The sequence below is a fragment of the Pedobacter nototheniae genome, assembly GCF_032678625.1.
Lineage (GTDB): Bacteria > Bacteroidota > Bacteroidia > Sphingobacteriales > Sphingobacteriaceae > Pedobacter > Pedobacter nototheniae_A.
This window is the reverse complement of record NZ_JAVTSO010000005.1, coordinates 1-115343: the sequence shown is the minus strand read 5'-3', so window position 1 is coordinate 115343 and position 115343 is coordinate 1. Positions and strand designations below refer to the sequence as shown.

The window sequence follows — 115343 nt, the reverse complement described above, 5'->3', positions numbered from 1 at the left end:
ACTTAAACCCGGTTTGCTGGGCCAGTTAATATTGGCAACTGAAGCAACCCATGCTGCACGAAATTCTCTTTCGGCCTTTGGTAAAGCATTTATTCCGGTTTGTTGCGCATAAATATGGCCCGTGATAATCGCAATTAAGCTGAAAAAAGAAAGTAAAGATTTTAAGCGCATAATATCTGATTGACCCTAAACTTAGGCCATTTTGTTTGAGGGTAAAGGATTATGTTAAATATTTTACGTTGCCTCAATTATTTTTATCGAGTTTATTCCAGTATTCCAAAATTTCGGTTTTAATACTTTCGGGCAAACTTGCAAAGTTTTTGCTTTGACTTTGTTTTCCTTCCGTCGTTTCTGAAAGGGTATAACTTTCGCCTTTATGAAAAAGAAGGAGGTGCACAGAAAGTTGTTTCTTAAAACCGGCATCATGAAAACTATAAATAAAAAAGGCATCTACTTGTTTATCTTTATCGGCATCTGTAAATCCTTTTCTTGCGCCCCAAACACTTATTACGCCATTGTGTGTAATGGTTTGTTCTTGCACCAGTTTCCAAACATCACCCATTTTAGTAAATTTCTCTGCATACAAGGTATCCGGGTTACGCCCCGCCGGGACTTTAGAAAAAACAAAAATATTTTTAGAAGATGCATCGTCAATTCGATCCACCATCATTGCCCGGGTTCCTTTAAATTTAAATGGTGCACTTTTTAAATCATCAATATGCATAGCGGTAGAGGTAATTTGTGCATTAGCCAGATTAAACAGCAGGCAAAAGATTACGGAAGCGATAATTTTTCTCATGATTAATTTTTTATTGAAGCTACTCGTTTTTTTTTAGAATTTCAGCCACCAACCTTACATTGGTGGCGAATGGAGAAATCTTTAAAAGGGCGTAGATTTCTCCACTACAGTCAAAATGATACACCGCCAAATCAGTTTACTTAGATTTTTGAGTTTTCAAAACTTCAATTTCCCGTTTCAATTGTTCTATTTGTTGTTGTTGTTCTTTAATACTGCCAACTAAAAGCGGAATTAAACTTTGATAATCTACAGTTGGAATGGTTGCTGTTTTAAAAGCATTTTTGCCCGATGGATAATCCTTCGCACGTTTTGAAACCAAAGCCGGCAATACCTTTTGAACATCAGCAGGTATAAAACCATATTGCGGATTAGAATTTAACTTCAGCTTTTCTGCCCATTGTTTTTCATAATTAAAACTTACGGGTTCCAATTGTGAAACCAATGAAACTGAATTATGAATAGGCTGAATGTTATTTTGCACAATTTCCTGTGCACTAATTTTTAAGGATGCGGAAATTAAAAATACCGCAAAACAGAAAGAAATTGCTCGTTTCATTTTATTGTTTTTTAGAGTAAATAATGTTAATGATCTCTTTATTAAAAAAGGAAAAATTTAATACGTTGCTTTACCTGACGGAGGAGGCGTTAAAACCTCAGGAATATAAGTTGGATTAAAAACTTTATAATAAGCTACCTGATTTTTTAAAGGTAGAGCTGGAATAGCTAAATACGGAAGGGAGATTACGCAGTCATCAAAATAAGCTGTTTCAGCCTTCTCTTCTTTCTCTGTTGGGTCTTCATTTAAGGAAATAAATTTATTGGCAGAAAGATTTAAATATGCACCCGCACCACTTGCCTTAAACATTAAGGTAATGGTGAAACATAAAATCAGAAGATATTTAAACTTTCCTAAATTCATTATTACAAAGATAAAGTCTATTCTTTAAAACAGTTACGATAATCTCATGGTTCTGTAAAAAGGTTTCAAATTCAAAATATGTTTCTTCCTTAGCCTGATTTTAAAAGCAAAGAATAAAGCATATAAATAATTAAAATTGCTGCTTCGTATTTCCTAAAAAAAGAAAACCATGCAAATAGTAATTTTAATTTTCCTTCCTAAACTCTGACGGGGTTTTGCTGACAATTTTCCTAAAAATCTTGTTGAAATAGGTAACATTATTAAAACCACATTCAAAACAAACCTGCGCTATCGTTTTATCCTGCAGTAAGAGTAAACAGGCTTTCTGGATTCGATAGCGATTAACAAATTCAGTAAAAGTTATATGAGTCATCTTTTTAAAATAATTACAAAAAGAAGGCACCGAAATGTTGACGAGATTGGCGACTTCCTGTATATCGATATCTTTTAAATAATAACTTTCCACGTAGGTAAATATTTTCTGCAATCTCGACCGGTGTTTACTGATTAAATTTGCTACAATAGGCTGCTCATTTAAAAGATCGTAAGTATCGTTACTTGCCAGTAAATTAAAAACCTCCAGTAAAGCAATTATTTTATTAAAGGGTTTCATATCCTTCATTGCGATAAGTTTAGTTTTAACTTTTGCCTTTACCGCACCATTAAATTTTATACCATGTTTAGATCGTTCAATTAAATCGGCAATACCTTTCATTTCAGGAAAACCTTTTAATAAATTATCGAGCACTTCTGGTTTTATTTGCACTACAATTTCTTCATGCGGATCGCTCGCATTTAAACCAAAGCCTGAGTGTGGCACATTTGAACCAATAAGCACCAAATCGCCTTCTTCATACACACTTAAATGCGAACCCACATGCCGGGTTCCGGCACCTTCAAAAACACAAATCAGTTCATATTCGGGATGGTAATGATATTCCCAGATAAACTCTTTGGTTGGCTTATTCTGATGTAAAAACCTGAACGACGAATTTTGATCGGTTTTAATGATTTCGTAATGTATTTTCATTTGTATAATTTTAATTCGAAAGCAATGGAACTACGTTTACATTTTCATCGCTATTAAGACTTAAATCTATAATATTATTAATTAAATATTAATATAGTTAAATAAATAATGAATACAGGATAATTTGAATTTACAAAGAATGTACATTTTTGTTTAGTACGAACTAAACAACTTTTAACCAAATATTTCTTAAGGCCACATGGAATTTTTAAAGATAAAAATTTCTGTACTAATCAATTACCTCCTGTTTGGAGTATTATTGAATAGTGTAGGTACTGTAATTTTACAGTCGCAACGATATTACAAAGTTTCGGCATCTTCTGCATCTATTTTAGAGGCTTTTAAAGACATAACCATTGCATTGGTTTCTTTTCTTGTCGCTTCTTTTATAACCAGAATAGGCTATAAAAAGTCTATGCAAATTGGCTTGGCAGCCGTAGCAGTTACTTGTTTTATTATTCCTTCTTTAAAAACATTTATAGCCATTAAAATTTTATTCGCCATTACAGGAGCCAGTTTTGCATTAATTAAAATCTCCGTATTTGGCACAATAGGTTTGATTACCAGAAGTGAAAAAGAGCACATTAGCTTGATGAATTTTATTGAAAGCTTTTTTATGGTTGGCATTTTATCAGGTTATTTTTTATTCAGTTATTTTATTGATGACGCCAACGCAAGTTCGGCCAGGTGGTTTCAGGTTTATTATTTAATTGGCTCTTTATACATTTTAGCCTTAGCCTTATTAACGCTATCTCCGCTAAACGAATCTGAAATTAAACCTGGTGCCGAAGTAAGCTCGGGAGAATCTTTTGTAAACATGTTCAAATTGCTCATGTTGCCATTGGTTATTTCGTTTATTTCCTGTGCATTTTTATATGTTTTGATTGAACAAAGCATTATGAGCTGGTTACCCAGTTTTAACAATAAGGTGCTGCACCTGCCCTCGTCCTTTAGTATTCTTATAGCCAGTATATTGGCAGGTACAACTGCCTTAGGCCGCTTTTTTGCAGGATTGGTTTTGAAAAAAATATCCTGGTATATATGCCTTGGTGCTTGTTTGGCTGCCGCAGGCATATTGGTTCTTATTACCATGCCGTTGGCGGCAAATACAGTACAACACAGCATTATAAGCTGGAAAGATATTCCTTTAGTTGCCTACATTTTCCCTTTAATTGGTTTTTTTCTGGCACCGATTTACCCGGCCATCAACTCGCTTGTACTCGCGTCGCTGCCTAAAAATCAACATGCGGCAATGTCGGGCCTTATTGTAATTTTTTCTGCCCTTGGCGGAACTTTAGGCTCATTAATTACGGGTAATATTTTCCAGTATTATGGTGGAAAAGAGGCATTTTATTTTTCTCTGTTTCCTTTATCCGTACTTGCAGTAGCCCTTTTGTTTTTTAATAAATTAAAGAAAACAGTCGTAACCGATTTAATTAAAGACTAACTGCAACTATTTATATGCAAGAGAACTTACTTTATATAGAAGATTTAGAAGAGTTATTCTTCGATGTACAAACCCAGAAAATTTTTTCTGACCAAAAAGTTTTTACGGATTGCGTACCAAAGTTTAGTCCGGATAAAATCTTAAAAAAATACCGCTTACAAAAGAACAGTCCTGATTTTGATCTTTTGACATTTCTTCAGGGAACATTCTTTTTACCTGAACAATTAAAGCTTGGTGCAAATCAGAAAACCACTACTTTACTTGAACATATCAATAATTTATGGGATAAGCTTATTCGCGAAACTGTTGAAGAATATAGTACCCAGATTAACCTGCCTTTTAAATTTGTAGTACCAGGAGGCCGGTTCAGGGAGTTGTTTTATTGGGATAGTTATTTTACGATGTTAGGCCTGCAAGTATCGGGCCGGGTAGAGTTGATTGAAGACATGGTTAATAACTTTGCTTTTCTTATTAACGAATATGGTTTTATTCCTAATGGCAACCGAAGTTATTTTTTAAGTCGCTCTCAACCTCCATTTTTTTCCTTAATGATCGAGTTACTGGCAGAAGAAAGAGGAGAAATGAACCTCATCAGGTATCTGCCTGAATTAAAAAAAGAATATAATTTTTGGATGCGTGGTAGTGAAGATTTAAATCATAATACAAAAGCCGTAGCGCATACGGTAATGTTGCCTGGTGGAGAAATTCTGAATCGGTATTGGGATACACTAAATACCCCAAGGCCTGAAGGATATCACGAAGATTTAGAAGTTTATGGAAACACCAATCCCGAAAGACCTGATTTATACCGAAATATCAGAGCCGCCTGTGCATCTGGCTGGGATTTCTCGGGAAGGTGGTTTGAAAACCCACAGGATATGACCAGTATAAAAACCATAGACCTGATTCCTGTTGATTTAAATTGTCTGCTTTGGCACTTGGAATATACCATTGCAAAAGCTTCAAAGTTTGCAGGCTTTTATGATGAATACTTATTCTTTATTCAAAAATCCAATGAGCGTTTGGCTGCTATAAAAAAATATTTATGGAACAGCCAAAGGGAAGCTTACCTGGATTATGATTTCAAAAAGAACCAATCTTCGGAAACCCTGAGCTTAGCAACAATGTTCCCTTTATTTTTTGGAATAGCCACCAAACTTGAGGCTAATGCTGTAATTAAACATATAGAACAGGATTTTCTTAAACCTGGTGGTTTAATTACTACTTCTTTATTAACCGGCCAACAGTGGGATGCACCCAATGGCTGGGCACCCTTACAATGGATAGCACTTTTAGGCGTAAAAAATTATGGTGCAGATGCGTTGGCAAAAAGCATTTGTAAAAACTGGCTGAGTACCGTTGAACGTGTATTCAATAAAACCGGAAAGATTATGGAAAAATATAATGTTGCGGATGTTTCACTGGAAGCAGGTGGCGGCGAATATCCAAATCAGGATGGTTTTGGCTGGACAAATGGTGTTTACTTAAAAATGAATGCAGAAAAACTAAACCTAACCAATATAAACCTAACCGCTGTAAACATGACAGAAAACAATCCTATTTAATAACCTAACTGTACAGATAAAAACTATTAACTAAAAACCAAATATTAAACCATGAGAATCACTTTACTAATGAATAACTGGTTTGTTCAGCTGAACAAACCCAAATTGTATGCATTGAGAATGCTTGCAGCGTTAAGCTTTTTTATGCTGCTTAATTCGGCTGTATTTGCGCAAACAATTGTTAAAGGAATTGTTTACGATACAGATAAAACCCCAATGGTTGGGGCAACCATTCAGGTAGCCGGTACAAATACCAGAACCCAAACAGATGTTGAAGGAAAATACGCAATATCCGTACCCTCAGGATCAGCAAAATTAATCATCACTTTTGTGGGCTATCAAGCGCAAACGGTGAGTGTTAACAATCAAAGTATTGTTAATGTAAATCTGCAAACCACCAACAATTTAGAAGGCATTACTGTTGTTGGCTATGCTTCTGTTAAAAAGAGTGATTTAACAGGTGCCGCCACAACCATATCTGCAAAAGATTTTAATAAAGGCCCGCTCACTTCTCCCGATCAGTTATTACAGGGTAAAGTTGCAGGGGTACAAATGACCAACAACAGTGGCCAGCCGGGTGGTGCCTCTACGGTGCACATCAGGGGTAATTCAGCCATAACAGGTACTGGCCAACCCTTATACGTAGTAGATGGAGTGGCCTTAGATGACAGATCTGCCAGGCCATCAACCAATCAGGGAGTAGGTGGTTTAGCGGCCAGTGCTGGAACAGGTACAACGCCTGATGGCAACCCGTTAAACTTTATTAATCCGGCAGATATTGAAACGATGGAGATTTTAAAAGACGCATCGGCAACAGCTATTTATGGGTCTCGTGCTGCATACGGAGTTGTATTAATCACGACCAAAAGAGGCAAAACAGGCGAGACTAAAATTGATGTAAGCGCTTCGGCAGGTATTAGCAACATAGCCCGTAAAGTAGATGTGTTAAATGCTGACGAATACCGTTCGGCACTTAAAAAATATAGTTTAACCAGTGGCGATTTTGGCAGCAATGTAAATGCTCTGGATGCCATAACTCAAACGGGTTACAACCAAAATTATTCCGTAGGAATCAGCGGCGGAACAAACGGAAATACCTATCGTGCATCTGTTGGTTATCAGGATCAGAAAGGCATTATCAAAACCAGTGGATTTAAAAAATATAGTGCCGGTTTTAATGGGAATTTTAAATTTCTGGAAAGTAAAAAACTGGGATTAGACATAAATATGATTAGCAGTCAGTACTTGGAAAATTTAGCACCTATTACCACAGATGCAGGTTTTCAAGGTAGTGCAATTAGCCAGGCTTTGTCATGGAATCCAACTCAATCGTTATATAATGCTGATGGTAGTCTTTTTATCGATCAAGGTTCAACGATTATTAACCCATTAGCTGCACTGGCTGCAAATAGCGATAAATCAAAAGTATCAACTATTTTAGGTAGTATTTCTCCTTATTATAAAATAACTCCTTGGTTAGAATATCGTATGTTGGTGAGTGTAAATTACAGCGCAGGCATCAGGCGATCATCAACCCGAAGTTTCCTTAACTTACAGGGCATAGCTGCAGATCCGGCTAATGGATCACTTGGCGGATTTGCCAGTTTAGCCACAACAGAATTAATTACTCAACAATTTACCAATACACTTAATTTTAATAAAGAGATTGTTAGCAAATTAAACTTAAATGCTGTTATTGGTTATGAGTATTCTAATTTTATAAATAAGGGTGCAATTAATACGGCAACTGGTTTTGGAGAGCTCCCAGGCGACTATACTGACTTCTTTGCAGCCACTAATCCTGCCAACCGAACCTTCGTAACCTATAACGATCCAACAACTGAATTACAATCTTACTTTGCAAGAGCTATCCTGAACTATGATAGTAAATATATTTTAACGGCTACAGTCAGAGCAGATGGTTCGACCAAATTTGGAAGTAACAATAAGTATGGTTATTTTCCTTCTTTCGCAGCAGCCTGGAATGTTAAAAATGAAAATTTTCTTAAAGATGCCACTTGGTTGAGCCAGTTAAAATTAAGAGTTGGTTATGGCGAAACAGGTAATCAGAGTTTCCCGTCGGGATCTGCACAACAGCGCTATAGTGTAATTTATTATGGAAAAGATGGAATTGAAACACAGAACAAGGGCTTAAATAATCAAAACAATAACTTAAAATGGCAGTCGGACAAGCAAACTAATATCGGTGTAGACTTTGCTTTTTTAGGAAGTAAAATTACAGGCTCCATTGACTACTTTAATAAAAAGACTACTGATTTATTGTTTCCACAAATTGCCTTCGTACCAGCAGAAACTGGAAATGTACCTACATGGACAAATTTAGATGGTCAGATTATTAATAAAGGTGTTGAATTAAGTTTAAATGCAAACATCATCAGTAACGACAATTTCGCATGGTCTATGGGTGGCAATGCAACTTTTATTAAAAACAAAGTACAAAATCTAACCGGCATCATTAAAACTGGCTCGTTAAATGGGCAAGGCTTAAGTGGAGTAAATACAGAGGTGATTCAAAATGGCTTGCCTCTATTTGCAATGGTCACAAGACAATATAATGGCCTGGACGCAAGTGGTTTTTCGCTTTACACCGATGATGGTTTTACTAAATATTATGTAGGCAATCCTAATCCTAAAGTTATTATAGGTTTAAGTACTAACCTTAATTATAAAAAACTTTCTTTCACGGCAAATTTCAATGGTGCTTTTGGTCAGGATATTTATAACAACACAGCCAATTCCGTATTACCAATATCCAATTTAGGTACCCGCAACGTGGCCTCTGCTTTGCTTAGTTCTCCAGTCCAAGAGTCGTTAGCTAACCCCGTAGCTGCATCATCAAGATACATTGAAAATGGCAGCTACCTTAAACTGGCCAACGCTACACTAAATTACAACTTTGGCAATATTGGTAAATCTATTAAAGCTTTAAATGTTTATGTAAACGGGCAAAATCTTTTTGTAATTACCAAATACACTGGTTTCGATCCTGAAGTTAATATTAACAAAAGTATAAATGGTGTTCCTTCAGCAGGTATAGATTACAATGCTTACCCAACTGCCAGAACATTTAATTTAGGCGTTAACTTTTCTCTTTAACCATTTTTAACTGTAACAACATGAAAAATACATATATTATTGGATTTGTAATGGCGGCCCTTTCTTTTTCGGGTTGTACAAATCTTAAAGAAGATTTAAACGGTCAAACCAATAGCGGTTCGTTAACCCAAGGGAGCGTGCCTGGATTAATAGCCGCAAGTTATTCGGCTATGGTTGGTCCATATCAAGCCCCCTGGAACTGGTCAGCTTTGCAAGAAGTAACCTCTGACGAAATTATCGTTCCAACCCGTGCAGGTGACTGGGATGATAATGGTGCATGGCGTGCCCTGCACTTACATAAATGGGGAGCAGACGACTCAAGAATTACAAGTGTATTTACTGATTTAAACAGTATTTCTTACGTAAGTACAAATGTACTTGGTTATAACCCAACCCCAGCTCAATCGGCCGAGGCTCGGTTTTTACGTGCTTTTGCACAGTTCTCCATCTTGGATGGCTGGGGGCAGGTACCATACAGAGATTTTGGCGAGGATGTAACCAAGCCATCAAGGGTTAGAAAAGCAGCCGAAGAGATAAATTACCTGATTACGGAATTAACTGCAATAATCCCTGACCTGCCATCAGGAGGGGTCAGTAACGCTACAAGAGCAAATAAAGATGCGGCGAAAGTATTGCTTATGAAAGTTTACTTAAATAAAGGTGCATTTTTAAACCGCAGTAATCCAACTTTCGATCAGACCGATATGGCTAAAGTAATTACACTTGCTGATGAAATTTCTGCCAGTGGTTATACTTTAACAGCAAACTATTTCGATAATTTTGCAGCAACTAATCACTTATTATCAAAAGAAAACATTTTTACTGCTCAAAACACAGGAGGTGTTGCCGGAAGTGATTTAGATGGAGCCTGGAGGTGTACACTACATTATAATCAAAACCCAAGTGGTTATAACGGCTTCTCTACTTTATCAGATTTTTATAACAAATTTGAAACAGCAGATTTAAGAAGAGGTGGGTCTTACACAGGACAAACAAATATCTCGGGAGTAAGAGTTGGTTTCCTTGTTGGTCAGCAGTACGATCAAAACGGTGTTGCATTAAAAGACAGAAAAGGTAATCCACTTGCTTTCGATCCTAAAGTAAGTATTATTGAACGTGATCCTAACCACCTGGAAGTTGCTGGTATTCGAATCGTAAAATATCCTATTGATTATCCAAATGAAAATACAACTAAAAAACCAGAAAATGACTGGGTTTATTATCGTTACGCCGACGTATTGCTAATGAAAGCCGAGGCTCTATTACGCACAAGTCAAAGTGGACCTGCTCTAACTATTGTAAATACATTAAGGACTACAAGAGGTGCAACATCATTTAGTACACTAACATTAGATAATCTGATAGATGAACGTGGTCGTGAATTATATTGGGAAAGTTTCAGAAGACAGGATTTAATCCGTTTTGGTAAATTTCTAACCCCATGGCAGGAAAAGCCAACAGATGATCCAAAGTACTTACTCTTTCCTATTCCTGATACTCAACTGGGTAATCCAAATTTGATTCAAAACCCTGGTTATTAGTAATCGTTTAACTTTACCTTAAATGAGTCTGGCACCATTGCCAGACTCATTTTTATTAAATCCATTTTCTTTATAAAACACATGAAAAAAATAATTACACTCTTTTTGCTTGCTTTTTTTTGCTTCGGGTTAAAAGCACAGGATCCGTGGAAAATTAAGCCTGCTCAAATTGATCTGAATAATTATTATGGTATAACTGTTGGTAACGGGGTAATTGGTGTGGTATCATCCGCTGAACCTTTTAAAGTTAAAGATGTTGTGTTGGCGGGTGCCTACGATACTTATGGGCGGGGAAGAGTGAGTAACTTTTTAAAGGGGTTTAACCTGTTAAATATGTTTATCGAAATTGATGGCAAAAGACTGGATGCTAAAAACATTCAGAATTTGCGGCAGGAACTGGATATGCAACATGCTTCTTTTACCACTACCCTGGATTATGGCAACAAGGCAACAATCAAATACACTTATTATGCGCTGCAACAACTACCCTACTCGGTATTAATGGATGTAAGCATTACCGCAAAACAAGACCTTAATTTAACTGCTGCAAGTGTAATGGAAACCCCGGATGCCTTGCGTGATGTACAAAATTATTATAATGAGATTGACAGGCCACATGTTACCTTAAGTTTATTAACCTCTACAGCAAAAAGCCCTACAGGTAAATTGCAGCTTTGTGCTTCAAACAGTTTCCTTTTTAATGAAATGCATGGCAATGAGCCTAAGATTATCCATGAGATGTGGGATAATAACATGCACCTAATGAAATTTAGCAAAACACTTAAGGGTGGCTCTATTTATTCTTATTCGGTTGTGGGCAGCACCATTACATCTGCACAACATGCCGATCCTTTAAACGAAGCCGAAAGATTAACTATTTTTGCAAAACTGGAAGGAAGAGAGAGGTTAATTAAATTTCATAACCAGGCCTGGGATAAATTATGGGAATCTGACATTAAAATAGAAGGCGATTTGCAGGCTCAACAGGATGTACACAGCATGTTGTATCATTTAACTTCTTTCTCAAGAGCAGGAACCTCAAATTCTCTTTCGCCAATGGGTTTATCGGGTTTAGGATATAACGGGCATGTGTTCTGGGATACTGATATATGGATGTTTCCGGCTTTGCTGGTTTTACACCCTGATATTGCAAAATCGCTTATCGAATATCGCTTTGAACGCCTGGAGGCAGCGAAGCGTAATGCTTTTTCACATGGTTATAAAGGAGCGATGTACCCATGGGAAAGTGCAGATACCGGTGTTGAAGAAACGCCTGTATGGGCATTAAGCGGTCCTTTTGAGCATCACATCTCAGCTTGTGTAGCGTTAGCGGCCTATAACTATTTCAGTGTAACTCAGGATACCGTTTGGCTAAAAGAAAAAGGCTGGCCAATATTATCCGCTACTGCCGATTTTTGGGCAAGCCGGGTAGAACGAAACGGGCCTGGTAAATTCGACATTAAAAATGTAGTTGCTGCTGATGAATGGGCAGAAAATGTAGATAATGATGCTTTTACCAATGCTGCAGCCAAGGCTAATTTACTTAATGCCACAACGTTGGCCAAAATATTAGGTTTAAAACCGAATGCAGACTGGAATTATGTTGCACAGAACATTCCAATCCTTAAATTGGAGAATGGGGTAACCAAAGAACATGAAACCTACAAAGGCGAAGGCATTAAGCAGGGTGACGTTAATCTTTTGGCTTATCCGCTTAAAGAAATTACAGATAAAAAGCAGATTGAAAAAGATTTGGCGTATTATGAAACCAGAGTTCCAACAGAAGGAACCCCTGCCATGACCCATGCTATATTCTCCCTTTTATATTCGAGGTTGGGCGATGGAAAAAAAGCTTATCATTTCTTTAAGGATGCCTATGAGCCTAATTTAAATCCGCCTTTCAGGGTAATTGCCGAAACAAAAGGCGGTACAAACCCTTACTTTGCCACCGGCGCAGGTGGTGTGTTGCAGGCTGTATTAATGGGCTTCGGGGGATTAGAAATTACACCCGCAGGCATAATACAAATTAAAACACAGCTTCCACCAAACTGGAAATCTATAAAAATTACAGGTGTTGGGGTTGATAAAAAAACATACAGTAATGGGCAGTAAACTGCAATTATAATCTTATCCAACTGAGGCACGAAACAGAGCTTCAGTTGGATAATTTATGAACAAACTATTTTATTCATTTCTGCAATAACAATTTCTATATCTTCTTGAGTTGTACGCCAGTTTACAAATGCTGCTCTTAAACCTTTTTTACCATTATAAACTGTGGGCGTCATAAAAACTTTACCAGTTGTATTCAACTGATTGAGAAAGTTGCCGACTAAATTTTCTTCCGTTAAAGTAAAGCAAACGGTATTTAACCTTACCGGCGCAAGCAATTCGAAAGAAGTATTTTCTTCAATAAAACCGGCGAAAAGCAAGGCCATTTCCACATTATTTTCTACAATATCCCGGTAGCCCTTTTTCCCATAGCTGATTAATGTAAACCAGGCTGGCAATGCTTTTAAACGCCTTGAGTTTTCGGGCAAAAAATTAAGGTAACTAAAATTCTCCAGGGGATCTCCGAGATAAGCTGCATTAGAATTTTGGAAGGTTTGCACTTGCAAAAGCTGGTGTTTTTCCTTTATAAAAAACACTGCACTTTCATAAGGTACGTTTAACCACTTGTGGCAATCCACGGTAATACTATCGGCAATTTCCCAGCCATTAACCAAATGGCTGTATTTAGGAGAACAAGCTGCAAAACCACCAAAAGCAGCATCAATGTGCCACCAGAAATTATATTTTTCTTTCAGTTTGGAGATGGTTTTAAAATCATCAAAATCTACTGTATTTACGGTTCCAGCACTTGAAATAAGGATAAAAGGTTTGCCATCGAGTGCAATAATTTTATGTTCTAAATCTTCTATATCAATAGCTTCTCTGTTTCCTTCTGCGGTTTGTAATTGGGTAAAATTATGACTTCCAAGCCCCAGCATGGCTAAAGATTTCACCGATGAAGAATGTGGCGTGGCCGACAAAACAGGAATTGCACCTGATATTCCATTTAAGGCAAAATCTTTTCCGCTTTGCTTGCCTATCCATTGCCTGGCCACCGCCAAACAAGTAAAATTAGACATGGTTGCCCCGGTTACAAAGCCGCCAAAAAAATCATTTGGTAAATTGAAAAGCGACAGCAAAAGTTTAATCGTTTCTAATTCGATACGGGCCGAAACATCACCATTTCCTTTTACCGACTGTGTATTTTGATCATAAACAGCAGTAAGCCAGTCGCCAGCTATTGCAGCAGGTGTAGTTCCACCGGTTACAAAGCCCCAATATCTTGGCCCTGCAGCGGCAACGATAATTTCTTCGAAACGTTTATTAAACTGTGTCAGCGCATTAAGTGTGCCTATACCTTCCTCCTCCAGATCAGTTATTACCTGAACCTCCTGTTGTGCAAAGGTAGACCGTTCATGAATGTTGTTTAAAAAATCTATCCCCTGGTTTTTAACCTGTTCCAATATGGATTCTATCGATTCCAGATCATTTTTTAAATGTTTATTCATACGAAAGTTGTCAACTTAAAATATTGCCTTTGCTATTCTTTTGGTTGGTTCAGGATTACTCATTGTATAAAAATGGAGTACAGGAGCGCCAACTTTAATCAGCTCTTTACACTGCTCAATCATCCACTCTATGCCTACTTCTTTAACATCCTTTTCATTTTTACAGGCGTGTACCGCTTCACTTAATTCATCCGGCAAATCAAGGTGAAAAATTTTAGGTAAACTGATTAATTGCTTTGATGAGGTAATTGGCTTTAAACCGGGTATAATAGGTACGTGAATATCATTTTCACGACAAAGCTTTACAAAATCAACGTATTTCTGCACATCAAAAAACATCTGGGTTACAATAAACTCTGCGCCCATTTCTATTTTTTTCTTCAGGTATTTAAAATCTGTTTTTAAATTTGGAGCCTCAAAATGCTTTTCCGGATAACCGGCAACGCCGATGCAAAAATCCGTTTTAAAAGCATCATGATCTTCGTGAAGATAATGGCCATTATTCATATCCGTAACCTGCTGAAGTAAATCTGAAGCAAATGAATGCCCGCCGGGAGTAGGTACAAAAGAAGAATCTGCATGGCGTGCATCGCCACGTAAAACTAAAACATTATCAATTCCTAAAAACTGTAAATCAATTAAAGCATTTTCAGTTTCTTCTTTGGTAAAACCTCCACAAATTAAATGCGGTACTGCATCCACTTTATAGCGGTTCATAATGGCTGCACAAATGGCTACTGTACCTGGCCTTTTACGGTAAGAAACTTTTTCAAGCAAACCACTGTCGTGTTGTTTATAAATGAAATCCTCTCTATGGTAAGTTACATCAATAAAAGGCGGATTAAACTCCATTAACGGGTCTATCGCTTTATAAATTTCATCAATACTTTTCCCTTTTACTGGTGGTAAAAGTTCAAAAGAGAAAAGGGTTTTACCCTCAGAATTTTGAATATGGTCTGTAATTTTCATAACCCAAAAGGGGCTTTAGTTTGGTTTCTTATTTATTCTTCTTAGTAAGCTAAATTGGGGCTTAACCAGCGTTCTACTTCTTCAACTGACATTTCTTTACGAATGGCATAATCATCAATCTGGTCTTTGGTAATTTTTCCAAGTCCAAAATAACGCGATTGAGGATGTGCAAAGTAAAAACCGCTCACTGCTGCGGTTGGATACATGGCGTAACTTTCCGTCAGGCGTAAACCTATTTTATTTTCGGCATCCAGTAATTCAAATAAAGTTCCTTTTTCGGTATGCTCCGGACAGGCGGGATAACCCGGTGCCGGGCGAATGCCTGCATATTCCTCTTTAATCAGCTCCTGGTTACTTAATTGTTCTTCTTTGGCATAACCCCAAAACTCTTTACGTACTCGTTCGTGCATACGCTCGGCAAAGGCTTCTGCTAAACGATCAGCAAGTGCTTTTGCCATAATACTATTATAGTCGTCGTGATTTGCTTCAAATTCAGCAACCAATTCATCAACACCAATACCGGTTGTTACGGCAAAACCACCAAAATAATCCTGTATTCCACTTTCTTTTGGTGCAATAAAATCTGATAAAGCATAGTATGGTTGTCCATCTACTTTTTCAGCCTGCTGGCGAAGGGTATGTATGGTTACAACTTCCGAATCCGGAGACTGATGTTTAGCATCATTAACTGTAAGTTCAATATCGTCACCTACCGAATTTGCCGGCCAGAAACCAATAACTCCCCTTGCAGTAAATAATTTCTCGTCAAGCACTCTTTTTAACAATTCCTGGGCATCATCAAAAAGCTTTTTAGCTTCATCACCTACATTCTTATCATCAAATATTTTAGGGTAGCTTCCACGAAGTTCCCAGGTATGAAAAAATGGTGTCCAATCAATATAAGGAACCAGTTCTTCTAATGGATAATGATCAAAAACCCTGGTCCCGGTAAATTCAGGCACCGGAAGATTTGGTTCAAAATCTATTTTAAATTGATGTTTACGAGCTTCTTCAATGGTCTTAAAACGTTTATCAGATCGTTTATTTAAATGGGCTTCGCGGGCTTTTTCATATTCTTCTTTAATCTGGCTAATGTAAGTGTTTCTGGTTTCTCCATTCATTAACGTGCTGCAAACCGTAACACTTCTGGATGCATCGAGCACATGAATAGCCGGTCCCGAATAATTTGGGGCAACCTTAACCGCAGCGTGGATTCTTGAAGTAGTAGCCCCACCCAGAATTAAAGGAATGGTAAAGCCCTCACGTTCCATTTCTTTGGCAAAATGAACCATTTCATCTAAGGATGGTGTAATCAATCCACTCAGGCCAATAATATCCGCATTAATTTCTTTGGCTTTTTTAATAATGTCTTGCGCCGGAACCATAACGCCCATGTCTACAACTTCGAAATTATTGCAGGCTAATACAACGCCTACAATGTTCTTTCCGATGTCGTGTACGTCACCTTTTACGGTGGCCATTAATACTTTTCCGGCAGATGAACTCTGATCCTGATCCGGATTATCAAGTTTTTCCTGTTCAATAAATGGTAATAAATAAGCAACTGCTTTTTTCATTACACGGGCAGATTTAACCACCTGCGGAAGAAACATTTTCCCTGCCCCAAATAAATCACCAACGATATTCATACCGTCCATTAGTGGCCCTTCAATAACCTGAATTGGTCTTTGGTAAAACTGACGGGCTTCTTCAACATCATCATCAAGATATTCTATCAAACCCTTTACCAATGCATGCGATAATCGTTCCTGAACCGTTCCTTTACGCCATTCTTCATTTTTAACGATTTCCTTACCTTTGGATTTTACAGTTTCGGCAAATTCTACCAAACGTTCCGTGGCGTCATCTCGGCGGTTTAAAAGCACATCTTCTACCCTTTCCAACAATTCTGGCGGAATTTCCTGATACACTTCAAGCATCCCTGCATTTACAATGCCCATATCCAAACCAGCTTGTATAGCATGGTAAAGGAAGGCCGAGTGCATGGCTTCACGTACGGTATTATTCCCTCTAAATGAGAACGAAATATTGGAAACTCCTCCACTAACTTTGGCATGCGGCAGGTTTTCCTTAATCCAACGGGTTGCATTTATAAAATCGACAGCATAGTTATTATGTTCTTCTAACCCTGTAGCTACGGTTAAAATATTTGGATCGAAAATGATGTCTTCAGCAGGAAAACCAACTTCATTCACCAAAATATCATAACTTCTTTTACATATCTCTGTCCGGCGCTCGTAGTTATCTGCCTGGCCCTTTTCGTCAAAGGCCATAACTACAACAGCAGCACCGTAAATCATAATTTTCCGGGCACTTTCTTTAAACTTCTCTTCTCCTTCTTTTAAAGAAATTGAGTTTACAATTCCTTTGCCCTGCAAACATTTTAAACCACATTCAATTACACTCCATTTAGAGGAATCGACCATGATGGGTAATTTCGAAATATCAGGTTCAGAAGCAATCAGGTTTAAAAACTTAGTCATTGCGGCTTCCGAATCCAGCATTCCCTCATCCATATTTACATCGATGATTTGAGCACCACCTTCTACCTGCTGGCGTGCAACTGCCAGTGCGGCTTCATAATCGCCACTTAAAATGAGTTTGGAAAACTTAGGAGATCCTGTAATGTTGGTTCGTTCACCAATATTTACAAAAATACTTTCGGGTGTAATGGTTACGGGTTCTAAACCGCTTAAACGCATATAAGGCGCTAAAGTTGGGATTTTACGTGGCGCAGATTTACGGGCATTGGCAGCAATACAACCAATATGCTCGGGCGTAGTACCACAACAACCACCTACAATATTAACGAAACCAGAATGAATAAAATCATCAACCAAGTGCGCTGTTTCATGTGGTTGTTCATCATAAGCGCCAAATTCGTTTGGTAAACCTGCATTTGGATAGGCCGATACATAACATCCTGCTTTAGCAGAAAGCTCTTCAATGTGCGGGCGCATATCTTTTGCCCCAAGCGCACAGTTAAAACCAATACTTAATGGTTTGGCGTGGATAACCGAATTTAAAAAAGCTTCGGCCGTTTGGCCTGAAAGCGTTCTGCCGGAAGCGTCAGTTATCGTTCCAGAAATCATAATTTCAAGCTTACGCTCAACAATTTCTTCGTATTTTTTTATGGCTGCAATGGCTACTTTAGCATTCAGGGTATCAAAAATGGTTTCGATTAAAAGTACATCAGAACCGCCATCAACTAAACCACGAACCTGTTCATAATACGCATCGAAAAGTTCATCGTAACTAATGGCCCTGAATCCTGGATCATTAACATCAGGCGATAAAGATAAAGTACGGTTGGTTGGACCTACCGCACCGGCTACAAAGCATTTCCGATCGGGATGCTGCGCCATAAATTGGGCGGTTGCCTCCTTGGCTATTTTTGCACCTTCGTAACTCAGTTCATAACTCAGCTCTTCCATCTGGTAATCGGCCATGGAAATCCGCTGGGTACTAAAGGTGTTGGTTTCTATAATATCTGCACCCGAACTTAAATATTCAAGGTGTATGGTTTTTATAATATCCGGACGGGTTAAATTGAGTAAATCATTATTACCCTTAACATCACAGGTGTGATCCTTAAAGCGTTCCCCTCTAAAATCCTCTTCGGTTAATGTATAGCGCTGAATCATGGTGCCCATCGCTCCATCAATCACTAAAATACGCTTTTCTAATTCTTCTCTTATGCTCATTTGTCTTGTAAAATGTGGGATAAAACAGAAAACAGTAAGATCATACATCTTCCGCTTAACGGTTTATATCTCCAAAAATGGCTTATTTAAAAAGCAGGTACACGATTGTACTTCCTAAACTTATCTTTCTCCTGATATGATCAGGAATAGAATTTAGCACCTTGTTGGCACAGGTTGCTAAGACTTCGTTGGGTCTAATCCCTCCGTCTTTCTTAATAAGCATACAAAAATGCAACAAAGCAACATCAATTCCAAAAATTATCGCCTTGTTACCAAATAAAATTACAAAGGCCATGCAAAACTGCACGGCCTTAAGAATATTGTTCTGTTTTAAAGATTATTTCCTGCTTCCGAAAATACGAAGTAAGAAAAGGAAAATATTGATAAAATCTAAATAAAGATTTAATGCGGCCATGATGGCTAACTTTTTAGTATCTGCTGAAGGGATAGCTTCTCCACTTTCTTCGATACCCATTCCAATTCTTTTAATTTTCTGAACATCATAAGCGGTTAATGCAGTAAATACGGCAATACCAATAAATGCCATTACTAAACTAAATTGCTCACTTTTAATGAACATGTTAATAATGCTTGCAATGAATATACCTGCAACGCCTACCATTAATATTGGCCCGAATTTGCTTAAATCGATATTGGTTGTATACCCCATAAAGGCCATGATGCCAAAAATACCAGCTGCAGCTGCAAAACAGGTAATTACTGATGTGCCGGTGTAAACTAATAGGATAAAGCTTAAACTAACGCCTAAAAGCAGAGAGAAAAGCACAAAAACACCCAACAAAGCGCCATATGATAATTTGTTAAAACCAGCGCCCATAAGTAATACTAAACCTAAAGGTGCAAACATGGCAACGTAACCTAAACCGGTTCTTTGTCCTGTTTCAAAATTGATTAATTGTCTTAAAGCTGCATCATTGCCTGAGATATAAATTGCCGCTAATGTAGATAGCGAAAGGGCTACAAACATCCATAAAAATACATTTGCAAAGAATTTTTTAGAAACCGTCTTTTCCTGAACGAAAACACTGTTGTCTTGATATTGATAATTTTGTTGTTCCATTTTTAATTTGTGTTATGGTAAATATTATAAAAATAAATATTTAGTTCAATCTTTTTGTCAGCAATTCTTCAACTTTTTTAAAGAACTGTAAAGGTTTTAACGTACGCCAGGGCATATCATCAAAAGCACCACCAAAGTTAATGTAATAATCGATACTGTTATCTCTAAACTCGCTAATTACATGTTCGCTAAAATTAACGCCAACAATCCAGCCTTCATCAACTTCCTGAAACCACTCTTCGTAATAACTATCATCTGATGCGTGAAAATTTAATACATTTTCGCCAATCAGGATAAATTTATTAATTCCCTCGTCCATCATCAGCTCTATAATATCACGTTTTAACAACATAATATCATTATTTATGGCATCATTCCATTCGCCTATAAACTCTATAATGGCGTAGCTACAGTCGTAATCCGCAAAAAGCACTTTCATATAAAGCGTGCTTGAACCAAATTCGTCCCATTGCGGATGCAGTAAAAAATTATATATCTGCTTATCAAAATAAAGTTCAGAATATTCGGTATTGAAAAACGGCGACCGTTCATCTTCTGCCGAAATGTATTCATCTCTCCATTGGTAATAAGGTTCTATCTCGTGCATAATTGATTTTTGAATGTGTAACCGGTAAAACCTGTTGAATAAGCGAACATTTAATTGCTATCGCAACAACCGGTTATTTTATCACTTTTTAATTGTTGCAGCTTCTACCGCTTTACGCACGCTACCATATTGGTTTAATAAATTTGCAGCTTCATCGTAATTAATATTCAGCTCATCCATTACCATTTGGGTACCGCGATCTACCAGTTTATTATTGGTTAACTGCATGTCGACCATTTTATTGCCAACAACTCTACCCAATTGAACCATTACTGTAGTACTCAGCATGTTTAAAACCAGTTTTTGTGCAGTTCCTGATTTCATACGTGTTGATCCGGTAACAAACTCTGGACCCACCACTACTTCAACAGGAAAATCGGATTCAGCAGCAATTGGGCCGCCGGTGTTACAAACAATACAACCGGTTAAAATTCCATTTTTACGTGCCGTATTTAAGCCACCAACAACGTAAGGCGTTGTGCCCGAAGCAGCTAAACCAACTAAGCAATCTTTATCGCTGATCTTAAATTCCTGCAAATCCTTCCAGGCTTGCTCTTCATCATCCTCGGCAAACTCTACAGCTTTTCTAATTGCGGTATCTCCACCTGCAATAATACCCACAACCCAATCAAACGGAACGCCATAAGTTGGCGGGCATTCAGATGCATCTACAACCCCTAAACGACCACTTGTACCAGCACCTATATAAAAAAGACGACCGCCTTTTTTCATTCTATCAGCAACTGCCGATGTTAGTTTTTCTATTTGAGGCAAAGATTTTTCAACTGCATAGGCAACAGTTTTATCTTCGTTATTAATGCCCTGCAGAACTTCCATTACCGACATTTGTTCGATGTGATTGTAATTGGATTCTTGCTCGGTTACTCTGTTCATAAATATAATTTTGATAAAATTCGGTAAATTCTTTCTAAAAACTACCTTAAAAAATTAAAAATCTGCAAGCAATAATTTAACGAAGCGCCGCATCCGGTTAAATTATGTTAAAAAGTATAAACAAAATGCATGAAAATGGGGTTAAAAAATTAATCAACCCACTAATTTTCATAAATTTGCAAGGTCGCCGATGAAAAAGAATACCCGTAATAATCTTCTGATTGCCATTAGTTATACAATCATTCTGATTACTGGAATGGTGCTGGGCATTAAATTCATAAAGGATCAGGGATTCAGCGTGCAAAAAAATCCTCAACTCACAGCAAACAACACCGAAAAACTGGATGAAATTCTACACATCATCAATAAAAATTACGTTGATGACATCAATACAGACTCGCTCCACAACCTCCCTATTGACAGCGTTTTACATCAGTTAGATCCGCACAGCATTTATCTTCCACCAACTGACGCACAAGACATGGAAGATAACCTGGAAGGAAACTTTGAAGGTGTTGGTATTGAATACTATATGCTTAACGACACGATGATGGTAACGAGCGTAGTTAAGGATGGGCCTGCTTACCAGGCAGGGATAAAACTTGGCGATAAAATTTTAAGTATTGATAGTACAGTAATTAGTGGACGAAACTTACCTAAGGACCAGATTACAGGCCGTTTTAAGGGAAAATCAGGTACAGGTGTTAAAGTGGTTTTATTGCACACCGGAAGTTTGCAACCAAATAAACTAATGGTAACCCGCGGCAAAGTAAATATAAGCAGTATTGATGCTGCTTACATGATTAATAACGAAACCGGCTATGTCCGCATCAGTAAATTTGGCGCCAATACCGATAGCGATTTTGCAACAACTGCTGCAAATCTAAAATCAAAGGGAATGAAAAAACTCATTCTGGATCTTCGTGATAATGGTGGCGGATATTTTAGTGCGGCAACGGGTTTAGCAGATCAGTTTCTTCCTGAAAATAAATTAATTGTTTACACTGAAGGTAAACACGAGCCACGTACCGATTACTTTTCTACGGGAACAGGGGCTTTTCAACAGGGCAAATTAGCCATTTTAATTAATGAAAATACTGCTTCTGCGAGTGAAATAGTTGCCGGTGCTATTCAAGATCTCGGACGCGGAATTATTGTTGGCCGCCGTTCATTTGGCAAGGGCTTAGTACAGGAGCAATTTGCTTTTGGCGATGGCTCGGCCCTAAACTTAACCATTGCCAGATACTATACGCCTTCTGGTAAAAGTATTCAGAAATCTTACAAAAAAGGATACGACGCTTATAAACATGAGCTGGATGATCGAATGACAGACGGAGAGTTAACCGGAGATCGTACTTCGTTCCAAGATTCGGTAGAAAAACCTGACGCAGCTAATCCTTCGGTAATTAAACAAAAAATTATTGGTGGCATCAGGCCTGATGTTTTTGTAAGATTAGATACTGCTGGTTACAATAAGTTTTACAGCAACCTGGTAAGTAAAAAAATATTAGCGGATTATGTTTTTAATGTTTTAACCAATAAATATAGCGCAGCTTTTGTGGAGCAAAACATTAACATATTTAACATTAACGATAACGATTTTAAAGACTTTATTGGCTTTATACAGCGCAAAAATGTGCCGATTGATCGTTTACAACTTTATAATGCTAAGGGTGTCATCCAAAACGACCTCAAGGCTTTGCTTTGTCGCTATTACCTTGGTGATGTTGGCTATTATAAAGCCATAAATCAAAATGATAATGCCGTTAAACAGGCGCTTGCTAATATTCAATAGGCAAACCACATTATTCTGGCAATACATTATGTTTAAGAACGGAGAAAAGAGCAGCTAAAACAAAATATTAACCTAATAATAGAATTAAATTCAATATAATATTCTAATTTAACTCAATAAAAAGATATTATATTTCGATTTCATAACTTTGTAATTCAACATTACAAATATGGAAACGAACAATTTATCTGTAGAAAATCAGGAAATATTAAATGCTCTACTCGAAAAAGTCAAGGAACAAACCAGCTTGTTTTTGGGCTACCCGGTTTCTAAAGATTTTAATTACCAGGATTTAGCAGCGTTTTTAAAATACCCGATGAATAATCTTGGAGATCCATTTGTAACTTCTACTTATGGTGTTGGATCGCGCGAGCTTGAAAAAGAAGTTGTTCAGTTTTTTGCCGAATTATTCAGGGCACCAGCAGATAATTGGTGGGGCTATGTAACCAACGGTGGTTCGGAAGGTAATTTGTACGGTTTATACCTTGCCCGCGAACTTCATCCAAAAGGCATGGTTTATTATTCTGAAGCTACACATTACAGCGTACAGAAAAACCTCCACCTGCTAAACATGCCAAATATTGTAATCAGAACGCAGGAAAACGGTGAGATTGATTATGAAGATTTAGAGCATACCATTAGGATGAACAGGCACATGCCCGTAATTATTATGGCCAACATTGGCACCACCATGACAGAGGCACGTGATGATGTAGCTAAAATTAAAACCATCCTTAAAAGATTAGCCATACAACATTATTATATCCATGCAGATGCAGCCCTTTCGGGAACTTATAGCGCTTTAATTGAGCCACGGCCTGCCTTCGACTTTGAAGATGGCGCGGATAGTATTGCCATTAGCGGACATAAGTTTTTCGGCTCCCCTATGCCTTGTGGGGTTGTTATAGCAAAAAAATCTAACCGCGACAGGATTGCGCGTTCAGTTGCCTATATTGGGAGCGTAGATACAACGATAACAGGTTCAAGGAACGGACACAGTCCGTTGTTTTTATGGCATACCATTAAACGGCTGGGAACAGAAGGGCTAAGAGAAAGAGCCATGCACAGCCTTAATATTGCCGCATACACTGAAGCAAAACTTAAAAACCTGGGCATTGCAGCCTGGAGAAATCCGAATGCCATTACCGTTAATTTTCCAACGCCTTCTTTAGATATTTGCAAAAAATGGCAGCTTGCTGCAGAAAATGGGAGTTCGCACATTATTTGTATGCCGAATGTTACCAGCCAACATATTGATCTTTTTATTGCTGATCTGGAAGCAGAGATGGCCGTACTTTTTTAATTGGGGATAGATTAAAACTTTTAAATGACCTTAATGTTTTACAGCAATCTTAACTTTAAGTAAATCATTTAAAATCTTCTGATATGAAAATAATTATAGTGGGTGCTACAGGTACACTTGGCAAAAAAGTTTCAGATGCCTTTGCACAAAAGCATGAAGTTGTTCGGGTAGGCAATACACATGGTGATGTACAGGTAGACATTACAAATGAAACTTCAATTAAAGCAATGTTTGACAAAATAGGTGCATTTGATGCACTCATCAGTACATCAGGAAGTGCCCCCTTTGCGGGTATACAAGAAATGACAGGCGAAAAATTTAGGGAAGGCCTGTTAGATAAACTGCTGGGGCAAATTAACCTGGTATTAATTGGCCAGCATTACATTAATAAAGGTGGTTCGTTCAGTTTAACATCCGGAATTCTTTCCGATCATCCTGTTGCAGCAGGCATAGCCCTGAGCACCATAAATGGCGGGTTAAATTCTTTTGTTTATGCTGCCTCAGCTGAACTGGAAAATGGCGTTCGAATTAATGCCATTAGTCCAAACGTTGTGGAAGATTCTCCTGCTTACTTCGATTCTTTTCCTGGCGAAATTCCGGTAACGATGGAAAAAGTGGTTAAAGCTTTTGAAAAAAGTGTGTTAGGCATTATTAGCGGCCAGGTAATTAAAGTTTATTAATCGCCAAAATAAAGAACTATAAATGCCGGTAATTTGTATTTTAGGGTACAGATTACCGGTTAATGAATATGATAGAAAGCGAACGCCTCATTTTACAGCCTCTTAAGCACCATCAGCTTTTAAAATACATCCGGGATGATCATTCGCTGGAAAAGGAACTTAAGCTTAAACCCACCATAAAAAACATTTCTCGCCAGCTTCAAAAAGATTTAAAGGAAAGTGTTTTACCCAATATCCACGATGAGGATAAAAATTACTTATACGATACGCTTTGGATCATTATATCCAAACAGGAACACGCTATAGTGGGCGATATTTCTTTTGTAGGCAAACCAGATCAGGACGGCGAAATACAAATAGGTTATGGAACTTACGAAGCATACAGGGGAAAGGGTTTTATGACTGAGGCCGTTAAAATAATTATAGAATGGGCCAAAGTACAACCATCGGTAAAATCCATTTTCGCTACAACTACAAAAGTTAATGTGGCTTCGTATTCTATCCTTGAAAAGAATAACTTTGTACCTATTGGCGAGGTTGACGGTATGTTAAGCTGGCAAATTCTACTTAAATAAAAACGACATGAAATCCCTGCTTACCTTTCTATTGGCCATAATTTTCACCAGTGCTTTTGCTCAGAATCCAAAATTAAAAATCAAACACATCACTGGCAACTTATACAGCTATAAGACCTACAACAACTATAAAGGAACATTAATAGATGCAAATGCAGTATATTTAGTTACACCAAAAGGCGTGGTGGTAATTGATGCTCCATGGGATCCTACAGAATTTCAGCCCTTTTTAGATAGCATCTGGATCAAACACCATCAAAAAGTGGTACTGGATATCGCAACGCATTCACATGGCGATCGTGCAGGCGGCCTAGCATTTTTTAAATCTAAAGGAATTAAAACATACACCAGCACAGCGACAGACCAAATATTAAAAAAGAATAAAGAACCGAGAGCGCAGTTTACCTTTTCAAAAGACACCACATTTACGGTAGGCAATTATAAAATAAACACCTATTACGCCGGCGCAGGACATACAAAAGACAACCTGGTTATTTGGTTTGGAAAAGACAAAGTACTTTTTGGGGGATGCCTGGTAAAAAGTGTTGAATCTAAAGATTTAGGATATATAGGCGAGGCAGATTTACCTGCATGGCCAAAATCGATTAGTAAACTCAAGCAAAAATACCCGGACTTAAAATATTTAGTGACCGGCCACGAAGCGTGGAATGGTAAGGAAAGTTTGGATTATACGCTTGATTTGTTAAAGAAAAAAAGCTAAAGTTTAATTTCGAAAAGGTTTAGGCTAATGCCTTCATAATGTTTTGGCAATCCTTCCGATTCCGACATATTTACGGTACCTGCAAAATCAAAACCGCAGCCGGTGTAATATTCGAGCAGTTTTTCATTGTCTGCCCAGGTATCCATGCGAATAAATTTAAGTTCATTTTCTGCTGAATACTTTTTAGCCCATTTTATGATTTGTTTTACAAAAGAATAACCTCTAAATGATGGATGGGTTACAATTCTGTGAATATAAATGGCATCATGATCCCGATCTCCCCAAATTAGCTGATCGTTAAAAGTTACTGCAAATACACAAGCCACAGTGCCATCTATCAGCATTTTATATTGACGATTTTCGTCTATCTCAGTTTGTATCAGTGCGCGGCTAAAACCTTGCCAGTGCTTATTAAACACCTTCTTCTGATGAGCAATAGCCATATCGTAAAAATCGAAAATGAGATCAATATCGCTTGTCTGGCTATTTTTAACCTCTAATTGCATTTGACAAAGGTAAGCGTATTTTTACTATAACTTTAACCTGTTACAACTAATCACTACCTCAAATTTGTGTGCCCTATAACTCTTTATCACCTTAAACATATAAGATCATCTTACCTATGCTTGCTAATCCTTTTTTGAACTAAAAAACCTAGGTGCGCTTAGGTGTCTTAGGTAGTCAAAAATTTAGTTTATTCCCAAAATTTATAAGCACATAATCCTTTACCACCTTAGACATATAAGATCATCTTAGATATGCTTGCTAATCCTTTTTTGAACTAAAAAACTTAGGTGCGCTTAGGTGTCTTAGGTGGTCCAAAAATTTAGTCTATTCCCAAAATTTATAAGCACATAATCCTTTACCACCTTAGACATATAAGATCATCTTAGATATGCTTGCTAATCCTTTTTTGAACTAAAAAACTTAGGTGCGCTTAGGTGTCTTAGGTAGTCCAAAAATTTAGTTTATTCTCAAAATTTATACACTACATAATCCTTACCACGTTAAACGTATAAGATCATCTTAGATATGCTTGCTAATCCTTTTTTGAACTAAAAAACTTAGGTGCGCTTAGGTGTCTTAGGTGGTCCAAAAATTTAGTGTATTACCCAAATTTATAAGCACATAATCCTTTACCACCTTTAGACATATAAGATCATCTTAGATACGCTTGCTCTCTTCTTTTTTGAACTAAAAAACTTAGCTGCACTTAGGTGCCTTAGGGGTCCAAAAATTTAGTTTATTCTCAAAATTTATACACTACAAACAAAAACAGGATTACATTTTTCTAAAATGCAACCCTGTTTCTAAATAATTTGTTTTAACCTTAAATTTATTTTTGTCTGAAGAAAATCTGAATAGGTGACCCAGAAAAATCAAAATTTTCTCTCAATTTATTTTCTATAAAACGCTTGTACGGATCTTTAATATATTGCGGGAGATTACAGAAAAATGCAAACATTGGCGAGGTAGCATTAATTTGAGTGATGTACTTAATTTTAATATGCTTACCTTTTAATGCCGGCGGTGGAAATTTCTCAATCAATGGTAACATTACATCGTTTAACTTCGATGTTGGAATTTTCTTACCACGATTTTTATAAACTTCTAAAGCAGCTTCTATTGCTTTAAAAATACGTTGTTTGTTTAATACCGAAGTAAAGATAATTGGCACATCAGTGAAAGGGCGAATACGTTCCTGAATTTGCTCTTCAAAAGCTTTCATGGTTTGCGTATTTTTTTCGATCAAATCCCATTTGTTAACCAAAATAACGATACCTTTTTTATTTTTTTCTGCGAGGTGAAAAATATTAATATCCTGACTTTCGATACCTTCCTGTGCATCAATCATTAATACCACTACATCCGCTTCTTCCAAGGCCTTAATGGTACGCATAACCGAGTAAAATTCAAGATTTTCTTTAACCTTGGTTTTTTTACGTAAACCTGCTGTATCAATCAGCATAAACTCATGGCCAAACTGATTGTAATGAATTTTTATCGAATCGCGTGTTGTACCTGCATTAGCCGTTACGATATTTCGTTCTTTACCAACTAAAGCATTTACTAAAGACGATTTACCTACATTAGGACGACCGGCAATAGTAATTTTAGGCAAAGCATTTTCTTCTTCAGGAATATCTTCGAAGTGCTTGATTACTTCATCCAAAAGCTCACCGGTTCCAGAACCTGTCATCGATGAAAGCGGGAAAACCTCACCTAAACCAAAGCCATAAAAAGTACTGATTTCACTGTGTAAGGCTGTATTATCAACTTTATTTGCCGTTACAAAAACAGGCTTATTACTACGGCGAAGTACCTGGGCAATGTCATCATCTAAATCGGTGATGCCTGTTGTTACATCTACCATAAAAATCAATACGCTCGCTTCTTCAATAGCAATCATTACCTGCTCGCGGATTGCAGCTTCGTAAACATCTTCTGAATTGGCTACATAACCACCAGTATCAATTACTGTAAATTGTCTGTCTGTCCATTCACCAACACCATAATGCCTATCGCGGGTTACTCCGCTCATATCATCTACAATAGCTTTACGGCTTTCGGTTAATCTGTTAAAAAGGGTCGATTTGCCGACATTCGGCCTGCCTACAATGGCGATAATATTACTCATGGATTGGTATTGTTGGAACGTTGCTGTGTTGAAACGTTATACTGTGTGTATTAATTAATTTTTAAATAATGAAGGCACCGTTGTAGCCGTTCATCTCTTTTTTTTGCAAATTTACGCTTAATTATCGTAACCAAAGCTTTTTAAGTAATTCTTCTTACTTCTCCAGTCAGGAATTACCTTAACAAACATCTCCAGAAATACTTTATTACCTAAAAACTTTTCAATTTCCAGCCTGGCTTCTGTACCTACTTTTTTAAGCATTTTACCTGCTGTTCCAATTAAGATATTTTTCTGAGAATCGCGCTCTACTACGATTTCAGCAGTAATTCTAATCATTAAATCGCCTGGTTTTCCTGAACGAAGTTCTTCCTCTTTAAAGCTCTTTACAATTACTTCAGTACTGTAAGGAATTTCTTTCTGATAATTCAGGAATATTTTTTCACGGATAATTTCAGAAACAAAGAAACGCTCTGAGCGATCCGTATACTCTTCTTTATCATAATATGGCGGGTGTTCGGGCAACATACTCAAAACCTGGTCAAGTAAGCCGTCTACATTATGTTTATGCAGTGCAGATATTGCGTAAATGGCAACCGGATTTAATTTCTCCTGCCAATAAGCAATTTTTTCATCTACCTGTTCCTGTAAAGCTTTATCTATTTTATTAATAAGTACAATAGTCGGAATATCACGGTTTAATAATTTCTCTAAAACATCCTCCTCATCATGCTGTTCATTGATGTCAGTCACAAATAAAAGCACGTCTGCATCGGTTAAAGATCCATTAACAAAGCTCATCATACTCTCTTGCAAGCTGTATTTAGGCTTAATTATACCCGGAGTATCAGAAAAAACAATCTGATAATCTTCTTCATTCACAATCCCTAAAATGCGATGTCTTGTGGTTTGAGCCTTAGGCGTTATGATGCTAAGCCGCTCTCCTACAAGCACATTCATAAGGGTAGATTTACCAACATTTGGCTTACCTATTATACTTACAAAACCTGCTTTATGCGCCATTAAAATATTTTTTAAAAAAAATTTGCAGTACAAAGAAACGAATTATATCTTTGCATTCCAATTCGGAAACAGCGTTAAGGATTTAACAAAAGATAAAAACGAATGGTATAGAGTGCGGGGTGGAGCAGTTGGTAGCTCGTCGGGCTCATAACCCGAAGGTCGCACGTTCGAGTCGTGTCCCCGCTACCAAAAGAGTTGAAAGACACTCTGATATTTAATGGCCCGTTCGTCTAGGGGTGAGGACGCCAGATTTTCATTCTGGAAACAGGGGTTCGATTCCCCTACGGGCTACTTAACTTCTAATCGAAGTATTAAAACCCTGCAAACGATATGTATTGCAGGGTTTTCTCATTTATATTAATTCTAAAACATTTAATTTGATCAAAAACGATCTATTCTGGGGGTAATTTAACCCAGATTTTCTCTTAGTATACAGCAAAAAAAACTTTTTAGTTGATTTGAGCACTTCACAAAAAATTATCTTACTGTTTGATTAACAAATTATATAACACCAAATAAAATTGTTCAAAAAATCGGTAAAATTATCAGGTTTAGGATTCAAGAATTGGTAATAATGCAAAAAATCAATTCATTAAAGGGCTGAAACAATTGCACTACGAAGATCGATTACTGCTCTTAAACAATCATTTATAATAAAATTGACACTGTAATTGATTTCTAATAAATTAACATAAAACATTTACAATTTTTATTGCATAATAGAGTATAAGATTTTTTATATTAGGTAAGTCTAATTTCTTTGGCATTTTCTATTTTACATAGGCATGGATATGATCAAAAAAGCTTCTATTCTTTTTCTCTCCTTCGCATTATTTTCGTGTAGCGAAAAAAACAAACAAACTAAAGATAAACCTGATGAAAGTTATCAGGTATTAACCTTAACCCCAAGAAAAGTTATTGTTTACACCGATTTCCCTACCACCATACAAGGAGAAAATATTGTAGATATAAAACCAATGGTTTCGGGCTATCTTCAGGATATCTATGTGCAAGAAGGTGCTAATGTAACCAAAGGGCAATTGTTATTTCGTATTAAAAACCCACAGTACGAACAAGACATAATTACCGCAAAAGGTGCCATAAAAATTGCCGAAGCCAATGTAAATACTGCGCGCATGAATGTGGAAAAGGTTAAACCACTTGTAGAGCAGGAAATTGTAAGCAAATATCAGCTAAATGCTGCATTGTATACCTTAGAATCAGAACAGGCTGCTTTATCACAAGCAAAGGCAACACTTACAAATGCCCAAACCAATGAGGGTTATACAATTATCCGAAGTCCGCAGAATGGCACTATTGGACTTATCCCCTATAAAATAGGCGCATTGGTAAGCAGCACCACTGCAGATCCGCTAACGACCCTGGCCAATACCAAAAATGTATTTGCTTATTTTTCAGTAAACGAAAAGCAACTGCTCAATTTTATGGAGCATGTAAATGGCAATACCATTACCGAAAAACTGAGCCATATGCCTGCGGTTACGCTGGTACTGGCAAATGGAACCGTTTATCCAGGAAAAGGAAAACTCGAAACAGCCAGCGGCGGTGTAGATAGCAATACGGGCACAGCAACCTTTAAAGCCACATTTAGCAACGAAATGAGCATTATCCAAAGCGGATCGAGTGCTACTGTTCGGATACCAAAAGATGTAGACAGCGCCGTGATGGTACCACAAACCGCAATATACCAATTGCAAGATAAATCTTTTGTATATAAAGTAGGGAATGATAATAAGGTACTGAGCACCGTTGTTACCACATCGCCCACCAATGATGGAAATTTTGTGGTGATAACCAGTGGTGTAAAAGCCGGAGATAAGGTTTTGCTAAACGGACTTAACATTAACGACAATACTGTAATAAAACCCTTGCCTACTAATGCAGATAGCATTTACCGCACCATGAATACCACCTCTAAGCCATAAATTATGCTAAAGCTATTTATAAGAAGGCCAGTACTCAGTACGGTAATTTCTGTAATTATTGTAGTGTTAGGCATTTTAGGCCTAAGTAGTTTACCAGTAGCTCAATACCCTGACATAGCCCCGCCTACCATCCAGGTATCTGCATCTTACCCGGGCGCAAATACAACCACATTAATTAACAGTGTGATATTTCCGCTGGAGCAACAAATTAACGGGGTACAGGGAATGGCCTACATGACCTCTTCTGCAAGCAATACTGGCTCGGCCAGTATAAGTGTATATTTTTCGGTTGGTGTAGACCCGGATGAAGCAGCTGTAGATGTTCAGAATAGAATTAGTACTGTTTTATCTAAGTTGCCCCAGGCGGTAACGCAGGCGGGGGTAACGGTAAGAAAACAACAAAATAGCAATGTTTTAATTGTTGGATTGTATAGCGATGGTAAACAATACGATCAAAAGTTTTTACAAAACTATGCGGCCATCAACCTGGTGCCACAGCTGCAAAGAGCTAATGGAGTGGGTGGCGCCAGTATATTTGGAGGGGCAATGACTTATGCCATGCGCATCTGGTTGCAACCAGATAAAATGGCTGCATACGGATTAGTACCTGCTGATATTACAACAGCATTAAACTCACAAAACTTTAATGCTGCCCCCGGTAAAGTGGGCGACAACGGAAGCCAGGCTTTTCAATACGACATTACCTATTCCGGCACGCTGGTTTCGCTGGAACAGTTTCAAAATGTAGTGGTTAAATCAAAAGGTAATGGCGAATACCTCTATTTAAAAGATGTGGCAAATATCGAGCTTGGCACCCAAACCTACACCAGTGCCACCAACATTAATGGCAAACCCGCAGTAGCGATTGCCATTAGTCAAACACCTGGCTCTAACGCTCAACAGGTAATTGTAGGTGCCCAAAAGGTAATGGCCGATGCAGGAAAAACTTTTCCATCGGGTGTTAAAGCAATAGAATTGGTAAACATTAATAATTTCCTTGGCGAAAGCATTAATAAGGTATTGCATACGCTGGTAGAATGTTTTCTATTGGTATTTTTGGTTATTCTTATTTTTCTGCAGGATGTACGGTCAACCATTATTCACGGCGTATCGGTACCGGTTGCCATTATAGGAACCTTTTTCTTTTTATACATATTTGGGTACAGCTTAAACCTGCTTACCTTGTTTGCTGTGGTACTGGCCATTGGCATTGTGGTAGATGATGCTGTGGTTGTGGTAGAAGCCGTGCACAGCAAACTCGAAAATGGCTACACATCATCGCGCAAAGCAGCTATTGATGCCATGGGCGAAATTGCACCAGCCATTATTTCCATTACTCTGGTAATGGCTTCCGTATTTTTACCGGTAACATTTCTGGGTGGTTCTGCAGGCGTTTTCTATAAACAATTTGGCATTACACTGGCCATTGCCATTATGATTTCTGCAGTAAATGCACTTACCCTTAGTCCGGCTTTAGCTGCAATGTTTTTGCGCCCGCCCAAGCATGCCGAAGAAAAGACAAAAGTAGGTTTATTGCAAAAGTTCAAAAATGGCTTTAACTCAGGCTATGATAAACTGGTGAATAAGTATACCAATTGGGTAAGCTTTCTCATCAAAAGAAAATGGCTTACGCCTTTATTGGTATTGCTTTTTGGCGGACTGTTTTATTTCATGATCAAAAGTGTGGCTTCCAGTTTTGTCCCCGCTGAAGATATGGGAACGATATATGTAAATGTTACCTTGCCCGCAGCGGCCACCAAAGAAAGAGTGCAAGCCATCAATAAACAAATAGATAGCATTGCACACACCATCCCACAGATACAGGCATCAATGACCACTTTGGGTCAAAATCAATTGGGTGGCAGCGGAAGTTCTTACGGCATGTTAATTTTGCGCCTTATACCTTGGAGCAACCGGCCTGGCGTAACCGATAAAAATGTGATACAGCAGTTAATACAAAAAACCAAATATATAAAAGGTGCTTCTATCAATTTTATGCAACAGCCTACTATTAGTGGGTTTGGCACCAGCGGCGGTTTTACATTTCAGATTGAAGACCGGGGCGGTCACAGCATCAGTCAATTTTACAACGTTTCACAAAAGTTTCTTGCTACATTAAATAAAAGAAGCGAAATCCAGTACGCAGCCACCGCATTCAATCCTAATTTTCCACAGTATGAAGTGGATGTAAATGTTGCCAAGTGCAAAGATAATGGGGTACTGCCTTCAGATATCCTTAACCTGATGAGTGTGTATTATGGCAGTTCGTACGTCAGTAATTTTACCGAGTTTGGCCAACAATACCAGATTATACTGCAAGCAGATACAGCTTACAGGGGTACCATTGAACAAATGAACAATATAAAAATACGCAACAGCAGTAATACCATGTCGCCGATTTCGGAATACATTACAATGAAAAAAGTCTTCGGCCCTTCTTCGGTGGCCCGCTTTAATATGTACAACGCAATTTCGATCAGTGGCTCGCCCAATGATGGTTACAGCACCGGGCAATCCATACAGGCAATTAATGAGGTTGCCGCAAGTTCTTTACCGCCAGGGTACAGTTTTGAATATAGCGGCATAAGTAAAGAAGAACAAAGTACGGGATCGCAGGCAACCATTGTTTTTGTACTCAGTCTTTGTTTTGTTTACCTGCTTTTAAGCGCTTTGTACGAAAGTTATATCCTGCCTTTGGCTGTACTCCTAACATTACCGGTTGGCTTAAGTGGCATATTTGTTTTTGCTAAATTATTTGGTGTGGATAATAATATTTACGTGCAGATATGTATGATTATGTTAATAGGCTTATTGGCTAAAAATGCCATTTTAATGGTCGAGTTTGCTTTAGAAAAAAGGCGGGCGGGCATGGACTTAATAGAAAGTGCATTGGCTGGTGCCAGAATTAGAATAAGACCAATCCTGATGACCTCATTAGCCTTTATTTTTGGTTTAACGCCCTTAATGTTTTCTTCTGGTGTAGGTGCCAACGGCAACCAGTCTATAGGTATTGGCTCAATCGGGGGCATGCTGTTTGGCACCCTGTTTGGTGTTTTTGTAATACCAGGATTATATGTGTTTTTTCAGGGTTTGCAAGAAAAAATGGGCACCAATAAATATGATGAAAACGACGAATTGATTGTGGAGCATAAAAATAAATGATATTGTAAATGTATGGTGTCTTTAAATAAAAAATATCTTCTTTTTGTACTGGTTATAAGCCTTTCGGCTATGTTATTTGGCTGCAGTATTTCTAAACCATTTGCGACCAAACAAGCCATTCCTGATGGTTTATATGGAGATAAGCGTACCGATTCCAGCAACATGGCAACACTGTCATGGCGGGAGATTTTTAAAGATTCTTTACTACAGCAACTCATTGCCGAAGGCATAAACAACAACCTTGACCTTAAAACCGCTACAGCTAATTTAAAAGTTGCAGAGGCTAATTTTGCACAAAGTAAACAAGCATTTCTTCCCTCACTGTCTGGAAATGCATCAGCCGGAGGCTACCATCCTGCCGATGGACAAAGCACCAATACACAATTGTATCAGCTTTATGCACTTTCTTCATGGCAGGTAGATATATGGGGCAAATTAAGCAGTACAAAAAGAGCTGCTTATGCATCTTATCTTGCCAGCGAAGCTTATAAACAAGCCGTGCAAACGCAGTTAGTAGCAGATATTGCAAGCGCTTATTATCAATTACTGGCTTACGATGAGCAATTGAATATTATCCAGCAGTCTCTAATAAGTTATTCTACTGATACCGCCACCATGCGTAAATTGAAAAATAGCGATGTAGTGACAGGTGCCGCAGTGGTGCAAAGTGCTGCAAACTATTTTGCCGTTCGTTCTACCATGCCCGACATTAAAAACAGCATCCGCCAATCAGAAAATGCATTATGTTTATTACTGGGCAGAACGTCAGGCTCAATTAAACGAAGTTCGCTTTTAAAAGAACAGGTTTACAGCGGCTTGGCCATTGGCTTACCAGCGCAACTGCTTGCCAACCGGCCCGATGTAAAGGAAGCTGAACTACAGCTCCGCAGTTATTTCGAACAGATTAATGTGGCCCAAACGTATTTCTACCCCGCCTTAACCATAACCGGCGAAGCAGGTTTATACGGTTCACAGTTAAAGTCGTTTTTTGATGCAGGTGCTTTTTTCGCCAATGTAATAGGTGGCTTAACACAGCCAATTTTTAATAACGGCTTAAATAAACAAAGATTAAAAGTGGCAAAAGCAAATTACGAAGCCGCTGAATATAATTACAGCAAGGCTTTGCTCACCGCTGGCAACGAAGTTTCTAACGCCCTTTATCAATATCAAATGGTAGAGGAAAAAGCACTATCAAGAAAAGAACAGATTGCAAATCTCGAAAAAGCAGTTCGGTTTACTAAAGAATTGCTAAAATATACAAGCACCACCAATTATACCGATGTACTCACATCTGAGCAAAATCTTTTATCGGCCAAGCAAAATGCCATTACTGATAGGCTACAGCAACTACAATCTGTTGTAAGTTTGTATGCTGCTTTAGGTGGTGGATGGAAATGATTTCAGGCATCGATATTTCAAGTTTGTTTAACACCAACTTCTATTTTATCATTTGTTTAAATCCTTAAAAACCCTGCGCAACTTCGTTTATAAATTCAAATTCCTGGCTTCTGTTTTTTAATCTTGAAATCAAAAATCATGAACAAATTGAATAAACAAAATCCGAACAATATTATTTTAATTTGCCAACCAAAGCAATTGTCAATTTTCATCATTGGTAACCAAACAATTTTCAGGCAACAACAAAATAACATTTGGACATGACTGAACCAGAAACCACTCGCAACAAATCCATTTCTTTGGATGTTGATTTTATTCTTAAAAGAAATCATGTTAATATTATTGGTAAAGGCACTAAGTTTATCCTTTTTGCACACGGTTTTGGTTGCGATCAAAGCAGCTGGAAATTTATCAGTGATGCTTTTATAGATGACTATAAACTTATTCTGTTTGATTACGTTGGATCGGGCAAATCGGACATTAGCCAGTACGATTACCACAAGTATTCTACCCTCGAAGGTTACGCCTGTGATGTGGTTGATATTATCAATGCACTAAACCTAACAGATATTATTTTTATCGGCCATTCGGTAAGCAGTATGATTGGAATGATTGCCGCTTTACAAATGCCTGAAGTTTTCGATAAACTTATTTTTATTGGCCCTTCACCCAAATACCTAAACGAGAAAGAATATTTTGGAGGCTTTGAAACAAAGGAAGTAGAATCTTTATTCAATTTTATGGCCGAAGATTATATTGGATGGACTAAAGCCATGCCTCCATCTGTTATGGGTAATTTATCAAGACCCGAACTTGCAGATTTTTTACAGGAAAGTTTTGAGGCCATGGATCCTAAAATTGCTTTGGCTTTTGCAATGACTACTTTTAACTGCGACTACAGGAACCAGCTTAAAGACTTGAAAGTACCCAGCCTTACCGTTCAAAGCAAGGAGGATGTTATTTCTCCTATTTCAACCGGAGAATATATAAAAGAGAACATGCCACTCAATTCTTTACATCTACTTAATGCAACCGGGCATTATCCGCACATTAGTGAACCAAAAGAAACTGTGCTGGCTATCAAGGCTTTCATTAATAACCAGTAAAAAACTTTATCTTTTTCACTTAATATCTTTGCATGTTTAAAAAATAATTCTACCTTTGCATTCCCATTCGGAAACAGCGTTAAGGATTTAACAAAAGATAAAAACGAATGGTATAGAGTGCGGGGTGGAGCAGTTGGTAGCTCGTCGGGCTCATAACCCGAAGGTCGCACGTTCGAGTCGTGTCCCCGCTACCAAAAGAGTTGAAAGACACTCTAATATTTAATGGCCCGTTCGTCTAGGGGTGAGGACGCCAGATTTTCATTCTGGAAACAGGGGTTCGATTCCCCTACGGGCTACAATAGCAATTAAACCACTTGAAAAATCAAGTGGTTTTTTTATTGACCATCAATTTTATTAAAGTGTGTTACTTTTCTTAAATCACGCCCTCAACGATTCCTTTTATATTAAAAGAATAAATCCAAATCATTGATTAACTGCAACCAAAGACTCGAACATACGCCGGCAGGATAGATTGATGCCTGCCCATTCTTATTAAATAGGATAACGGCTAAAGCGGTGAACGTTCAGGCTTAACTATGATTAGTTTTTCTAATCATCTTTTGGTTCCCAAAGCTCAATAATATTTCCTTCCGGATCGAGTATATGAATAAATTTGCCGTATTCATACTCCGTAATCTCATCCACTATCGTTACGTTTTCTTTCTTTAGTTCTTCCACCAGTTCAACCATATTTTCTACGCGGTAATTAATCATAAATGGCTTAACTGATGGCTTAAAATTTTCAGAAGTTTGGGGAAATGTGCACCAGGATGTAGATCCCTTTTTCGACGGATCATCATCTTCACGCCATTCAAAGGTTGCGCCATAATCACCTGTGTCTAATCCAAGGTTTTTAGTATACCATTCGTTCATATTTTTAGGGTTATCACATTTAAAAAATACGCCGCCAATACCTGTTACTTTTTTCATATTTAAATTTATAAGGTTAAAAAGTGATATAAAAATCATTCATTACATGCATAATAAATATATTAAAAAATAAATTAACACCACTTATACTTATTTACGCTTTGCGTAATTTTTGAGTGTATTGAAAGTCGTTTTTGCTTTGCAATAGAAGAATGTATCTAAATAGAAATGAGATTCCTTTGTTCCGATCCATTATTTTAGTTTTGCTCTACTAACAAAACAAATTTATGTCAAAAACAAAACTTACGATTAACAATAACGGATCGGTGAAAATCGAAGGTGATTTTGAAATCGTTGATCGCAACGGAGATGCATATGGATTACAAGGAAGAACAGTTCTTTCCATTTGCAGATGTGGCCTTTCGAAAAACAAGCCTTTTTGTGATGGTGCACACAATGGTCATTTTGAGCATGAAGCCATTGCTTTTGATTTGCCTCCTAAAAAAGTTTAATAAAATGCTTAACTAATCCTGTAAACATCAAAAAAGTAGATCTGATGTTTACAGGATGAATTATTTATTGGGCATCGTAAATAATTACCTTTTCAAACAATTCGCGAAATTCATCTAAAAAGGCCTTATGTACCGGGTGTACCTGATAAACATCATGTGCGGCAAGATCTTCAAAAAACAACACTAGGCTAAAGGTATAGGTAGTATCTACCACAGCACGCTCAATTGGCGCTGGCGTTCCGATATGGAAAGTTTTAACTACTTCGATATTTTCTAAGGTTTGCAAGCCATTACGAAAAGCATTTTTTTGTTCAGCATTGGTATCGGCTTTTAGCCAGAATAAAACATGGTGTGAAATCATTTCTGTATATTTTTTTTCCAAATATAATCAAAGTCAATAAGCCTGGTTAGGATATACGCACCATTTTCCGATAAGCTTTAGGGCTGTTGCCTTTTTGTTTTTTAAAGAATTTATTAAAATGGCTCTCATCTGTAAAACCAAATTCGCCAGCAATTTCATTTAAACGTTTATCACTAAACTGCAAACGATGCTCAATTAACCTGGTTTTATAATTGGTTATGTATTGCTGCAGCGTTTCGCTGGCATGCTTTTTAAAATACCGACCGAAGTAAGCTCCTGATATATTAAAATGGTTACTAATTTTCTCGGCTTTAAGTTTTTCAGGGTAATAAATATTGCTTTGGATATATTGCAGAATATCCATTGCTTTTTCTTCAGCACCCATGTTTACCTGCTCTGGAAGGTATTTGGCAATATTCCTGGCTACAACAATGATCAGGGTGTTGACCAGTTGCTGCACCAGTTCTTTATTGTACAAATCTTTTGTGGTGTATTCCTGAAGGATAGCATCCACTATAGACTGCACCAAAGCTTTATCTCCAAGATTTTTAAGAATGCAACCCGGTTGGTGGTTGGCGTTATGAAGAATAAATTCGAGCCTTTTAATATTTTCCGTTAACAATGCACTGTTCTTTAGGTAAATATCGTTAAAGCGAAGAAAGAAAAATGTAGTTGTGGTTTCAATATCAAACGAATGGCAATCATCAGGTGTTATTAAAAACAGGTGCCCGGTACGGTAACAAAAACTATTTTTATTGATACATTGTTTTCCTGTACCGGCAATGATATAAACAAGCTCAAAGAAATTGTGCTGATGACCTTCTTTACCGCAGTCATCAATGGTTTTACTTACTATGGTAAAGGGTTCGTAAAGGTTTTCTTTTAACATGACGTAAAAATACCAAATTATAGAAATATTATACCGTTTATTTTGTTTTTATTGGTATAATTTTGACTTATAATTTAATGATAAAAAAATGAAAGCAATTATTTTAAAAGGTTTTGGAGGTGTAGAAAACTTCGTAACCACTGATATAGAAGTTCCTGTACCTAAAGAAAATGAAGTACTGGTGCAAACAAAATCAATAAGTGTTAATCCGGTTGATGCTAAAACGAGGGCTGGTAAAGGCAGGGCAAGCTTTTATAAAGATGTTGATCCAATTATTCTGGGCTGGGACATTTCGGGTGTTGTAGCCGAGGTGGGTTCGAAAGTAACAAAATTTAAAAAGGGAGATGAAGTTTTTGGGATGATTGACTTTCCCGGACTTGGAAAGGCTTATGCGGAGTATGCCGTTGCGCCTGCCGAACATTTAGCTTTTAAGCCTTCAAACATTAATCACGAAGAAGCTGCAGCTGCAACTTTAGCGGCACTAACCGCATATAAAGCTTTACAATTGCTGGAGCTTAAAAAAGGTGAAAAAATACTCATCCATTCAGCAGCCGGAGGTGTTGGACATTATGCTGTACAAATTGCAAAGCATATTGGTGCACATGTAACCGGAACGGCCTCTGAAAAAAACCGCAGCCTTGTAAAAGAATTGGGTGCTGACGATTTTATCGATTATACATCGCAGAAACTTGTTGATGCCACATCAGGCATTGATAAAGTATTAGACGCCATTGGTGGCGAAAACATAGACCTCTCTTTGGAAGTGATGAAACCTGGTGGAATTATATTAAGTATGCCATCAGGAAAAAACGATGAAGTTGTAGAAAAAGCTGCTGCAAAGGGCATGAAGGGATTGACGATGATGGTAAATTCTAACGATCACCACATCGATCAAATAGCCTCTTTTCTCGAACAAGGAATTTTAAAATCAATAATTTTTAAAACCTATTCATTGGATCAAATACCGGAGGCTCATTTACAAATTGAAAGTGGTTGCACAGCTGGTAAAATTATTATAAACCTATAGCCGTTTATCAGTCTTATTAAATTTATTCCGGCATCACTAAAACATGCCTGATCCAGGCATAAAAAGTTTTATCTGGTGTTTAAATGGCTTCTCAATATTTAATATTAAACCCGTTTTATAACCTAAAACGGGTTTAATTATTTTTGATCTAAATTTTCTAAACCAATCTGGAAGGTGCAATGCCATAAGCCTTTTTAAAAGCGAAAGAAAAGTGAGAAAAATCTTTAAAACCGACCTCGAGGTAAACCTCCGAAGATTTCCAGCCTTTTTCCTTAATCAGGTAATAGGCATCGCCGAGTCTTTTATGCTGCAGCCAGCGGTTTGGTGAAGTATTATAAATTTTTTCAAAATCTCTTTTAAAAGTAGCCAGGCTTCTTCCGGTGAGGTATGCAAAGCGGTTAATATCGACATTAAATTTATAATTGGCATTCATGTAAGCTTCCAGGTCTATTTTACCAGGCTCACTAAAATCAAAAAGAACGTCTTTTAAAATCGGCTTTATTTGAAGCAGAATAATCACGGCTTCTTTTACTTTTAAATCAATCAATGCCTGATTAAAAGCATTTTCCCCATCTAAATAAGGCTTTATAGAATCAATATAGTTTTTCAGTAAGGCACTGGGTTCAAGCGCCAAGCCAGTAATATTGGCATTTGGTTTTTCCATCTGCCAATTGTACTCATTACTTATCGCGCGTAAAATATCCTGATCCATTGTTATGCTAACCGACTTATATTCACCTCCTGCCGGAGGATATTTCGTATATCGAGCCAGTTGGTTCCTTCTAAAAAACCGAAAATCGCCATCACTATACACAAATTTTTCATCTCCAATGGAAATTTCTGAGGTACCCGAAATAACCAGGCCCAAAGAATGGTTGTGTATAAATTGTTCGCCCTCACTACTTTTTTGCGAATAACAGGAATACAAAATATTAGGTCTTTTATTCTCTTTCTGCATGTTAATCTAATTTAAGAATTAAAACCCAGGTCATTAACGGAAAATCCGGGCAAATCGTTAAATACTTTTAAGGGGCTAAAAAACACTAATTTAAAAGGAGCATTTTAATTTTTTATCTTTTAGTAAAAGATTTACCTAATGCCGTATTCAAAAAATCCTGAGCATCATCATGATCGGTTGATAAACTTACGTCCATCCACTTCTCCATCTCGGCTGTCCTGGTCTCATCGGCATGTTTCAACATTCCAACAGCTTCGCTACCCAGCACCAGGTGTATGGGTGGCTCAGGGATTTCAACCAAATTGAGCATCACCTTTGCAGCTTTATCCGGATCGCCCATAGGAACAAAACCTCCGCTTTTAAAAAATTCAGCTCGTTGTTCTACTGTTTCATAACCCTCAACAGATGGAGCATAAGTCATAGAATCACCAGCCCAATCGGTACGAAAGCCACCAGGTTCAACACTGGTTACATAAATGCCCAAATCAACCACTTCTTTTGCCAAGGCCTCGCTAAAACCACTCAATCCAAATTTTGCTGCCTGGTAAATGCTTATACCAGCATTACCTACCCTACCCCCTACGGAGCTAATCTGGAGAATACGGCCAGATTTCTGTTTCCGCATAAAAGGCAATACGGCCCTGGTAATGTCAATTGGTGCGTATAAATTAGTTTCCAGCTGACTGCGGACCTGCTCATGAGTAAATGCTTCTGTTGCACCAACAATTCCAAAACCAGCATTGTTAACCAAAACATCAATCTTGCCAAAATGTTCAATTGCCAATGCTACTGCCGAATGTATTTCGCTATAATTTGTTACATCCAGTTTAACCGGAAAAATCTGATCCTCAAATTCTTCTTTTAAGTCGTTTAATGCCTCAATGTTCCTTGCTGTAGCCACTACCTGATCTCCTTTTGCCAATACCGCTTTTGTTAAACTACGTCCCAATCCTCGGGAACTGCCTGTTATAAACCAAACTTTTTTCATGATTTCTATTTTTTTATACCCTCAAAATTAGTTTGTTTCAGCACGCAAAGCTTTGTTAAAAAGCTCAATTTATTTTGTTATGAAGCTCATCTTACCTGCAATTTAACAGGTGAATGTAAATTATTTAATTCCTGTTTAAAATATAAATTGAAGCCGTATATTTGTAAGGTAAACTTATAAGATTTACTTACTAAAATGGATTTGAAACACAGCCATAAAATTGCGGCACAGTTGCGACCGGTTTTAACAAGACTGGTTAGAAAAATGCGAAAACTATCTCCTGTTAATACGGTGCTTTCGCAAACCGAACGCTCTGTTCTGGTTTTACTTGAAAACCAGCAATTTCTTTCTGCTGAACTTGCGGTAATTGAAAAAATAACACCACAATCTATGGGCGCCGTATTAAAGCACCTGGATGGATTGAATTTAATTGAAAGAACGCCTTCAGAAACTGACAAGCGTAAAGTATACATTTCGATCTCTGAAACTGGAAAAGAAATTATCCGGCAGGTTAGAAATGAGCGCGATGAATGGCTTAGCAAAGCCATTGCAGAAGTTTGTACAGAAAAAGAACAAGAAGCAATCCTGGCCGCAATTGGCCCATTATCTAAACTCGTCGATTTTTAAACACACTATGAAAATCAGCACTTTTAATGCTTTTAAAAGCAGAAATTACAGGCTTTACTTTGGCGGCCAATCCATTTCCCTGATCGGAACATGGATGCAAAAAACTGCCGTAAGCTGGGTGGTTTACTCAGAAACACACTCTAAATTTATGCTGGGTTTAACCTTGTTTGCAAGCCTATTCCCTTCATTTATATTTTCTTTTATTGGTGGCGTGGCATCAGATCGGTATAGCCGTTACAAGTTATTGTTAACCACGCAGATTGCCTCCATGATTCAGGCTGTTTTATTAACTTTACTTATTTTTTTCAGGCATTATTCTGTTTGGGAAATTATTGCACTAAGTGCTTTACTGGGCTTAATTAATGCTTTTGATGTTCCGGCCAGGCAATCTTTAGTGTATGAAATGGTTGATGACAAAGCGGATTTACCAAATGCACTGGCGCTTAACTCCTCCATGGTTAATTTATCGAGGCTTATTGGTCCGGGCCTTGCGGGCCTGGCTTTAGAGAAATTCGGTTACGACATTTGTTTTGGTTTAAACGCCGTTAGTTTTATTGCAGTTATCGGCTCTTTATTAATGATGAAACTACCGAAATATGTTGCAAAACCACATACAAAAAATGTAATAGGCGAATTGAAAGAGGGTTTTGCCTACATTAAAAGAACACCATCTATAGGGTTAATTTTAATTATGCTGGCTTTAATCAGTTTGATGGTTTTACCTTTCAGCACCCTGATTCCGGTATACGCCAAAGACATTTTTAAAGGAACGGCATCAACATTTGGTGTAATTGATAGCGTGATAGGCCTGGGTGCCTTTTCTGGTGCGATATTTTTAGCTTCGTTAAAACCTGGCAGAAACCTCAGAAAAATCCTCGCCATCAATACCTTGATTTTTGGCATAGGTTTAATTCTATTCTCGCACAGTACTTATTATCCAATCGCCCTGGTTGTTGCCACTATATCTGGTTTCGGCATGATGTCGCAAATCACCATTAGTAATACCTTAATACAAACTACTGTTGATCCTGCTATGCGCGGGCGTGTAATTAGTTTTTATGCAATGGCATTCTTTGGCATGCAGCCTTTAGGTGGTTTATTAGTTGGCGGGGTTTCACAATGGATTGGCACACCCGATACGGTATTAATAGAAGGTATTATAGCCTTAATTATTGGTGGATTTCTTTTCAGAAAACTAAGGAAAGATGAAATTAAAAACACCAAAATAACAACGCTCCCGCAGCAAATTGAATTGGAAAAAATATAATTAAATCAAAAAATATGGTTACTTCATTAGATAAAAACACAGCATTGGTTTTAATCGATCTTCAAAAAGGAATTGTAAACTTTCCTTTGGCAAAACCTGTTCATGAGGTTTTAGAAAAAGCAAGCCAATTGGTTTCCGCTTTCAGAGAAGCAGGCTTACCCATTGTAGTTGTAAATGTTGACCCTACCCATTCGCCGTTAAATGAGCTGCGTAAAGATGCTCCATCAAGGGCTATGACTTTTCCAGATGAATGGTATGAAATTACACCGGAAATTAAAACCATAAGCGAAGATATTTTCATTACCAAATCCATCTGGAATGCTTTTACCAATCCGAATTTAGATGCCGAACTAAAAAAGAGAAAAGTTACCGGAATAGTCATTGCAGGTGTATCAACCAGTATAGGCGTTGAAGGAACGGCAAGAAATGCGAGTGAACTTGGTTATAATTTAACCTTCGCCAGAGATGCGATGGCAGATACCATTGCCAGTGCGCACGAACATAGTATCCAAATTATTTTCCCAAGGCTGGGCGAGGTTGATGATACAGAGAAAATTATTCAAAAATTAGCTGAACTTTAGCTCGAAAAAATTCCCAGTCGGTTTGATGTTTAATGACCGGGATTAAAAAACTGATCTCCTAATTTTGATTGTTTTGCCTTCATGCTTTTTTTTGCAAAAACATAAGTACATTTACTATCCAAAAGATATTAGTATCCCAAAGGATAGTAGCATCCTTTAAGAAAGCTGTGTAATTTTGTACTATGAGAAAAGGAAAAGAATACCACAACAAAGAAACCTGTACTGCAAGTCTTAACGCCGTAAAAGATGCACTTTATGTATTGAACGGTAAGTGGAAACTCCCTTTGATTATTTCCTTGCAGGATGGGCCTAAACGTTTCAACGAAATTCAGAAATCGCTTGGCGAAATTACACCCAAAATTTTATCCAAGGAATTGAAAGACCTTGAATTGAATGAATTTGTAGTGCGACAGGTATTTTCTACAACGCCGGTTACCATAACTTACGAGCTTACGCTTTATAGCGAAACGTTGGAAAAGGTTATTGAAGAATTAAGAAACTGGGGATTACAACATCGCGAAAGGCTGGTGACCAACAGAAGAAAGATACAAAAAACTGAAGGGGCTATTTTAGCAACCGCTTAATTTATAGAACCTCATCAACCAAAGCTTTAATTTCTTTATAGTTTTCGTTGCGTCCTTTATTATTCAGGTAAAAAGCCATCAAAATACCTGCTGTTTTGTTTTTATTGTCTACCCAAGGAAAAGTACCAAATAAACCCGGACTGGTTACTGTACCGTTAATGTTTTTATCGGTTCCTTTTTCCATAATCCATTCGCCGTAACCATAACCAAAATTACCGGCCTCGCCTGGTGCATAAGCAATTTTCACATCTGCGGTTATCCTGTTAACCTGCATTTGGGCCACACTGTTTTCTGATAAAATTCTTTTCCCGTTAAATAGCCCTTTATTTAATATCATTCGCATAAAATTCATATAATCGTTTGGTGTACTGCTTGCGCCACCGGCAGGCAGGGCAACCTTTCCATAACCAAAATCGGTATTTTTCATTTCCAAAGGTTTGGCAATCCGCTCTGAAAAAAGTGTTTCGAAACGCTCGCCACTAATTTTTTCGATTACTGCACCCGCAATTTGCAAACCTGTATTGCTGTACCTAAATACTTTACCAGGCTTACCTTCTACAGGTAGTAATGCTATCTTTTCGATGGCCTCGTCCATATTGTTTAAATTTTTAATCTCATTCAGACTTTCCTTTAAACCAGGCGATTTTATACCGGTTAAATGAGACAGACAATCGCTAATGGTAATATTGCCCTTACCATTTTTAGAAAGCACGGGAAGAAATTTTCCTACAGTATCCGTTAGCTTTAATTTGCCTTCGTCAACAAAAGTCATAACCAATGCGGCGCTTAACCATTTACTACAGCTTGCAATCTGTTGTTGGGTGGTTATGGTATACTCGTTCAGGTTAGCTGCTTTACCCTGCAGCTTTGCAAAATAATTTACAACTGTACGGTTCTTTATATCCATTTTACTTACGCCATGATTGTACACCATTTTACCGTTTTTATAAACAAGCAAATAAACCCTTCCTCCCATTTCATCTGCATGGTTACTAAGCCATGAATCTATTTTAGCCGTGTTTTGCTGTGCCTTTGCTTGCAGTACGAAGGAGAAAATTAAGGCAAATAGAAAAATGATTTTAGTGTTGGATGATTTCATATCCTTGTGACAGACAAAGTGGTTAAAAGTTTAAATCTCTGATGTACATGATTATCTGTAATATCGGCTATCTTTGAGGAAATTTAAAATCGATGGCGGTATTACATAAAAAAGAAGAAAAAATTCAGGCAGTGCTGGGTAGGTTGCCTAAAAAATACACACACGAGCAATTTGTAGAGCTTTTTATCAAACTTTACTCTAAAGACTGGGGTAAAATTAAATCTGCATATATCAAACAATCGCAGGATAAAGAACCGGGAACGATTATTAATATGCCTAAACCGGATGTTTATTTAAAACAAATTTTAACTTCTTATTTGCAACAGGCTGATGAGCCAAAAGCTGTGGCAAAAGAAATTGTAGCAGAAGTTGAACCTGTTGTTGAGGTTAAAAAAGCTAAAGCACCGGCAAAAAAGAAAGTCGAAGTAGTAGCAGAAGAAGCGAGTGAAGTTAAAAAACCAAAAGCTCCAGCCAAGAAAAAAGCTGAAAAAGAGCAAGTTGATACAACCGAGGTTAAAAAACCAAAAGCTGCGGTAAAAAAGGCTGCAGAAAAAAAATAAAAATAATTACATCTGTATATACTAAATCGAATTTACAAGCGTCTATATATACGAGAGCGTTAATTTAGATGACGGGGATAGGTCGGTATGATTTATCCCCGTTCTTTTTAAAAGAAATTTTAATTAGAATAAAAATAATTGCATCCGTGTATACTAAATCGAATTTATAAGCGTCTATATATACGAGAGCGTTAATTTAGATGACGGGGATAGGTCGGTATGATTTATCCCCGTTCTTTTTAAAAGTTTTTTTTTCACAAAAAAAGCCGCAAATTTCTTCGCGACTTTCACAATTAACCTATTTTGTATGTCGTTATTTTTCAATCATTTTGTAATAACGAACATAATCGACTTCCATTTTCTGCGGCCAGATGCTATCATCAATCCCTTGTGCCCCGCCCCAATCGCCACCAACTGCAACATTTAGCAAAAGATGGAAACGCTTATCAAAAGGCCAAACCTTATACCCTGTACCTTCGTTGGTAAATTCAAAAACTTTAACATCATCGTAATAACCACGAACCGCAAAAGGTGTCCAGTCTACCCTGTACAAATGGAATGCTGTACTTGCCCCATCAATCTTTTTGGTTATCGTTTTTTGAGTATTAATTTTAAAATAATAGGCTTCGGTATGGGTAGTAAAATGTACGTTATCCTGATCGTAGCCTACATGCTCCATAATATCAATTTCTCCTGATTTTGGCCAATCGCCATAAGTTCTGTCGGTTGGCAACATCCAGATTGCAGGCCAGGTTCCTCTGCCGGAAGGTAATTTGGCTTTAATTTCAAAACGGCCATAAAGCACGTCCAGTTTACCTCTGGTTACCATACGCGATGAGGTATAGGCCATGCCACCCATATCCTCTTTCTTAGCGGTAATGGTTAATTTTCCATCGGCTACACTTGCATTATTTGTGGTACTGGTATAAAACTCCTTCTCGTTATTGCCCCAACCACTACCACCGGTATCATAATCCCAGTTAGACGTGAGTGGTGCCCCGGTATTGCTAAATTCGTCGCTCCAGGAAGGCGTACTTTCAAAAGTCCAGTTTTTTTCAACTGGCGTTGTTGTTTCTGGCGGAACGTACACGGGGCCGTCATCTGTTTTTTTAGAACAGCTGCTTATTCCAATTACCGCAATTGCCAGCGCGGCCATAATTTCTTTCCTGAAGTACTTTACTGAATCTGTCATTATAATTAAATTTTAAAAAGAAAGTTTGGGCCATTGCCCAAACCTCTTTTGAATGAAGGAGCGTATACGATTATTTAAATTCGAAATCGTCTATATAAAACAACCCGGCATTTGGATGGCCTTCGCCGCCCAGCTGCACAACAATTTTATCGTATAAAGTTTCTGTTGAAAAGGCTGAAAAATCAAACTCAAGCTGAATCCAGCGATCAAAGGTTGTGATGGTTTTAACCACCTCCTTTTGTGTTTGCCACGAATTTCCGCCCAATAATGAATTTTGAAGTTTAACCGATACCGTTGGAGGCACTAAGGTAAAATCATTACCACTCGAGAAGAAAACTTTTAAACGGATTTTATTTTTCGTGGTTAAATCAAAGCGGTATGGTAAAGTGCTTTGTAAATTTCCGTATTGATTATCTGCACCCGCCAACCGGCCATAATAGCCAACCTTAGCTGAAGTATTAATTGGAAAAGGTGATGGATTATCATAAGAACGTTTAAAGCTAATGTTCTCTGCAGTCCAGGTAATATTCTGTACCAAATCCAAATCATCACCCAAATCAGCAGCCTGCAATGGTTTTTGTACAACCGGCCTGGTAAATCCCTTTTTAATTAATTTTAAATACCATGCATTACCGGGATTTGCCTTATCCAAACAACGCAAAGACATTTCGTTTTCGGTTAAAGATAGAATCTGATATTGCGAAACACCAGTATAATAGCTAATAAACCCACCACCAGAAATGGTTAAATATTTAGTGCCGTTAACTTCGGTAATTAACCAGGTTAAGTTTGTAGGCGGTGTATAGTTAACCGTAGGATCAGACGCCCCGGTTGGCCCTCCAATACCTGGCGCATTGGCCGCATTTGCAAACGTGGTACCTTTGTTATCGTAAGTATATTTCAACCCGTTCATGTTAAAGGTCATTTCGTCATCGTAAAAACCAAGCCCATTTTTCTCATTAGGCCCGGCTTTATACCAACCTGGCTCTGTAGAACCATCGCCCGTTGCAGGCCCAACACCAAGATGGCCCAGTTGTGTTTGGTCAATAACCCAGGTAAAACCAGCTGTATTGGTTAAACCACCAGATAATGTTGTAAAAGCCGGATCGGTTAACATAGCCGGATTAGTTTGGGCAATAACAACGGTTTTGGTGCTTGATACATAACCTCCATCCGTTACAATGGTTAGTTTAACCGTATAGGTTCCGGCAAGTGGATAAGAAGCTGTTACCTGTGTACCATCGCCTGTATTCCCGTTTCCAAAATCCCAAATGGCTTTAAAACCGGGAGATTGATTTTCGAACGCTATGATATTGGCATTTGTTGCTGTTGGCGTAATGGTAAATTTCACCTGATCTGCTGTAGGCGGCGTACCAAGATCTCTGTTGTCATTTTTCTCACAAGCACTAATGGCCAGTAAGATGAGCAAGGCTAAAAACCCGGCTGTTTGTTTAATGATATAATTTAATTTCATGATATTTCTAATTAATTATAGCCTGGATTTTGTTTGATAACACCTTTGGTAAGGTCAATTTCTTGTTGCGGAATAGGTAACAACTCACTTTTACCGGCTTTATAACCCGAAGGTCCTAAAACGGTAACCGCTCTGCCGCTACGAACCAAATCAAAAAAGCGATGCCCTTCGGTAGCCAGTTCCAGTCTGCGTTCGTTAAAAATATTATCTAAAGTTGCAGGCACAGAAGTTAAACCAACACGGGCCCTAACCGCATCCAGCAGTTCTTTTGCACGGGCAGCGCTGCCACCACTTCTAACCAAAGCTTCGGCTTGCATTAAATAGGTATCAGCCAAGCGGATTTCGATTTCGTTAATTGGCCAGTTTAATTCTGCTGTACCACTTCCGGAGCGGAATGCTTTTAAGGGTGCGTATTTTTTAATAAAATAATCAGTATTCTGGTAACGGGTGTTGTAAGTTGCACCAGCAGCCTTTAAAGCCTTTCCGTCTATAATAGTTGCATCAAACCGTGGATCGTTCTTTAATGCGTTTACTAAATCTAAAGTAACCGGACAAAATCCCCAGCCACTGCTGTAGGTATCGCCGTTATAACCATCCATCCCAATAAACTGTGTAGCCACATTCCCTTCGCCTCCGTTTACCCAACCCCAATCGCCCCAGGCAGCCAAATTAGTATGTGGAATTTCTAAAATAGATTCAGCATTGAATTTATTATCTGGTTTAAAAATATCCGCATAGTTGGGCAATAAACTGTAACCATAAGCATTACCGGTTTTGTTCACATCTTCCAGTAAGGTTGCAGCTTCGGCAATTTTAGCATTATCATTTTCTGTTAAAAGTACTTTTGCCAGTAAAGCTTTGCCGGCACCCTGCGATATTCTACCTTTTTCAGCAGTAGAAACGGTTATCGGTAAACCCGGATACGCATCTCTTAAATCTTTTTCAATTTGTGCGTAGGTTTGGGCAGCCGGCACTTGTACCTGCGTATATAAATCAGCTGTAGCAATTACATCTGTCATTAAAGGAACATTGCCAAATAAACGCACCAGATCAAAATAGAAATAAGCCCTTAAAAATTTCGCTTCAGCCGTAACACGGGTTTTAAAAGCTGCACTTAATGTGGTTGATTTGGCTATTTTATTTAAAATCAGGTTTGCACGGTTAATGCCGGTAAAGTTTTTAGACCAAAGCCCAACCTGAGGACCAACGCGCGAATCCATGTTAAAATTATCGTAAGCCACCCAGTTTGGCTGATCGGAGGCGTTACTACCACCGGCAAAACAATCGTCGGAGGCCGCACTTAACAATGGCATTTTCATTGTATAACCACCGGTTGTACCCCACTGCATAACATCGTACACAGAGATAAGGCCCTGGAAAACTTCTGTTTCATTTTTATAAAAATTATCCTCCAAAGCCGTACCTCTTGGGGTAAGCTCTAAAAAATCTCGTTTGCAGGATACTGTTATTAGCGTAATGGCCAAAAACAGTGTTGAATATTTTATGTTTATAAATTTCATGATCGTGATGTTTAAAGATTAAAAACCTACATTTAAACCGAAATAGAAGGTTCTGGCCTGCGGATAAAATCCCCTGTCTACGCCAAAACTACCCCCACCAACTTCCGGATCGTAACCTGTGTATTTGGTTACGGTAAACAGGTTATTGCTCATTGCATAAACCCTAACCTTATTTAAACCAGCTTTCCTAACTAAGTCTTTTGGTAAAGTATAACCTACCTGAAGTGTTTTTAATCTGAAATAAGAACCATCTTCCAAGAACAAACTCGATACCCTGCTGTAATTTTTATTTTCATCCTGCAAGGTTACACGTGGCATGGTATTCGTTGAACCTTCGCCTGTCCAGCGATTTAAAATAGAAGTGCTGTAATTTGAGGTTGGCAAATCAAAACGTCTTAAACCATTAAAAATCTGATTACCTGATACACCCTGACCAAATACTGTGATGTCGAAATTTTTCCATGAACCTGAAAAAGTAAAGCCATACGTAAAATCAGGATTAGAATTTCCTATAAAGGTCCGGTCAGCATCGCTGATTAAACCATCACCATTTAAATCGAGGAATTTAATATCACCAGGCTTAGCATTTGGCTGAATTAAACCACCGCCAGTATTTTTATAATTATTAATTTGTTGCTGGTTTTGGAATAAACCATCAGATTGGTAACCATAAAATGATCCAAAGGCATAACCCACGGCAGTTCTAATTACCTCAAGCGCCTGTGGCGTAATGGTTTGTGCATTCGGGATGTAATCTTTGTCATCACCTAAATACAAGATTTTATTTTTGATGAAAGAAGCATTGGCCAAAACTTTAAAGGCAAAGTCGCCGATTTTTTTATTGTAGCCTAATTCAAATTCGAAACCTTTATTGCGTAAAGTTGCCAGGTTTGCCATCGGGCCGGTATTGCCAATGTAAGACGGAACCGCCTGCCTTAACAACATACCATAGGTTTTCTTATTAAACCAGTCAACCGTTAAGGTTAAGCCTTTAAGTAAATTGGCATCAAAACCAATATCAGTAGCAGAAGTTTCTTCCCAGATTAAATCGGGATTAGATAAGGCGTTAGGGCTTACGCCGTTAACCAGACTTTCGCCGGCGCCAGTACCTAAAGAATAGTTTCTGCCACCACTAACTGTTGCTAAATAAGAGAAAGCGGGCATCCTGTCGTTTCCGTTGATACCATAAGATCCCCTGAATTTCAAAAAGGTAACCACGTCATTTTTAGGGAAAAAATTCTCTCTTGAAGCCACCCATCCTACCGATGCAGAAGGGAAATTTCCATATTTATTATTTGGACCGAACTGGGAAGAACCGTCTCTTCTGATGATACCGGTAAATAAATATTTTTCGTCGTAATTATAAATTAAACGTCCAAATACAGAGTTCAGGGTAGATAACCCTTCGCCACCATAAAAATCATTATTTATCCTGGCCACGGGAAATTGTAAAGAAGCATCTCTCAGATTATCTACCGGAATACCCTCTTTTACGCCACCCTGGGTTTCACTTTTATCTTTTTGTGCAGAGTAGCCCAATAAAGCCGTTACAACATGTTTATTTATGGTTTTATCGTAACTTAATGTGTTTTCTAACGACCAGAATAAACCGCGGTTAGAATTACGTGTATAGGCCGTTAAGATGGATTGATTAACAGAATTTAAATAATAAATTGGCCTGAAACTTTCATCCCCCCAGAAAGATAAATCTGCACCACCTGTACTTCTGGCCTTCAATCCTTTTATAAATTCTACCTCTACATATACATTGCCAACCACTTTATCAGACCAGCTTTTACCTTGCGAAACCTGTAGTGCTGCAATTGGATTTAAAACTTCTGATTGTGCATACTGTGAAATTCCATAAGGGAAACCTGCAGCATTTCTAACCACCGGATTTTGAAGATAAACTGATGCGCCGTATTTAGCCGGGTCGGTTTCTACAACCGGTGTAAGTGGGTCCATGTTAATGGCCCTGCTTAATGGCGAGCCATATTCTGAGTTGGTACTTACACCTATTGAGTTAATTCTGGTATACCCAATGGTGTTACCAAATTTTATACTTTTTGTAATTTTATGTTCTGAATTAAAACGGGCAGTAAAACGCTTAAACTTAGAGTTTGAAGTGGCTACAATTCCATCCTGATCAAAATAACTGAATGAACTAAAATAAATGGATTTATCATTCCCGCCACTTAAACTTAAATCGTGGTTTTGAATCATGGCATGATCGTTAAATACAGCGGCCTGCCAATCGGTACCTGCACCATACTGGGTTGGATTTGGGAAACGCACGGCAGTAACTCCATCAGCCAGCTGTGCTTCGTTATACAGCGTGGCATATTGGGTTGCATTTAGAAGTTCTAATTTTTTAGAAGCAGCTTGTGTACCTAAATATCCATTGTAATTAACCTGTATCTGGCCGGAGTTTGAGCCTTTTTTAGTACTCACAATAATTACACCGTTTGCTGCACGGGTACCATAAATGGCCGCTGAAGCCGCATCTTTTAAAACCTCGATAGATTCTATATCTGCCTGGTTCAGGTATTCAATCCCGCCATTAATTTGTACTCCATCAACAATAAATAAAGGATCTGAGTTTCCTATGGTTGTTGTTCCCCTAATCCTCAACCGCGCACCTTCGCCCGGCTGACCTGAATTGGTGGTTACTGTAATACCGGATGTTCTCCCTTGCAGGGATTGCTCTACCCGGGTTACCGGCATGTTTTCCAAATCAGTAGCTTTTACCTGCGAAATTGCACCTGTAACCACACTTTTCTTCTGTGTACCATAGCCAATTACAACGGCATCGGCTAATAAACCGGCCTGAGGTATTAGCTTTATAGTTAAATCTGCTCCAACGGTAGCTTTTATTTCTTTGTTTTCATAACCGATGTAAGAAGCCACCAAAGTGGCATTTTCGGGCACATCACGCAAACTAAACGTTCCATTGGCATCAGTTACAGTGCCCTGGTTTGTTCCTTTTACTTTTACACTGGCTCCAATCATAGGCAAGCCCGATTCGTCAATAACCTTTCCGCGTACATCAATGTAAGCCATCAAAATCAATGGCATTCCATCTGCTGCTTTACGATGAATAATAATGGTATTGTTTTTAATGGTATAACCCAATGGCTGTTCATTAAAAATTAGCCTCAGCGCTTCTTTAATATCAATATTTTTCAATTCGATATTTACGGGTTTAGCTTCTTTTAAAAGTTCTGTATCGTATAAAAAACTATAGCCAATACTCTTATTTAACTTGCGAAAAACTTTGAGTAGCGTGGTGTTTTTTTCAGACAGGGTTACATTTTGTGCACTTGCTCCGAAACTAACTTGAAGAAAGGTGGTGATTAATAAGACGAAAGTCAGTTTCATAATCAACAAAAATTTAAACAGGCTGCCCTTAGGTTTGGGAAACCATTCAGTATAAAAATTCATATATTTGGTTATTAGGTTTAGAATAGTTGTATCTCACAATTTTACGATTAGAATAAAGCCCTAATTATAACCGGGAGCGTTGCCGCGCTTTCGGTTTTTTAGTTCTGCTAAATCCTAAAATCATCTTTTTGATGATAAAAAGTATAGGTTTATGGCATAACTAAAATCCTCCTTCCCTCTATTTTAAAATGTACGGCACCTGTAGTTTCCAGCATATCCAAAACCTCGTTTACACTGTTAAACCTGGAAATGCGCCCGCCAAACACTTTATTAATTCTATTGCCCCGATAGTCGATATCTACATCATACCAGCGCGAAATTTTGTTCATAATGGTTTCCAAATTTTCTTCATTAAAACTAAAAACCCCATCAATCCAGCTCACGGCCTCCTCAGCATCAATATCTTTAATCAAAATTGAAGGAGACGACGCTTGAATAATGGATTGCTGGCCAGGTTTAAGCAGGTTAGCGTTTTTCGATTGTAGGTTTACAATCCTAACGCTACCCTCCACCAAGGTTGTTTTATTTGAGGGTTCATTACGATAGGCATTTATGTTAAAATGAGTACCTAAAACATCAACTTCCTGATCTCGTCCATTCCCTAATTCAGTAATCACTTTAAAGGGCACTCGTGTACCAGATTTATCCATTCTTTTGGCCACCTCGAAATAGGCCTCGCCTTTAAGCTCTACCACGCGGTCTTTCTTGTCAAAAGCCGTCGGGTATTTTAATTTAGATTCAGCATTAAGCCATACCCTTGTACCATCGGGCAAATTAACCTGGTATTGCCCGCCTCTTGGGGTTTCTATTGTATTATAAAGATTTTTGTTTTCTTTCTCTGTTGCCGGTGCAATGGTGTAAATCAATTCGCCTTTACTTGTTTTTGTAATGCTAATGCCTGCTTCCTGTGCAATTACACCATCTGTAGCATCCGTTAATGAAATTTTAGAGCCATCAGCCAGGGTGAGTGTTGCTTTGTTTCCTCCCGGACTGATTTCTTTAACTTCGTTTTTAACCTGCTGTAGGTTGGGTAAATTTTTATTTAGCTGGGAATAAATAACAAAGCCTATAAAAAACAAAACAACAGCAGCTGCGGCAATCCTGAATAATGAAATGTATTTTGCTTTAGTTTTAAGTGCCGTTTCTTCCTGAATAAAATCCCACATTTGGTTTTTGGCGCCCAGGATTTCTTCTTCGGTCAGGTCAGAATTTTTCTTGCTTAACTCCGTCAAATGCCACGATTCTACCAAGGTTTTTTCTTCTTCGGTACAATTTCCTTCATTATATTTTTCTAAAAGTTTTTCAACTTCCGGCTCTTCCATCTTAATTTATATTTGGCTAATATTAAACATGTAGGTTAAGTACCGGCCAGGTAGTAGATGAAATGAAAATATTTTTTCAGGATAGATTTAAATGCACATTATATCCGCCTAAACTTATTTCAACTCCGACAAAAAAAGTTTTGAATACCTTTAGCAGGTGTACGGAAAGGGCAATAGTTATTAGCCCAGTAAAAGAATAATCGCGAGCAGTAAAAAAGAGGTAAGTTTTAACCTTAATACCTTTAAAGCATTGCTCATTTGCTTTTTGACCGTTTTATCAGAAAGATGAAGGATTTCTGCAATTTCTTTCTGCGAAAGGTGCTGCTGGCGACTCATCTCAAAAATCATCCGCATTTTAGCCGGCAGTAAACTAATTTCTTTCTCAATAATTGATGCAAACTCCTTTTCCCTGATGTAATCATCGGTAATGCAACTGCCCTCATTGGCAAATTTTTGTAAAGAACTTAAGTAGTTGGATTTTGTTTTGTTGCGGTCAAGCCAGTCAAATATTTTATAACGGACGGCTGTATATAAATATGATGAGAGCTGAGATTTAATCTTAATGTTTGGATTACTCCAGAGGTAAACAAAAATTTCCTGCACAATATCCCGTGCATCTTCACGGTCAGAAACCATTTTACAGGCATAAACATACAACAAACCATTAAACCTTTCGTAGATCTCTTCGAAAGCACACTGATCCCCATTTTGCAATAAAATAAGGAGTTCGTTGTCAGTTAATGATTTATAAGTGTTCATTTGGTTAGGATGATTAAACGAATGTAAGAAATAGTTTAATTTAAATCCTAACATTTTTAACAATCATTTCCTCAATTTAAAAAGACTAAAACGGTTTATCAACTTATACATCAAATTGTAAACTTTACACAATTAATAGGCATATCGGGAAAAGTCGATATACATTTGCATCATGGAACAAGTAGAAATTTTTAAAGCGCTATCAAACAAAGCGCGTTTACAAATCCTAAACTGGTTAAAAAATCCGGAAAAAAACTTTCCTGAACAGCCGCATGCCTGTTTTGAGAAAGAAGGCGTTTGCGTGGGGCAAATTCAATTAAAAAGCGGATTAACACAAAGTACTGTTTCAGAATACCTTTCCATTTTATTGCGCGCCAATTTAGTTATTGCTACACGAGTGGGGCAATGGACTTATTACAAAAGAAACGAAGCAGCTTTTGAAAAGCTGAGTCAAATGATTAATTCAGAATTATAAATTGAATATATATGAACACAGATAGTTTATTCAGGCCATTTAGCCTTAAATCACTAAATATTAAAAATAGAATTGTGATGGCGCCCATGACGAGATCATTTTCTCCCAATGGCATTCCAACGGCTGATGTTGCCGCCTATTACCGTAAAAGAGCAGAAGGCGAAGTTGGTTTAATTTTATCAGAAGGCACAGTAATTAACAGGCCATCCTCTTCTGCTGATCCAAATATTCCTCATTTTTATGGTACCGAAGCTTTAGCAGGTTGGGAAAACGTAATTAAAAGCGTTCACCAGGCTGGCGGACAAATGGGTCCACAAATCTGGCATCAGGGTATTCACGCAAATCATGCTTCCGGCTGGCTGCCAAGTGCTCCATTTGAAGGCCCATCATCCCTTAACAGTCCCGGTTTTGAAAACGGCGTACCAATGACAGATGCTGCCATTGCCGATACCATTGCTGCTTTTGGGCAAGCTGCTGCTGATGCAAAAGCCCTAGGTTTTGACACTGTCGAAATCCACGGTGCACACCAATACTTAATCGACCAGTTTTTCTGGGATGCAACAAACAACCGTACCGATATTTATGGGGGCAAAACTTTAGCTGAGCGTACACGCTTTGCCGTTGAGGTAATTAAAGAAGTACGCAAAAGAGTAGGTGAAGATTTCGCATTGATTATCCGTTTATCGCAATTTAAACCTTCCGCCTACGATTTTAAGCTGGCCAAAAACGAACAAGAAATGGAACAATGGTTAACACCGTTGGCTGATGCCGGAATTGATATTTTCCACTGTTCGCAACGTCGTTTCTGGGAGCCAGAATTTGAAGGTTCTGACCTTAACTTTGCTGGTTGGGCTAAAAAAGTAACCGGAAAAACCACTATTTCTGTTGGTTCTGTTGGTTTAGACGGCGATTTCTTCGGTGCATTTGCCGGACAAAGTTCTCAACCAAGTTCTTTAGATGAGTTGGTGCGCAGAATGGATAGAGGTGATTTTGATTTAGTAGCGGTTGGCCGTCCGCTTTTAGCTGATCCGAATTGGGTAGAAAAAATTAAAAACAACCGTACAGAAGAACTTAAAGGCTTTAGCAAAGAAGCCCTGATGGAATTGGTATAATAATTTTTCTTTTTTATTAGTTAAAGAGGCGTCCGGAAGGATGCCTTTTTAGTTAGAATAGTTTTTCGAACGAAATAATTGGCTTAGCAAGGGCAAGCGCTCTTTAAGAAGTTTCGATGATCTAAAGAAATCAATACCTGTGATGCATTGGTCACGCCAACCCCGCCCTTTGCTTAATCCGACTGAAAAAGTCGGGATAACGCTGTCGGCCGGGTTTATTTTACTCCTGACAGTTGCATTACAGCTGCCACTTAAACCCGATCAAAGCGAGATGCCAATTTCCTTCAAATTGGCAGAAGCGGGAGCGGGATTGCAATAACCTAAAAGCCTCTACAATTGCTTTCAAAAAAAGTCGGATGATATAAGTTTTCTCAAATAGATTCGTTTTCGTTCAAAATAATGTCACAGTAGTTAGAATAGGAAGATGTTTTTCGTTCGCTTTCTCGTGATTATTCCCAGGCCTTATCTTACTATGCAATTAGTTAGTCAATAGATTTTCGCCTCAACTCCCGCAGTTTTTCCCTAAATTCACAACATCAAAAACAAACAGCACTATGTCAAATATTAAACTCATTATCGAAGAAAGACCCGCTAATATTGGTAATTTCATGGTTGGCAGATTATTGCCTTTCAGGGAAAAACGAATGGTTGGCCCATTTTCTTTTATTGATCATATGGGACCAGCTGCCTTAAAAGACCATCAAAACCTTGATGTTCCGCCGCATCCCCATATCGGTCTTTCTACCCTCACTTTTCTTTTTGAAGGAGAAATTACACACAAAGACAGTTTGGGTACAAACGTGGTCATTAAACCCGGCCAGGTAAACTGGATGACTTCAGGCAGCGGAATTGTACATTCAGAAAGAACGCCTGAATATTTACGCCATACCGATAAAATGCTTCATGGGCTACAGATTTGGGTGGCCCTGCCAAAAGATTTGGAACAAATGGAACCTGCATTTTTTCACGCCGATGAAACGGATATTCCTGGCTGGAAACAAGATGGTGTTGACTTTAAATTAATTGCGGGTGAAGCATTTGGTAAAAAGTCTCCTGTTCCGGTTTATAGTCCTTTATATTTTCTGGAATTAAAAAGCAGCAAAAAACAAACGGTAAATATTGGCCATGATTTATTCGGTGAAAGTGCTTTATATATTCTCGAAGGCGCAATAGAAAGTGAAGGTTATGTTTATGAACCTAAACAAATTTTAATTGCCAAAGATGCCAAGCTTTGTTCGTTTGAAATGCACGAAAATACAACAGTCTATATTTTTGGAGGAGAACCTTTTCCTGAAGAACGTTTTATTTATTGGAATTTTGTGGCTTCAGATAAAGAACTGATTGAAAAAGCAAAACAGAAATGGCTGGAGCAAAGTTTCAAACCGGTACCTGGTGAAACAGACTTTGTACCTTTGCCTGAGCCAAATCCTTATCATAAAAAGTAAAAGATGGCCATAAATCTCCGAATAACTTTAAGAAGCTGAAATAAATCGTCAATAACAGATTACGAAGATTGGTCGTCATTGCGAGGAGGAACAACAAAGCAATCTTTCCTGTTAGTTATTTTGCACCTAAATAATATCGCTTAGTTGAAAAGATTGCTTCACGCCCACGCAATTCCCCGTGCTTCCGTTCGCAATGACGATCGGTTAGGGTTGTGCCAATTACTTTTTTTCTAAGAAAACTGATCTCTCAGCATGACGGTGGGTTAGGAGACACGAGCCCTAATTCCGCTTAAACAAGTTCATATTTACCGAAACTGCTACACCTGTTGAGGATAGCTTTGAGTTGCCATAACCGATGTTGGTTAATGGAATTTTCATAAATGGCTTGGCACTGATGCTTAAATTGTTGTTTATTTTATGCTGAAACTCCACCCCTACATTGGCAATACCTAAATAATGTTGGTTGCGGTTTTTCACTTCAAACCCCTGCGGCCCCTGGTAAGCACCATCGTAAGTATAACTGTATTGCTCTTTTAACATTAAATAACTCGACAGCCCAGTACTTACGGTAATCACATTTCGACTGTTGCCGAAAACCTTATAATTTACATTTAATGGAATATCGATTACATCGCAGTTGGCATGGATATTTGTTGGTGCAACTTTAAAAACATAATTGGTATTTGGTCTGTACAAACTAAAATCCGTGTTGTAAATTTTCTTCGCATAAGCGGCACCTGTAGTGATACTCAGTTTTTTTGTCAGGAACATGGTGACTTCTATCCCAAAACTACCACTCAAATTATTTGTACCCGATTTCTGAACACTGGTTAAATCGGGTGCAGCCAAAATGCTCAGTACAAAACGCGATTTTTTCTTTAAAACCGGGGGTGCAATACGCTCGGTTTTACCAGTTGCAATACTGGCGATCAACTGTTCATTAAACTCTACTGAATCAATCTCAGCGCCCAAGGTTGGTTTATAGACTACGTTAGCCACAACGTTGGTACTGTAACCTCCCGTTTCGATTCCTTTCGGCGTTTTTTCTTTTACATATGTAATTTTTTCTGTTTGGTTATCTCTAATTTTTTTAGGGTTTTCAATTAGCGCCAAAGCCTCCGAACCTTTATTTACAGCCGGATTTTGCTCTTTTGTTGGCGTTTCGGTCGCCCCACCTGTACTTTTTTGTGGCTGATCATTATTTTTATTACCCGAGTTGGTTTTTACCACAGGATGAACACCAATTGGATTACCTGATAGTTTTACCAGTAAAAATACGATTAGTAACATTGCAGCAATTCCTGCTGCAGCAGCAAGCCAAACCATAGGCACAATTCTCCTTTTTGGCTTTGGATGCAATCTTTCCTCCAGATCATCCCAATCTAAATCATTAAAAGGAAGATCGGGGTTTTCCAATCCATCCTTAAATAATTTATCTATATCTTTTCCCTCTTTCATTGCATATTTGTATTTAACCTCATCTGTAAAAGGTTTCTATCTGCTCCCGAATTCCTTACCTGGTAAGTTTTCGCTTCAGTAGCTTTTAACATTTCCTGTAATTTCTGTCTCGCCTTAAACAGGTTCGACTTTGACGTACCTATCGATATTTGCAACATTTCGCCAATTTCTTCATGGCTGTAACCATCTATTGCAAAAAGATTAAAAACGGTACGGTACGCCGGGCTTAAGTTCTGAACCAATGCCAGCAGATCGTGATAAGCCAGCTTATCGTATACCGAACTTACCTGAGCAATATTTTCGTGATCCAGAATATCCACATGATCGGCAAATTTTAAATTGGCACGGTAATAATCTATAGCAGTATTGGTTATTATGCGCCCCAACCAGGGCATAAATGCTTTTGAAGTTTCGTATTTTGAAATATTTTTGAAGGCTTTAAAAAAGGCATCATTCAGTATCCCCGCAGCATCCAGCCGATCGTTTGTATAACGCAAACAAATGCCCATAGCAAAGCTATAGAAATGCTTGTATAGTACTTTTTGACTACCTCTTTCATTTCTAACACAGCCCTGAATATGCTTCTGTATAATATGTTCAGTATCGCTATTAGCGGTCACAAGTTCTCCTTTCAAAACACATTACGGTAGCGGATTATAAAAGGTTGCCTGAAAAATATTTTTTTTTGAAATTATTTTATTTCGTTGGTTTTAGCACAAAATCTTGATGCTGAAAGCAACCATTTACAACCCCGGGGCGTAATAGCAGCATACTCATTTATTAAAGTTAAAACTAAAAACGAAATCTTATGCTAATCTACTTAAAAAGAAACCTGTTGGCCATTAGCTGTATGGCCCTGGTATTTACTGCCTGCAAGAAAAATAGTTCGGAAGAACCTACAACTCCACCTGTTACCAACACTAATAAGGGAATCCAACTGGCTACAGATGCTAAATTTGGATCTGTATTACAAGATAAAGATGGAAAAAGCTTATACTTTTTCTCTTCTGATGCTGCCGGAACACCAACCTGTACTGGTGGTTGCGAAACAACCTGGCCACTTTATTATTCTGCCGATGCCAGTACTGACTTAAACCTGAACAAAGCCGAAGTTGGCGAAGTTACCCGCGCCGATGGCCGTAAACAAAGCACTTACCGCGGTTACCCGCTTTATTACTTTTCTGGCGATGCTGCAAAAGGTGATGTTAAGGGCGATGGTATTGGCGGAATCTGGTTTGTAGCAAAGCCTGATTATTCGTTGATGCTGGCCAACGCACAATTAATTGGTAATAACACAAAAAGCTATACTAATGCTTACGTAGAAGGAACGGGAACTACAAAGTATTTTACAGATGCTTTTGGAAGAACTCTTTATGCTTTTTCACCAGATAAGAATGGCGTAAACACCTTTACCAAAAGCACTACACAAGAAGGGATTTGGCCCGTTTACCAATCAGAAATACTTGGCCTACCTTCTTCCATAGCAAAGGCAGATATTGCGGTAATTACTGTAGCCACAATTAATAAAAAACAGCTCACTTATAAAGGGTGGCCATTGTATTATTTCGCATCAGATACTAAGAGAGGTGATAATAAAGGGTTTACCCAAGGAGGCATTGGCACTTTATGGTCAGTACTACAACTAAATGCTACGGTTGCTCCGGGACCTTAATCATTTGGGAATGGCGGGGTAGGATGGTCGGCTGATGTTTTCACAGTCGGCCTTTTTTATATTTCAGATAAAGCTTCTCTGATTTTTGCTGCGGCTTGTGCCAATTCTTCTTCTGTTGGCTTTAATTTTTCCTTACTAAAGTTCATGTCGCTCACATTATTCATCGGGATCAGATGAATGTGTGCATGCGGAACTTCAAGTCCGATAACAGATACGCCAACTTTTTTACAAGGAAAAGCAACTTTTAATCCTTTAGCTACAATTTTGGCAAACATCCAAAGCCCAACATATAAATCTTCCTCCATATCAAAAATATAATCTCTTTCGATTTTAGGAATCACCAGTACATGTCCGGCAGTTAAAGGCTGAACATCTAAAAAAGCTAAATATTCTACCGTTTCAGCAACAACATGTGCAGTAATTTCACCGGCAACAATTTTTGAAAATATGGTCATTTGAGGTGTGGGCTATAAGGTTAAAAGTATAAAGTTTGTAATAGCGGAGAGAAATGCCTCAGGCTTAAAGCTCTCCGCCTTTACCCTATCTTGAAATTTCTAAAACTTCAAACTGCATTTTACCTGCAGGTACTTCAATTTCGGCAAACTCCCCTACCGATTTCCCCAATAAACCCTGGGCGATAGGCGATTTAACAGAAATTTTTCCTGTTTTTAAATCAGCTTCGGTTTCGGCTACCAATTGATAAGTCATGGTTGCCCCGTTTTTAACATTTTTAATTTTAACTATAGATAGTGCAAGTACTTTTGATGTATCCAGTTTAGATTCATCAATTAAGCGTGCATTAGCAAGCGTATTTTTTAGTTTAGAAATCTTAGCTTCATGCAAACCTTGCGCTTCTTTAGCTGCGTCGTACTCTGCATTCTCAGATAAATCACCTTTATCTCTGGCCTCAGCAATTGCTTTAGATATTAGCTGACGACCGGTGGTAGTTAAATAATGTACTTCCTCTCTTAGTTTATCTAAACCCTCTTGGGTATAGTATGTTACCTCTGTCATTGCTCAATTAATTTTTATGTAATCCTATAAAAAACAAACAAGACTACATCGGCTTTAGGCCTACATAGTCTTGCTTCAATTATAACGAAGATAAAATGCTGAAATTACAAAAGCAAATAAATAATCATGTTTTTAGATTTATATCATTCTAAACCATCAGAATGCAATAGGTTTTTAGCTTTGTGAACAATAATGATCCTTGCAAAAAGTATATAGTACATATACGCATCAGGGAAATGGGTACTTGAAATGAACTACAGCCATATGTTAAATAAACCCGACCGGCAGCGGTATCCCGATCCCTTCATCGGGATTTAGCAAAGGGCGGGACTGCCTTAAGCTAAATGCGAGATCCGTTAATTTTTTAATAATTGTTTAATCGAGTATTTTAAATACGCCACCCGTGCATTATAACTTTCCACTTACAGTTTAAACATTAGCGCATTTTTATTTAGCTTAGCTTTAAATTATTCAATAAAAAATCATGAAGAAGTTATTCTCTGTATCGGTGATTCTGTTTTTAGCCAGCGGAAGCATCTTTGCTCAATCCCTTTATATGCCAAGAAACATTAAAGCGGCATATAGTAAAGGCACTCGTTCTTACGATGGGAAACCTGGCAAAAATTATTGGCAAAACCATGGCAAATACAACATGGATCTTACCGTTGATGCCGAAACAAAAGTTGTTAATGGTAAAGAAGAAATTATATACAGCAACAATAGTACAGATACGTTAAGGAATTTGGCCATCCGGTTTGTTAACAATTTACATAAACCTACTTCGCCAAGAAGCGGTAGTGTAAGTGAAGATTTTTTAAGCACCGGTTTAAATATCCAGGCCTTTTCTGTAGATGGCGAAGTTTATAAGGTTGACAGTAAAAACTGGGGCACGGTAGGAAATGTAAAGTTAAAAAAACCTTTGCTTCCAGGCACTAAAATTACCGTTAAAATAGACTGGGATTATCCTTTATCAAAAGAAAGTGGCCGGGAAGGGCAAATAGATCCCAACTCCTTTTATGTAGCTTACAGTTATCCTCGTATTTCTGTTTACGATGACTACAATGGCTGGGATAGAATTCCACATACGGATAGAGCTGAGTTTTACAATGATTTTAACGATTATGTATTCTCTGTTAAAGCGCCAAAAAACTATGTAGTTTATGCTACCGGCGATTTTTTAAATCCGGATGAAGTACTACAACCTGAAATTTCCGCCCGTTTGAAAAAATCTTATCTGGGTGAAGATGTCATCCACATTGCGAATGAGCAAGAGTTAAAAGACGGAAAAGTTACCTTACAAAATGACTGGAATACCTGGAAGTTTTCTGCAAACCACATTACCGATGTATGTTTTGCATTAAGCAACCACTATTTATGGGATGCAGCGAGTGTTGTAGTTGATCCTAAAACCAACCGCAGAGCAAGTGCTCAGGCTGCTTATAACGGTGCAACAGGCAAAGATTTTATCAATTCTGTAAAAAACAATGTTTATGCTTTAGCGTGGTTCTCTAATAACTGGCCCGGCGTTCCTTACCCCTTTTCAAAAATGACCGCTTTCCAAGGGTTTGCAGATATGGAATACCCAATGATGGTAAATGACTCTAATTTTGGAGATCCTATTTTTGCTCAATTGGTGCAAGATCATGAAGTTGCACATACCTATTTCCCTTTTTACATGGGCATTAATGAAACCCGTTACGCTTACATGGATGAGGGTTGGGCAACAACTTTTGAATATTTAATTGGCATTGCCGAACATGGTAAAGAATCAGCAGATAAATTTTATAAATCGTTCAGGGTTAACCAATATATAAACGATAAATCGGCGGAAGAAGACCAGCCTGTTATTTCAATGTCAGATCAGGTTTCGGGTGCAGGTTATGGAAATAACTCTTATGGCAAAGCCTCTTTATCTTATTTAGCTTTAAAAGATATGCTTGGTGATGATTTATTTAAAAAAGCATTACACACTTATATGGATAACTGGAATGGTAAACACCCCATTCCATGGGATTATTTCAACTCCATGAACAGTGGCTCGGGACAAAACTTAAACTGGTTTTTTAACAACTGGTTTTTCACCAACAATTATATCGATTTGGCATTAACCAATGTTAAAGCTGCAGCAGGAAAAACCACGATCAGTATTAAAAATGAAGGTGGCTTTGCTATTCCTTTCGATGTTGTAATAAAGTATGCAGATGGAAAAACAGAAACCATCCATAAAACACCTGCAGTTTGGAAAAACAGCGAAAAACAGATTTCAGTGGCATTAAACCATGCTAAAAAAATAAAATCAGTTACGCTTGATGGCAACATTTTTATGGATGCCACACCAAAAGACAATGTTTGGGAAGCAAAATAATTCAATTTCAGTTGGTGATTTTAAGTTACAAAGAATCAACAACTGAAATTGTTTAATGATCAACAGTATTGCTACAAATACTTATTCGTTTTCAGCGGTACAATTTGGTTCGTGTTTTACCGGAAAATTAAGCGAATTAGCGATGAAACACATTTTATTGGCTTCCTGATGCAGTGTATTTGCCAAATCGTGATGTGCCTTATCGGCAATTAAAACCTTTGGATGTAAAGTAACTTCTTTAAACTTCCCACTTCCATCTGCCAATTCTTCCATTGTACCTGTTGCATCATCTTGATAATCAATAACCACAATTTCATTCTTTGAGCATAGGTGCAAATACCAAAGCATATGACAGCTTGATATTGAAGCCAGCAACAAATCTTCGGGATTGTATTTTGATTTATCACCTAAAAAAGCAGAGTCTGATGAACCCGAAATATCGGCTTTTCCATTGATAGAAATCATATAATCGCGATCGTACGAACGGTAATCCATTGTACCCGAGCCCTTATTACCGGTCCAGGTTACAGTAGTTTTGTATAGATGATCTTTCGGCATGATATAATGAGTTAGAATGTATATAGCCAATTTAAGGAATTAAGATTGATTTGATGGTAGATTTTAAGGAAAGATTGTTCCGTCATATTAAATTTGATACCAATAGTCTTCCCATGTTTATATTCGTATTAATGCATATTAACGCTATTTTTATTGTTAACAACACTAATGACTTTCGGGTTAAAGAAAATTGATTTGTGAACCATTTGATATTTCCACCGTCACCCTGAATTTATTTCAGGGTCTAACAGAAGGATTCTGAAACAAGTTCAGAATGACGCGCGGTTATTATAAATTCCTCAACTTCTCTGCCAAGACCTCAGAAATTTTACGGTAAGAGTCAAAAGTCCAGCCCCCAACATGTGGTGTTAAAATTACTTTTTCGTTCGCTTTTAAATCGTTATACCAGTTTTGCTCTCCAAGTGCAGGAAATTTTTCTGTTTCTAAAACATCTAAACCAGCACCCAATATTTTCCCTGATTTAAGGTTATTAAGTACAGCAGCAGTATGCACAATCTCTCCCCTTGCGGTGTTGATAAAGAAAATCGGCTTTTTAAAATGAAAGAAATATTCATCGGTAACCATTTGTTTAGTTTCAGTGGTTAGCGGAATATGTAAACTTAAAACATCACTGTGTTTTACAATTTCTTCCATACTTACTTCTTTGGCAAAAGCATCGCTAAAACCAGTTTTATACTTATCATAAGCCATTACGTCAACTTCAAAGCCAGCCAGTTTTTTTGCAAAACTTTGTCCCATAAAACCATAGCCGATAATACCCACTTTTTTACCCTTAAGTTCGTACCCACGACTTCCTTCCCGATCCCAAACTCCATTTCTGATTTCAATATCAGCTTTGCGGAAATTATTCATTAAAGATAAAAGTAAACCGATGGCATGCTCGCCAACAGCATCACAATTACCTTCTGGTGCATTAATTAATTGAATATTACGTTCAAAAGCAATTTTATCATCAATATTATCGAGTCCTGCACCTGCTCGGGCCACAAACTTCAAATTTGGAGCAGCATTAAAAATTTCAGCATCAATCCTAAACTTTGTACGCACAGCGATACCAGCATAATCTTTTATTCGATCCAAAGTTTGTTGTCTGGTAATTAAAGGCTCGTCGTCTACCTCATACCCCATAGCTATGGCTTGCTCTTTAAAGGTAGGGTGTAAATCATCAACAATTAAAATTTTTTCACTCATGATAACACAAAAGTAACATTACAAATAGATCGTAGTGGCAAAATTATGTCATTATTTATCGCTATGTGCCAAGACAATATTATCCAGCCGCTTGCCGCGGAGGCTTCTCTTCTTTGGACAACCAAAGAAGCAAAGTTGCCGGCTTGCAATCTTTCTGTTAAAGTAAGTAATAAGGCTTGTACAGTGCCCCCCGAAACATTGACCATGCCGGTTTAAAAGTTTAACGTAGAAATCGTGCTTTGGCCTTATTGGGTGGAAATTACAGTTGCTAAACCATACTAAACAAACCTTAAATTTTCTACTATTTTTACCCAAGTATGCATCCGGCATAGCAGCATTTCGCAGAAGAGTATATTAGAATTCTTATACTCCCTATCATGTTCCGAATAACCAAGGGAATATACAGCGGGCGCAGGGCTATGAATTGGGCTAAGCCCCATATTGCCGCTATTGGAATTCTGATGATGCTATTCAAGAAAGGATGCAAGCCTTGATTTTTGTTTCTTTTTATCAAGAAAAAGAAAAAAGGCCCGTCTGGCCAAGACAATTTCATCCAGCCGCTGGCCACGGAGCTTCTCTTCTTTGGCAACCAAAGAAGCAAAGTTGCCGGCTCGCAATCTTTCTTTTAAAGTTAGTAATAAGGCTTTTTCAGTGCTAACCGAAACATTGACCATGCCGGTTTAAAAGTTTAACGGAGAAATAGTGATCTGGCCTTGTTGGGTGGAAATTACAGTTGCTAAACCATACTAAACAAACCTTAAATTTTCTACTATTTTTACCCAAGCACGCATCCGGCATAGCAGCATTTCGCAGAAGAGCATATTAGAATTCTTATACTCCCTTTCATGCTTCGAATAGCCAAGGGAATATACAGCGTGCGCATGGCTATGAAATGGGCTAAGCCTCATATTACCGCTATTGAAATTCTGATGATGCTATTCAAGAAAGGATGCAAGCCTTGATTTTTGTTTCTTTTTATCAAGAAAAAGAAAAAAGCCCGTCTGGCCAAGACAACGCTATCCAGCCGCGGGCTTCTCTTCTTTGGCAACCAAAGAAGCAAAATTGCCGCTCGCAATCTTTCTTCTAAAGTGGGTAGGCAGGCTTGTTTAGTGCCTGCCGAAACATTGACCATGCCGGTTTAAAAGCTAACGGAGAAATAGTGATCTGGCCTTGTTGGGAGGAAAATTGCAGCTGCTAAGTTGTGTTAAACCAACTCTTGTTTTCGCGATGTTTTTACCTTACAAATTGGCCAAGCAAATAGAGCATATACCTGATTAAGCCCATCAAATATAGCGTTTTGCAGAAAGCCTTAATGAAGTGATTATTAACACAACAAATGCGATTAATCGCTTTTACACAAACCCACAAAAATATTACTTTAAAATAGCTGTAATAAAATAGTTACGGCCATTTTTTTAAACTTCCATGCCGTTACTTTGTCTCCCTTTACAAAAACACGCAAATTTTTAATATTTAATGAGAATACTTCAATCCAAAACAATTAAAATTTCCCTTTTCCTTTTTTTCATATCGTTTAGCTTATTTGCCCAAACAGGTGGGAAAGCAAAAATTACCGGAACACTAAAAGATGCCCAAACGCAGGAAACCATTCCATTTGCTTCGGCATTATTGATAAACAAAACGACAAAAGCTAACGTAAAAGTTACTCAAACCGACATAAATGGTGCTTTTGTAATGGCAGATATCCCTACCGGAACCTTCACTTTTAAAATTAGTTATGTAGGCTATCAAACCATGGTTAGAGATAATGTGGTGATTACAGCAAGCAGTGGTACCTTAAATTTTGGAGACATTAAAATGAATGCATCTAAAGGAAATGTATTAAGCGAGGTAACCGTTACTGCTCAAAAAGCACCTATGCAAATGGGCATCGATAAAAAAGTCTTTTCAGTGGATCAAAGTTTAGTAAGCGAGGGTGGTTCTGCAGGAGATTTACTACAAAATGTTCCTTCAGTTTCTACTGATATAGATGGAAACGTAAGCTTAAGGGGTTCAACCGGTGTAAAAGTTTTAATTGATGGTAAGCCATCTTTAATTGCTGGTGGCAACGTAGCCCAAATTCTTCAGTCTATTCCAGCAAGTTCAATAGAAAGTGTTGAAGTAATCACTAACCCCTCAGCTAAATACGACGCTGAAGGTCAATCGGGTATCATCAACATTGTGTTAAAGAAAAACACAAAACTTGGCTTCAATGGTTCTGCAGCAGTAACTGCCGGGAACCGAGACAACTACAATGCAAATACCAATTTAAGTTTCCAAAACAGCAAAGTAAATCTCTACGGAAATTACAGCTATCGTTATGGCAACCGTATTGGTGGTGGTTATCAGGATATTTTTTATAAACAACCTACAAACACAACTGTATTCGCAAATCAAAACACAACTTCTACTTCCTTAGATAAAGGCCATAATGCTAAAGCGGGTTTAGATTATTATTTAACTCAAAAAAGCATAATCAGTCTGTCAGGTAGTTATAACTCAAGAGAAAACGATCGCGACGAGCTTACAGACATTCAGCAGCTCTCTTCTTCGAGAAATACTGTTTTAAACAGCTACACCACCAACAAAAATAATGGCAGTGGAAACAGTTATGATTTGAACCTCGATTTTAATCAAAAATTTAAGAAACCTAAAGAGGAATTAACTTTTAACTTTGGCTACTCGCATGGTGATAATGATAACTTTCAAACATACAACAGCAATGTAACCAATTTAAATGGCACACCTGTTGATTTAAGCCAAAGCCTGCAACGCACCACTAACAACGGAAACAACACCAACTACAACATACAGTTAGATTATAGCTTACCAGTTGGGAAAGCGGGTAAAGTTGAGGCTGGCTATCGTAGCCAGATTCGTTTAAGCGACAATAACCAATATGCCGATTCCGCTTCTACCGCTATTGATTTTTATGTACCCAACAACAAATTAATTAACGATTTTAGCAGTAAAGATCAGGTACATGCCTTATATGTAAATTATCAAAATCAGATTAAGGATTTCGGTTACCAGATTGGTTTAAGAGCAGAAGATGCCAGTTTAAACACCCATCTGGATGGATATACCGGCAGCGTTTTAACCGGCACTGATGGCAAAATTGCCTATAGAAGATTGTATCCAAGTGTATTTCTGACGCAAAAGTTAAAAGGAGATCAGCAGGTGCAATTGAGTTACACACGCCGGGTAAATCGTCCGCGGCCATGGGATACAAACCCATTTTTAGATGTTTCAGACCGTTTAAATTACAGGGCTGGTAATCCAAATTTATTGCCCGAAGATGTACATTCGTTCGAATTAGGGTATAGTAAATACTGGAAAAAAGTAACCTTAACTTCAAGTTTATATTTCCGCCAAACAAACGATGTGATCCAAAGGGTAAGAAGCATACCAGTTAATGGAATTATTACCACAACACCTCAAAATTTAAGTCACCAGATTAATAGCGGTTTGGAATTAATTGGACGTTTTGATTTAATTAAAACACTAAGCTTTACCACAAACGTTAACTTATATCAGAGCAGGTTTGCCGGCGATGCAAGATACAACATACCAACCAGCAGTGGTTTTAGCTGGAATGCAAACTTAACCGGAAACCTTACTGTAGTTAAAAATGTTTCGTTACAGATGCGTGGAGATTACAGAGCAGCTGAAGTTATGGCCCAGGGTAAACGCAATGCAATGTATGGCATTGATGGCGGTGCCAAATATGATTTTCCAAACAAAAAAGCATCCCTTAGTTTTAACGTAAGAGATATTTTTAACACCCGTAAATGGAGCATGACCACGGATGATGATTATACAAATGTTGATTTCGCCCGCCGCATGCAAGGTACAATGGGCAACTTAACTTTCTCATACCGGTTCGGGAAAAGTACATTTAACTTTAAGAAAACAAAGAAAGACGATCAGCAGGAAAACAGACCTGACGAAGGTTCATTCTAATAATATATAGATCGTTTTACATGTATTGCCCCCAAATCCAGACATTTGGGGGCATTTTTATGCCCTTTAAATTTTCTCAGGCATGCAGCTTAGTATTATTCTCCGGCTGGTTCAATAAGCTCAATTGATATTTTATATATTGCGATATGGAAGAAACAAATCCCTGGCAAACTTTATCCAGCGAAATTAAATACGATAACAACTGGATAAAACTAACCGAACATCAGGTTATTAATCCTTCGGGTGGAAATGGCATTTATGGCGAGGTTCATTTTAAAAATTATGCAATCGGCATTTTACCACTTGATGAAGATTACAACACCTGGCTTGTTGGACAATACCGATATCCTTTAAAAGCTTACAGTTGGGAAATTCCTGAAGGCGGAGGTCCGCTGAATGAAGAACCATTAGAAAGTGCAAGAAGAGAACTATTGGAAGAAACCGGGTTAAGCGCTAAAAACTGGAAAGAGATTCAACGTTTGCACCTTTCAAATTCTGTTAGCGACGAGTTATCCATCTTATATATTGCCACCGATTTGATTGAAGGCATTGCCATGCCCGAAGAAACTGAGCAACTTGTGGTAAAGAAAATCCCTTTTGAAGCCGCTTATCAAATGGTTTTAAATGGAGAAATTACAGACTCCATGAGTGTTGCTGCAATTTTAAAAGCACAGCTGATGATTTTAAACGGTGATTTGTAATTCTTACCTTTGCCAAATTTCACTACAAAAATGAGCAAGTTTTTCGGATACATTTTAAGCCCAATATTTTATTTCTTTTTTGGATTAACACTTTGCATCTTTCACCCGATACAATGGGTTTGTCATAAATTTTTCGGCTACAAAGCACACAAGGTTTCTGTTGATGCCCTTAACTTTTTCCTTACCTATTGCCAGATATTCCTTTTCAATTCGGTTAGCTTTAAAAACGAATACGATTTACCAACCGATAGGCCAATTATATTTGCCGCCAATCATCAAAGTATGTACGACATCCCATCTTTGATTTGGTTTTTACGCAAGCATCACGCAAAATTTATTTCCAAAATAGAACTAACCAAGGGTATTCCTTCCATTTCCATAAACCTTAGGGTTGGCGGTGGTGCAAACATTAACCGCAAAGACAATAAACAAGCCATTTCTGAGATTATTAAACTTGGCCGAAGAATGAAAGCGCACAACTGGAGTGCTGTTATTTTTCCTGAAGGCACCAGAGCAAAAGACGGACAACTAAAAACCTTCCAGTTTGGCGGCGTAGCTACTTTATTAAAAGCGGCACCCAATGCACTTGTGGTACCTGTTGCAATCGAAAACTCCTGGAAAATAGTTCGCTTTGGAATGTTTCCCTTAACAGCAGGGCATGCTTTAAGATGGACCGTTTTAAAACCTATTGAACCTGCAGATAAACCAGCCAATGAAATTACACTGGAAATTGAAACAGGAATAAGAAAAGTTTTAGGGCAGCCGCTAAGTTAATTCCTTATTTCTGCACCTTAGGTATCAGATATTTTTATTACCAATTACTTTAAAAAACTCATCGCGGTAAGTATCTCCTACCGGAATAATTTTATTGTTAATGGTAATGCGGCTTCTTTCTATACTTTCTATTTTATCAACAGCTACAATATATGATTTGTGCACACGGATAAACTGGCTTTGAGGTAAAGCTTCTTCCATTTTTTTCATACTTTGAAGCGTAATAATGCGTTCATCTTTAGTAAAAATAGAGATATAATCTTTCAAGCCTTCGATGTACAAAATATCGTGAAGGTATATTTTTTGTATTTTATGTTCTGTTTTTACGAAAATAAAATCCTGAATCGGATTTGCTGATCCTGAAAAGGGAGCAGGTGTAACAATGGGCTGTGCAACACTTGCCGGTGCTTCAACAGGTTTAAACTGGTTGTGAACTTTTTCTACCGCTTTATAAAAACGATCAAATGCAATCGGTTTTAATAAATAATCAGATACGTTAAGATCATAACTTTCAAGTGCATATTCAGGATAGGCGGTTGTTAAAATATAATGGCATTTGTTGCCTGCAATTTTCAAAAACTGTATACCAGTTAATTCAGGCATTTGTATATCCAAAAAAACCAAATCAACACCACCGGCCTGTACAATCTGCAAAGCTTCAATAGGATTTTCGCAACGCTTAACCATTGTTAAAAATGGAACTTTAGAAATATAATCTTCTAAAATATCAAGTGCCAAAGGCTCATCATCAACAACAATACAGTTTAAGTTCATTTAAAGAGGTTTTTTATGGTCAGTTTAAAATGATTAATATTAAATATCAATCATCAGTTCGCAGTTATAATGCGTAGCCGAATTTACAACATTTAATTTATATCTGTCCGGATATATCAATTGTAACCTTCGTTCTACATTAGGCAGGCCAACCCCACCCTGTGCATCCTTATTCTGCTGGTTCTTTTTGTTAACGACGCTAAAGTGCAAAATTTTCTGGTTGGCAATAATATTTATTTTAATCGGTTCTTCTGGATCATTAACCACACCATGTTTAAAAGCATTTTCAACGAAAGAAATCAACATTAAGGGCACTATTTTTTGATCGTCAATTTCGCCGTTTAAAGTCATCTCTACATAAGCCCCATCCTTAAACCTTATTTTCTGAAGCTCGATATAACTTTTTAAATAGTCTACTTCTTTACTTAAAGAAACCGTTGGCGTGTTACTTTCATAAATCATATAGCGCATAATTTCAGAAAGCTTCATAATCGCATCCGCAGTTTTATCAGATTTCTGGTACGCTAAGGAGTAAATGTTATTAAGCGAGTTGAATAAAAAATGTGGGTTTAACTGCGATTTTAGAAATTGTAATTCCATTTCCCTGCGTTCAGATTCCAGATTGCGCTTAATCCGTTCACTATTAAACCAATCGATGGTAAATTTTATAATGCAGCTGGATACTAAAAAGAATCCACAGATAAAAACCTGTCCGAAATAGTAGAGTGTAACCGTAAGCTCGGGTTTCTTGCCATCTTTTAGATTCACAAAAATATCATTCCGCATTAATACGGTTAGTGTTGTTTTAAGCAACGGAACAACTGCCAGCAGGGCAACAAATGCCAATACATAAATAAAGTAACGTTTCTTTTTCTCTATAAGTTGCGGGATAAGAATAATGTAATTGATGTAAAATAAAGAGATATTGATTATTCCAAAGATTACCTTACTATAGAAAAAATCTTTGATGTTAAATTTCTCTTTATTCAATGCAACATCAATAATAATTAACAGCAGCATTAAACACCAAAATATACCATGAAGTACTAATGCCCCTTTACTTTTTTTCATTTTATCTTAATAAACAATTAAAGTTTCCAAAATAGTTAAACTTTCAAAATAAAGATAAAACAATCTACCAACGGGCATTTTTTTTCTACGAACGGTCCATCTGGCAAAATTTATCGACAAACGCCAAAAATGCCTGTTGATCTATAATCATTAACACTTGGTATAATAGATTTTAGCAGCTTAATTTTCTTGCCTTTCTTTGAATCATCAAAACGAAACAAAATGAAAAAGCTAACTAATACCTCGCCATTCTTACTTTTATTATTACCTGTATTTATGATGATTGTTTTAACCCTAACAATCAATACAAATCAAAATAATGATGGAGAAATCGTTGTTAAACCAGCTAAAACTTCAGGTTCTATTGTGAAACAGGCAACTGCCATTTTCAAATAAAATCAATGAGTAATTACGCGATCGAAACTGTTGGTTTAAACTTTAACTATGATAACCAGCCCATTATTAAGGATTTATCCTTACAAGTACCAAAAGGCAGTATTTATGGCTTCTTAGGTCCAAATGGAGCGGGTAAAACCACCACCATAAAAATATTATTAAACCTGTTAAAATCGCCTTCCGATCAGGTTTTTGTTTTCGGCAAAGAAATTAACCATAACCGCATTGCCATTTTAAAAAGAGTGGGCGCCTTAGTAGAACAGCCCGCGATATACGGGCATTTAACAGGCAAAGAGAATTTAAATAACCGCTGCCTGTTGTTGGGCATAAATAAATCAAAAACGGATGAAATGCTGGCCCTTGTTGGCTTAACAGAAGCCGCTGGTAAAAAAACATCTAAATATTCTTTAGGCATGAAACAACGCCTGGGTATTGCCCTGGCACTGGTGTCTGATCCAGAACTTTTGCTTTTAGACGAACCTACAAACGGGCTTGATCCTAATGGCATTATTGAAGTTAGAAATTTAATGCTTGATCTTGTAACAAAGCACAACAAAACGATATTGGTATCCAGCCATTTGCTGGCAGAAATTGAACGTACCGCTACTCATGTGGGTATTATCAACAAAGGCTCACTTTTATTTCAGGGTACAATTGATGAGTTGCATCAATTAAGCAAGCCAATGCTCGAAATTGAAGTTGACCAAATAGAACCCGCAGCTGATTTACTTAAAAAATCTGGCTATAACATTACCGAAAAAACAGAAAAGAAGATTATTGTGCCTTTTACAAGTGCAAAAGACAGCGGAACTTTAAATACGCTGTTAATTCAAAATGGTTTTATGGTAAGCAGTCTTTATCAACAAAGAAAAGACCTGGAAAATTTATTTTTAGACATTACTAAAAACAACTAATTATGCGCTCGCTATATATTTCTTTTGCTTCTGAATTTTACAAATCACGAAAAACTTTAGCCTTTTGGGCAGCCATAATTTTACCTGTTGTTATTTGCGGTTTAATTACTTTTGGTTTTTACAGCGGGGCTGATAAAATATTACCGCTTAAATATCCGCCAATGATTTTATGGTTCCGTTATATCGGGGCAGCCTTAGGTGTAATGGGTGTATTAATTTTGCCCTTTTATGTAATCTTTATGGCTTTCTCCGTGAACAACATTGAGCATAAAAACGACACCTGGAAAACCCTATTCGCTCAACCTCTAAATAAGTTTTCCATTTACGCAGCCAAATACCTGTATGCCGTAGTTTTAATCTTTATATGCTTAGTTCTGTTTAGTTTTTTAACCTTTGCATTCGGGCATTTATTACAGATTTTAGTTCCTAAATACAATTTTAATGGTTTCGATCCATCTGTAATATTAACTAAATTCTATCTTAAACTATTTCTTTCTTCACTGGGCATATTGTCTATCCAGTTTATTTTAAGTTTGGTATGGTCTGATTTTTTAAAGCCTATGGGTATTGGTTTTGTTGGAACCATTATGGGAATAATAACGGCAAATGTAGGTTGGAAATATGCATATTTAATTCCCTACAGTCACCCATCATTAGTTTTAAAAAGTAGTAGCGGTGCAAAGAAATTAGCCGACCCTGCCGATTTTCCAATTTTTACGCATGAAATTTGGACCAGCTTAACATTTGCTTTAGTCCTTTTTATCCTTGGTTATTTTATTGTATCCAGAAAAAGCATCAAATAAAAATTCGCTAATTAATATAATTTTTTAACTATCCGTGGTATTCATTTACTGCGGATTTTTTTTGCCATTCAACCCGGTAAAAAATCAAATGCAACTTGATAACGATGTAAAAATATCATTGGAAATCATTACCACTTGGTTTAAAGTGTAATTTTAAATAAAAAATCACCTAAACTATTCAAGTATGATTAAAAGACTTACAATAACCACATTAGCCTTTGGTTTTTGCTTTTCAGTTTTTGCACAGGATACTCCTGATGCAGCAATTGTTCAAAAAATAAGAAAAGAAGGATTAGAAAATTCAAAGGCTATGGATATTGCCTTTAATTTAACAGATGTTAACGGCCCGCGTTTATCTAATTCTCCAGGCTTAAAAAAAGCACAGGAATGGGCGATGAAACAATTAACAGACTGGGGTTTAAAAAATGTTCATTTAGAAGAATGGGGTACTTTTGGCAAGGGCTGGCAAATTGATAAGTATTATGCGGCAACCACACTTCCATATTACCATGCAATTATTGCTTCGCCAAAAGCCTGGACACCTGGCACCAATGGACCAATTAAATCAGATGTAGTTTTAATTAAAGCCGACAGCGTTGCTGATTTAGCGAAATACAAAGGAAAACTTGCAGGTAAAATCGTAATGATGGATCAGGGAAATCCTTTACAAAGTGGTATTAAACCTGATTTTGTACGTTATCCCGATACCACATTAGCAAAAATGGCGTCGGCAAAACCACAAGCAGCCGGAGATCGCCAGCGTTTCGGAAACGGCAACAATATGATGGCTCAGATGATGAAATTACGTGAAATCAGAGCGGCAATATCAGCAATGCTGGTTGAAGAAAAAGTTGGCTTGATTTTAACTTATGCCCGCGGTGGCCAGGGAACCGTATTTACAAGCAATGGTGCTTCTTACGCCCTTGATGCAAAACCTGTTTCTCCTGAACTGGAAGTTTCTGCAGAGGATTATTTACATATGTTGCGTTTGCTTCGTGCAGGTAAGCCGGTAGAAGTTGAAGCTGATGTTAAAACTTCTTTTTACGATCAGGATCCTAAAGGGTACAACGTAATTGCAGAAATACCCGGAACAGATAAAAAATTAAAAGATGAAGTGGTTATTATTGGCGGCCACTTCGATTCATGGCACGCAGCTACCGGCGCTACAGATAACGCTGCAGGCTCTACTGTAATGATGGAAGCCATGCGCATTTTAAAAGCCATTGATTTTAAACCAAAACGCACCATTCGCATTGCACTTTGGAGTTCAGAAGAGCAAGGTTTATTTGGCTCGAGAAATTATGTACTTAAACATTTCGGCGATCCTAAAACCATGGTTTTAACACCCGACCAGAAAAAAGTATCCGCTTATTACAACTTAGATAACGGAACGGGGAAAATCCGTGGAATTTATTTACAGGGAAATGTTTCCGCAGGTCCTATTTTTCAAAGCTGGTTAACACCATTTAATGATTTAGGTGCTTCAACGGTAACCGTAAGCAATACCGGAGGAACCGATCACCAGGCTTTTGATGCTGTTGGAATCCCCGGATTTCAATTTATACAAGACCCAATGGATTATAACACCAGAACGCACCATAGCAACCAGGATACCTACGACAGGTTAGTTGAAGATGATTTAAAACAAGCCGCAACAATTATTGCATCGTTTGTTTACAACACTTCGCAACGTGATGCACAAATTCCAAGAAAAGAATTACCGGTAGCACAAACTGCAAAACAATAACAATATCAACTCAATATTGAAGTCGGCTTAATGATTAGGCCGACTTTTTTTTACAAAAACTTGCAAAACTAAATAATTAGTTCTAAATTTAATCAGGGCAACATTACGACCCCATCCTTATTATTATAAAATTATTATGGAAATTAAAGATTTAACCAAAGCCGAAGAACAGATTATGCAGGTGTTGTGGCAGTTAGAAAAGGCATTTGTTAAGGATGTAATTGATGAGTTACCGATGCCAAAACCTGCTTACAATACGGTCTCAACGATTATCAGAATCCTGGAAACCAAAGGTTTTATTGGGCACGAAGCATTCGGAAAAGCACACCAGTACCACCCGTTAATCAGCAAGGAAGAATATAAGCGCCATGCAACAGAAAAGCTATTGGGAAATTATTTTGAGAACTCTGTAGAAAGCATGTTTTCTTTCTTCGTTAAAGAGGAAAAACTGGATTTAAGTGATGTGGATGAAATTTTAAAAATGATTAATAAAATTAAACATAAACCAAGATGAGTTTTGCCCACTACCTGCTACAGGTAAACTTATACTTAATTGTTTTTTTTGGTTGCTACAAATTACTTTTAGATAAGGAAACCTATTTTACTTTAAACCGCATTTACCTCGTTGGTGCGGGCGTTTTGTCTCTATGCATACCATTTATCAGATTAGAATGGCTAACGGAGCAAAAGGCAGCACAATCGGTTTACGCATCGGTAAACTGGGAAAGCGTTTTACAACAAGCAACGATTGTAACCGAAAATAAAACCGGTTTTAACTGGGGAAATTTACTGGTTTATATCTATTGTGCAGGTATTGTGTTTTTCCTCGGCAGATTGATATATAATTTATTTACCGTTAAAAAGCTCATTAAAACGGCTAAAGCAGGATCTGCTTTTTCTTTTTTCAGCAAAAAAATTATCGATACTGAACTTCCTGAAACAGATATTATCAATATCCATGAGGAAGCCCATATTAAACAATGGCATACCCTCGATATTTTGTTTTTCGAAATAATCGGCATAATAACCTGGCTTAATCCGGTTATTTACCTCTATAAAAAAGCAATTAAAAACATCCACGAATTTTTAGCGGATGAAAAAGCGGCCGAATTTCAGGGTGATAAGGCAGAATATGCAATGCTTATCTTAACTAAATCATTCGGAATATCTCCGAACGCCCTCGCAAATGGTTTTTTTGATAAGTCGTTAATAAAAAAACGTATTTACATGCTTCACAAAGAGCCTTCCAAAAAAACTGCCGTTTTTAAATACGGCATTTTTATCCCGCTCTTCGCAATTTTAATTGTATTCTCTTCTGCAACCATACGTAAAAACGAGAAATTAATATCCATTGCAGAGCAGATTCCGTTAGACAAGCCTATTGAGGTTGTGCAGGCTATTGTAACCGAGCCAAACCCAAGCACTCAGGCCGCAGCAAAAATCCCACAGGAAAATAGTAAGAATAAAAAACTTTTAAAAGAAACCCTGACAGGCCAAAAAAACATCATTAAATCGGCTACAGCAAAGCTACCTGAACCTTTAACGATTGAACAACCTGTTAAACAGAAAGAAGATAAGGTATTTGATTTTGTATCTTTAGATAAGGCGCCTAATTTCCCGGGTGGTATAAGTAAGTTTTATGAATATTTATCTAAGTCCATTAAATATCCTAAAGCAGCCCAGGAAAACAATATTCAAGGAAAAGTATTTGTAAGCTTTATTGTAGAACCCGATGGTAGCTTAAGCAATGTAGACATTACCCGTGGCTTAGGTGGCGGATTGGATGAGGAAGCGCTAAGGGTAATCGAAAAAAGTCCAAAATGGTTACCCGGATATGTTGCTGGTAATGCCGTTAGGGTAAAGTTCAATATCAATGTAAACTTTAGCTTAACTGATGATGCAGAAACTAAAGATTCGAAACCCGAACCGGCTTATAAAACACAAAACTTGCTGTATAAATTGAATAACTCGAATCCGTTAAGTTTTGGAAAATCTTATAAAGGAATAATTATTATGGATGGGGTTGCGCTGGCAGATACCAAAATACTAAACACGTTAAATCCTCAAAACATCGCCAGCATTTCGGTACTGAAAGATCAATCGGCAACCAGCCTATACGGTTATAAAGGAAGAAATGGTGCAATTGTAATTACCAGTAAGGCCACCAATTTTATTTTAACTAAAAAGCCTGAGGTTAAGGCGCCAGACGTGGATTAATGTAATTAAAACACTTCTTAAAAGAAATAATTAAACTAAATATAAATGTTATGAGAAAGCTGATCATTTTAGGCTTACTGGGGATTGTTATGTCCTTTAACCCGGTAAAAGCACAAACAAAAGGCAAAAAAGTTTATGATTTTACTGCCGTGGATAGCACACCTTCCTATCCGGGCGGAATTGCAAAGTTTTACGAATACCTGGGCAAAAACATTAAATATCCCGATGCTGCTAAAAAGAATAAAACGGCAGGCAAGGTATTTCTTGATTTTATTATTGAAGAAGATGGCTCTTTATCGAACATCCACATACTCAGAGGCCTTTCAAAAGAGACGGATGCAGAAGCGATCAGGGTTTTTAAAGCATCGCCAAAGTGGACCGCTGCAAGAGTTAAAGGAAAGCCTGTACGTGTAAAATACAACATCAATGTTAATTTTGCAGATCCTGAGGGCAAGCAAAGAGGAAAAAGTTAATTTTTTGCCAATAAACCTGTTAAACATCCTGATGGAAATGCCAAATAAACATAAAATTCGATTTTACAGAAGCTTAGCCATTTAAAAAAAATCTAATAACCTGAGTTCGATTATTAAATTCTCTTTTACCCTAATTTAAGCATATTCTTTGACGCCTTAATACGTTACCCTGAATTTATTTCAGGATCTTTCTCGCCAAAAAGACGCTGAAATAAATTCAGCCTGACGATGAGCTTAATCATATTGTATATAAAGGTAATTTTTGTAATTAATAATCGAACTTAGTTTAATCGCGCTTAAAGCACAAAACCCCAGCTAAAATAGCCGGGGTTTTATGTTCTCTCTCCTGTCTCGGAACACTAAATCTATCAAAATTTTAATTTATAAACAAATTTTGCCAAATAAAATTTCTAACGGAATCTGTATTTAATATGCTTACATAGAAATAAACAACCCCAAACGAATTATAATTTGCCAAAAATGGCTTATCCACCTTAATAATAACAACTTGCTGACTTGAATTAAAAAGCACCCAATTATTTTTAATAATTGCACAAAAAAACCCAAACTGCTTTCGCGATTTGGGTTTACAATTGAAGGCAATATTTTTAAACTTCTTCTTCTGAAACGAATTTCGCACTTGCAAAATCACGGTTCATACGGGCGATGTTTTCTAATGAAATTCCTTTAGGGCATTCTGCTTCGCAAGCACCGGTATTGGTACAGTTACCAAAACCTTCAGCATCCATTTGCGCAACCATACTTTGTACACGGCGGTAACGCTCTGGCTGTCCTTGTGGCAATAAAGCCAGCTGAGATATTTTTGCAGATACGAATAACATGGCTGAAGCATTTTTACAAGTTGCAACGCATGCGCCGCAACCAATACAAGCAGCAGCTTCAAAAGCAGCATCAGCTTGTTTTTTAGGGATTGGCAAATTGTTTGCATCCTGGGCATTACCGGTGTTTACCGAAATAAAACCACCTGCAGCAATAACCCTATCAAACGCAGAACGATCTACAGTTAAATCTTTTACTACCGGAAACGCAGCCGCTCTCCATGGCTCAACCGTAATGGTATCGCCATCTTTAAAAGAGCGCATGTGTAACTGGCAGGTTGTTACTAAATCCTTTGGTCCATGCGGACGGCCATTTATAAACATAGAGCACATACCACAGATTCCTTCACGACAATCGTGATCGAAAACGATGGGCTCATCACCTTTGTTAATTAACTGCTCGTTTAACACATCGAACATTTCTAAAAAAGACATGTCAGGTGAAATATCGGCAAGTTTATAATCTACCAAAGCACCTTTGGCATTGTTATTTTTTTGACGCCAAACTTTTAGCGTTAAGTTCATATTTCCTGTACTCATGATATTGAGATTTAAGTATCAAATAGCGAGAATCAATTATCAAGTTTTTTTAATCAAGCCTTGATACCTGATGCTTACGTGTTGCTACTATTTATAACTTCTTTGTGCTACTTTAATATTTTCAAACTTCAATTCTTCTTTATGAAGTTCGAAGTTTACACCTTCTTTAAACTCCCATGCTGCAACGTATGCGTAATTTTCATCGTCACGTAAAGCTTCGCCCTCTTCGGTTTGGTATTCTTCACGGAAGTGGCCACCACAACTTTCATTACGGTTTAAAGCATCAATACACATTAACTCTCCAAGTTCGATGAAATCGGCAACACGGCCTGCTTTTTCAAGCTCAGTATTTAATTCATCGGCCGTTCCAGGTACACGAACATCCTTCCAGAATTCTTCACGTAACGCCCTGATTTCTAAAATGGCTTCATTTAAACCTTTTGCATTACGCGCCATTCCACATTTCTCCCACATAATTAAACCTAATCTTTTGTGGAAATGATCGACCGATTTTGTTCCCTTAATGTTAATCAGCTGGTTTAAAATGCCTTTTGCTCTTTCTTCAGCTTCAACAAATGCAGGATGATCTGTAGGAATTGCTTTTACTGAAATCTCTTTAGAAAGGTAAGCACCGATTGTATAAGGAAGTACGAAATAACCATCAGCCAAACCTTGCATTAAGGCAGATGCACCTAAACGGTTGGCACCATGATCAGAAAAATTGGCTTCTCCTGTACAATATAAACCTTGTACACTTGTCATTAAGTTATAATCAACCCAAAGTCCGCCCATTGTATAGTGAACTGCAGGGTAAATACGCATTGGTGTTTCGTAAGGGTTTTCACCGGTAATCTGTGCATACATATCGAACAGGTTACCATATTTCTCCTTAATTACCTCTGTACCTAAGCGCATACAGGTTTCTTTATCAGGATTGTGATTACCGGCTTTAGAAGCTTCGATTTTACCGTAACGTTCTGTATTGGCTTTAAAATCTAAGTATACGGCTAATTTAGAACTACCAACACCATAACCAGCATCGCAACGTTCTTTAGCAGCACGAGAAGCTACATCGCGCGGTACAAGGTTACCAAAAGCAGGGTAACGACGTTCTAAATAATAATCTCTTTCCTCTTCAGGTATTTCAGATGCTTTACGGGGATCATCTTTTTGTTTAGGTACCCAAATACGTCCGTCGTTACGCAACGATTCAGACATCAGGGTTAATTTTGACTGGTGATCTCCCGATACCGGAATACAGGTTGGGTGAATTTGAGTGTAGCAAGGGTTTGCAAAATAAGCACCTTGTTTGTGTGCTTTCCACGCTGCTGTTACATTACTTCCCATTGCGTTGGTAGAAAGATAGAATACGTTACCGTAACCACCTGTTCCTAATACTACCGCATGGCCAAAATGACGTTCAATTTCGCCTGTAATTAAGTTACGGGCTATAATACCACGTGCTTTACCGTCGATTTTAACAACCTCAAGCATTTCGTGGCGGGTGTACATTTCTACTTTTCCCATACCAATCTGGCGTTCTAAAGCAGAATATGCACCTAATAATAATTGCTGACCGGTTTGACCTGCAGCATAAAAAGTACGCTGAACCTGAGTACCACCGAATGAACGGTTATCTAACAAGCCACCATATTCGCGGGCCAAAGGCACACCTTGCGCCACACACTGATCTATAATATTGGCACTTACTTCTGCTAAACGATGCACATTGGCTTCGCGGGCCCTGTAATCGCCTCCTTTAATGGTATCGTAAAATAAGCGATAAGTACTATCACCATCATTCTGATAATTTTTTGCAGCATTAATACCACCCTGAGCAGCAATAGAGTGTGCTCTGCGGGGCGAATCCTGGAAACAAAAACATTTAACTTTATAACCCATTTCGGCTAAAGTTGCTGCTGCCGAAGCACCTGCTAAACCAGAACCGACTATAATTACTTCTATACTTCTTTTATTCGATGGATTAACTAAAGGCACAGAAGACTTAAATTTAGTCCATTTTGTGGTTAATTCCCCTTCAGGTATATTTGAATTCAAATCTGACATATTCTTTTGTACTAAAAATTAACTAATCCAACCAAAGTAAACTGCAATCGGCATTGCCGCAAAAAGCAATGATATAATAATTGAATACCAAACACCCAAACCTTTAATGATACCATTATATTTTGTATGGTTCCAACCTAAAGTTTGGAAAGCTGAAGCAAAACCGTGTAATAAGTGATAACATAACGAGATCATTGCCAACGTGTAAAGCACCACAATTAAAGGGCTTTTAAACGTTTCACGCATTACGGCATATAAATCTTCATGTCCGTTTGAATCAACCGTTGGGATTCCGGTAAAACGCGAAACAACCCAGAAGTTAGATAAGTGAACAATTAAAAAAATCAGCAATAAAGTGCCAAGCAAGCCCATTGAACGGCTATACCATTTACTATTTGCCTGACCATCGTTTACAGCATATTTAACCGGCCTTGCCTTTTGATTTTGCAACGTTAACCTTAACGCCTGAAAAATATGCGCAAGCAAACCAATAAACAACACAATTTCGCCAGCCCGGATAATCCAGTTGGAGGCCATAAAATGTGCGCCAATGTTAAAAGTTAAACCACCATCGTTAAAAAAGATTAACGCGTTGATGAAACAATGTACTACCAAGAAAAGTACCAGGAATAAACCTGTAATACCCATTATGAATTTCTTCCCGATTGAGGATGAAAGAGCATTTCCGAAACCACTCATTTGATTAGGATTTTAATAACTATTTTCTGCAAAAGTATCTAATTATAGCTTTAATTTATAAAGCATTATGACAAAACAGCGATAAAGTATTTATTTAGAAACATTCTAAAGCGGTTTTGTTAAAAAACAGAAGTAAATTGATTATTTATGATTTGATTTAGATTTGTTCTGGCTTTCTACAGCTTCTGCCAGGTCTTTATGATTCGTGTTTTAGAATTAAATTCCTAATTTAGTTTGCTGATTTTACGAATTAATTTATAATTAAAAACTGCTCTTTTCATGGCATAAAAAAGTGGAGAGCGAAAAATACAATAGCAATAGCTACGCGGAAAATTAAAAACAGATTATGGGAATTTTTGATAAACTTTTTGGGGATAAAAAACAGCCTGAACAAGAAAATCCGGCTCAACAAACTCAATATATTGAAGATTGGGATACCTATTTTACCAATGTAGATCACCAGCTTGGATCCATTATGGTTGATTTGGGACTTATTAAAATTGCTCCCATTGCTGAAAAACCTGTATTAATCTGGATTTCCATAAAAATGAAAGCACCGAGAGCGGATGGCTTATCATCAAACGAAGAAAGTGAACAGTTATACGAAATTGAGGATCACCTGGCGGCACAGCTAAAAAACAAATTCGACAGCATCTATATTGGCCGCCTTACTTCTGAGGGAAACCGTGATTTATATTTTTACTTTGACGATAGCTTATTATATGATAAGGCCATAGCTGATGTAATGGTTAATTACCCAACGTATGAATATGATTTTGGCACAAAAGAAGACCCGCAATGGTCGGTTTACCTCGACTTCTTATTCCCGCTGCCACCACAATACCAGGCCATACAAAACAGAAGGGTTTTAACAAACCTCGAAAGTCATGGCGATGACCATAGCAAAGCCAGGGAAGTAGACCATTATTTATACTTCACTACTGAAGAAGGTAGAGAAAATTTTGTAGCCGCCATTGAAAATAACAGCTTTAACGTCAGGAATAAAGAAACTAAAACAGAAGGCAACCATCGTTACATGCTTCACTTAACCATTACAGAACCTGTAGATTACGACAATATAAACGAACGAACCATAAATTTATCAGAAAATGCGGCCAGTTTTAATGGCATTTATGATGGTTGGGGTTGCCCGATTGTTAAATAATTAAAAAAGCTAAATAACCTCTTCATTCATGAACCCTAAAAACAATGCATTATTGCTGGTGCGTATAGCCATAGCAATGATTTTTCTTAGCCACAGTTTACACGGAATATTTAACGGTACGGTTAATGCTTTTGGCGAATCTTATTTAAACACGGTTGGCTTTAAGCCTTTCGGTGTATTTTTGGCCTGGGCCGTTATACTCTTCGAAATCGTAGCTTCCCTGCTCATCTTAATCGGGAAGTATATACAATGGGTAAGCCCGGGCTTAATTCTGATTTTAATCACCGGAATTATCTTAGTTCATTTAAAAGAGGGTTGGTATGTAGTAGGCCCCGGCAGAAACGGCATGGAGTTTAGTTGTGTGCTCATTTTATTGCTGATAGCCATTTCCTTACCGGATAAAAAACATTAATATATTTTCTAAGAATCATAATGGGAAACTACAAACAACAACTAAATTTTTAGTTATATTGCGATAATAAATGTAGTTCTGATGAAAAAATATTATTGTTTACTTTTTCTTTTTACGATATTATTAGCTGCTTGCGAACCAAAACCTGCATTATTTAAATTGCAGACAACAGATTTTGGCAAAAATGCAGTGATTGGCATTTATGGTGCCGATAATGGAGAAATTTATAGCGTTCAGAACATTACCAACACTAAACAGAATTTTAAAATTAACATCCCCAATAAAGGTTATGCAGCCATTAGGGTAAATGATGGCCAAAAAGAAAGTCAATTTTGGATGTACCTTGAAGATGGTGAATTTACCTTTCATTTAAATGGCAATCAGATTCAGGTTTATCCGGTAAGAACAACAACCAACAAAAAAGAGCAGGAATTTATTGATTTCTACAACATAAAAAATGGGATGAGCACAGGCTTAACCGATAGCCTGGCTAAAGCAAAGCTGGAGATGGACAAGGCAACCACGGAAACCATAGCGTTGAAAGCACAAAACCTGGACATTTGGCAAGAAAAGAAAGCGGTTTTGGATTTAGAAATTATCCGTGCTTTTTCGAAGAAATTTCCGAATTCGGAGCATACCATATTTTTGCTGGATAAACTTGGACGGACAGATTCAGACCCTAATATTTACCGGTCGATTTTCAATAACCTGAATGAAGATATTAGGGAAAGTAAAGCAGGTAAAAAATTACTGGAACAGATTAATCAATCCGGCCAGATGATGGCAGGAAGCAAAATGCCGGAAATACAAGGGCAAAATCAATCTGGCGAAAAATTTAACCCTAAAATTTTAAAAAAAGTAAATCTCATTATTTGCTGGACTTCTTACAGCTGGAAAAGCAGGACAAACAATAAAATCCTGACTGCTCTTTATAAAACCTATCAGGAAAAGGGCCTGAATGTAGAATTTATTGGTGTTTCTTTAGATAAGAAAAGAGATTGGTGGTTAAATGTTATTAAAGAAGACCAGTTAATATGGCCACAATTTTCGGATTTAAAAGGCGAAAAGTCTCCTAATGCAAAAAACTTAAGCAATTACAACATTACCTATTTCTTTTTGGTTGATAAACAGGGAAATCTTTTATCCAACAACGATCTGAATATAGATTTTGTTGATGACGAGATTAAAAAGAATTTAAAATATATAAAATAAGGGCACAAAAAAAGTCCCGATTTGCATCGGGACTTTTTACGATTTATGTGTTGAGTTTTATTAAGCTACTTTAACATTTACCGCGTTTAGGCCTTTTCTTCCTTCTTCTACGTCGTAGGTTACAGAATCATTCTCGCGAATGTTATCGATTAAGCCTGAAGCATGAACAAAAATTTCGGCATCGCCATTTGAAGGTGTGATGAATCCGAAACCTTTAGTTTCATTAAAAAATTTTACTGTTCCTTGTTGCATTGTATTCTATTTAATTTTGACAAAGATACTGTTAAATACCTATAAATCAATTTTTTATTTTAAAAATTGATTTTTTTGCTAAATATATTGATTAATTGTCTGTTAAGGCTATTTTACGGCCCTATTTAATCCGTCAACACTCGATGTATCTTCAGGTTTAATGAGTAAAGCACGTTCAAAACATGCTTTTGCTTCTGCATTTCTGCCTAAAAATAGCAGCGACCAACCCAGTATTCCCGCACCAGGCCCAATTGTATCTTTACCAACTGCAAGGATAGGTTTAATCCTTTAGGCTTGGTATCCTGTAAGCCTTTTAAGGAAGCCATTACACTTTTATTATGCCTTAGATTATCGTAAAGCTGTGCGTAATACACAAAGCCAAAGAGCAAAAGCAATGAAAGGGCGTAAATAAATAGAATAAACAAATTAATGTTTTTAGGATACAATGGACACAGCAGTAGGTTACCAATTGCTTCCAAAAGGATAAGGCTTAATGGTAAACTAATTCAGTTACTTTTTCATAATTTACAATTAAATCTGCATTTATTTTAACCATAAAAGTTTCTCCATCATTCTTTTTAGAATCATAACTCAAGATGAGTAAATCGCCAATAATTTCGTGTAATATAAGCTTAGGGCTAACGTAGGTAATCGAAACCATATGACCGGCTTTATTTAGCAAATCTGATGCGCAGATATGAAGCTCGGCTAAATCAAATAATACCGGATGGTTATCTGTATCATTTAATACAGGCATCTCATGATCTAAGGCTTCGATGGTATTCATTACAGCATAGTTGAGCTTTTGGTGTAAGGAATTAGCCTTTTCATTGGCTGCACACATCTGGTTAAAAGTGTGCAGGTGCTGTCCTAAACTATAAGCTTTAGATTTTTTTTGAAATTCCTTATAACTATCGTGGTAAATTCTTCTTTCAAAATCTGTTTTGCACATAAAATTGAAATATTGTTTAGAGCTAAGGTTGATGTGAGCTAAAGCCATATGATTTGGTTTTTGTTGCTGATTCAAATAGGTAATAATTAAAAAAAGATTTTACAAAGTATCGGTAAACACGGATTATCAATCGGTAAATAACGAAGCTATAGCTTCAATATGAAAAACGCATGAATATGTTTAAACCTATAGATGTTATTTTTTTAAAACAGTTTAAAATGGGTAGCGTTAATTAATTAACAAAACATTTATAATTAAATAAAATGATATGGAACAACGTAATAATCAGGCATTAATCCAAACTTTATTGGATTGTGCATTGGCATGTGAATATTGTGCCTCTTCCTGCCTTGAAGAAGAGGATGTTAAAATGATGGCCGGCTGTATAAAATTAGATCGCGATTGTGCTGATCTTTGCCTGCAGGCCGCCCGTTTATTGCAAAGAAACTCGGTCATCGCCCATCAATATTTATTATTGTGTGAAGAGATTTGCCGGCAATGTGCGGAAGAATGCGGCAAACATGATCACGAACATTGCCAGGCTTGCGCTAAAGCATGTAAAACATGTGCAGATGCCTGTCATAAAAACCACCAGCCAATTCAGCAGGATTAAAATTTAAGGTAAAAAAAATGCCCCCAATATTGGAGGCATTTTTTTGATTTCTATGTTATTGCTGCTGTGCAGGAAAACTGAAGTTAAATGTTCCTTCAGGGCTCACACCAGACATGTAAATCATATTGTTTCTGGTTTGAGGAAGTGCCTTCTGAACATCTGCAACATTGTTTACCGGCTGACCGTTTACTTTAGTAATAATCAAGCCTTTTTCAACGCCTATATTATCAAAGGCCTTACCTGTAGTAACAGAGGTTACCACTACACCGTTGCTAATGCCATATTTAGATTTTTGAGCTGGACTTGCCGGAACAAAGCTGGCGCCCAATTTACTTACTTCTACCGTTTTTGGAGCGTTACTGGCTAAAACACCTGCATTTGGCTCACCCTTTAGGATTACTGTATAATCTTTTAAAGATCCATCTCTTAATACAGATAATTTAACTTTATCGCCAGGATTTAATCTTCCGATTTTTTCCTGTAAATCAGGAGAATCATAGATCACATTGCCATCTACTTTTTTAATAATATCACCTGATTTAATTCCTGCTGCTGCTGCACCGCCACCAGCAACTACGTCATTTACGTAAAGACCGTTAATCTCACTTGTTTTAATTTCAGATGGATTATCAGCACTTAAAGGCACGAAACTCACCCCAATATAACCTCTTTTTACAGAGCCATATTTCATAAAATCGTCTACAACTTTTCTGGCCAGGTTAATTGGAATGGCAAATCCATAACCCTGGTTGTAACCACTTTGAGAAGCTATTGCCGAGTTAATACCAATTAATTCACCATTTGCGTTTACCAATGCACCACCGCTGTTTCCTGGGTTAATCGCAGCATCTGTTTGAATAAACGATTCTATACTGGTATTTGCCGGGCGATCGGGTCTTTTACCCGTACGCTGATATTCTCTGTATTCTTCTTCAGTAATTTCGTTGCCTTGTTGTTCGCGGCCGATAATGCCGATGCTGCGGTTTTTTGCACTTACAATACCCGCAGTAACGGTGGTATTTAAATCTAAAGGAAAACCTACTGCCAAAACCCATTCTCCAACCTGAACATTGTCTGAGTTACCCATTTTTACAACCGGTAAACCCGTTGCACTAACTTTAATTAATGCTAAATCGGTGTTTGGATCACGCCCGATAACTTTCGCTTCAACTTTACGTCTGTCGGTTAATACCACTTCAACTTTTTCAGCATTTTCTACTACGTGGTTATTGGTAATAATATAACCATCCTGACTAATAATTACACCAGAACCCGATGCTGCTGAAGGCTGACGTTGCATTTGACGACCACCACCGCCAAAGAAATCATCAAACATATCAAACGGAGAAGATTGTGATTTTCCTTTGCCACTTGCGGCATAAGTTGTTTTTATATGCACTACACCCGGTGCAACCGCGGCAGATGCCTGTATGAAATCAACCTCACCTGATGAGGAGACTTTAAGTGGATTATTGGCAAAGTATAATTGTTGTTTTTCAGAAATTGTACTGCCCGCCTGGTTACGCTCAAAGAGCTTGTAACCACCTATTGCAGCTGCACCACCTATAAATGCAGCTAAAACTGTGATTCCTAATATTTTTTTCATGTGTCAAAAATTTTTATTTAGTATGGTCGCAAGAGCATCAAACTAATCTTTATTTAAGCAGGGATGCTCAGGCAATTATTATCTGCTTAAAATTTTTCTTTCGTAAGTTTATTCAAATTTAATACCATATAAACGATATTTGTGTACGAAAAGCGCGAGTTCTTTGTTAAAAAATGTTAAATCAAAAAACGAGGTTAACAAAGATGCTTTTTGCAATTCAAATATTACATTTAAAAATGAAGGTTTCATGAAAATTAATTTTTATAAATATCAAGGTGCAGGTAACGATTTTATTTTAATCGATCACAGGGCAAATCCTGTTAAAAACATCGATTACGACCTTGTTGCACAGCTTTGCCACCGTAGATTTGGTATTGGAGCTGATGGATTAATGTTTTTGCAGAACCATAAAGATTACGATTTTGAAATGCTTTATTTTAATGCCGACGGCAAACCGGGCAGCATGTGTGGTAACGGTGGAAGATGCATTGTTGCTTTTGCCAAACACCTGGGTATCATCGACAAAGAGACTGACTTTCTGGCTGTTGACGGACCACATCATGCCAGAATTTCAGAAAATGGAGAATGGGTCGACTTGCAAATGATTGATGTAAATACCATGAATAAAGATGGTGATGCTTTTGTGCTGAATACAGGTTCGCCGCACTACGTTGCCCTACAGAAAAACTTAAAGGACATAGATGTTTTCCACGCAGGGAAAAACATCCGCTACAATGATACTTACAAAGCCGAAGGAATTAATGTAAACTTTGTTGAGGACATGACCGATTATTTGTTTGTGCGCACCTACGAACGTGGCGTTGAAGATGAAACTTATGCCTGCGGAACCGGAGTTACAGCGGTAGCAATGGCGATGGCAAAACATAAAAATCAAACCGGGCATATTAAAACCGATGTTAAAGTTTTAGGTGGTGATATTAAGGTAGAATTTGATTACGATGGAACAACTTTTACAAATGTATTTTTGTGCGGCCCTGCCAAACTGGTTTTTGAAGGCGATGTTAATAACACCATTGAATAGACACGTAAAAAGCTACGATTCGAAATCCAATTATTAGGACATTAATGGCTACAAAAGGCCCTTTTAACAAGCTTTTAACATCTGTCGCAATTTATTTACACACAAAACTCGGGTAAATAAACTTTATTAAAACACTAAAAACCAGCATATTTAAGCGCAGTAAAGCTGTTTTTAATCAAAAAATAAATCAATCGATTGATTAAATGACAGAACTTCGACAGATTTATATTTTTTCAGGCTTTATTTTTGGGCGGTTATTGCGAAAATTCAAAACCTCATTTTTGAACTGGCAATTAACTTCCGGAAATTAAAATTTAAACACACAGAAATATCCATGAGAAAAGTAACAACTCTCTTTTTTAGCATAAGCATTGGTATGCTTTTAGCATCATGCGGAAACAATGATGCGGCAAAAAAGGCGGCTGCCGCAGCCGCTGCTGGTCCGCAAGCCTATCCAGTATTTGCAGTTAATGAACAGTCTACAACGCTTGATTCTGATTATCCCGCAACCATAGAAGGTATTCAAAATATAGATATCCGTCCTAAAGTAGATGGGTTTATCGAAAAAATTTATGTAGATGAGGGCGCTGTGGTTAAAAAAGGCCAGTTACTTTTTACCATTAACGCACCGCAATACGAACAAGAAGTAAGAACAGCAAGTGCTGCAATTAGTAGTGCCGAGGCCGACGTTAATGCTGCTCAATTACAGGTGAATAAAACAAAACCACTTGTAGACAAAGATATCATCAGTAAATATGAACTTGATGCAGCTCAGCTAACTTTACAAAGCAAAAAAGCGGCCTTAGCGCAGGCAAAAGCTTCATTGGCTAATGCAAAAGTAAATTTAGGGTATACTGCAATTACCAGTCCTGTTGATGGTGTGGTAGGAAGTTTACCTTTTAAAACAGGAAGTTTGGTAAGCAGCAGCAGCACACAGCCACTTACTACAGTATCAAACACCTCTAAAGTGTATGCATATTTCGCTTTAAATGAGAAAGATTTATTAGATTTTTCTAAGGTTTATAAAGGCGCAACACTTGCCCAGCAGATGAAAAACATTCCGCCGGTTAGCTTAGTACTTGCAGATGGAACCATATATGCAGAAAACGGCCGAATTGAATCTATTAATGGCCAGATTAATACCAGCACGGGATCAGCAAGCTTAAGAGCTACTTTTCCAAATCCCGTTTCTTTATTAAAAAGCGGCGCTAGTGCTTCGGTAAGAATTCCCCGCCATGTAGAAAACGCCATCTTGATTCCACAAAAATCAACCATTGATTTACAGGGTAAAAAGTTTGTATACGTTTTAGGCGATTCGGCTAAAGTGGTTAACACTGAGATTCAAATTATGAATTTAGCCAAAGGCAATTTCTACGTGGTTACCAAAGGCCTTAAAGTTGGCGATAAAGTGATACTGGAAGGTTTTCAATCTTTAAAAGACGGAACTAAAATTAAACCAGAAGAAAAAAGTGCCGATTCAGTTTACGCTGAAATAAAAAAATAACATTTAAATACTTACCGACTTCTTAGCCGGACGAAATTAGCATATATGTTTAAGAAATTTATAGAGAGACCGGTTTTATCAACGGTTATATCCATCATCATCGTTATTCTCGGTGTGTTAGGTTTAGCTACACTGCCAGTTTCGCAATATCCTGAAATTGCACCACCTACCGTTCAGGTATCAACGTCGTACCAGGGCGCCAATGCAGACGTGGTAATGAGTAGCGTTGTTGTTCCGCTTGAAGAGCAGATAAATGGTGTGGAAGACATGACTTACATGACTTCTACCGCAAGTAATGATGGTACCGCAACCATTACTGTAAACTTTAAACTGGGCACAAACCCAGATTTGGCTGCTGTAAACGTACAAAACAGGGTAGCAAGGGCAACAAGTTTACTTCCTGCAGAGGTTACAAAATCTGGGGTAATTACCGCTAAAAGACAAGCCAGTAACGTGCTTATTTTTGGTATTTACAGTGATGACCCTTCTTACGATCAGAAGTTTTTACAGAATTATGCCAACATTAACATCATTCCTCAAATTAAACGTATTAATGGTGTAGGTGATGCGAGTGCTTTTGGTACATTAGATTACACCATGCGCATCTGGTTAAAACCTGATGTAATGGCTACTTATGGTTTAGTGCCAAATGATGTGAGTGTAGCTTTAGCTGAACAAAACGTTGAAGCTGCTCCAGGTCAGTTTGGAGAGCAAGGCGGACAGGCTTTTCAATATACTTTAAAATATACAGGCCGTTTAAAAGATGAAACTGAATTTAGCAACATCATCATCAGAAGTGATGCAAACGGACAAGTTCTTCGCTTGAAAGATGTAGCCAGAATTGAGCTTGGTGCACAAAGTTATGCCAGTTCGGTTATGTTTAACGGTAAACCAGCATTAGGTATCGCCATTAACCAAACCGCAGGTTCAAATGCAAAGGAAGTAATCGAAAACTCGATTAAAACTTTAGATGATGCTTCTAAAACTTTCCCAAAAGGTGTTCATTATACCGCTTTGGTTAACGTAAATGATTTCCTGGATGCATCTATCGAAAAAGTAATCCATACTTTAATTGAAGCTTTTATCCTGGTTTTCCTGGTTGTGTTTATTTTCCTGCAGGATTTCCGTTCAACATTGATTCCGGCAATCAGTGTACCGGTGGCCATTATAGGTACCTTCTTCTTTTTGAGTTTATTTGGTTTTACCATTAACTTATTAACGTTGTTTGCCCTGGTGCTTGCCATTGGTATTGTGGTAGATGATGCCATCGTGGTCGTCGAGGCGGTTCATGCTAAACTCGATCATGGTTATAAGGATGCCAAAAAAGCAACCATTGATGCCATGGACGACATTAGTGGTGCCATTATTTCCATTACCTTGGTTATGGCAGCAGTATTCATTCCCGTGAGTTTTATCTCTGGTTCTTCCGGAGTATTCTACAAACAATTCGGTTTAACATTGGCCATTTCGATTATTTTATCGGCGATTAATGCCTTAACATTAAGCCCGGCTTTATGTGCTTTATTCTTAAAACCACATAAAGAAGAACACGAAATATCCAAAAATTTCCTGCAACGTTTTTATACCGCGTTTAATACTTCATTCGATGCTGTAACGGGTAAATATAAAAAGTCGGTAGGCTTCCTGTCGCGTAAAAAATGGATCGTTGGTTTAGGAATTGCGTTCTTCACCATAGTACTGGTTTGGACCATGAACACCACACCAAAAGGTTTTGTTCCAAATGAGGATTTGGGTACCATCATGTCTGATATTTCATTGCCTGCTTCAACTTCTCAGGAAGCAACCAATATAGTAATTGCAAAAATAGACAGTATTGCACACTCTATTCCGGAAATTAAAAACTCTTTAAGGGTTGTGGGTAGAAGTATGATCAGTGGATCGGGTAGTTCTTATGGTATGGTAATCGCCAGATTGTCTCCATGGAACGAACGTAAACGTGATGTTAAAGCGATCATTGGCGAATTATTTGCCAAAACAGCTGGCATTAAAGGCGCAAAAATTATTTTCTTTGCACCGCCAACCATCCAGGGTTTTGGTACCAGTGGTGGTTTCGAGTTTCAGCTACAGGATAAAACCGGTGGCGATATTAAAAAATTCAATGATGTTGGTAATGCCTTTTTAGCCGCATTAAGCAAGCGCCCTGAAATACAATATGCCTCCACATCTTTTAACCCTAATTTCCCTCAATACCAGATCGATGTAAATGTTGCTAAAGTAAAACAGGCAGGTCTAACGGTAAGCGATGTTTTAGGTGTTTTGCAAGGTTATTATGGTGGGGTTTATGCTTCAAACTTTAATAAATATGGTAAACAGTTCAGGGTAATGTATCAAGCCGATGCGAAGTATCGTGCCAACCAACAAAGTTTAACCAGAATTTATGTGCGTAATGCCAGCGGAACAATGGCGCCAATTTCTGAATTTATCAATTTAGAAAAGGTTTATGGTCCGCAAGCCATCTCGCGTTTTAACTTGTTTACTTCAATTGCCGTAACGGGTAACCCAAATGCAGGCTTTAGTTCTGGTGATGCGTTAAAAGCTGTACAGGAAGAAGCGGCGATCCATTTGCCAACAGGTTATGGATACGAATTCTCAGGTTTATCACGTGAGGAAATGAGCAGCGGAAGCCAAACCATTTTCATCTTTTTACTTTGCGTAATCTTTGTTTACTTTTTACTTTGTGCGCAATACGAAAGTTATATTTTACCATTGGCCGTTTTATTCTCTCTTCCAATTGGTTTAGCAGGTGTATTCGTATTTGATAAAATATTTGGTGTGGATAACAACATTTATACGCAGATTACCTTGATTATGCTTGTAGGTTTATTAGCCAAAAATGCCATTCTGATTGTAGAATATGCGGTAGACAGGCGCCGAAAAGGTATGAGCATTGTGAATGCCGCCATTGATGGGGCAACAGCTCGTTTACGTCCGATTTTGATGACTTCGTTTGCCTTTATCTTAGGTTTATTACCTTTAATGCTATCAACAGGTGTTGGAGCATCCGGAAATAAATCAATTGGTACCGGGGCCGTTGGAGGGATGTTAATTGGTACCATATTCGGTGTATTTGTAATTCCGGCCTTGTTTATCATCTTCCAAACTTTACAGGAAAAAGTAAGTAACAAATCTCCTTTTGATGAAGGTATAGACCGTGAACAAACAGCAGAAGAGTATCAGTTAGCGGTTAACCGTCAACATTAATTTTTAAAGAACATGACATTCAGATATAAGCATTCATTTTTAATCGGTTTTACGATACTTACCCTAAGTGCTTGCGTAACTCAAAAATACGATCGCCCTCAGGTAAAAAGCAATAACCTTTTTCGCGATCAAAACACAACAGATACAGCCACTATTGCTGATTTGCAATGGAAAAGTTTGTTTAGTGATACTACGCTCCAATCGTTGATACAACAAGGTATAAATGAAAATTTAGATCTTAAACAAGCCATTGAACGGATCAAAATTGCAGAAGCGACTTTACAACAAAGTCGTGCTGCACTTTTACCAAGTTTACAGGGCGATTTATCGGTAACAGATGCCAAGCAATCAAAAGCAGCCCTAAACTTTCCGGAAGGTGTAAATATTAATTTAGAAACCCAAACTTACAAAGCACAGCTTAGTACCAGTTGGGAAGCTGATATTTGGGGCAAACTAAGTAGCGCTAAACGTGGTGCTTATGCTTCTTTATTACAAAGTGATGCCGCTAAAAGAGCCGTGCAAACTCAATTAATTGCCAACATTGCCAATAGCTATTACAGCTTGCTGGCATTGGATAAACAATTGGCTATTACCGAGCAAACGATTAAAATCAGACAGACAGATGTAGAAACCATGAAAGCGCTAAAAGAAGGCGCAATTGTAAATGGTGCTGCTGTAGTGCAAAGTGAGGCTAATTTATATGCAGCACAGGTTACTTTGCCGGATTTAAAAAGAAGTATTAAAGAAACTGAAAATGCCTTAAGCATTTTATTGGCAAGAGGCCCTGGAAGTATCAATCGTACTTCATTAGATCAGCAAGTGCCTTTTACCAACTTACAAACAGGTGTATCCGCGCAGTTATTGCAAAATCGCCCGGATGTAATTGCTGCTGAATTGGGTTTCAGAGCTGCATTTGAAAATACAAACGTTGCTAAAACTTATTTTTATCCTGCTTTAACTTTAACAGCCAGCGGCGGTTTATCAAGCTTGCAGCTAAAAGATTTCTTCAGTAATTCTGTTTTTTACAACCTGGTAGGCGGTTTAACACAACCTATTTTTGCCAAAGGGCAAAATAAAGCTCGTTTAAAAACAGCACAAGCACAACAACAACAAGCCTTTTATACTTTCCAGCAAACACTTTTAACCGGTGGGCAGGAAGTATCCAATGCGTTGTATGCTTATCAAACTGCCGATGAGAAAGAAACAACCAGGACAAAACAGGTTGCATCCTTAACTAAAGCTGTTGATTTTACAAAAGAATTATTACGTTACAGTTCATCCACAAATTATACAGATGTTTTAACCTCTGAACAAAGTTTATTAACTGCTCAGTTAAGCAGTATTAATGATCGCTTACAGAAATTACAATCCATCGTAAATTTATACCGTGCATTAGGCGGTGGCTGGAAATAAGCAACAACAACCTTAAACCATAAAGGCATTCTGAAAAAATCAGGATGCCTTTATGGTTTCTAATGGGTTTTATTTAACGGCTACTACAGGTTGTTTAGCTTTACGGTATTTGGAAAAGTTAATCAGTAAAACACTTGCCAGGATTACAAATAAACCTCCGGCCTGTAGCCAAGAAATCTCTTCATTTGCGATGAGTACGCCCAATAATAATGCAATAACAGGATTTACATAAGCATAAGTGCTAACCTGGGTTGCCGTTTTTACCTTTAGTAACCATACATAGGCACTAAAAGCGACAATAGAACCGAAAATAATTAAATATACCAAAGAATACCAGGCTTCAGCCGGAACAGAAGAAACATCAAAATTTACAGGTTCTTTAGCGATTAAACTTACGGGGATAAATGCTAAACCAGCGATTAACATTTGCCAGGTTGTATTTACCGTTGCTGAATTTCCGCTGGCTTTATATTTAGAATAAAGTGAACCTCCGGCCCACATTACCGAGCCTAAAATAACAACACCCATGGCAGGAAGGTTTTCCGTACTTCCTCCTTTTAATGAGTGAGAAAACTGTTCTCCAAAAAGTAACAACACACCTAAAAAGCCTATAATTAAACCTAAAATGGTCGAGGTACTTTTAAAGTTAATTTTCCAGTGCGAAACATCAAGTAATACAAACCACACCGGGGCAGCCGATACTAAAATTGCTGCTACTGCACTTGGAACCATTTGTTCTGCCCAGATTAAACTTCCGTTTGCGCCAAAAAGAATCATTAATCCGCTAATACCCGATTGTTTAATGTCCTTAACCACCCAAACTTTTTCTCCCTTAATTAAACTCCAGGCCAGCATAATTAATCCGGCCGTAGTAAAACGGACAGCACCAAGCAAAAATGGCGGAATGCTGAGCACTGCAATGCGGATAAAGAAATAGGTAGAGCCCCATACAATATAAACCAATGCAAAGGCAATTATAACTTTTAAGGTTGATGGTTTTTGAGATGCAGTTGTCATGGTCGAATTATTTTTCAGGGATAACCAATTGTTGTTGTTCTTTTACCGTTTCCAAAACAATGGTTGTACGGGTGCTTAACATATTTGGGATTTTACTAAAATGAGTACGCATAATCTCCATAAGTGAAGCTGAATCATAAGTGCGGATTTTAACCAGGTAACAATCGTCTCCGGCGATATGATGTACTTCCTGTACCTCGGGGATTGCTGTTAAACCTGCCGTGATTTTTAAATCGCCGCCAGGCCCCGCATTAACTTTTATAAAAATAAACGCCAATAATTTTTGCTCCAGGGCAGCAGGGTTAATCCGGATAGTAAATTGCTGGATTGCATTTTTCTGTTCCAGCTTTTTTACCCGCTCCAATATTCCCGATGGCGCCATTCCAAGCTCACGTGCCAAATCAGCATTCGAAATCCGTGCATTATCCTGTAAAACTGATAATATCTGTAAATCGACCTTATCTAAAGAAAATTCGTTTCCTAAAATCATTCTGCAATGTATTAATAAAAATGAATAATATTCATAATAATAATTAATAAAATGAATAATAACCACAATATCGCTCATATAGTGATGCTATTTAACAATAGCCAATCCTTTAATCAGCTACCCAATCTCCTATAGGTTACTTTAATTACCATATTAAATTTCTAAGTACACTTCTTTGGGAAAGTCTTCAACAACCAGCCAAAAATGTTTTTCGCTTAAACTACTGGTCACTAAATAGTTTATTTGTATTTTGGCTCTATCAATTTCAAATATGCGCATCTCAAAATATTTATTGCTCTTTGCAGCATTACTATGCTTCAACACCTTATACGCTCAAACTTACATTGTAACCAGTAATGCAGATAGTGGTCCCGGAACCTTAAGAGAAGGCTTAACACAAGCTTCTGTAAGCACCAGAACCACTCCTTTTATTATTAATTTTCAGCTGCCAGGCAATCCAGCTGATCATGCCAACAGAACCATCCGGCTTAGAAGCGCTTTACCTATTGTAACTTCAAATGTGGTTATTGATGGTTCATCGCAAGCTGCCTGGCCGGCACTGGGCGTTTCGGGTGCCAAAGTTATTTTAGAACCTGAATATATAAATTCAACCTTTTCAGGTCTGGTGATCGGCCAGTATTCGGCTACCTCGATCCAAACCTCCGGAGTAGAAATTTACGGTTTATACATTCGAAATTTTGCTTCCATTACCAATCTTCAAAATGTAAATACCTCCCAGGGATCAGGTATTGTAATTGATTACCGGGCAAGCGACATTACCATTGGAAAACTGGGTAAAGGGAATGTTATTGGAGGCAACATAAATGGAATTCTGGTCCAGAATTCTTACTATTACACCAATAATACAGCTGCAAAAATTAAAATACAATCCAACCTCATTGGTGTAATTTATGATGGAATTACAGCAAATACCAATGTTACAGGCGTATCGGCAAGTTTATACGATTGTGCTCTTGATTTGGGTGGAGATAATGCCGGAGAAGGTAATGTGATTGCTGCAAACAAAATTAATGTAGATATTAAAAGATATTATTCTTCTACAACCCGCTTTGATATTAACATTATTAACAATAAAATTGGCGTTGATTATACCGGCGATAAAGATTTTCATGAACTACCAATTTTCCTTTCTTCATCTTCTTTAGAGATTTCGGGAATTAAAGTTGATGCAGCAAATTCAGCTCTTTACATTAGAAATAATGTTGTTGGCGGAAACCGTACTGTAGGAATTTCCATAGCAAATGCAGATTTTATTTTAACCGGAAATGCTGTTGGAGCCAGTGCCAACGGCAATATAGCCATGGGTAACGGCATTGGAATTAAGATTGAAACCAATGGAGGCGGAACCATTGGAGGGGCAACACCAGCAGAGACCAATATTATTGCCAATAACAATTATGGGATAGAAACGGTCTCGGGCAGACCGGTGAAAATTACCCGTAATAGTATGTTCTGCAACAGTAAATTTGGAATTGGTAAAACCCTGAGCATATTGCAACCCTACATCCAAATTTTAAAAAAGAGGGCTAACTACGTGGCTGGGCGTGCAACACCAAATTCGGAAGTAGAATTGTTTTTTTCTCAAAAATGCGGAGACCTCTGTGAAGGCAAAACATACATTGCCACCGTACAGGCTGGAAGCGATGGCAGATGGGAATACAATGGTGCTGTGGCTGGAAATGTAACAGCTACGGCCAGTTTATTGATTGCAACGACTTCGCCTTTTTCAACAGCAGAATTATTACCAAATGAGGCCATAGTTGAACCCGTTACCTGTAATGCCAACGGCTCTATTACTATTCCTGAACCACGCGAAGGCTTTACATTCAGCTGGTTTAAAATAGAAACTGACGGCAGTCGCGTACCCAAAGGCAATACACAAAGCATCACCGGACTGGATGTAGGTACCTACGAAGTAATTGTTGACGATGGCTGCAAACCTTTTTCAAGCGTTTTTATAATTAAGGATCAGAAGCTAACAAAACCGACGATTAACGCACCTACTCCAGCTTGTGGCCAAACTTCTTTTCCATTTAGTGCCGAGGTTTTAAGAGGCAAGGGTGTGATCTCCTATTCGTGGATTAATACTGTAACCAATGCCGTGGTAAGCAACGTCAATCCAACCAACCTACCTGAAGGTAATTATCTGGTTCGGGTTAAGGATGAGGCGGGCTGTACGCTTGATTCGGATCCGGTTGAAATTAAAAGAAAACCAAAACCTATAATTACCAGCACAACATCACCCATTTCGGCAACTTGCGGAGAAAAAAATGGTGCTGTAAAAGGCATAAGGATTACCGATGTTACCGGTACGGTTACTTATAAATGGGTAAAAAATGATCCAATAACTGGTATCCCGGGTACAACGAGTATTTCCGAAAATCTGGATTTAGTAGATGTGGAAACGGGAAGTTATACCCTTTATGTTTCTGATCAAGGGCAATGCTCGCCTACCACTTCTCAGCCTTTTTATGTTGGCATTATTAACAACATCGCCATTAGTGATGCAGGGTTAAACACCCCTACAACCTGCGATAATACTAATGGTGTTTTAGATTTTATCTCGATCGCAAATGCGGATACTTACGAATGGTTTGGTCCAAGCGGTGCAAGTTTAAAAAAAGGCAGCTATTCAAGTGGAACATCCTTGCGCATAACCAACCTTGCGCCAGGTTCTTATCGTTTACAGGCAACCAACAGCTTATCAGCTTGCGCTCCCATAAGTAAATCCTTTGTAGTTTTAGCCACACCAAAAACAGTATATGCCTATACCGCAACACCTAACAACACCACCTGCGAGCTGATTAATGGCAGTATTTTAATAAACTTTACCTCTGTTTTGCCTACAAGGTTCGAATGGAGAGATGAATCCGGAAATATCGTTCCAGGTAGTACCAGAACCACAACAAATATCCAACTTAAAAACATTCCGGCAGGTAATTATAGGATGTTTGCCTATGATGTAAACAACTGTGAAACTGTTTTCGGTCCATATACTATAAATGTTACCCCTAAACTTAGCATCGTTGCTAAAACAGGCACTTCAGTTGATGATGGCTGTACACTTCAGCGAGGCTCTATTAAAGGGGTAACCGTAAACGGTGGCATTCCGCCTTACGATTTTAAATGGTTAAATGAAGCTGGTGAAACCGTTCAGTCTACTCAAGACTTAATTAATGTAGGAGCCGGTGTTTATAGATTAAAAGTAACGGATAAAACAGATTGTGGCGTAGCGATAAGTGAAGAGTATACCGTTGTTGATAAACCTTTTAAACTGGCCACACCAATCGCCAATGATATTCGGGTTTGTTATGTATCCGACATTACCATACCAATTGTTGCACCGGAAGAAGGCACCTATCAATTATTTGAAACCCCAACAGATATAGCACCTTTGTACGAAAGTAATAAAGGCGTGTTTAACTTTAAAGTTAGCAAAACCGCCGATTATTACATCAGAAGAAAACTCGGTTCCTGTACCAGCGAATTTATAAAAGTACATGTTGAAGTTACCTTTGACAATTTGGAAATTACCAATATCATGACTCCAAACGGAGATGGATTGAATGATTATTGGGTGGTTAGAGGCTTACCCGATTATAAAGGGAACAGCATTAAAATTTATACCCGCGGTGGACAGTTGATATACGAATCAATAGGCAATTATACGAAACCTTTCGATGGACGTTTTAGAGGCGAAGAACTCCCTGCAGGTGTTTATTATTACGTAATTGATCTGCGGTCAGAGTGTAAGCCATTGGGTGGAAGCCTCACCCTTTTACGTTAAAACTGTCTGGAAGGACACCTCACTTCGTAACGGTTATTTAATAAAATACCCAAAACGATTTCGTGTGTTCCATTATTTACAGATCGTAATTTACTGGTGTTTATATCGTAAGAATAACTCAGGTTGACTAAAGAAGCGATGTTAAAACCAGCCAAAAGAGAAAATGAATCATTATTTCTAAAGCTACCACCCAACCAAAACTTATCCTGGTAAGCCAGTTTTAAATTCGCATCAAATGCAGCCGGAGAATTGGCCCAGTAACTAATCAAAGCAGATGGAATCATGGCAATATCCTCGTCCAGAAAAATTTTATACCCACCCGTTGCATAAAAGGCAGTACTTTGATAGGCTAAAGTTTTGACCTCATTGTTTTCAATTTTACTTCTCGAACCCATTAATTGTTTAGCCGAAGCACCCACAAAAAACCGTGGGCTATATAACCAAACACCAGCGCCTAAATCGGGCCTGATTCTGTTATTATAATCTGCCGAAAATAAAGGATCTGAAATCTCATCGGCCTTAATGCCTAAAGCATCAATACTTAAGGAATTAAAACCAGCCGAAACCCCTAATGATAAATTAATTTCGTTGGTTAAACCTAAATGATAGGCATAAGAGAGATTAACATTGGTTTGCCTCACTAAACCGGCCTTATCTGTCATGGCAATTAGTCCAACACCATGGTGAGGTTCGGCGGCTGAATAGCTGTTTACATAACTTCTGCTTAATGGATTTTCATTTGAGCCTGAAAATGAATTAACTGAGCTTCTTACAAAATCATCACCCAGTGCTGTGTGCATAGAAACATATTGTGTAGTGGGCGCACCTTCTAAACCCGACCATTGTTTCCGGTAACCCAATTTTAAATCTATATAGTTGTCTATACCCGATAATGCAGGGTTTAGTAAATAATTATTGAAAATATATTGTGTTGTACGTGGTGTTTCCTGGCCGTAACAAAATGTGTTAAGACCTAAAAACAAAATTATCGCAGAGAAAAATTTCATTTATGAGAGCGGTATTATTTGACCTGGCCATTTAGCCGATTTTTTGGTCAGCAGCCATTAATTCATTGCTAAGATAACAAGTTGCCGTTAATTAAAAATTTTTTATTTCAATACTTACCAGGCTGAAAATATGGGCCGTACTCAAAAAAAGAATATTATTTCAAAAAAAACCGTATTCCAATTCTAAAAAGCCCGATTATTTTGTAAGTTTAAAGTTTTTTAGAAGTATAACTTCTAAAAATTTTTAATCCCATTAATGTTACGCGTCGATAGTTCAAAAGCCTGTAAAGTTGTTTACTCATTGTGCAAACATGAGTATCTCGGCTATTTAATTGAGCCTCACGTAGTTCAGTTAAATCCACAGGGTGATTTTTCCTTTACGTACCAACGTATATTTACACATACCGCCCAGGAGTTTAAAGCATGTTTAACAGATATAGATTTAAAACTGATTCGGATTTTAGATGATATTGAACAGGACTCCCTGATTAAGAAATATTACAAAAAATTAATCCGCCCAACCGAGTTTTTCACAAAGATTTTTGACGCTAAATTTTACGATAGCGTAAGGCCAAAAATTGAGAAGAAACTTGCTGAAGCACTGGAACTGTTAAAGGTTAAAAACGAATTATATGTAATGGATAAGGATGGCTGGCCGGTTGAACGTAAAATTGAACTGGCTGCTGAACCGGCATCTATTCTTTTTCACTTTAGAAGAAACGAAACCGAAACCCGCTACTTTCCAACTATAAAATATCAAAACCTGCGCATTGAATTTATGTTCAAAGATGCGCAGATTATCAGCAATAAACCTGCCTGGCTATTATTAAACGACGTTCTATATTTTTTCGATCAGGATATTGAAGGTAAAAAATTACAGCCTTTTTTAGCTAAACGTTACATTGCAATTCCAAAAGCTACTGAAGCTACTTACTTTGAAAAATTTGTGGCCCCACTGATTGAAAAACACCATGTTTACGCAGAAGGGTTTGAAATCAGAACAGAACAATTTGAAGCCACTCCGGTAATAAAGGTTTTATATGTAGATGGCGGTCTATCTCAATTACAACTATACTTTAAATATGGAGAATATATTTTTCCGGTCGAAAATGCCCATCGTGTTACCGTTCGTTTAGAAAAAACACCAGATAATTACATCTTCCACCGGATTAAAAGGTCTGCTGACTGGGAAAAAAAACAATTTAACCTGTTGCTTTCCCTTGGCCTAAAAAAAACGAGTGCTTTATTTAGTAACCTCGAAGTAGCCGAAGAAGAAGAAAATCCAAGTTATGGTGCAATTAACTGGGTAAACGAACATATAGAAATTTTGGAAGCCGCTGGTTTTGAAATAGAACAAGCCACCGGGCAAAAGCGATTTGTTTTTGGAGCCAATAAAATCGATCTGGAAGTTAAAGAAGGGAATGATTGGTTTGATATCTATGCCACGGTATGGTTTGGAAAATATCAAATTCCTTTTCTTTCCTTAAAACAACACATTCTACATAAAAAACGAGAATTTTTACTGCCTGACGGAGAAGTAGCAATTATTCCTGATAAATGGTTTGCGCAATATGGCAGTTTATTTAGCTTGGCCGAAGCGGGCAAAACATTAAAATTAAAGAAACACCATATAGGACTGATTAACGACCTGGCAGAAGACAGTTTAGCGAATGTTACGCTTGAAAGAAAACTGCAACGCCTGTCTGATTTTGAGAATATTGAAGATACCCTGATGCCTGTTCATTTTAAAGGTAGTTTGCGCGACTATCAAAAGGCTGGTTATAATTGGTTTAGTTTTTTACGTGAATATAATTTTGGAGGCTGTTTGGCAGATGATATGGGTTTGGGTAAAACCATACAAACACTTGCCATGCTGCAAAAGGTTAAAGAAGACGATCAGTTACTGAAAGTCCAAACAACCTCTTTAATCATTATGCCTACTTCTTTAATCTACAACTGGTTAACAGAGGCTAAAAAATTTACGCCTAAACTTAAAATATTAGCGCATACAGGCACTAACCGAAATAAAGATGTGGCAAATTTTGCCAATTATGATATAGTAATTACCACTTATGGTGTAACCCGGGTTGATGTGGAAGAATTAAAGAATTTTTATTTTAATTACATCATTCTTGATGAAAGTCAGAACATAAAAAACCCGTCTTCAAAATCTTTTAAAGCAGTAAGAAGCTTAAAATCAAAACATAAATTAATTTTAAGTGGTACGCCGGTAGAAAATTCAGTTGGCGATTTATGGTCGCAGCTTACTTTTTTAAACCCGGGTTTATTGGGTACACAAGCCTTCTTTAATGAAGAATATGTACAGGCCATTGAAAAAAGGAAAGATGAAGATAAAGCCAGAAAACTTCAATCCATTATAAAACCTTTTGTTTTACGAAGAACAAAAGAGCAGGTTGCAGCCGAGTTGCCCCCTAAAACCGAGCAGGTTATTTATTGCGACATGAGCGAAGACCAGGCTGCTTATTACGAAAAAACAAAGTCTGCCTACCGCAATGATCTTTTACAGAGCATGGATGATGGTACTTTTGCCCAAAAGCAAGTGCAACTACTGCAAGGCTTAACGGCCTTACGCCAGCTGGCTAATCATCCGGTTATGATTGATGGCACATACATTTCGGATTCGGGAAAATTTGAAAATGTAATCCATACACTGGATAATGTGCTTAAAGGCGGGCATAAGGTACTGGTGTTTTCGCAATTTGTAAAACACCTCGATATTTTTAAAAAACACTTTGAAGCAGAGCATATTCCTTTTGCTTATTTAGATGGTGCAACAAGAAATCGTGGTGAAATCGTTTCCGAGTTTCAGCAAAATACAGAACTTAAAGTTTTCCTGATTTCGATAAAAGCTGGAGGTGTAGGTTTAAACTTAACACAGGCTGACTATGTTTTTATTCTTGATCCTTGGTGGAACCCGGCTGTAGAACAACAGGCTATTGACCGTACACATCGCATCGGACAAGATAAAAAGGTGTTCATTTATAAATTTATTGCGAAGGATACCGTTGAGGAAAAAATTCTGGCTTTACAAAATCGTAAAAAATCGTTGGCAAGCTCTTTAATTACAACAGAAGAAAGTTTCTTCAAATCTTTAAGCAAAGAAGATATTCGCGATATCCTGAATTAAACCGGCAAAAAACAGGTTCGAAATCAGCGCTTCTAAAAATTAATTTACCTATTCAATAAACATTTAAAACTCAATCGCTTCTGTTTTGTTATAGTTTAAATAAAAATCTACTATTATGACAAACCAAGAAATAAACACTGCTATTTCTAATGTAAAAGAAGCCTGGAAAAATCCTGATTTTTTTAATAATGTATCTAAATCAGAAAGGATTTTATCATCTGCAACTGGCGGTTATTTTTTATTTAAAGGAATAACATCGGTATTTTCTCATCCAATAATTGGTTTGGCAAGTGTTGCAATCGGAACCGGATTATTGTACAGGGCTATAACTGGTTATTGCCCTATAAAAGAGATTACGGAGAAAGAAGAAATTTTTGCTGATGAAGTTTTAGTTACAGAAACTTACGTTGTTGATGAATTGGCGTAATAAATTGAATACTAAATTTCCATTTCTTAATAAACTGGTTAACTTTATAAAAGTTAATCGACAATTATGAGTAAGTACGCATTATTATTTATCCCAACTTTATTTGCTATGCAAGCCTTAGCGCAGGATAAAAAGGTAGATCCCGCAACTGAAGCCGCTAAAACTGAAGTTTGGGAACCCGTTCCTAAAATTGTAACACCTGGTAATACTCCGCAGGATGCACCATCCGATGCCATTATTTTATTTAATGGCCGAAATCTGGATGCCTGGCATTCTGTTAAAGACCCTTCAAAACCTGCCGCTTGGACTATTGATGATGGGTTTTTTACTGTAAAAAAAGGAACCGGAAATATAGAAACCAATAAAAAATTTACCGATTACCAACTTCACCTGGAGTGGAAAATACCAACTAATATTACAGGCACAAGTCAGGCAAGAGGAAACAGTGGTTTATTTTTAGCTTCAACTGGCCCCGGAGATGATGGATATGAAATCCAGATTATGGATTCGTATAACAACAAAACCTACGTTAACGGCCAAACCGGAAGTGTATACAAACAAGGTATTCCTTTAGCAAATGCAAACAAAAAACCGGGAGAATGGCAATATTACGATGTCATCTGGAAAGCACCACGTTTTAATGAGGATGGCAGCGTAAAAACGCCGGCCTACGTAACCGTTTTTTTAAACGGAGTGTTGTTGCAAAATAATTTTGAACTAAAAGGCGAAACAAGATGGATTGGAGCACCTGAATATAAAAAGCATGGCGCTGCATCTATTAAATTGCAAGACCATGGAGACCCAAGCCCTGCAATTAGCTTCAAAAATATCTGGATCAGAGAACTTTAACAACAAAACAAATAGAGATCAAAACCCGTAACGCGCAATTCGTTATGGGTTTTGTTTTATAGAGAAATTAGCAGATATTGTAGCGGTTAATACATCAAAATAAATTGAAATGAATAAGGCAAGGTTAGAAGCTTTTAGTGATGGAGTAATAGCTATTATCATTACCATTATGGTGCTCGAAATTAAGGTTCCTGAAGGTGTGGATTTAGCAACGTTAAAGCCACTCATTCCAAAATTTATCAGTTATGTATTAAGTTTTATTTATGTAGGAATATACTGGAACAACCACCATCATTTATTACATGCCGTAAAAAGAATTAACGGTAAAATTTTGTGGGCCAATCTATTTTTTCTCTTTTGGCTTTCCTTATTTCCGGTTGCAGCAGGCTGGATGGGCGAAAACCATTTTGCTTTATGGCCTGTAATTGTTTACGGAATTGTACTTTTTCTGGCTGCAATTGGCTATACAATTTTAGTGGTGGTTATTAAAGGTAATGGGGAAAACTCGCTTATTGTAGAAGCCATTGGAAATGATGCTAAAGGTAAAATTTCCTTGCTCTTTTATCTTGCAGGCATCGGCCTCAGCTTTATAAGCCCATGGCTTGGTATTTTCATGTATTTTGTTGTAGCCTGCATATGGTTTATTCCCGACAAAAGAATCGAACATTTGTTTGAACAGGAAAGGTTGAAAGAATAATATATTTAGCCCGACTTTACACTGGGACTCAGGCTTTCAAAACACCCATATAATTTTCCCTGCTGATCATTTCAGCACCCATACTCATTAAATGATCATTAGGCAACTGGCAATCAATCAGATCAATATTTAGCTTACTTAAATAAATAAGTGCCGTTTTAGATGCGTTACTGACCAAACTAAACATACTTTCGCCACAAAAAACGCGGTTAATTTTTATTCCGTATAAGCCCCCAACCAACCTTTCATTTTCCCAAACCTCTATACTGTGTGCATATCCATTTTGATGTAAATTAAGATAAGCTTTCTGCATATCGTCAGTAATCCAGGTTCCATCCTGATCTTTTCGTATGGCATTTGCACAATTTTTTATTACCTCCTCAAATGCAGTATTAACCGTTACCTTAAAACTTTCCAGCTTCAAAATTTTACCCATACTTTTGCTGATCTTTATCTGTTCAGGATAAATTACGCACCGTTGGTGTGGCGAATACCATAAAATTGGTTCACCCTCACTAAACCATGGAAATATTCCGTTTGAGTAAGCTATTAGCAATCTTTCCAGGCTTAAATCGCCTCCAACAGCAAGTAAACCATCTTCCTCTGCCAGTGCCGGATCCGGAAAACCAGGGTCATCATCAAGTAGTTGAAAAAACATAGGCGAAAATAACAAACAAAACAAAGATTAAACCCTAACGTTTAATTAAAGTCATACTGTAAAATGTCCCAATATGAACTCGAAAGATAATTTCCTTAAAGTTAAGCATCTTTACAACAGGGCCGGCTTCGGCATATCATACCCCGATCTGCATAAATTGAGTAAAAAAAAACTCGACAAAGTGGTTGATGTCCTGCTTAAAGAACCAAAGCAAAATATTGACATCACTTTAATCGATACAATTGAATCCAAAAAGCAACTGCTGGAACAAGCAGGCTTGTATGCAAAAAAAGATCTTACAGACGATGAAAAAAAGCAGCGACAGGAAATTGTAAGATTGCAAAATGAAAAAAGCCGAGACCTCAATATCGCCTGGATTAACCAGATGATTAATACCGCCAACCCGTTAAGGGAAAAAATAACACTCTTTTGGCATGGGCATTTTGCCTGCCGTAGCAACAATCCGTTTTTTGCGCAACAACTAAATAACATACAAAGAGATCATGGCTTAGGCAGCTTTAAAACGCTTTTAGTTGAAGTTTCTAAGTCGCCGGCTATGTTGCAGTACCTCAATAACCAGCAGAATAGAAAAGGAAAGCCGAATGAGAATTTTGCCCGCGAACTTATGGAGCTTTTTACCTTGGGTAGAGGAAATTATACCGAGGAGGATATAAAAGAATCAGCACGCTCTTTTACAGGCTGGATGTACGATAAAGATGGCACTTTTATTTTCAGGCCAAACTTACATGATGCCAATACAAAAACCTTTTTTGGAAAAGTAGGCAATTTTCAGGGAGAAAACATTATTGACCTGATTTTAGAAAAACCAGAAACGGCTACATTTATTTCAAGAAAAATTTATAAGTTTTTTGTTAACGATACGCCTAATGAGAACCACGTTAAAGAATTAGCTGATCATTTTTATAATTCCAAATACGATATTGCGGAACTGATGAGAAAGATGTTTACCTCAGATTGGTTTTATAGTCCTGAAAACGTAGGCACTAAAATTAAATCGCCGGCAGAATTTTTAGTTGGTCTAAGTCGCGAATTTTATGTTACCTACAATAAACCACAGGTTCTAATCCAATTACAAAGCAGTTTAGGACAATATCTTTTTAATCCGCCCAACGTAGCCGGCTGGCCAGGCGGACAAAGCTGGATAGACAGCTCATCTCTAATGCTTCGCATGAGAATACCATCGCTTGTGCTTAATGATGGCGAGATTGATTTTAGCGGTAAGGCTGATCCCGAAGACGAAGCCATTATAGCTTTAAACAGAAGTACAAAACAAAACGTTGTTAAATCTTATGTAAATGCAAAAGCAGACTGGCCCAAGTTTTTAGAGACCTTTCCAAATGACTTTAAGCCTTTAGATTTAGCTGAATTTCTATTGCAACCAAAATTAAATGATAAAATTACCACTATGGTAGCCGATAATAAAGGATTGAGAAGCACAACAATCGAAGTAACCAGCATGCCCGAATATCAACTTTGCTAAGGCTAACCTTCAGCATGATTAATCATTAAAAAGATGAACAGAAGAAATTTTTTAAGAAATACAGGTTTCGTTGCTGCAGGCTCTCTATTTGTTCCTGCTTTTATGAAACCATTTGAAGCTATGGCTTTAGACGAATTAAGCTTGTATAAGAATTTAGTTGTTGTACAGTTATCAGGCGGCAATGATGGTTTGAATACGGTTATCCCTTTTGGAAACGACATTTATTATCAAAAACGTAAAGGCATTGCCATTAAGCCAGAAGACGTAATCAAGTTAAACGATATGCAAGGCCTAAATCCTAACATGGCAGCATTACAGGAAATTTACGACCAGGGCTGGATGACCGTTTTAAACGACGTAGGCTATCCAAATCCAGATCGGTCGCACTTTAGATCAATGGATATTTGGCAAACCGGAAGCGATAGTAATCAATTTTTATCTACCGGATGGATTGGTCGCTACCTTGACAGCAACTGCCAAACTTGTAAATTTCCATATACCGCTATAGAAGTCGACGATTCTTTATCTCTTGCATTAAAAGGGCAGACAAAAAAAGGAATTGCTTTAAAAGATCCGGCGGCGCTATTCAGAAACACAAACGATCCTTTCTTTAAAAATATGTTGCAAAATGATAAGGAGCACCTGGATGAGGATAATTTAGGTTACCTGTATAAAACCATGATAGAAACTTCATCCTCTGCCAGCTACATTCAAAATACGTCAAAGGTTTACCAGTCTAAATATACTTATCCAACATCGGGCTTTGCCAATCAGCTTAAAACCGTTTCAAAGTTTATATCATCCGGCTTAAAAACCAGGGTTTACTATGTTTCATTAAGCGGATTCGACACGCACGTAAATCAAAACCAGCAACAGGGCAATCTGCTTAAGCAATATAGCGAAGGTATGGCCGCCTTTTTAAAAGATTTAAAGAGCAATAATAAGCTGGATGATACTTTGGTTATCACCTTTTCTGAATTTGGCAGGCGCGTAGAGCAAAATGCGAGCAATGGTACCGATCATGGAACCGCGAATAACATGTTTGTTTTTGGAGGACGTTTAAAAAAACAAGGAATTTATAATTCAGCCCCAAATTTAGCTGATTTAGATACTGGAGATTTAAAATATCAGTTGGATTTCAGGCAGGTGTATGGAACCATTTTAGATAAATGGCTGGACGTTAATAATGCCGATATTCTAAATAAGAAGTTTAATAGTCTTGATTTTATTTGATTTAAACTTCTCGTAATGTTCTATTTTAATAAGGAAACGCGTGTTGGTGTTTCATGGCTGCTGTAGCCCTGCCCTTTCCTGCAATCTTTTTGGTTATTGATCTTTAACAGGATAGTTGTTACGCCAGCCAAAAAGGGTTTTCGTGAGGGTCAGGTTTAGCTTGCAACGGCCGGGTGTAGAGATGGAATTTCTGGCAA

The 115343-nt window shown here is 37.7% G+C and carries 96 protein-coding genes, 4 tRNA genes, 1 pseudogene and 1 riboswitch (1 of these 102 running past the window's edge); of the genes and pseudogenes, 56 read left to right on the top strand and 45 right to left on the bottom strand.

The window, feature by feature from the left end:
* From R2Q77_RS15365 to R2Q77_RS15345, 5 genes are all read right to left on the bottom strand, one after another.
* On the bottom strand, nucleotides 1-171 hold the start of the coding sequence (locus tag R2Q77_RS15365; protein ID WP_316804609.1) for a glycoside hydrolase family 10 protein. It extends 1347 nt beyond the left edge of the window; 171 of the gene's 1518 nt are visible here — the first part of the coding sequence; the start codon lies at nucleotides 169-171; its stop codon lies off the left edge, out of view.
* Nucleotides 172-244: 73 nt separating this feature from the next.
* The gene (locus R2Q77_RS15360; protein WP_316804608.1) at nucleotides 245-799 is read right to left on the bottom strand and encodes a hypothetical protein; all 555 of its coding nucleotides are present in this window, start codon (nucleotides 797-799) and stop codon (nucleotides 245-247) included.
* 136 nt (nucleotides 800-935) lie between these two features.
* A complete protein-coding gene (locus R2Q77_RS15355) occupies nucleotides 936-1355 on the bottom strand; it encodes a tail fiber domain-containing protein (RefSeq protein ID WP_316804607.1) in 420 nt (139 codons plus the stop codon).
* A 57-nt stretch (nucleotides 1356-1412) separates the two neighbouring features.
* Nucleotides 1413-1718: a hypothetical protein gene (locus tag R2Q77_RS15350; protein WP_316804606.1), complete on the bottom strand. Its 306-nt coding sequence runs from the start codon at nucleotides 1716-1718 to the stop codon at nucleotides 1413-1415.
* Between the two features lie 184 nt (nucleotides 1719-1902).
* Nucleotides 1903-2748, bottom strand: a complete 846-nt coding sequence (locus R2Q77_RS15345; protein ID WP_316804605.1) for an AraC family transcriptional regulator — start codon at nucleotides 2746-2748, stop codon at nucleotides 1903-1905.
* 199 nt (nucleotides 2749-2947) lie between these two features.
* Here R2Q77_RS15345 and R2Q77_RS15340 point away from each other — a divergent pair, with 199 nt between their 5' ends.
* The 5 genes from R2Q77_RS15340 (at nucleotide 2948) to R2Q77_RS15320 (ending at nucleotide 12530) form a co-directional block, all read left to right on the top strand.
* Nucleotides 2948-4195, top strand: a complete 1248-nt coding sequence (locus R2Q77_RS15340) for an MFS transporter (RefSeq protein WP_316804604.1) — start codon at nucleotides 2948-2950, stop codon at nucleotides 4193-4195.
* 14 nt (nucleotides 4196-4209) lie between these two features.
* On the top strand, nucleotides 4210-5760 hold the full coding sequence (treA, locus tag R2Q77_RS15335; protein WP_316804603.1) for an alpha,alpha-trehalase TreA: 1551 nt from the start codon (nucleotides 4210-4212) through the stop codon (nucleotides 5758-5760).
* A gap of 51 nt (nucleotides 5761-5811) precedes the next feature.
* Nucleotides 5812-8877 (top strand): SusC/RagA family TonB-linked outer membrane protein, encoded by a 3066-nt coding sequence (locus tag R2Q77_RS15330; protein ID WP_316804602.1) that lies wholly within the window; start codon nucleotides 5812-5814, stop codon nucleotides 8875-8877.
* A 20-nt stretch (nucleotides 8878-8897) separates the two neighbouring features.
* Nucleotides 8898-10418 (top strand): RagB/SusD family nutrient uptake outer membrane protein, encoded by a 1521-nt coding sequence (locus R2Q77_RS15325; RefSeq protein WP_316804601.1) that lies wholly within the window; start codon nucleotides 8898-8900, stop codon nucleotides 10416-10418.
* Between the two features lie 81 nt (nucleotides 10419-10499).
* The gene (locus R2Q77_RS15320; RefSeq protein ID WP_316804600.1) at nucleotides 10500-12530 is read left to right on the top strand and encodes a glycoside hydrolase family 65 protein; all 2031 of its coding nucleotides are present in this window, start codon (nucleotides 10500-10502) and stop codon (nucleotides 12528-12530) included.
* Nucleotides 12531-12586: 56 nt separating this feature from the next.
* Here R2Q77_RS15320 and R2Q77_RS15315 read toward each other — a convergent pair whose 3' ends face one another.
* The 6 genes from R2Q77_RS15315 to murQ form a co-directional block, all read right to left on the bottom strand.
* Nucleotides 12587-13978 carry a pyridoxal phosphate-dependent decarboxylase family protein gene (locus R2Q77_RS15315; RefSeq protein WP_316804599.1) on the bottom strand — a complete coding sequence of 464 codons (1392 nt, stop codon included), beginning with the start codon at nucleotides 13976-13978 and terminating at the stop codon, nucleotides 12587-12589.
* Between the two features lie 15 nt (nucleotides 13979-13993).
* Nucleotides 13994-14947, bottom strand: a complete 954-nt coding sequence (gene metF, locus R2Q77_RS15310; protein WP_316804598.1) for a methylenetetrahydrofolate reductase [NAD(P)H] — start codon at nucleotides 14945-14947, stop codon at nucleotides 13994-13996.
* A gap of 41 nt (nucleotides 14948-14988) precedes the next feature.
* Nucleotides 14989-18672, bottom strand: a complete 3684-nt coding sequence (gene metH / locus R2Q77_RS15305) for a methionine synthase (protein ID WP_316804597.1) — start codon at nucleotides 18670-18672, stop codon at nucleotides 14989-14991.
* Between the two features lie 117 nt (nucleotides 18673-18789).
* A riboswitch (SAM riboswitch) is annotated at nucleotides 18790-18894 on the bottom strand.
* Between the two features lie 115 nt (nucleotides 18895-19009).
* Complete coding sequence (locus R2Q77_RS15300; protein ID WP_316804596.1) at nucleotides 19010-19753, bottom strand: Bax inhibitor-1/YccA family protein; 744 nt, start codon at nucleotides 19751-19753, stop codon at nucleotides 19010-19012.
* 40 nt (nucleotides 19754-19793) lie between these two features.
* Nucleotides 19794-20360: a hypothetical protein gene (locus tag R2Q77_RS15295; RefSeq protein ID WP_316804595.1), complete on the bottom strand. Its 567-nt coding sequence runs from the start codon at nucleotides 20358-20360 to the stop codon at nucleotides 19794-19796.
* A gap of 81 nt (nucleotides 20361-20441) precedes the next feature.
* Nucleotides 20442-21254: an N-acetylmuramic acid 6-phosphate etherase gene (murQ, locus tag R2Q77_RS15290; RefSeq protein ID WP_316804594.1), complete on the bottom strand. Its 813-nt coding sequence runs from the start codon at nucleotides 21252-21254 to the stop codon at nucleotides 20442-20444.
* Nucleotides 21255-21444: 190 nt separating this feature from the next.
* Here murQ and R2Q77_RS15285 point away from each other — a divergent pair, with 190 nt between their 5' ends.
* From R2Q77_RS15285 to blaB1PEDO, 5 genes and pseudogenes are all read left to right on the top strand, one after another.
* Nucleotides 21445-23049, top strand: a complete 1605-nt coding sequence (locus R2Q77_RS15285) for a S41 family peptidase (protein ID WP_316804593.1) — start codon at nucleotides 21445-21447, stop codon at nucleotides 23047-23049.
* A gap of 169 nt (nucleotides 23050-23218) precedes the next feature.
* Nucleotides 23219-24352: a histidine decarboxylase gene (locus R2Q77_RS15280; RefSeq protein WP_316804592.1), complete on the top strand. Its 1134-nt coding sequence runs from the start codon at nucleotides 23219-23221 to the stop codon at nucleotides 24350-24352.
* A gap of 80 nt (nucleotides 24353-24432) precedes the next feature.
* A pseudogene (locus R2Q77_RS15275) lies at nucleotides 24433-25032 on the top strand (short chain dehydrogenase); the annotation flags it as partial.
* A gap of 62 nt (nucleotides 25033-25094) precedes the next feature.
* Nucleotides 25095-25607 (top strand): GNAT family N-acetyltransferase, encoded by a 513-nt coding sequence (locus R2Q77_RS15270; RefSeq protein WP_316804591.1) that lies wholly within the window; start codon nucleotides 25095-25097, stop codon nucleotides 25605-25607.
* 7 nt (nucleotides 25608-25614) lie between these two features.
* Nucleotides 25615-26328, top strand: a complete 714-nt coding sequence (blaB1PEDO, locus tag R2Q77_RS15265; protein WP_316804590.1) for a PEDO-3 family subclass B1 metallo-beta-lactamase — start codon at nucleotides 25615-25617, stop codon at nucleotides 26326-26328.
* Here blaB1PEDO and R2Q77_RS15260 read toward each other — a convergent pair.
* The 3 genes from R2Q77_RS15260 to era all read right to left on the bottom strand — a co-directional run bounded on the left by R2Q77_RS15260 (nucleotide 26325) and on the right by era (nucleotide 29986).
* A complete protein-coding gene (locus R2Q77_RS15260; protein ID WP_316804589.1) occupies nucleotides 26325-26834 on the bottom strand; it encodes a GNAT family N-acetyltransferase in 510 nt (169 codons plus the stop codon). The genes blaB1PEDO and R2Q77_RS15260 overlap by 4 nt on opposite strands.
* Nucleotides 26835-27664: 830 nt before the next feature.
* Nucleotides 27665-28966 carry a ribosome biogenesis GTPase Der gene (der, locus tag R2Q77_RS15255; RefSeq protein ID WP_316804588.1) on the bottom strand — a complete coding sequence of 434 codons (1302 nt, stop codon included), beginning with the start codon at nucleotides 28964-28966 and terminating at the stop codon, nucleotides 27665-27667.
* Nucleotides 28967-29083: 117 nt separating this feature from the next.
* The gene (era, locus tag R2Q77_RS15250) at nucleotides 29084-29986 is read right to left on the bottom strand and encodes a GTPase Era (protein WP_316804587.1); all 903 of its coding nucleotides are present in this window, start codon (nucleotides 29984-29986) and stop codon (nucleotides 29084-29086) included.
* A gap of 113 nt (nucleotides 29987-30099) precedes the next feature.
* Here era and R2Q77_RS15245 point away from each other — a divergent pair.
* The 8 genes from R2Q77_RS15245 to R2Q77_RS15210 all read left to right on the top strand — a co-directional run bounded on the left by R2Q77_RS15245 (nucleotide 30100) and on the right by R2Q77_RS15210 (nucleotide 37894).
* Nucleotides 30100-30175, top strand: a tRNA-Met gene (locus R2Q77_RS15245).
* A 30-nt stretch (nucleotides 30176-30205) separates the two neighbouring features.
* Nucleotides 30206-30277 (top strand) — tRNA-Glu (locus R2Q77_RS15240).
* Between the two features lie 494 nt (nucleotides 30278-30771).
* On the top strand, nucleotides 30772-31932 hold the full coding sequence (locus R2Q77_RS15235; protein WP_316804586.1) for an efflux RND transporter periplasmic adaptor subunit: 1161 nt from the start codon (nucleotides 30772-30774) through the stop codon (nucleotides 31930-31932).
* 3 nt (nucleotides 31933-31935) lie between these two features.
* Nucleotides 31936-35094 carry an efflux RND transporter permease subunit gene (locus R2Q77_RS15230; RefSeq protein ID WP_316804585.1) on the top strand — a complete coding sequence of 1053 codons (3159 nt, stop codon included), beginning with the start codon at nucleotides 31936-31938 and terminating at the stop codon, nucleotides 35092-35094.
* Between the two features lie 12 nt (nucleotides 35095-35106).
* Nucleotides 35107-36492 (top strand): TolC family protein, encoded by a 1386-nt coding sequence (locus R2Q77_RS15225; protein WP_316804584.1) that lies wholly within the window; start codon nucleotides 35107-35109, stop codon nucleotides 36490-36492.
* Nucleotides 36493-36752: 260 nt separating this feature from the next.
* Nucleotides 36753-37598, top strand: coding sequence for an alpha/beta hydrolase (locus R2Q77_RS15220; protein ID WP_316804583.1), 846 nt, complete (start codon nucleotides 36753-36755; stop codon nucleotides 37596-37598).
* Between the two features lie 118 nt (nucleotides 37599-37716).
* A tRNA-Met gene (locus tag R2Q77_RS15215) sits at nucleotides 37717-37792 on the top strand.
* 30 nt (nucleotides 37793-37822) lie between these two features.
* Nucleotides 37823-37894: transfer RNA gene (locus R2Q77_RS15210), tRNA-Glu, on the top strand.
* 253 nt (nucleotides 37895-38147) lie between these two features.
* Here the strand turns inward: R2Q77_RS15210 and R2Q77_RS15205 are convergent.
* On the bottom strand, nucleotides 38148-38528 hold the full coding sequence (locus R2Q77_RS15205; RefSeq protein WP_316804582.1) for a VOC family protein: 381 nt from the start codon (nucleotides 38526-38528) through the stop codon (nucleotides 38148-38150).
* A 227-nt stretch (nucleotides 38529-38755) separates the two neighbouring features.
* Here R2Q77_RS15205 and R2Q77_RS15200 point away from each other — a divergent pair, with 227 nt between their 5' ends.
* The gene (locus R2Q77_RS15200) at nucleotides 38756-38980 is read left to right on the top strand and encodes a CDGSH iron-sulfur domain-containing protein (protein WP_038696638.1); all 225 of its coding nucleotides are present in this window, start codon (nucleotides 38756-38758) and stop codon (nucleotides 38978-38980) included.
* Nucleotides 38981-39044: 64 nt separating this feature from the next.
* On the opposite strand, the gene R2Q77_RS15195 is transcribed toward R2Q77_RS15200, so the two are convergent.
* Nucleotides 39045-39341, bottom strand: coding sequence for a Dabb family protein (locus tag R2Q77_RS15195; protein WP_316804581.1), 297 nt, complete (start codon nucleotides 39339-39341; stop codon nucleotides 39045-39047).
* A 46-nt stretch (nucleotides 39342-39387) separates the two neighbouring features.
* Nucleotides 39388-40230, bottom strand: coding sequence for an AraC family transcriptional regulator (locus R2Q77_RS15190; RefSeq protein ID WP_316804580.1), 843 nt, complete (start codon nucleotides 40228-40230; stop codon nucleotides 39388-39390).
* 88 nt (nucleotides 40231-40318) lie between these two features.
* On the opposite strand from R2Q77_RS15190, the gene R2Q77_RS15185 reads away from it, so the two are divergent.
* Complete coding sequence (locus R2Q77_RS15185) at nucleotides 40319-41257, top strand: NADP-dependent oxidoreductase (RefSeq protein WP_316804579.1); 939 nt, start codon at nucleotides 40319-40321, stop codon at nucleotides 41255-41257.
* Between the two features lie 157 nt (nucleotides 41258-41414).
* Here the strand turns inward: R2Q77_RS15185 and R2Q77_RS15180 are convergent, their stop codons facing one another.
* On the bottom strand, nucleotides 41415-42215 hold the full coding sequence (locus R2Q77_RS15180; protein ID WP_316804578.1) for an AraC family transcriptional regulator: 801 nt from the start codon (nucleotides 42213-42215) through the stop codon (nucleotides 41415-41417).
* Nucleotides 42216-42327: 112 nt separating this feature from the next.
* A complete protein-coding gene (locus R2Q77_RS15175; RefSeq protein WP_316804577.1) occupies nucleotides 42328-43203 on the bottom strand; it encodes an oxidoreductase in 876 nt (291 codons plus the stop codon).
* A 195-nt stretch (nucleotides 43204-43398) separates the two neighbouring features.
* Between R2Q77_RS15175 and R2Q77_RS15170 the strand changes: the two genes are divergently transcribed.
* The 4 genes from R2Q77_RS15170 to R2Q77_RS15155 all read left to right on the top strand — a co-directional run bounded on the left by R2Q77_RS15170 (nucleotide 43399) and on the right by R2Q77_RS15155 (nucleotide 46262).
* Nucleotides 43399-43830: a MarR family winged helix-turn-helix transcriptional regulator gene (locus R2Q77_RS15170; protein WP_316804576.1), complete on the top strand. Its 432-nt coding sequence runs from the start codon at nucleotides 43399-43401 to the stop codon at nucleotides 43828-43830.
* A gap of 7 nt (nucleotides 43831-43837) precedes the next feature.
* On the top strand, nucleotides 43838-45097 hold the full coding sequence (locus tag R2Q77_RS15165) for an MFS transporter (protein ID WP_316804575.1): 1260 nt from the start codon (nucleotides 43838-43840) through the stop codon (nucleotides 45095-45097).
* A 14-nt stretch (nucleotides 45098-45111) separates the two neighbouring features.
* Nucleotides 45112-45678: an isochorismatase family protein gene (locus R2Q77_RS15160; protein WP_316804574.1), complete on the top strand. Its 567-nt coding sequence runs from the start codon at nucleotides 45112-45114 to the stop codon at nucleotides 45676-45678.
* A 182-nt stretch (nucleotides 45679-45860) separates the two neighbouring features.
* Nucleotides 45861-46262, top strand: a complete 402-nt coding sequence (locus R2Q77_RS15155) for a helix-turn-helix domain-containing protein (RefSeq protein ID WP_316804573.1) — start codon at nucleotides 45861-45863, stop codon at nucleotides 46260-46262.
* Between the two features lies 1 nt (nucleotide 46263).
* On the opposite strand, the gene R2Q77_RS15150 is transcribed toward R2Q77_RS15155, so the two are convergent.
* Nucleotides 46264-47361: a serine hydrolase domain-containing protein gene (locus tag R2Q77_RS15150; protein ID WP_316804572.1), complete on the bottom strand. Its 1098-nt coding sequence runs from the start codon at nucleotides 47359-47361 to the stop codon at nucleotides 46264-46266.
* Nucleotides 47362-47453: 92 nt separating this feature from the next.
* Here R2Q77_RS15150 and R2Q77_RS15145 point away from each other — a divergent pair, with 92 nt between their 5' ends.
* A complete protein-coding gene (locus tag R2Q77_RS15145; RefSeq protein ID WP_316804571.1) occupies nucleotides 47454-47921 on the top strand; it encodes a hypothetical protein in 468 nt (155 codons plus the stop codon).
* 313 nt (nucleotides 47922-48234) lie between these two features.
* Here R2Q77_RS15145 and R2Q77_RS15140 read toward each other — a convergent pair whose 3' ends face one another.
* The 6 genes from R2Q77_RS15140 to R2Q77_RS15115 all read right to left on the bottom strand — a co-directional run bounded on the left by R2Q77_RS15140 (nucleotide 48235) and on the right by R2Q77_RS15115 (nucleotide 57629).
* Nucleotides 48235-49113, bottom strand: coding sequence for a glycoside hydrolase family 16 protein (locus tag R2Q77_RS15140; RefSeq protein WP_316804570.1), 879 nt, complete (start codon nucleotides 49111-49113; stop codon nucleotides 48235-48237).
* A 70-nt stretch (nucleotides 49114-49183) separates the two neighbouring features.
* Nucleotides 49184-50587: a PKD domain-containing protein gene (locus R2Q77_RS15135; RefSeq protein ID WP_316804569.1), complete on the bottom strand. Its 1404-nt coding sequence runs from the start codon at nucleotides 50585-50587 to the stop codon at nucleotides 49184-49186.
* A gap of 11 nt (nucleotides 50588-50598) precedes the next feature.
* Entirely contained in the window at nucleotides 50599-52107 is a 1509-nt protein-coding gene (locus R2Q77_RS15130; RefSeq protein ID WP_316804568.1) for a RagB/SusD family nutrient uptake outer membrane protein, read from the bottom strand.
* 18 nt (nucleotides 52108-52125) lie between these two features.
* Entirely contained in the window at nucleotides 52126-55485 is a 3360-nt protein-coding gene (locus R2Q77_RS15125) for a TonB-dependent receptor (RefSeq protein WP_316804567.1), read from the bottom strand.
* A 212-nt stretch (nucleotides 55486-55697) separates the two neighbouring features.
* On the bottom strand, nucleotides 55698-56870 hold the full coding sequence (locus R2Q77_RS15120) for a FecR domain-containing protein (RefSeq protein WP_316804566.1): 1173 nt from the start codon (nucleotides 56868-56870) through the stop codon (nucleotides 55698-55700).
* 180 nt (nucleotides 56871-57050) lie between these two features.
* Nucleotides 57051-57629 (bottom strand): RNA polymerase sigma-70 factor, encoded by a 579-nt coding sequence (locus tag R2Q77_RS15115; protein ID WP_316804565.1) that lies wholly within the window; start codon nucleotides 57627-57629, stop codon nucleotides 57051-57053.
* A gap of 172 nt (nucleotides 57630-57801) precedes the next feature.
* Here R2Q77_RS15115 and R2Q77_RS15110 point away from each other — a divergent pair, with 172 nt between their 5' ends.
* The 3 genes from R2Q77_RS15110 to R2Q77_RS15100 all read left to right on the top strand — a co-directional run bounded on the left by R2Q77_RS15110 (nucleotide 57802) and on the right by R2Q77_RS15100 (nucleotide 60661).
* Nucleotides 57802-58104: a helix-turn-helix transcriptional regulator gene (locus R2Q77_RS15110; RefSeq protein WP_316804564.1), complete on the top strand. Its 303-nt coding sequence runs from the start codon at nucleotides 57802-57804 to the stop codon at nucleotides 58102-58104.
* An 11-nt stretch (nucleotides 58105-58115) separates the two neighbouring features.
* Complete coding sequence (locus R2Q77_RS15105) at nucleotides 58116-59216, top strand: NADH:flavin oxidoreductase (protein WP_316804563.1); 1101 nt, start codon at nucleotides 58116-58118, stop codon at nucleotides 59214-59216.
* 554 nt (nucleotides 59217-59770) lie between these two features.
* A complete protein-coding gene (locus R2Q77_RS15100) occupies nucleotides 59771-60661 on the top strand; it encodes a pirin family protein (protein WP_316804562.1) in 891 nt (296 codons plus the stop codon).
* A 279-nt stretch (nucleotides 60662-60940) separates the two neighbouring features.
* Here R2Q77_RS15100 and R2Q77_RS15095 read toward each other — a convergent pair whose 3' ends face one another.
* Together R2Q77_RS15095 and R2Q77_RS15090 are read right to left on the bottom strand one after the other, a co-directional pair.
* Nucleotides 60941-62119, bottom strand: a complete 1179-nt coding sequence (locus R2Q77_RS15095; RefSeq protein ID WP_316804561.1) for a hypothetical protein — start codon at nucleotides 62117-62119, stop codon at nucleotides 60941-60943.
* Complete coding sequence (locus tag R2Q77_RS15090) at nucleotides 62116-62754, bottom strand: sigma-70 family RNA polymerase sigma factor (protein WP_316804560.1); 639 nt, start codon at nucleotides 62752-62754, stop codon at nucleotides 62116-62118. The genes R2Q77_RS15095 and R2Q77_RS15090 overlap by 4 nt, the downstream gene beginning before the upstream one ends.
* Before the next feature lie 173 nt (nucleotides 62755-62927).
* Between R2Q77_RS15090 and R2Q77_RS15085 the strand changes: the two genes are divergently transcribed.
* On the top strand, nucleotides 62928-63791 hold the full coding sequence (locus R2Q77_RS15085; RefSeq protein ID WP_316804559.1) for a hypothetical protein: 864 nt from the start codon (nucleotides 62928-62930) through the stop codon (nucleotides 63789-63791).
* Nucleotides 63792-63847: 56 nt separating this feature from the next.
* Here the strand turns inward: R2Q77_RS15085 and R2Q77_RS15080 are convergent, their stop codons facing one another.
* Nucleotides 63848-64246, bottom strand: a complete 399-nt coding sequence (locus R2Q77_RS15080) for an HIT family protein (protein ID WP_316804558.1) — start codon at nucleotides 64244-64246, stop codon at nucleotides 63848-63850.
* A gap of 85 nt (nucleotides 64247-64331) precedes the next feature.
* A complete protein-coding gene (gene greA, locus R2Q77_RS15075) occupies nucleotides 64332-64805 on the bottom strand; it encodes a transcription elongation factor GreA (RefSeq protein ID WP_131537690.1) in 474 nt (157 codons plus the stop codon).
* 484 nt (nucleotides 64806-65289) lie between these two features.
* On the opposite strand from greA, the gene R2Q77_RS15070 reads away from it, so the two are divergent.
* Entirely contained in the window at nucleotides 65290-67170 is a 1881-nt protein-coding gene (locus R2Q77_RS15070) for a M1 family metallopeptidase (RefSeq protein WP_316804557.1), read from the top strand.
* 81 nt (nucleotides 67171-67251) lie between these two features.
* On the opposite strand, the gene R2Q77_RS15065 is transcribed toward R2Q77_RS15070, so the two are convergent.
* From R2Q77_RS15065 to R2Q77_RS15055, 3 genes are all read right to left on the bottom strand, one after another.
* Nucleotides 67252-67728: an OsmC family protein gene (locus R2Q77_RS15065; RefSeq protein ID WP_316804556.1), complete on the bottom strand. Its 477-nt coding sequence runs from the start codon at nucleotides 67726-67728 to the stop codon at nucleotides 67252-67254.
* Between the two features lie 288 nt (nucleotides 67729-68016).
* Nucleotides 68017-68940 carry an NAD(P)-dependent oxidoreductase gene (locus R2Q77_RS15060; protein WP_316804555.1) on the bottom strand — a complete coding sequence of 308 codons (924 nt, stop codon included), beginning with the start codon at nucleotides 68938-68940 and terminating at the stop codon, nucleotides 68017-68019.
* Nucleotides 68941-69407: 467 nt separating this feature from the next.
* Nucleotides 69408-69614 (bottom strand): hypothetical protein, encoded by a 207-nt coding sequence (locus tag R2Q77_RS15055; RefSeq protein ID WP_316804554.1) that lies wholly within the window; start codon nucleotides 69612-69614, stop codon nucleotides 69408-69410.
* 802 nt (nucleotides 69615-70416) lie between these two features.
* Between R2Q77_RS15055 and R2Q77_RS15050 the strand changes: the two genes are divergently transcribed.
* The 3 genes from R2Q77_RS15050 to R2Q77_RS15040 all read left to right on the top strand — a co-directional run bounded on the left by R2Q77_RS15050 (nucleotide 70417) and on the right by R2Q77_RS15040 (nucleotide 74378).
* Nucleotides 70417-72903: a TonB-dependent receptor domain-containing protein gene (locus tag R2Q77_RS15050; RefSeq protein ID WP_316804553.1), complete on the top strand. Its 2487-nt coding sequence runs from the start codon at nucleotides 70417-70419 to the stop codon at nucleotides 72901-72903.
* Between the two features lie 146 nt (nucleotides 72904-73049).
* The gene (locus R2Q77_RS15045; protein ID WP_316804552.1) at nucleotides 73050-73604 is read left to right on the top strand and encodes an NUDIX hydrolase; all 555 of its coding nucleotides are present in this window, start codon (nucleotides 73050-73052) and stop codon (nucleotides 73602-73604) included.
* 30 nt (nucleotides 73605-73634) lie between these two features.
* Complete coding sequence (locus R2Q77_RS15040; protein WP_316804551.1) at nucleotides 73635-74378, top strand: lysophospholipid acyltransferase family protein; 744 nt, start codon at nucleotides 73635-73637, stop codon at nucleotides 74376-74378.
* 24 nt (nucleotides 74379-74402) lie between these two features.
* Here R2Q77_RS15040 and R2Q77_RS15035 read toward each other — a convergent pair whose 3' ends face one another.
* Nucleotides 74403-75152, bottom strand: a complete 750-nt coding sequence (locus R2Q77_RS15035; RefSeq protein ID WP_316804550.1) for a LytTR family DNA-binding domain-containing protein — start codon at nucleotides 75150-75152, stop codon at nucleotides 74403-74405.
* Between the two features lie 39 nt (nucleotides 75153-75191).
* On the bottom strand, nucleotides 75192-76223 hold the full coding sequence (locus R2Q77_RS15030) for a sensor histidine kinase (protein WP_316804549.1): 1032 nt from the start codon (nucleotides 76221-76223) through the stop codon (nucleotides 75192-75194).
* Between the two features lie 222 nt (nucleotides 76224-76445).
* On the opposite strand from R2Q77_RS15030, the gene R2Q77_RS15025 reads away from it, so the two are divergent.
* The 7 genes from R2Q77_RS15025 (at nucleotide 76446) to R2Q77_RS14995 (ending at nucleotide 82773) form a co-directional block, all read left to right on the top strand.
* Complete coding sequence (locus R2Q77_RS15025; RefSeq protein WP_165585804.1) at nucleotides 76446-76619, top strand: hypothetical protein; 174 nt, start codon at nucleotides 76446-76448, stop codon at nucleotides 76617-76619.
* A gap of 5 nt (nucleotides 76620-76624) precedes the next feature.
* Nucleotides 76625-77533, top strand: a complete 909-nt coding sequence (locus R2Q77_RS15020) for an ABC transporter ATP-binding protein (RefSeq protein ID WP_316804548.1) — start codon at nucleotides 76625-76627, stop codon at nucleotides 77531-77533.
* A gap of 2 nt (nucleotides 77534-77535) precedes the next feature.
* Entirely contained in the window at nucleotides 77536-78336 is an 801-nt protein-coding gene (locus tag R2Q77_RS15015) for an ABC transporter permease (protein ID WP_316804547.1), read from the top strand.
* A gap of 184 nt (nucleotides 78337-78520) precedes the next feature.
* A complete protein-coding gene (locus R2Q77_RS15010) occupies nucleotides 78521-80083 on the top strand; it encodes a M28 family metallopeptidase (protein WP_316804546.1) in 1563 nt (520 codons plus the stop codon).
* 136 nt (nucleotides 80084-80219) lie between these two features.
* The gene (locus tag R2Q77_RS15005) at nucleotides 80220-80597 is read left to right on the top strand and encodes a BlaI/MecI/CopY family transcriptional regulator (RefSeq protein WP_316804545.1); all 378 of its coding nucleotides are present in this window, start codon (nucleotides 80220-80222) and stop codon (nucleotides 80595-80597) included.
* The gene (locus R2Q77_RS15000; RefSeq protein WP_316804544.1) at nucleotides 80594-82300 is read left to right on the top strand and encodes a TonB family protein; all 1707 of its coding nucleotides are present in this window, start codon (nucleotides 80594-80596) and stop codon (nucleotides 82298-82300) included. The genes R2Q77_RS15005 and R2Q77_RS15000 overlap by 4 nt, the downstream gene beginning before the upstream one ends.
* 50 nt (nucleotides 82301-82350) lie before the next feature.
* Nucleotides 82351-82773: an energy transducer TonB gene (locus R2Q77_RS14995; RefSeq protein ID WP_316804543.1), complete on the top strand. Its 423-nt coding sequence runs from the start codon at nucleotides 82351-82353 to the stop codon at nucleotides 82771-82773.
* A gap of 608 nt (nucleotides 82774-83381) precedes the next feature.
* Here R2Q77_RS14995 and R2Q77_RS14990 read toward each other — a convergent pair.
* The 3 genes from R2Q77_RS14990 to R2Q77_RS14980 all read right to left on the bottom strand — a co-directional run bounded on the left by R2Q77_RS14990 (nucleotide 83382) and on the right by R2Q77_RS14980 (nucleotide 86918).
* Nucleotides 83382-84152 (bottom strand): succinate dehydrogenase/fumarate reductase iron-sulfur subunit, encoded by a 771-nt coding sequence (locus tag R2Q77_RS14990; RefSeq protein ID WP_316804542.1) that lies wholly within the window; start codon nucleotides 84150-84152, stop codon nucleotides 83382-83384.
* Between the two features lie 87 nt (nucleotides 84153-84239).
* On the bottom strand, nucleotides 84240-86219 hold the full coding sequence (locus R2Q77_RS14985; RefSeq protein ID WP_316804541.1) for a fumarate reductase/succinate dehydrogenase flavoprotein subunit: 1980 nt from the start codon (nucleotides 86217-86219) through the stop codon (nucleotides 84240-84242).
* 18 nt (nucleotides 86220-86237) lie between these two features.
* Nucleotides 86238-86918, bottom strand: a complete 681-nt coding sequence (locus R2Q77_RS14980) for a succinate dehydrogenase cytochrome b subunit (protein ID WP_316804540.1) — start codon at nucleotides 86916-86918, stop codon at nucleotides 86238-86240.
* A 346-nt stretch (nucleotides 86919-87264) separates the two neighbouring features.
* On the opposite strand from R2Q77_RS14980, the gene R2Q77_RS14975 reads away from it, so the two are divergent.
* From R2Q77_RS14975 to R2Q77_RS14965, 3 genes are all read left to right on the top strand, one after another.
* The gene (locus R2Q77_RS14975) at nucleotides 87265-88083 is read left to right on the top strand and encodes a DUF695 domain-containing protein (protein ID WP_316804539.1); all 819 of its coding nucleotides are present in this window, start codon (nucleotides 87265-87267) and stop codon (nucleotides 88081-88083) included.
* 28 nt (nucleotides 88084-88111) lie between these two features.
* Nucleotides 88112-88495: a DoxX family protein gene (locus R2Q77_RS14970; RefSeq protein ID WP_316804538.1), complete on the top strand. Its 384-nt coding sequence runs from the start codon at nucleotides 88112-88114 to the stop codon at nucleotides 88493-88495.
* Between the two features lie 81 nt (nucleotides 88496-88576).
* Nucleotides 88577-89707, top strand: coding sequence for a thioredoxin family protein (locus R2Q77_RS14965; RefSeq protein ID WP_316804537.1), 1131 nt, complete (start codon nucleotides 88577-88579; stop codon nucleotides 89705-89707).
* 60 nt (nucleotides 89708-89767) lie between these two features.
* Here the strand turns inward: R2Q77_RS14965 and R2Q77_RS14960 are convergent, their stop codons facing one another.
* Nucleotides 89768-89959 (bottom strand): cold-shock protein, encoded by a 192-nt coding sequence (locus R2Q77_RS14960; RefSeq protein WP_121952386.1) that lies wholly within the window; start codon nucleotides 89957-89959, stop codon nucleotides 89768-89770.
* Between the two features lie 160 nt (nucleotides 89960-90119).
* Here R2Q77_RS14960 and R2Q77_RS14955 point away from each other — a divergent pair, with 160 nt between their 5' ends.
* The gene (locus R2Q77_RS14955) at nucleotides 90120-90251 is read left to right on the top strand and encodes a hypothetical protein (protein ID WP_316804536.1); all 132 of its coding nucleotides are present in this window, start codon (nucleotides 90120-90122) and stop codon (nucleotides 90249-90251) included.
* 198 nt (nucleotides 90252-90449) lie between these two features.
* Here the strand turns inward: R2Q77_RS14955 and R2Q77_RS14950 are convergent, their stop codons facing one another.
* Nucleotides 90450-90911 (bottom strand): hypothetical protein, encoded by a 462-nt coding sequence (locus R2Q77_RS14950; RefSeq protein ID WP_316804535.1) that lies wholly within the window; start codon nucleotides 90909-90911, stop codon nucleotides 90450-90452.
* Nucleotides 90912-91179: 268 nt separating this feature from the next.
* Between R2Q77_RS14950 and R2Q77_RS14945 the strand changes: the two genes are divergently transcribed.
* Entirely contained in the window at nucleotides 91180-91524 is a 345-nt protein-coding gene (locus tag R2Q77_RS14945; protein ID WP_316804534.1) for a four-helix bundle copper-binding protein, read from the top strand.
* Between the two features lie 55 nt (nucleotides 91525-91579).
* Here R2Q77_RS14945 and R2Q77_RS14940 read toward each other — a convergent pair whose 3' ends face one another.
* Nucleotides 91580-93130: a trypsin-like peptidase domain-containing protein gene (locus R2Q77_RS14940; RefSeq protein ID WP_316804533.1), complete on the bottom strand. Its 1551-nt coding sequence runs from the start codon at nucleotides 93128-93130 to the stop codon at nucleotides 91580-91582.
* A gap of 247 nt (nucleotides 93131-93377) precedes the next feature.
* On the opposite strand from R2Q77_RS14940, the gene dapF reads away from it, so the two are divergent.
* From dapF to R2Q77_RS14920, 4 genes are all read left to right on the top strand, one after another.
* Complete coding sequence (gene dapF / locus R2Q77_RS14935; protein WP_316804532.1) at nucleotides 93378-94172, top strand: diaminopimelate epimerase; 795 nt, start codon at nucleotides 93378-93380, stop codon at nucleotides 94170-94172.
* 334 nt (nucleotides 94173-94506) lie between these two features.
* On the top strand, nucleotides 94507-95676 hold the full coding sequence (locus R2Q77_RS14930) for an efflux RND transporter periplasmic adaptor subunit (RefSeq protein WP_316804531.1): 1170 nt from the start codon (nucleotides 94507-94509) through the stop codon (nucleotides 95674-95676).
* Between the two features lie 45 nt (nucleotides 95677-95721).
* Nucleotides 95722-98898: an efflux RND transporter permease subunit gene (locus R2Q77_RS14925; RefSeq protein ID WP_316804530.1), complete on the top strand. Its 3177-nt coding sequence runs from the start codon at nucleotides 95722-95724 to the stop codon at nucleotides 98896-98898.
* Between the two features lie 12 nt (nucleotides 98899-98910).
* Nucleotides 98911-100311 (top strand): efflux transporter outer membrane subunit, encoded by a 1401-nt coding sequence (locus R2Q77_RS14920; RefSeq protein WP_316804529.1) that lies wholly within the window; start codon nucleotides 98911-98913, stop codon nucleotides 100309-100311.
* Between the two features lie 69 nt (nucleotides 100312-100380).
* Here R2Q77_RS14920 and R2Q77_RS14915 read toward each other — a convergent pair whose 3' ends face one another.
* Together R2Q77_RS14915 and R2Q77_RS14910 are read right to left on the bottom strand one after the other, a co-directional pair.
* Nucleotides 100381-101328: an EamA family transporter gene (locus R2Q77_RS14915; protein ID WP_316804528.1), complete on the bottom strand. Its 948-nt coding sequence runs from the start codon at nucleotides 101326-101328 to the stop codon at nucleotides 100381-100383.
* Nucleotides 101329-101335: 7 nt separating this feature from the next.
* On the bottom strand, nucleotides 101336-101818 hold the full coding sequence (locus R2Q77_RS14910) for an Lrp/AsnC family transcriptional regulator (protein ID WP_316804527.1): 483 nt from the start codon (nucleotides 101816-101818) through the stop codon (nucleotides 101336-101338).
* A 271-nt stretch (nucleotides 101819-102089) separates the two neighbouring features.
* Between R2Q77_RS14910 and R2Q77_RS14905 the strand changes: the two genes are divergently transcribed.
* Nucleotides 102090-105626 (top strand): gliding motility-associated C-terminal domain-containing protein, encoded by a 3537-nt coding sequence (locus R2Q77_RS14905; protein ID WP_316804526.1) that lies wholly within the window; start codon nucleotides 102090-102092, stop codon nucleotides 105624-105626.
* On the opposite strand, the gene R2Q77_RS14900 is transcribed toward R2Q77_RS14905, so the two are convergent.
* Complete coding sequence (locus tag R2Q77_RS14900) at nucleotides 105623-106633, bottom strand: type IX secretion system membrane protein PorP/SprF (RefSeq protein WP_316804525.1); 1011 nt, start codon at nucleotides 106631-106633, stop codon at nucleotides 105623-105625. The genes R2Q77_RS14905 and R2Q77_RS14900 overlap by 4 nt on opposite strands.
* Before the next feature lie 256 nt (nucleotides 106634-106889).
* Between R2Q77_RS14900 and R2Q77_RS14895 the strand changes: the two genes are divergently transcribed.
* The 4 genes from R2Q77_RS14895 to R2Q77_RS14880 all read left to right on the top strand — a co-directional run bounded on the left by R2Q77_RS14895 (nucleotide 106890) and on the right by R2Q77_RS14880 (nucleotide 111754).
* A complete protein-coding gene (locus tag R2Q77_RS14895) occupies nucleotides 106890-109781 on the top strand; it encodes a DEAD/DEAH box helicase (protein WP_316804524.1) in 2892 nt (963 codons plus the stop codon).
* A gap of 115 nt (nucleotides 109782-109896) precedes the next feature.
* Nucleotides 109897-110208, top strand: a complete 312-nt coding sequence (locus R2Q77_RS14890) for a DUF2892 domain-containing protein (RefSeq protein WP_316804523.1) — start codon at nucleotides 109897-109899, stop codon at nucleotides 110206-110208.
* 66 nt (nucleotides 110209-110274) lie between these two features.
* Nucleotides 110275-111057 carry a DUF1080 domain-containing protein gene (locus R2Q77_RS14885; protein WP_316804522.1) on the top strand — a complete coding sequence of 261 codons (783 nt, stop codon included), beginning with the start codon at nucleotides 110275-110277 and terminating at the stop codon, nucleotides 111055-111057.
* 109 nt (nucleotides 111058-111166) lie between these two features.
* Complete coding sequence (locus R2Q77_RS14880; RefSeq protein ID WP_316804521.1) at nucleotides 111167-111754, top strand: TMEM175 family protein; 588 nt, start codon at nucleotides 111167-111169, stop codon at nucleotides 111752-111754.
* Nucleotides 111755-111782: 28 nt separating this feature from the next.
* On the opposite strand, the gene aat is transcribed toward R2Q77_RS14880, so the two are convergent.
* Complete coding sequence (gene aat, locus R2Q77_RS14875) at nucleotides 111783-112412, bottom strand: leucyl/phenylalanyl-tRNA--protein transferase (protein ID WP_316804520.1); 630 nt, start codon at nucleotides 112410-112412, stop codon at nucleotides 111783-111785.
* 73 nt (nucleotides 112413-112485) lie between these two features.
* On the opposite strand from aat, the gene R2Q77_RS14870 reads away from it, so the two are divergent.
* Both R2Q77_RS14870 and R2Q77_RS14865 read left to right on the top strand, forming a co-directional pair.
* Nucleotides 112486-113913, top strand: coding sequence for a DUF1800 domain-containing protein (locus R2Q77_RS14870; RefSeq protein WP_316804519.1), 1428 nt, complete (start codon nucleotides 112486-112488; stop codon nucleotides 113911-113913).
* Nucleotides 113914-113946: 33 nt separating this feature from the next.
* The gene (locus tag R2Q77_RS14865; protein WP_316804518.1) at nucleotides 113947-115146 is read left to right on the top strand and encodes a DUF1501 domain-containing protein; all 1200 of its coding nucleotides are present in this window, start codon (nucleotides 113947-113949) and stop codon (nucleotides 115144-115146) included.
* Nucleotides 115147-115343: the final 197 nt, after the last annotated feature.

What these genes read in the sequence shown, in the direction of transcription:
- R2Q77_RS15360 (WP_316804608.1), bottom strand. Translation starts at nt 799, where the DNA reads ATGAGAAAAATTATCGCTTCCGTAATCTTTTGCCTGCTGTTTAATCTG.
- R2Q77_RS15355 (WP_316804607.1), bottom strand. Translation starts at nt 1,355, where the DNA reads ATGAAACGAGCAATTTCTTTCTGTTTTGCGGTATTTTTAATTTCCGCA.
- R2Q77_RS15350 (WP_316804606.1), bottom strand. Translation starts at nt 1,718, where the DNA reads ATGAATTTAGGAAAGTTTAAATATCTTCTGATTTTATGTTTCACCATT.
- R2Q77_RS15345 (WP_316804605.1), bottom strand. Translation starts at nt 2,748, where the DNA reads ATGAAAATACATTACGAAATCATTAAAACCGATCAAAATTCGTCGTTC.
- R2Q77_RS15340 (WP_316804604.1), top strand. Translation starts at nt 2,948, where the DNA reads ATGGAATTTTTAAAGATAAAAATTTCTGTACTAATCAATTACCTCCTG.
- treA (WP_316804603.1), top strand. Translation starts at nt 4,210, where the DNA reads ATGCAAGAGAACTTACTTTATATAGAAGATTTAGAAGAGTTATTCTTC.
- R2Q77_RS15330 (WP_316804602.1), top strand. Translation starts at nt 5,812, where the DNA reads ATGAGAATCACTTTACTAATGAATAACTGGTTTGTTCAGCTGAACAAA.
- R2Q77_RS15325 (WP_316804601.1), top strand. Translation starts at nt 8,898, where the DNA reads ATGAAAAATACATATATTATTGGATTTGTAATGGCGGCCCTTTCTTTT.
- R2Q77_RS15320 (WP_316804600.1), top strand. Translation starts at nt 10,500, where the DNA reads ATGAAAAAAATAATTACACTCTTTTTGCTTGCTTTTTTTTGCTTCGGG.
- R2Q77_RS15315 (WP_316804599.1), bottom strand. Translation starts at nt 13,978, where the DNA reads ATGAATAAACATTTAAAAAATGATCTGGAATCGATAGAATCCATATTG.
- metF (WP_316804598.1), bottom strand. Translation starts at nt 14,947, where the DNA reads ATGAAAATTACAGACCATATTCAAAATTCTGAGGGTAAAACCCTTTTC.
- metH (WP_316804597.1), bottom strand. Translation starts at nt 18,672, where the DNA reads ATGAGCATAAGAGAAGAATTAGAAAAGCGTATTTTAGTGATTGATGGA.
- R2Q77_RS15300 (WP_316804596.1), bottom strand. Translation starts at nt 19,753, where the DNA reads ATGGAACAACAAAATTATCAATATCAAGACAACAGTGTTTTCGTTCAG.
- R2Q77_RS15295 (WP_316804595.1), bottom strand. Translation starts at nt 20,360, where the DNA reads ATGCACGAGATAGAACCTTATTACCAATGGAGAGATGAATACATTTCG.
- murQ (WP_316804594.1), bottom strand. Translation starts at nt 21,254, where the DNA reads ATGAACAGAGTAACCGAGCAAGAATCCAATTACAATCACATCGAACAA.
- R2Q77_RS15285 (WP_316804593.1), top strand. Translation starts at nt 21,445, where the DNA reads ATGAAAAAGAATACCCGTAATAATCTTCTGATTGCCATTAGTTATACA.
- R2Q77_RS15280 (WP_316804592.1), top strand. Translation starts at nt 23,219, where the DNA reads ATGGAAACGAACAATTTATCTGTAGAAAATCAGGAAATATTAAATGCT.
- R2Q77_RS15270 (WP_316804591.1), top strand. Translation starts at nt 25,095, where the DNA reads ATGAATATGATAGAAAGCGAACGCCTCATTTTACAGCCTCTTAAGCAC.
- blaB1PEDO (WP_316804590.1), top strand. Translation starts at nt 25,615, where the DNA reads ATGAAATCCCTGCTTACCTTTCTATTGGCCATAATTTTCACCAGTGCT.
- R2Q77_RS15260 (WP_316804589.1), bottom strand. Translation starts at nt 26,834, where the DNA reads ATGCAATTAGAGGTTAAAAATAGCCAGACAAGCGATATTGATCTCATT.
- der (WP_316804588.1), bottom strand. Translation starts at nt 28,966, where the DNA reads ATGAGTAATATTATCGCCATTGTAGGCAGGCCGAATGTCGGCAAATCG.
- era (WP_316804587.1), bottom strand. Translation starts at nt 29,986, where the DNA reads ATGGCGCATAAAGCAGGTTTTGTAAGTATAATAGGTAAGCCAAATGTT.
- R2Q77_RS15235 (WP_316804586.1), top strand. Translation starts at nt 30,772, where the DNA reads ATGGATATGATCAAAAAAGCTTCTATTCTTTTTCTCTCCTTCGCATTA.
- R2Q77_RS15230 (WP_316804585.1), top strand. Translation starts at nt 31,936, where the DNA reads ATGCTAAAGCTATTTATAAGAAGGCCAGTACTCAGTACGGTAATTTCT.
- R2Q77_RS15225 (WP_316804584.1), top strand. Translation starts at nt 35,107, where the DNA reads ATGGTGTCTTTAAATAAAAAATATCTTCTTTTTGTACTGGTTATAAGC.
- R2Q77_RS15220 (WP_316804583.1), top strand. Translation starts at nt 36,753, where the DNA reads ATGACTGAACCAGAAACCACTCGCAACAAATCCATTTCTTTGGATGTT.
- R2Q77_RS15205 (WP_316804582.1), bottom strand. Translation starts at nt 38,528, where the DNA reads ATGAAAAAAGTAACAGGTATTGGCGGCGTATTTTTTAAATGTGATAAC.
- R2Q77_RS15200 (WP_038696638.1), top strand. Translation starts at nt 38,756, where the DNA reads ATGTCAAAAACAAAACTTACGATTAACAATAACGGATCGGTGAAAATC.
- R2Q77_RS15195 (WP_316804581.1), bottom strand. Translation starts at nt 39,341, where the DNA reads ATGATTTCACACCATGTTTTATTCTGGCTAAAAGCCGATACCAATGCT.
- R2Q77_RS15190 (WP_316804580.1), bottom strand. Translation starts at nt 40,230, where the DNA reads ATGTTAAAAGAAAACCTTTACGAACCCTTTACCATAGTAAGTAAAACC.
- R2Q77_RS15185 (WP_316804579.1), top strand. Translation starts at nt 40,319, where the DNA reads ATGAAAGCAATTATTTTAAAAGGTTTTGGAGGTGTAGAAAACTTCGTA.
- R2Q77_RS15180 (WP_316804578.1), bottom strand. Translation starts at nt 42,215, where the DNA reads ATGCAGAAAGAGAATAAAAGACCTAATATTTTGTATTCCTGTTATTCG.
- R2Q77_RS15175 (WP_316804577.1), bottom strand. Translation starts at nt 43,203, where the DNA reads ATGAAAAAAGTTTGGTTTATAACAGGCAGTTCCCGAGGATTGGGACGT.
- R2Q77_RS15170 (WP_316804576.1), top strand. Translation starts at nt 43,399, where the DNA reads ATGGATTTGAAACACAGCCATAAAATTGCGGCACAGTTGCGACCGGTT.
- R2Q77_RS15165 (WP_316804575.1), top strand. Translation starts at nt 43,838, where the DNA reads ATGAAAATCAGCACTTTTAATGCTTTTAAAAGCAGAAATTACAGGCTT.
- R2Q77_RS15160 (WP_316804574.1), top strand. Translation starts at nt 45,112, where the DNA reads ATGGTTACTTCATTAGATAAAAACACAGCATTGGTTTTAATCGATCTT.
- R2Q77_RS15155 (WP_316804573.1), top strand. Translation starts at nt 45,861, where the DNA reads ATGAGAAAAGGAAAAGAATACCACAACAAAGAAACCTGTACTGCAAGT.
- R2Q77_RS15150 (WP_316804572.1), bottom strand. Translation starts at nt 47,361, where the DNA reads ATGAAATCATCCAACACTAAAATCATTTTTCTATTTGCCTTAATTTTC.
- R2Q77_RS15145 (WP_316804571.1), top strand. Translation starts at nt 47,454, where the DNA reads ATGGCGGTATTACATAAAAAAGAAGAAAAAATTCAGGCAGTGCTGGGT.
- R2Q77_RS15140 (WP_316804570.1), bottom strand. Translation starts at nt 49,113, where the DNA reads ATGACAGATTCAGTAAAGTACTTCAGGAAAGAAATTATGGCCGCGCTG.
- R2Q77_RS15135 (WP_316804569.1), bottom strand. Translation starts at nt 50,587, where the DNA reads ATGAAATTAAATTATATCATTAAACAAACAGCCGGGTTTTTAGCCTTG.
- R2Q77_RS15130 (WP_316804568.1), bottom strand. Translation starts at nt 52,107, where the DNA reads ATGAAATTTATAAACATAAAATATTCAACACTGTTTTTGGCCATTACG.
- R2Q77_RS15125 (WP_316804567.1), bottom strand. Translation starts at nt 55,485, where the DNA reads ATGAAACTGACTTTCGTCTTATTAATCACCACCTTTCTTCAAGTTAGT.
- R2Q77_RS15120 (WP_316804566.1), bottom strand. Translation starts at nt 56,870, where the DNA reads ATGGAAGAGCCGGAAGTTGAAAAACTTTTAGAAAAATATAATGAAGGA.
- R2Q77_RS15115 (WP_316804565.1), bottom strand. Translation starts at nt 57,629, where the DNA reads ATGAACACTTATAAATCATTAACTGACAACGAACTCCTTATTTTATTG.
- R2Q77_RS15110 (WP_316804564.1), top strand. Translation starts at nt 57,802, where the DNA reads ATGGAACAAGTAGAAATTTTTAAAGCGCTATCAAACAAAGCGCGTTTA.
- R2Q77_RS15105 (WP_316804563.1), top strand. Translation starts at nt 58,116, where the DNA reads ATGAACACAGATAGTTTATTCAGGCCATTTAGCCTTAAATCACTAAAT.
- R2Q77_RS15100 (WP_316804562.1), top strand. Translation starts at nt 59,771, where the DNA reads ATGTCAAATATTAAACTCATTATCGAAGAAAGACCCGCTAATATTGGT.
- R2Q77_RS15095 (WP_316804561.1), bottom strand. Translation starts at nt 62,119, where the DNA reads ATGAAAGAGGGAAAAGATATAGATAAATTATTTAAGGATGGATTGGAA.
- R2Q77_RS15085 (WP_316804559.1), top strand. Translation starts at nt 62,928, where the DNA reads ATGCTAATCTACTTAAAAAGAAACCTGTTGGCCATTAGCTGTATGGCC.
- R2Q77_RS15080 (WP_316804558.1), bottom strand. Translation starts at nt 64,246, where the DNA reads ATGACCATATTTTCAAAAATTGTTGCCGGTGAAATTACTGCACATGTT.
- greA (WP_131537690.1), bottom strand. Translation starts at nt 64,805, where the DNA reads ATGACAGAGGTAACATACTATACCCAAGAGGGTTTAGATAAACTAAGA.
- R2Q77_RS15070 (WP_316804557.1), top strand. Translation starts at nt 65,290, where the DNA reads ATGAAGAAGTTATTCTCTGTATCGGTGATTCTGTTTTTAGCCAGCGGA.
- R2Q77_RS15065 (WP_316804556.1), bottom strand. Translation starts at nt 67,728, where the DNA reads ATGCCGAAAGATCATCTATACAAAACTACTGTAACCTGGACCGGTAAT.
- R2Q77_RS15060 (WP_316804555.1), bottom strand. Translation starts at nt 68,940, where the DNA reads ATGAGTGAAAAAATTTTAATTGTTGATGATTTACACCCTACCTTTAAA.
- R2Q77_RS15055 (WP_316804554.1), bottom strand. Translation starts at nt 69,614, where the DNA reads ATGGTCAATGTTTCGGTTAGCACTGAAAAAGCCTTATTACTAACTTTA.
- R2Q77_RS15050 (WP_316804553.1), top strand. Translation starts at nt 70,417, where the DNA reads ATGAGAATACTTCAATCCAAAACAATTAAAATTTCCCTTTTCCTTTTT.
- R2Q77_RS15045 (WP_316804552.1), top strand. Translation starts at nt 73,050, where the DNA reads ATGGAAGAAACAAATCCCTGGCAAACTTTATCCAGCGAAATTAAATAC.
- R2Q77_RS15040 (WP_316804551.1), top strand. Translation starts at nt 73,635, where the DNA reads ATGAGCAAGTTTTTCGGATACATTTTAAGCCCAATATTTTATTTCTTT.
- R2Q77_RS15035 (WP_316804550.1), bottom strand. Translation starts at nt 75,152, where the DNA reads ATGAACTTAAACTGTATTGTTGTTGATGATGAGCCTTTGGCACTTGAT.
- R2Q77_RS15030 (WP_316804549.1), bottom strand. Translation starts at nt 76,223, where the DNA reads ATGAAAAAAAGTAAAGGGGCATTAGTACTTCATGGTATATTTTGGTGT.
- R2Q77_RS15025 (WP_165585804.1), top strand. Translation starts at nt 76,446, where the DNA reads ATGAAAAAGCTAACTAATACCTCGCCATTCTTACTTTTATTATTACCT.
- R2Q77_RS15020 (WP_316804548.1), top strand. Translation starts at nt 76,625, where the DNA reads ATGAGTAATTACGCGATCGAAACTGTTGGTTTAAACTTTAACTATGAT.
- R2Q77_RS15015 (WP_316804547.1), top strand. Translation starts at nt 77,536, where the DNA reads ATGCGCTCGCTATATATTTCTTTTGCTTCTGAATTTTACAAATCACGA.
- R2Q77_RS15010 (WP_316804546.1), top strand. Translation starts at nt 78,521, where the DNA reads ATGATTAAAAGACTTACAATAACCACATTAGCCTTTGGTTTTTGCTTT.
- R2Q77_RS15005 (WP_316804545.1), top strand. Translation starts at nt 80,220, where the DNA reads ATGGAAATTAAAGATTTAACCAAAGCCGAAGAACAGATTATGCAGGTG.
- R2Q77_RS15000 (WP_316804544.1), top strand. Translation starts at nt 80,594, where the DNA reads ATGAGTTTTGCCCACTACCTGCTACAGGTAAACTTATACTTAATTGTT.
- R2Q77_RS14995 (WP_316804543.1), top strand. Translation starts at nt 82,351, where the DNA reads ATGAGAAAGCTGATCATTTTAGGCTTACTGGGGATTGTTATGTCCTTT.
- R2Q77_RS14990 (WP_316804542.1), bottom strand. Translation starts at nt 84,152, where the DNA reads ATGAGTACAGGAAATATGAACTTAACGCTAAAAGTTTGGCGTCAAAAA.
- R2Q77_RS14985 (WP_316804541.1), bottom strand. Translation starts at nt 86,219, where the DNA reads ATGTCAGATTTGAATTCAAATATACCTGAAGGGGAATTAACCACAAAA.
- R2Q77_RS14980 (WP_316804540.1), bottom strand. Translation starts at nt 86,918, where the DNA reads ATGAGTGGTTTCGGAAATGCTCTTTCATCCTCAATCGGGAAGAAATTC.
- R2Q77_RS14975 (WP_316804539.1), top strand. Translation starts at nt 87,265, where the DNA reads ATGGGAATTTTTGATAAACTTTTTGGGGATAAAAAACAGCCTGAACAA.
- R2Q77_RS14970 (WP_316804538.1), top strand. Translation starts at nt 88,112, where the DNA reads ATGAACCCTAAAAACAATGCATTATTGCTGGTGCGTATAGCCATAGCA.
- R2Q77_RS14965 (WP_316804537.1), top strand. Translation starts at nt 88,577, where the DNA reads ATGAAAAAATATTATTGTTTACTTTTTCTTTTTACGATATTATTAGCT.
- R2Q77_RS14960 (WP_121952386.1), bottom strand. Translation starts at nt 89,959, where the DNA reads ATGCAACAAGGAACAGTAAAATTTTTTAATGAAACTAAAGGTTTCGGA.
- R2Q77_RS14955 (WP_316804536.1), top strand. Translation starts at nt 90,120, where the DNA reads ATGAGTAAAGCACGTTCAAAACATGCTTTTGCTTCTGCATTTCTGCCT.
- R2Q77_RS14950 (WP_316804535.1), bottom strand. Translation starts at nt 90,911, where the DNA reads ATGTGCAAAACAGATTTTGAAAGAAGAATTTACCACGATAGTTATAAG.
- R2Q77_RS14945 (WP_316804534.1), top strand. Translation starts at nt 91,180, where the DNA reads ATGGAACAACGTAATAATCAGGCATTAATCCAAACTTTATTGGATTGT.
- R2Q77_RS14940 (WP_316804533.1), bottom strand. Translation starts at nt 93,130, where the DNA reads ATGAAAAAAATATTAGGAATCACAGTTTTAGCTGCATTTATAGGTGGT.
- dapF (WP_316804532.1), top strand. Translation starts at nt 93,378, where the DNA reads ATGAAAATTAATTTTTATAAATATCAAGGTGCAGGTAACGATTTTATT.
- R2Q77_RS14930 (WP_316804531.1), top strand. Translation starts at nt 94,507, where the DNA reads ATGAGAAAAGTAACAACTCTCTTTTTTAGCATAAGCATTGGTATGCTT.
- R2Q77_RS14925 (WP_316804530.1), top strand. Translation starts at nt 95,722, where the DNA reads ATGTTTAAGAAATTTATAGAGAGACCGGTTTTATCAACGGTTATATCC.
- R2Q77_RS14920 (WP_316804529.1), top strand. Translation starts at nt 98,911, where the DNA reads ATGACATTCAGATATAAGCATTCATTTTTAATCGGTTTTACGATACTT.
- R2Q77_RS14915 (WP_316804528.1), bottom strand. Translation starts at nt 101,328, where the DNA reads ATGACAACTGCATCTCAAAAACCATCAACCTTAAAAGTTATAATTGCC.
- R2Q77_RS14910 (WP_316804527.1), bottom strand. Translation starts at nt 101,818, where the DNA reads ATGATTTTAGGAAACGAATTTTCTTTAGATAAGGTCGATTTACAGATA.
- R2Q77_RS14905 (WP_316804526.1), top strand. Translation starts at nt 102,090, where the DNA reads ATGCGCATCTCAAAATATTTATTGCTCTTTGCAGCATTACTATGCTTC.
- R2Q77_RS14900 (WP_316804525.1), bottom strand. Translation starts at nt 106,633, where the DNA reads ATGAAATTTTTCTCTGCGATAATTTTGTTTTTAGGTCTTAACACATTT.
- R2Q77_RS14895 (WP_316804524.1), top strand. Translation starts at nt 106,890, where the DNA reads ATGTTACGCGTCGATAGTTCAAAAGCCTGTAAAGTTGTTTACTCATTG.
- R2Q77_RS14890 (WP_316804523.1), top strand. Translation starts at nt 109,897, where the DNA reads ATGACAAACCAAGAAATAAACACTGCTATTTCTAATGTAAAAGAAGCC.
- R2Q77_RS14885 (WP_316804522.1), top strand. Translation starts at nt 110,275, where the DNA reads ATGAGTAAGTACGCATTATTATTTATCCCAACTTTATTTGCTATGCAA.
- R2Q77_RS14880 (WP_316804521.1), top strand. Translation starts at nt 111,167, where the DNA reads ATGAATAAGGCAAGGTTAGAAGCTTTTAGTGATGGAGTAATAGCTATT.
- aat (WP_316804520.1), bottom strand. Translation starts at nt 112,412, where the DNA reads ATGTTTTTTCAACTACTTGATGATGACCCTGGTTTTCCGGATCCGGCA.
- R2Q77_RS14870 (WP_316804519.1), top strand. Translation starts at nt 112,486, where the DNA reads ATGAACTCGAAAGATAATTTCCTTAAAGTTAAGCATCTTTACAACAGG.
- R2Q77_RS14865 (WP_316804518.1), top strand. Translation starts at nt 113,947, where the DNA reads ATGAACAGAAGAAATTTTTTAAGAAATACAGGTTTCGTTGCTGCAGGC.